We start from the raw sequence: 85,532 nt of genomic DNA, 5'->3' as shown, positions 1-85,532 counted from the left end.
TTGGATCCGGAGGGTGTGAGGGGGATCAGTCCCAGTGCCGGCCGTCGTCTGTACTGAGCGACGCTTCCAGGAAGCACTGGTGCGTATCGGCCATGCGGTGCATGTCATCGAGCAACGTGGCCAGGATTTCATCCAGATCCCTTTCGGGATCGGTGGGAGCAGTCAACTGGTACTCGCTGCTGGCGGTGTTCAGGCGCACAGCCTGGAACGGGGCCAAGCAGATCTCTTCAATTCGGCCTCGGGCCTTGGCCGCGCCGCGGCCCGTGCGGGCAAACGGGGTCAGCACCATGCGCAGGCGCAGCTGCAGGGCCGATTTGCCCTCCGGCGCCGGCAGTGCCATCGCCGGTACCGGCACGGTTGGACTGGGCAGGCTTGCTTCAATGCGGTCCCGGGCAAACGGGTCACGCCCGTCCAGGTAACGCATGGCCGACTGCACATCGCGCCAGCCCACGTACTCCATCAAGGCCTTCATGTCCCAGCCTTGGTCGTTGGCCCAGCTGGCAAAGCCGCGGCGCAACGAATGGCTGCTGTGGAGCCCCGCATCGGCAAAGCCGGCACTGGTCAGCAACTCGCGTAGCAGGCGCACCAAGCTGTTGGGATGCAGGCCCTCGGCGCTCACCTGGCCCCATTGGTTAACCGCCCGAAACACCGGCCCTTCGTGCAGGTCGGCCGCCTGCAGCCACGCCTGGGTCGCCTCCACCGGACATAACCGCGACAGCGCCGGCACCTTGTAGGTGACGCCGGCTGCCTGGCGATCACCCTTGCTGCGTGGCAAGAAGCAGGTCATCCCCTGTCCCGGCACCAGCGTGAGATGGGCCACGTCCAGACGCAGCAGTTCATCGCCACGGAATCCCCGCCAGAACCCGAGCAGCACCAGCGCTCGGTCTCGTTGATGGCGCAGCGCCGCCGGCCCATCGCCCCGGGCATGTGCCGCAGCGATCGCCGCGGCCAGCCAGTCATCGAGCTCGACCAGCCGCCGAATCTGGAGCGGCGCGGCTTGCTTGACCTGGCCCGGGTGCAGGGTCTGGATGCCTTTGAGCACCTTGCGCACCAGCGGCGATCGGGTCGGGTCGACAAAGCCGTGGTCGCGGTGCCAAGAGGCGATGGCCGCCAGACGTTGGCGGAGGGTGCTGGTCGCCAAGGTCTGCGCATAAGCGGCCAGGTACCGGGCCACGCTGTCAGGTGTCGCTGGGAGGTGGCCTTGCCATTCAACCTCGAAGTGCCGCAGCGCCGACGCATAGCTGCGCACCGTGTTCTGGCGCGTGGCCGCATCGAGGTAGCGGTCCAGTTCGGTCACTGGCGCGTGGCCTCCACCGAGGTCGTCTGGCGCAGCGTCGACAGGATGGTGCATTCCGCCCGCTGCCCGCCATGGCAACTGGCAATCACCCGTTCCAGCTCGCTGGCCATGCGCTGCAGGTCGGCCATGCGGGCGCGCACGTCGGCCAGATGGCTGCGGGCCAACCGGTCCACGTCCCCGCACGAAAGCTCCTCATCGCCGGCCAGCTGCAGCAGGCTGCGGACCTCCTCCAGGCTGAAGCCCAGGTCCCGGCCACGCGCAATGAAGCGCAGCCGCTCGATGTCGGCCGGGCCATAGACCCGGTAGCCGTTGCCCGTGCGCCCCGGGCGCGGCAGCAACCCGATCCGCTCGTAATAGCGAATCGTCTCCAAGTGGCATCCGCTGGCGTCGGCAGCCTCACTGATTTTCATTCGTAGTACGCTTGACTCCGTAGTAGCTACGGACTTTACGCTGAACCCGTATCCGCCGCCACTCCGGCCGCGGCGCTGCATGTGACGACCATGCCACTGCCCATCGCCTTGATTCGCTACTGCTTGATTGCCTTGCTGATCGGCTGGGTTCTGCCCGCTTCTGCTCAGGCGGAGCCTGCCGCAGCAGACCTGCGCCAAACCTGGCAGATGCTCGATTACATCGCGGTCGACTACCCCGGCGCGGTCCAGGCCGGTCGCGTAATTGCCCCCAACGAATACGCCGAAATGAGCGAGTTTGCCGGCGCCGTGCGCAGTCAGCTGGCAGCATTGCCCGGTGGCCAGAACCAGCAGGAGCTGACGGCCCAGGCCGACCGCCTGGTCCAGGCGGTGGCAGAGAAGGCCGACCCGGCGCAAGTGGCAACGTTGGCGCGCGGGCTCGGCACGACGCTGTTGGCCCGCTACCCGATCGGCGCTGTTCCGGCGAGCGCGCCGAAGACCTCCCAGGCCGCGTCCATCTACAGCCAGCAGTGCGCGGCCTGTCACGGCCCCACAGGTCACGGTGATGGCCCCGCCGCGCAAGCGTTAAGTCCGCCGCCGATCGCGTTCACCGATGCCACTCGCGCCGCGCAGCGAACGCCGCTGTCGTTGTACGAGGTCATTTCCCAGGGTGTGCCGGGTACCGGCATGGTCAGCTTCTCTGGGCTGTCAGAAAGTGATCGCTGGGCGTTGGCATTCTATGTGGGCAGCTTGGGGTACTCCTCGCAAGCCAAGGCTCAAGGTGAGGCGTTATGGCGCACCAGTGCCGAGGCCCATACGCACATTCCCTCGCTCGAAGCGCTGACACGCACGCGAGAGGCCGATCTTGCCACCACGATGCCCGCCGATCAGGCAAACGCGATCATCGCCTACCTGCGTTCGCAGCCACAGGCAGTAAACGAAGCGGTACCAGGAGCCGATCGCTTTGCGGTGGCGCGGCAGCGACTGGCCGCCAGCCAGCGCGCTTACGCTGATGAGGACCTGGCTCAAGCCAAAAAGCTTGCGCTCTCGTCCTATCTGGATGGTGTAGAGCCGCTTGAACCCACGCTGGCCACGCGCAATCCGTCATTGCTGCGAGAGATCGAGACGGCCATGGCAGGCTACCGCGCGCAGCTGGATCAGCATGCGCCCGCGGCTGACGTTGCCGGGCAGGCAGCGCAAATTGCCCAGCTGTTTGATCGCGCGGACGTGGCGCTGCAGGACACCCGAATAGGCGCCAGCACCGCGTTTCTAGGCAGCTTTACCATCTTGGTACGCGAAGGACTGGAAGCGCTGCTGATCGTGATTGGTATCGTGGCGTTCTTGCGTAAAGCCGAGCGGTCTGATGTGTTGCCGTATGTGCATGCGGGTTGGATCTGCGCGTTGTTGGCAGGCGCAGCTACCTGGGCAGTGGCCACTTACTTTGTTGATATCAGCGGTGCGAACCGGGAAGTCACTGAGGGCGTCTCGGCCTCGTTCGCTGCCGCTGTCCTGCTCAGCGTAGGCATCTGGATGCACCAAAAGAGCCTTGCAGGGCGGTGGCAGGAGTACCTGCACGCCAAGCTGACGACTGCGCTGACACGGCGCTCGGCTGTTTTCCTGTTCATGCTGGCCTTTGTCGCGGTGTACCGCGAGGTGTTTGAGACGATCTTGTTCTACATCGCGATGTGGAGCGATCAGGCGTCCACCGCCATCCTCGCAGGCCTGGTGGCGGGAATCGCGGTGTTGGCTGCGGTGGCGTACTGGATGCTGCGCATGAGCAGGCGGCTGCCGATTGGCCGGTTCTTTTCGATCAGCTCGATTCTCATCGCGGTGATGGCGGTCATCCTGATCGGTAAAGGCGTGGCCGCGTTGCAGGAAGCGGGCTGGATCTCTCAAACACCGCTCGCGTTGCCGCGCATCGAGTGGATCGGCCTGTATCCCACCTGGCAGTCGCTGCTGGCGCAGGTATTGGTAGGCACCGCCGCCATCGTGGGGTTCCTCGCCAATGCCCGTTCCGGTGTGCGTAGACAGCCAGGCGCAAACAAGCAATGAAACAACACAGCAGAGGACCAAGACATGAGTGATTGCGGGTGCCACCACGAAGCCAAGAACAAGGAGGAGCGACGCATCCTCTGGATCGCCTTGGTCCTGAATGCAGCGATGGCCGTGATCGGCGGCATTGCCGGCTGGATTGCCCATTCCACCGGGCTGCTGGCTGACGCGCTGGACATGCTGTCTGACGCCACCGCCTATGCCATTGGCCTGGTCGCTATCGGGCGCACGGCGCGCTTCAAGGCCAACGCCGCGTGGGTCAGTGGCAGCGTGCTGCTGGTGCTGGGCGTAGGCGTGCTGGTCGAAGTCGGCCGCCGGGTGATGTACGGCGCCGAGCCGGTCAGCGGTTGGATGATCGGTACCGCTCTGGTCTCGCTGGCCGTGAACCTGAAGGTGCTCCGTATGCTCGCCCCCTTGAAGTCTGGCGAAGTGCATCTGCGAGCGACCTGGCTGTTTACCCGCGCCGATGTGGTGGCCAACGTTGGGGTGATTCTGGCCGGCCTGTTGGTGTGGTGGCTGGCCAGCCCCTACCCGGATTTCGTGATCGGCGCCCTGATCGGCCTGTATGTGATCAAGGAGGCTTTCGAGATCTTGGGTGATGCTCGCCGGGCGCGTGCCGACGCGCGCAAAACGCCTGCATGACAGCGCTTGGCCGGCTGAGCTGTGGCCTGCGCTGGCTGCTGCTGGCGCACTTGGCCGTGGGCCTTGTGACGCAGCCGGTGCTGGCAGTGGTTGGCGAGCTCCATGCTCAAACCCATCTGGCCGCGGCCGACCATGACCCGGCAGTGGCATCACCAGCTTCCGAGCGTGGCGTAGACGCCGCGCTGCACCGGCTACAGCAGCTGGTGCTGTGCTGTAGCCAGGCCGCGCCGGCTCCAGAAATAGTGTTGGCCATTGCTCATATCGGCCGGCATTGGCCGTCGGCGACAGCCCATGCGGACAGATATCGGCATGAGCACCTGCTCGCGCCGTTCCGGCCGCCGATCGCAGGGTGATGCGCGCCGGCGTGCGCCGGATCCCTGTTGGCTATCGAAAATTCTGGAGTACTTCATGCATGTGCGATTGGCGGCCCTGGCCGCGTGGCTACTGTTGAGCGCGGCGGCAACGCCGGCGACAGCAGAAGAGCTGATGACCTTGGACGACGCGTTTGCACGCGTGGCCCAAACCCACCCCGAGCTGCGCCTGGTCGATGCGCGAGCCACGGTGCTCGCTGCCGAGCGCGACCAGGCCGTGCAGCGGCCACCGTGGACGTTGGGGGCGGAGGTTGAAAATGCGCTGGGCACGGGCGCGGCCCGTGGCCTGGACAGCGCGGAGTTGACCTTGAGCCTGAGCTCGGTCCTGGAGCGCGGCGGCAAGCTCGACGCCCGCCGCACCTTGGCCCAAAGCCGGATTGATGCACTGGCCGTGCAGCGCGAGACCGGGCGGCTGGACCTGCTCGCCGAGACGGCGCAGCGCTATTTGGCCGTTGTCGGTGCCGACCGGCAACGCAGCCTGGCGAACATGGATGTCGGCCAGCGCCAGCGGACCGTCGCCGCTGCCCGGCAGCGCCTGCAGGCTGGCGCGTCTCCCGAATCGGTGATGCTCACCGCACAAGCAGCACTGGCGAGAGCAGAATTGACCCGTGATCGGGCCGAGCAGCAGCGCATTGCCGCCCGGCAGCACCTTGCTGCCCTCTGGGGCGAACGTGCTCCGAGCTTCGAGGTGGCCGCGGCGGATCCCATGACCCTGCCGGCGATCGCGTCCATGCAGTCGCTGGCCGAGGAATTGGAGCGCACTCCCGAGTTGGCGCAGTTTGCCGATGCCCGCCGGATCGCGCAGGCACGACTGCAGCTGGCGCGTTCGGCGGCCTCGCCGGACTTGTCGTGGCAGCTGGGCGTGCGCCGCCTGCAGGAGACTGACGACACCGCGCTGGTGGCCAGCCTGTCCATGCCACTGGGCAGCCGCAGCCGCGCGCAGCCGGAGATCCGCGCCGGCGAAGCCGAGCTGGAGGTTCTGACGATCGAGCGCGAGGCCAAGGGCCTGTCGCTGTATTCCACGCTGGTCGAAGCCCATGGTCGCTACACCGTGGCGCAGGCCGAGGTGGCACGGCTGCAAGGCGAGGTGCTGCCGAAGTTGGCCCGGGCTGAGCAGGCCGCCGAGCGCGCCTATCGCGCCGGCGCGATCAGCTACCTGGAATGGGCACAGCTGCAGTCCGAACGCACGGCCATGGCCCAGCAGCAGCTGGACGTGGCGCTCGATGCGCAGCGCGCCCTGATCGAAATTCAACGCCTGACCGGCCAGGCGCTTGTCGCGCCGCCGGCGGCTGCTTCCACCGGAGAGACCCCATGAATCGCTTTTCCTGGACCGCACTGGGCATGGCCCTGATGATGCTGGCCGCCTGCAACGCGTCGGCCCCCAACGAAGCGTCCGAAGGCGGCGCCGCCGCTGAGGGCGAAGAGCACGGCGAGCACGAGGAAGCGCCGCTGGAAACCAAGATTGCCGCCAAAGCTGCGCAGGCAGCGGGTATCCAGGTCGCACCGGCAGGCCCCGGTGAGATTGCTGACGAGCATGAGGTGCAAGGGCTGTTGACCCCGATTGACGGTCGCATCGCGCAGGTCACGGCACGCTTCCCCGGACCGGTCCGCTCCGTGCGTGCGGGCGTGGGTGATCAGGTACGGGCCGGCCAGGCACTGGCCACGGTAGAGAGCAACCTGAGCCTGACCACCTATACCGTCACCGCGCCGATCAGTGGCGTGGTCATGGCGCGCACGGCCGCCGTAGGCATGGCCGCCGCTGAGGGCGCGCCGCTGTTTGAGGTCGCCGACCTGTCCACGCTGTGGGTGGACCTGCACATCTTCGGCGCCGACGCCCAGCACATCGGTGCTGGCGTGCCGGTGACGGTTACCCGCTTGAGCGATGGCGTCACCGCACAGACCACCTTGGAGCGCGTCCTGCCCGGCACCGCCACCGCCAGCCAAAGCACCATTGCGCGCGGCACGGTGGCCAACACCGATGGCCTGTGGCGGCCGGGGTCGGCGGTCAAGGCGCGGGTCACCGTGGATCGCCAATCGGCAGCGTTGGTGGTGCCGATCACGGCGCTGCAGACCGCAGAAGACCAGGACGTGGTCTACGTGCAGCAGGGCGAAACCTACCACACCCGGCCGGTGAAGCTGGGGCGCCGCGACGCCGAACGCGCCGAAGTGCTGGAAGGCCTCAAGGCCGGTGAACAGGTGGTGGTGGCCCAAAGCTTCCTGATCAAGGCCGACATCGAAAAGTCCACCGTGGAAGAAGAATGAGGCCCGCCATGCTCGAACGCCTCATTGGGCTGTCCATCCGCCATCGCTGGCTGACGCTAGTGCTCACCGCTGCGCTGGTTGCGCTGGGCGTGTGGAGCTACCGTCACCTTTCCATTGACGCCACACCCGACATCACCAACGTCCAGGTCCAGATCAACACCCAGGCCCCGGGTTACTCGCCGCTGGAGGCCGAACAACGGGTCACCTTTGCCATCGAAACGGCCATGGCCGGTCTGCCCAAGCTGGACTACAGCCGCTCGCTGTCGCGCTACGGGCTTTCGCAGGTCACCGTGGTGTTCAAGGACGGCACCGACCTGTACTTTGCCCGCCAGCAGGTCGCCGAGCGCCTGCAGCAGATCGCTTCCCAGCTGCCCGACGGATTGGACCCGGAAATGGGGCCGATCTCCACCGGGTTGGGCGAGATCTTCATGTACACCGTGGAGGCCGAGCCCAACGCTCGCAAGCCCGACGGCACCCCGTACACCGCCACGGACCTGCGCACCCTGCAGGACTGGGTGATCCGGCCGCAGCTGCGCACCACGCCCGGCGTCACCGAGGTCAACACCATCGGCGGCTTCGAGCGGCAGATCCACATCACCCCGGATCCGGCCCAGTTGGTGGCGCTGGGCTTTACGTTGAACGACGTGGTCGCCGCGGTCATGCGCAACAACCAGAACATCGGTGCCGGCTACATCGAGCGCAATGGACAGCAGTTCCTGGTGCGCGTGCCTGGCCAGCTGGCGAATCTGGATGCGATCGGCAACATCGTGCTGGATCGCCGCGATGGTGTGCCCATCCGGGTGCGCGACGTCGCTAGCGTGGGCGAAGGCAAGGAGCTGCGCACGGGCGCGGCCACCCAGAATGGCCACGAGGTCGTGGTCGGTACCGCCTTCATGCTGTTTGGCGCCAACAGCCGGGAAGTCTCCCAGGCGGCCGCGGCCAAGCTGGACGCTGCCAACGCCAGCTTGCCTGCCGGCGTCCATGCCAAGGCCGTCTATGACCGCACGGCGCTGGTGGACCGCACCATCGGCACGGTGTCCAAGAACCTGATCGAGGGCGCGCTGCTGGTGGTGGTGGTGCTGTTCCTGCTGCTGGGCAATGTGCGCGCCTCGTTGATCACTGCGGCGGTGATTCCGCTGGCGATGCTGTTCACCATCATCGGCATGGTGCGTGGCGGCGTGTCGGGCAACCTGATGAGCCTGGGCGCGCTGGACTTCGGCCTGATCGTGGACGGTGCGGTGATCATCATCGAGAACTGCCTACGCCGGTTCGGGGAGGCGCAGCACGCGCTGGGCCGCCAGCTCAATGATGAAGAGCGCTATGACCTGACCGCCTCGGCCACCGCCGAGGTGATCCGTCCCAGCCTGTTTGGCCTGGGCATCATCGCCGCGGTCTACCTGCCGATCTTCGCGCTGTCCGGGGTGGAAGGAAAAATGTTCCACCCGATGGCGATCACGGTGGTGCTGGCCCTGACCGGTGCCATGGTGTTGTCGCTGACCTTTGTGCCGGCAGCGATCGCCAGCTTCCTGCGCGGCCGTGTGGCTGAGCACGACAACCGCCTGATGCGCTGGTCGCGCGCCCGTTATACGCCGCTGCTGGATTGGGCCCTGCGTCGGCGCGTGGTGGTGCTGGCCGGCGCGGCCGTGCTGGTGGTGGGCTGTGGCGTGCTGGCCACCCGCTTGGGTTCGGAGTTCGTGCCGAGCCTGGATGAGGGCGACATCACCTTGCAGCCCATGCGTATTCCCGGCACCAGCTTGGAGCAGTCGGTGGCCATGCAGGAAACGCTGGAGAAGCGCCTGGCCCAGTTCCCGGAGGTGGCCAACATCTTCTCCAAGATCGGCACCGCCGAGGTGGCCACCGATCCTATGCCGCCGTCGATGGCCGACACCTTCCTGATGCTCAAGCCCCGCGACCAGTGGCCCGACCCGCGCAAGCCCAAGGCCGAGCTGGTGGAAGAGCTGGAGGCGGCGGCCAAGGAAATCCCGGGCAGCAACTACGAGTTCACCCAGCCCATCCAGATGCGCACCAACGAGTTGATCTCCGGCGTCCGTTCGGACGTGGCGGTCAAGGTCTACGGCGACAACCTTGACCAGTTGACGCGCCTGGCCAGCCGGGTCGAGCGGGTCATGCGTAGCGTCCCCGGCGCCGAAGACGTCAAGGCCGAGCAGGTCTCCGGCCTGCCGCTGCTGACCATCACGCCAGATCCGGCGGCATTGGCACGGTATGGCCTGAACCCGGGCGATGTGCAGGAAACGGTGGCCACCGCCATTGGGGGCAGTGTTGCCGGCCAGTTGATCGAGGGCGACCGCCGCTTCGACCTGGTCGTGCGCCTGCCCGAAGCGCAGCGCCAAGACCCCGCTGTGCTGGCAGATCTGCCCATTCCGCTGCCGGCAAGCACCAGTGTCGATGAGTCCAGCCGTCTGGCCGCCGGCGCCAATGGGGGGCCTCGCACGGTGCCGCTGCGGGAAGTGGCGAAGATCCAGGTAGAGCGCGGGCCCAATCAGATCAACCGCGAGAACGGCAAGCGCCGCGTGGTGATCACCGCCAACGTGCGCGAGCGCGATCTGGGCGGGTTCGTCGGCGAGTTGCGCACACGCATCGGCCAGGATGTCGCGCTTCCAGAGGGCTACTGGATCGATTACGGCGGCACCTTCGAGCAGCTGATCTCGGCCACCCAACGCCTGGGCGTGGTCGTTCCGGTGACACTGGCGTTGATCTTCGCTCTGCTATTCATGGCCTTCGGCTCGGCCAAGGATGCGGCCATTGTGTTCAGTGGCGTGCCGCTGGCGCTGACCGGCGGTGTGCTGGCACTGGCTCTGCGCGGGATTCCGTTGTCGATCTCTGCCGGCGTGGGCTTCATCGCGCTGTCGGGCGTGGCCGTACTCAACGGGCTGGTCATGATCGCCTTCATCCGCCGTCTGCGCGAACAGGGCGATCCGCTAGACGACGCTGTGCGCGACGGCGCCCTTGGACGCCTGCGACCGGTGTTGATGACCGCCCTGGTAGCCTCGCTGGGCTTCCTACCCATGGCCTTGAATGTCGGTGCTGGCTCGGAAGTGCAGCGGCCGCTGGCCACTGTCGTCATCGGCGGCATCGTCTCATCCACCGCATTGACCTTGTTGGTGCTGCCGGTGCTCTATCGTTGGCTGCATCGCGACCGAGCTCCCCGCGCCGGTAGCACTGCTTTGGAGTCCCCATGAACGAGCTCAACCTGGAACAGGTCCGTGCGGCGATGTTTACCGACCCGGGCGTGAAAGCGGTGGACGACCTGCGCCTGGTCGCCGGTGAGCATGGCCGTGCGATCGCGGCCACCATCACCGTCGCTGCGCCCTCGGTCGACCTGGACCTGGTGCATGCTGTGATTGCCCAGGTCCTGGCCGATCAATTCGGCATCGATCAGATCATGCTGTGTTTCAACGACCCGGGCCCGGTACCGCCGCCGCCCACCGCGGTGCCGTTAAAGAAGATGTGATCGCAGCCCCTGGCTCTATGCGTCTGCGCTGGCAGGCGCATAGAGCTGATGACCCGGCAACGCGCACGCGCCGGCATACACAAAGGCCACGCTTTGCCGCACGCACGTCAGCTATTACCGCGAGCCTAAGCTGCGCCCCAAGCGAATCTGCGATGAGGCGTCCCATGGGCAGCACGGTACACGAAACAGCAAGTAGCGATGCTCGGGTTCGCTTGTACGCACTCAACGCGTCTGCGAGCCCGAGAGCTGCTTCAACCCAATCGCGGAAAACAAGGTGTGTCACGAAAGTATCCCGTTTTTCAGAAGATTCGCACTCTCCGCCCATGCCGACGGGCGCCAACGAACTACGGCGTCTGCAGCCATGCCGGACCTTACTCAGCCCGGGTCGAGATCAATGTGCTGTAAGTACTCGGGGATGCATGCAGACCAATGCAGCTGCCGCTCAATGGCTAACCTCTGAGCGTCGGCAGCGTCTGGCTCTCCGTGTGTGATGAAAACCCGCCGCGGAGTCGTCTGTGCCGTGCGCAGCCAGCTTAGAAGTTCATCGGCGTCGGCGTGGGCAGAAGCTGCTTCCACCTGTACCACCTCGGCACGTATCGGCACGTCCTGACCATAGATTCGCAGTAACTTGTCACCGCGCACCAATGCCGCCCCGCGCGTTCCCCCTGCCTGGAAGCCTGGCAAAAGGATCATGTTGCGACAATCCGGGCCAAAGGCGATGAGATGATGAAGAATGCGTCCCCCGGTCAGCATTCCACTACCCGCGACGATGATCATAGGGCCTTGCCGAAGGTTGAGAGCCTTGGATTCCTCGATGCTATTGACGAGCCGGGTTGCCGCGTGCAACCGCTCCAGTGCGGCGTCATCCAGCAGATGTTCGTTTCTGTATTTCCCATAGAGCAAGGTGACGTCCTTTGCCATGGGGCTGTTCAAGTAGATCGGGGCGCGCGGAATCCGCCCTTCCGCCTGCAGGGTGGCGATCACGTGCAACAAGAGCTGGGCGCGCCCCACCGCGAACGCCGGTATCATCACCACTCCACCCCGCCCGAGGGTGCGCCGGATCGGCTCGATAAGCAGGTCCGTCAAAGACGTCGTCGGATGGCGCCGATTGCCGTATGTCGATTCGACCACGACCCAATCCGATGCCGGCAGCGCCCAGGGAGGGCGCATCACCGGATCGTTCGAACGACCGACATCACCACTGAACGTGATGCGCCTGCCCCGATGGATCAGCGATACCGATGCGGCGCCAAGGATGTGTCCCTGTTTGCGAAACGTAGCCGTTACGCCAGGCACCGGTTCAAAGGGATCGGAAAAGTAGACGACGCGCATTAGATCCAGGCACCGTTGCGCATCCTCCTCGGTGTAGAGCGGCTCGGCCGGATGGTGTTTCGAGCTGCCACGCTGATTGGCGTGGCGCGCCTCCTCCTCCAGCAGGCGCGCGGCGTCGGGGAGAAGTGTCCTGCATAGATCCCGGGTGGCCGGTGTGCACCACACGGATCCATGGAATCCCTGCTTCATCAGTCGTGGCAGATATCCGCTGTGATCCAGGTGCGCGTGGGTGAGCACCACCGCATCAATGGATGCGGGATCCACCGGAAACGGTAGCCAGTTCCGCAATCGCAGCGGTTTGTATCCCTGGAAGAGCCCGCAATCCACCATGACGCGGGCGCCACCGGCCTCTATCAGGTAGCGTGAGCCGGTGACAGTATCCGTGCCGCCCAGGAACGAGACACTGAGGCGGGTTGCATCGTGAGGCGGATTGTTCACGTACATGGATCACCTGGGAGGGCGTTGGATCAGCCGTGCGGCAGGCCAAGCCGGCGTTGCTCGGCAGCCGATGCCCGGTACGGGAGAACTGGGTGGCCAGCGGGCTTCACGCCGATCTCAGTGGGCGAGAAATACTGGTATCGGACTGTGCCGGATCAGTGTGCGGGTAACGCCGCCAAACAGGAATTCCGAGGCACGGGATCTGCCGTAGCCGCCGGCGACAATGCAATCGGCGCCGCTCTCCTTCACGAAGTTCAGTATGGCCGGTCCTGCTCCACCTTCCTCATAGCCGCGGTGCACAGGCGAGGCTGAGACGCCGTGGCGCTGTAGATGAGTCACCAGGCGCAGAGTCGCGTCTTTCTCCCTGCTGGGTTCGCCGGGACCGGCATCGATAGACAACAGGTGTACACGCTGTGCAGCGACAAGCAACGGCAAGGCATCATGGACCGCGCGAATGGATTCCCTCGTGCTTTTCCATGCAATTACAACGTCACGCGGCACCGCATCGCGTGCTTCCGGTGGCACGAGCAGCAGCGGCACGCCCGATTCCACCAGCAACGAGGAGACAAGCGTGTCCTCAATGCCGGGGTCATCGCGATGCAACCCCAAGATGGTCAGGTCAACGCATCGTGACTGAGGCATCACCTGATCCACAGGCCCCTCCCACACCCTCTCGTTCGCGGACACGAGCCAATCTACCCCTGCGCCCGCCAGCCGCTCCTCCAGCGACGTGGCAAGCATCCTGACCGTTTCCTTGGCCGGCTCGTGCAGAGCGGTGTAGACGGCAGGGTAGTACATCCAACCCGTCGCTACCGGCACAACTACACTGGCCCCAGCCAGAGCTACCAGACGGCTCCCCTGCTCACGCGAAAGCGCCGTGGCCAGACCCAACGCCTGCTCGTGCAGGCGCCCCAAGACGAAGGGCAGCAGAATGTCGCAGTACATGATCGGTCTCCCCGGGGTGAAGGAGTCGTTAGCTTGAGCCCCGCGCGACGAATGAACTTGATCGAAGTCAACGAAAGTTCCCCTGGATCGTTGACTTGGATCAAGTCATCCCGGGATTCGTTCTGGACAAATGCCCGAGCAGAATCGCCATTGACCGATTCCAGTGGGCAACCAAAAATGCTGAGCATCGTCCAGGATCCGGCAGGCACCGCCGCGGGGCTGATTACCGCCTCTGTCGTGGGCGCCCTTGTTGGACTGGCCTGGCAGCGAGCAGGCGGGAGGATGGCGGCGGCCCACACGCGCTTTGGGGGCAGTGTTGTGCTTGCGCTGGTCGCGATCTCAGGCGGGTTGGGAGCGCTGCTGGGAGGCGCGGCGCTGGTAGCTGGCGCAGTGCTGCTGGGCCTGGCAGTCTGCCCTCGCCCACGACACTCCCAGGCAGCCGCGGCCAGTCTGATTGTGCTGCCTGCCCTGTATCTGGTAGGCGCCATTGCGGTAAGCGCACCTGCAACGGCGATCCTCGCCGGCAGTGCCATCCTGGTGATACTGGTTGGGGGCCCTGCCCTGATACGGAAGGTGAATGCGAAGGTTTCCAGCCGTGAGCTTCGGGACGTCGCAACGGTGCTGGTTGCTGGCTTTCTGATTCTTCCCTTGCTTCCAGACCGCACCGTCGACCCTTGGGAAGTCATCAACCCGAGTCGGCTCGGCACACTCATCGTGGCGCTGATGGCAGTCAGCGTCGGAGCGCACCTGGCGCTACGCCATCTGGGGCCCCGGTCGGCCTTGGCCTTGACCGGCTTCGCCGGTGGGTTTGTCTCCAGTACCGCCACCATCGCGGCAATGGCGGACGGGGCGCGGTCGTCGCCCCGGCTGGCGCCTGCATTCGCAGGAGCAGCCTTGCTTTCCAACGTGGCCATGATTCTGCAGTTGGGCCTGGTAATGGGCACGCTGGCACCTGCATTACTCGCCTACAGCATGGTCCCGCTGGTCTGCTCGGCAATCGTGGCCATGGGGATAGCATTGGCATTCGGATGGCGGTCCTTGCTCAGTACCTCAGCGGTGTCCGGGCTGGCCATCGTGCGGCCATTCAAACCGTTGGCGATCGTGGTTTTTGTTGGGCTGATCGTCATTCTGCTTCTGGCAGCAAGTCTGCTGCGAGACTGGCTGGGTGACGAGAGCCTGCCCTGGACTCTGGGCATCTCCGGCATTGCCGACGTACATGCCGCCACCGCCTCTGCCGCCCAGATGGTTGGTGCGGAGCGGATCAGCAACGGTATCGCGATACAGGCGATCACCATCGCACTCGCGACCAACTCATTGCTGAAATGCTTGATCGCCGCGGCAAGGGGCGGATGGCGCTTCTCTGCTCCGTTGTTGATCGGGACCAGCCTGATCGTCGGAACGTTCGCTGTGGCCGCCGGGCGTAGCGGGTGATCGTCAACACCTTGACCCACGTCAATATCTCCGTGCAGGACTGGCGGAGAATGCGGGGCAACGCCGGCCTCTGTGTCCAACAGCCAAGATGGATATTCTTGTCCCTTTGACGGATACGCCCGCTGATGCTTCTGCCATGCAGCTGGCAGCAGCGCTTGTCGGCGCCCGTGGCGGGCACATCACGCTGGTGCAGCCAGTGGAATCTCCCTTGCCCGACGTTGCACGCGCCGAAGTCCCGCCCAGAGTCGCCACGCTCTTGCGCCGGGTTGCGCAGTGGAGCGTTCCGCATGACATCCAGATCGAGGACGGGCGCGCGGAACGTCCTGTGGACGCGATTGCCCTGCGCGCACAGGGTTTCGACCAGGTGATAATGGCGTGCGCCGGACATGACCACGCCGAGCGCAGGCTGCAACATGCTCAGTTCTCTTCACTGGTTAGCCGATCCGGACGCCCCATCCTGGCATTGCCAGGGAGAACCCGTTTCGACGGAATCTTCAAGCGGGCCGTCATCGGCTGGAGTGCAACCCCCGAATCCGCTCGCGCGGCACATGATTTCCTGAGATTGGATTTCGCGTGTGCCCTTGTGGTTACCACCGTGGACGGAAGTGACCGGGTCAATGAACATGCTCAGGCGTTCATCAACAGTCTGATGCGGCAGGGGCGAGAAGCGATATTTACTCCCGTGTCGTCAGATGGGGGGAGCGTGGCTGAAGCGCTACTGGGCCACGCATTTGATAGCCAGGCGGATCTACTCGTCTGCGGCGCCTATGGCCATTCGCGCGCGCGCGAATGGCTGCTGGGGGGAACGACGAGGGAGCTCTTCGAGCGCACCCTCACGCCCCTGTTCCTGTCACGTTGACGCACCAGGATGCCAGAGCCATGTTGAAGGATATTCTTGTGCCTTTGTCAGACTCATCAGCAGATGACGCGGCCATCCGCTTCGCCGTCGAGATCGGCAGGTCGCAGGACGCGCGGGTGCGCATCATCGAAACGGTCGACCTGCCTCCGCCGGCGATCGGGACTGCTGATCCGACGCCCCGCGCATCGTTCCTGGCTGCCCAGGACGCATGTCGGCGGGAGGCCTCGGAAAGAGCCTCAAGGATCAGGGCCAGAATCGCAGAGCACCCTGGTGTTTCCGTAGAAGTTCACGAAGCGGGCATTGAATCTCCTGCAGAGCTCGCCGCTCGACTGGCCTTCTCTGCGGATCTGGCCATTGTCGGGGGCTGGTCAGGATTCGCCAAGGCCGACCCAGCGGGCGTGGCCCTGTTCAATGCGCTGCTTTTTGACGCGGGAAGGCCCGTTGTGGTGGTGCCGCCGCATTGGCGGGCAAGCGACCACTCGTGTGCGATTGTGGGTTGGAAAGACACCCCAAACGCATGCCGCGCCCTGCACAGCGCGATCCCATTGCTACAGCAGGTGCAGACTGTCCTTCTGGTGGAGATATGCAGCCATTCGGACGAGATGGAGGGTGCTGCTGGCACTGTCACAGCTTCCCTCATTGAACACCTCCGGAGCTGGGGCATCGCCGCATCGGCCACCCGGCTGCTTGCCAGACACCGCCGTTCCAGCGAGGTCCTGCTCGATCACGCCCGCGCGACCAAGGCGACGTTGATCGTGGTTGGCGGATACGGACACTCCCGCCTGCGCGAGCGGACCATCGGAGGGATGACGATGGAGCTATTGCAGGGGGCGACCATTCCGGTCCTTTATGCCCATTGAGTACCCCCAACGCCAGGATCGTGCCTCGGCAGCGGCGAAAGGCAGATTGGGGAGCACGCAGTCGGACTCCTGGCGCTTCGCGCTGTTCTGCCTTGGAATCTACATAGGGTGCTGGCTGCTTGCCGCAGTCGAACCCTACCACCGGCGCGACTGGTTGCTGGAGAATCTGCTGGTATTCATCGCCATTCCCTACGTTGTCTTCCAGCAGTGGAAGCGCCCGTTCCGGCCCGCAACCAATGTCTCGCTTCTGCTTTTTCTGTGCCTGCATGCCGTGGGCGCTCATTTTACGTACTCGGAAGTCCCTTACGACGCTTGGGCGCAGAAACTTGCGGGCTACAGGATCACCGACCTGTTCGGCTGGGATCGCAACCATTTCGACAGACTCGTTCACCTCGCCTACGGCGTATTGGTCTTTCCCGCGGCGAGAGAGCTCTACGCAAGGCGTGCTGTGGCCAGCGAGCTGACGCTGACCCTGATTGCCACTCAGTTCATCGTCGCCACGTCCGCTGCCTATGAACTGATCGAATGGGGCGCGGTTCTGGTGGTCGACCAGGACCTTGGAATGGCTTATCTCGGCATCCAGGGCGACGTGTGGGATGCGCACAAGGATGTGCTGTTGGCGTCGGCTGGAGCGATCATCAGCGCGGTGGGTGCCAGCGTACGGCACGCCACGTCTGCTCACTCCCGGTCGTCGGACTGATCCACGCAGAAGATCCTGTGCATGGCAACCAGCATCGCCTCAACGCGGCTGTCATTGATGCGATAGAAGACTGAACGTGACTCTCGCCGGGTCGTCACCAGATGCCGTTGACGCAGTTCGGCGAGCTGCTGGGAAAGGGCCGGCTGTCGGATGCCGGTGGCCTCCTCGAGGGCGCCGACGGTCGACTCCCCTTGGGACAGCTGACAAAGCAACAGCAGACGCGACGGCGTGGCCATGAAGCGCAGCAACTCGGCCACTTCAGGCGCCCGTTCCTTCATGTCGGCCAGGTTGTTGGCGGTGAGGCGGTTGGTCAAGAGCGGTTCACCAGAAAGGAGAGCTAGAGCGTACCTGTTAATCCGCACGCCAGCTGAACCGGACAAAGGACACGAAGCGGCACTTACATAGTTTACGTAAGTATGTATTAATATCCATCATACAACCACCGGGAGCGAGTCGTGAACAGGCCTGTCGTCGTCGATTCTTCATTGGAGAGAGCTCAAAACATCGTGCGTGAAGCGCGAGGTGGCCACACGCCTTCGCCTTGCGTGAAGACGTTCTTCGACCCCGCCACCTTTACGGCCAGCCACGTGGTACGCGACCCCCGGTCTTCGGCGTGCGCCATCATCGACAGCGTTCTTGATTTCGATATGCCCTCTGGACGCACCTCGACCGACTCCGCCGCGGCGCTGGTCCAGTACATTCATGACGAAGGGCTGCAGGTTCAGTGGCTGCTGGAAACGCATGCCCACGCCGATCACCTTTCCGCTGCACCGTGGTTGCAGCGGCGGGTCGGCGGAACGCTTGCCATTGGCGAGCACATCACCGGCGTGCAGGACACCTTCGGCAAGGTTTTCAACGCTGGCAAGGAGTTCAAGCGCGACGGGAGCCAATTCGACCATCTGTTTGCCGATGGCGCGGAGTTCACCGTTGGGAATCTCCAGGCAACTGCCTTGCACGTGCCAGGCCACACCCCTGCGTGCATGGCCTACGTCATCGGGGATGCGGTCTTTCCGGGCGACACTCTGTTCATGCCGGACTACGGCACGGCCCGCTGCGACTTCCCCGGTGGCTCGGCCCGCCAGCTCTATCGCTCCATCCAACGTCTACTGGCCCTGCCGGATGACGCCCGGGTGTTCCTCTGCCACGACTACAAGGCCACGGGCCGGGATCGGTTCGCATGGGAAACCACCATGGGCGCGGAACGAACCGCGAATATCCATGTGCATCAAGGTGTGACGGAGGACATGTTCGTGGAGATGCGTGAGAGCCGCGACGCGACGCTCCCCATGCCGCGCCTGATCCTGCCCTCAGTGCAGGTCAACATGCGCGCGGGCCATCTGCCCGACCCGGATGACAACGGGGTGCGCTACCTCAAACTGCCGGTGGACCTGCTATGACCCTCCCCTCTTTGGCGTGGTACTGGCCCGTCATCGGCGGCCTGATGATCGGTACGGCAGCGGGTGGATTTCTGCTGCTGACCGGTCGCATTGCCGGCGTCTCCGGCTTGCTTGCAAACACTCTTGGCCTGTCGTCCGCTGGCGACCGCTCCTTGTCGGCCCTGTTCCTGGCAGGGCTGCTGGTGGCGTCCGGGCTGGCGCTCGCGGTCAAGCCCATTTCGCTGCCGTCGCTTTCAATCTCCGCTACGCCGTTGTTGGTGTTGGCCGGGCTGCTGGTCGGCTTTGGAACCCGCCTCGGATCTGGCTGCACGAGCGGTCACGGCGTTTGCGGCCTGGCCAGGCTGTCACCACGCTCCATGGTTGCCACGGGCGTTTTCATGCTCATGGGCATGGCGACCGTGGCGGTTGTCCGCATGATGATCGGAGGCGGAACATGATCCGGCTGGCGGCAGTTCTGTGTGGCGCCTTGTTTGGCCTGGGCCTGGTCGTCTCGGACATGGCCAATCCCACGCGCGTACTCGCCTTTCTTGACGTCACAGGCAGGTGGGATCCATCACTGGCACTTGTCATGGCCGGGGCGCTGATTCCGTCAGCGATCGCCTATCGATGGGTCCGCGCACGCAATGCTCCTGTGCTCGCTGCGGCGCTGCACATTCCCAATCAGCGTCAGATCGACCGGAACCTGGTCATTGGCGCGGCAGTGTTTGGCGTTGGGTGGGGGCTGGCAGGCGTATGCCCGGGCCCGGCCATTGCACTGTTGCCAACGGGTCAACCCTTTGCACTCGTTTTCGCGGCCGCCATGGTCGTCGGCATGCTCCTCCACTGGCTCCTCCACCGTCCCCGCTCAACAGAGAATTCGCCATGAATCTGCACTCACTTGCGCCGAGCTTGCATGTGACCGACCAACTGGTTCCCACCGACATACCTGCCTTGAAAAAGGCGGGCATCTCGAGTGTCATCTGTAATAGACCCGACGGCGAGCAGCCGGACCAGCCCGATCACCTTGCACTGCAGGCGGCCTGCTCCAGGGCGGGCCTGGGCTTTGCCTATCTGCCCGTCGTGCCTGGCGGCATCACCGATGGACATGTGCAGCAGTTTGGCGTGCTGCTGGAACAACTGCCTGCACCCATCGTCGCTTACTGCAGGACCGGCACCCGCTCGACGTCGCTATGGGCCCTATCCCAGGTTCGTAACGGCGGAGCTACGCCCGAACAGGTGCTGTCCATTGCCGGTGAGGCTGGTTACGACCTGTCCTCTCTTGCTTCGCGCCTGCGAGGCGCCCCCTCTTCCGCTGCCTAACGGCCAACTGACATGGAAACCCTTTCCCTGTTGCAGCTCGCGCTGGGTGGACTCTCCGGCATTCTGGTGGGCTTCGTACTCGGGCTGGTCGGCGGAGGCGGCTCTATTCTGGCTGTCCCGCTCATGCTTTACCTGGTGGGCATCGACAGTCCACACGTCGCCATCGGTACCAGTGCATTGGCGGTTGCTGCCAATGCACTTTCCAACCTTTTCGTTCATGCCCGCCGGGGAAACGTGAGATGGCCGTGCGCGTCGGTCTTCGCGTTGGCAGGCATCGCTGGCGCCTATCTGGGCTCCAGCTTAGGTAAGGCCGTGGATGGGCAGCGACTATTGTTCATGTTTGCCCTGCTGATGGTCGTGATAGGCATTCTTATGCTGCGCAAACGCAATGCGGAAGGTGATGCAAGCGTCCGCCTCAGCAAAGGGAACATGCCGGCACTGCTCGGATTAGGGGCGTTCTCCGGGGCACTCTCCGGATTCTTCGGTATTGGCGGCGGCTTCCTGGTTGTCCCTGGGCTGATGGCCGCCACGGGCATGCCGATGCTGGCCGCAATAGGCAGCTCCCTCGTAGCTGTCTCCGCTTTCGGTCTGACGACTGCCATCAACTATGCTCAATCCGGCCTGGTCAACTGGCCACTTGCTGCCGCATTCGTCGTTGCTGGAAGTGCGGGCGGAATCGCCGGAGCGCGCGCATCAGCAGCGTTGGCAGAGCACCGTGGAGTGTTGAATGTTGCATTCGCGCTACTCATTTTCATGACGGCGGCTTATATGCTCTGGCAGATGCCCTGACTACCGCGCCATCGCCCAACCCGCCATGGCAGCCAGCAACACCACCACGATCGGCGGTGCACGCGCGACGACCAGTAGCCCGAACGCAACCAGCGCCATCGTGACATCCCATCGGTCATGGATCGCACTCGTCCACACCGGGTCGTACAACGCTGCCAGCAGGATCCCGACGACCCCGGCGTTGACGCCTGCAATTGAAGCCTGCAGATCCTTGCGGTGGCTTAGCGACTCCCAGAAGGGCAGCACTCCTACGAGCACGAGAACGGCAGGCATGAAAATGACCGCCAACAGCGTAAGACCTCCCGCCCAGCCACTCAACGGACCCGCGGCCATGGCCCCCAGGTACGCTGCGAATGTGAAAAGAGGGCCCGGCACCGCCTGCGCCGCACCGTACCCGGCGAGCAGATCTGCCGTGCTCACGGTGCCGCTCTGGACAACCGCGGTCTGCAGCAATGGCAGCACGACGTGGCCGCCGCCAAAGACCAGGGCGCCGGCGCGGTAGACCCCCTCCAACAGCATGGCCAGGGGGGATCCGCTCGCCGCGGCCCACACCGGCAGCAGAACAAGTGGCAGCACCAGTAGCACCAGTGCCACCGTGCCGGTTCTTCGCGAGACGGGATAGCCGCCGTCTGATTGGCCGGAAACTGGTGACTGCCACAACGGAAACGCCCCAGATCCCACAGCTGTCCGCCCGTATTTCCCCACAAGGACGCCCGCGATTTCCAGATCTCCCCCAAAGATGCCCTTGATTCCTGGATCCGCACCTAAGACGCCCTCGATTTCTGGCTCCACATCCAGCTCGCCCTTGAGTTCCCAACTGCGCACCTGATCGGTCAGAGCTTGTCGCCTGCACTTCCCAGTTCCGCCAGTCGCGACATTGGTCGCAAGAACAATTAGACGAGATCTCGGGCCTGAACGTGCGAACAGTTCAGCGGGTTGAGCAGGACTACAACACCGCGACTTCCCTGGGTGACGCGCCACGCCCCGCTCCACCTGCTCAAGCGCGTCGCTCGCCCCCTGACCAAGCTTTGACCTTAACTGGGCGTCGGTGACTCCCTCCCGTTCTGGTCGGCATCTGGGCCTTGTAGCGGCTCAAGCGCTGAGCTATAACGCCTTAGCCAGTCGCTATAAAGCGCCGGTGTTGTGCCCGCATAGCCAATAGGCTCCGGGTGCCCGAGGTCCACCCAATGGGGGCACGGGAATCCTTCGATTCCGGAGCCATCCATGACCGCCAAACGCCGCAGATCCCTTCGCACTTCTGCCTTCTACGCCCAATCGGGCCGTTGCTTCTATTGCGGCCTGCCGATGTGGCTCACTGCACCCTCAGAGCTCGGGCTGAAGGCCAGTAAGGCCCGAGCCTTTCAATGCACCGCCGAGCACCTGGTGGCCCAACAGGACGGGGGCAGAGACGTGTCCGGGAACGTGGTGGCCGCGCATAGCCGGTGCAACCAGGGCAGGCACCAGCGGAAGGGACCAGCCCCTTCCGCTGAAGCGTTCCGGGCGCTGGTTCAGACGCGGCTGGCAATGGGGAGATGGTGGTCCCGACTGCCATCAGGGATTGCACGTGCTTCCGTATGGCCAATTGAATTGAATCTTTGCAAGGAATCGGCAGCTGCTTGCCTGATTCGCTAGTCCACACTAGTGGCGCCCGGTTGCGGTGCTAGAACGGCGAGTCTGCTGCGAAATGGTCGCGCATTGGGCCTAACAAGGTCTGCGACCCTGTCAACACGTCCGAGAATTCCACCTGTCGCCACCTTCTCGTTCCAATATCGTTCCATCCACTCGGCTTTATCCAGGATCTTACCCGGAGCGCCTAGCAGCCTCTTGGCGATGAAATGCCGGATGAGAGCGGCCTGGCTATCGAGAATCACGACGCCCGCCCTTGGATTAGAGTCATAAGCGCTGTACGAGATCAGATAGTGGACATAGTGGCGGTCTGGCTCTTCGTCATCCCACGTCAACAGGTTGCTTAACCCCGCAGCGCGAGCATCCGATCGCACCTCTTCGCTCACGAGCACCATGGGATTGCGTGCTTCCTTACATTCCATGCGATAGGCGTCCAGCATCGCCGGTCCGAAGATCATCTGAGAATCATGATGAATGCTTCCAACTGTGAGCCCTCCACGTATCAATATATCAACCACTAGCAGGTTCTCGGCCAACATTCTGATGCAGCTCAGGATGTCGGCAAGGCCAGCAGGAGAGCGGCTGCTTGATATGACGATGCAGTCGCTGAAGTAAGTGAACAAAAGTCCTGTTGCTGGGTTGCAGCACGCTGTGTTCTTTAGTCTGTCGATGGCCTCTGCTATTTCATCAAGCTTGCTCATGTCGGCTGCCGACTCTTGGACAAGTGCGGAGAACCCGAGCATGTCGATGAAGGCGACGTACTTATCTTGGTAGAGCATGAAGAACTCCTTAGATGGTCGTGCCCATGGTGCCGAGGGCGGTTCCATTTGACCAGCGGGTGCGGGGCACGTCATAGGCCATGGAGCAATGTCAGCGACCTGGCTCGCGCACTAGTCTCGCAGAGGCTTGTTACGGCGCATCTTCGCATCGGATAGAAGCGAGCGAACGAGAGAGTTGAAGTCCATCCTGGCCCTAAAAGTTTCCTTCACCCTTGGTTAAACGAATGTCCGCTTTCGGTCAGAAGCGGACCAAAGTAGCCGGTGCTCTTCGCAGCCCGTACGCGACTTGGAGTCATATCATCAATCTGTATCAGGGCTCAGACCTAAGTGCCTGATGGTCCAATTCAGCGACACTATCCAGCTTCGGCGTCATCGCACACTTCGGGATACAGCCAGCGCGATCCGCTTATGGAACCAAACCGCACTGTGCCTTACTCTTAAGGAACATTGCCAACGGCAACCTTCGGCAATTGAATTTAGAGAATCCGGGCGGTTCATCCCGCGCGGCCCGTTAATGTCTACAGCTGTGGAGTTGTGAATGGCAGAAGATCAAGGTGGTGAAGAGGTAATTAGGGAGATAGGGAAGGCGCTAGCCCTTGCGTCTGAGCTTGATCCACAAATTGTTAGATCGCTTCGCTCCGCGATTGTTCAGGCGATGTCTGATTACGAGGACGACACGAATGCACAAGCTGCAGCCGCACTTGCGGCGGTTCTCGATTTTAGACCTGTGACGACCCAAGACGCCCTCTCGCAAACCTTGGGTGAGATCGGGAAGCTGGTCCAAGGTCTCACCGGACTGGAGGACGTTCATTACACTGTTGAGACACCAGAAGGTCGCCGAGTTCGCTCAATCCGGTCACATCTACCAACTGTATCACCCCAGCGTTTGACGGATCACGAGCAGGCAGATCTTGAGGCCTATATCGCTCGATATCTGCCACCGGACGACCCTCGCGAGGAACACGCGCCACGAGGACCGCGACTGTGACGATCAGTAAGTTAGCAATCCTCAACGCTGTGAAAGCAGCCATTTCGCGTGCTAAGGCGAGCGGGTCTCCCTACGCGCAAGGAAAGGCTTACGAACTTCGGGTGCTGCTTAGGCTTCTGCGAATCATCGATAGTGCGGGCTACAAGCTCACGTGTACCCCCAAGATGGCAGGCGTCCTGACGTTTGGAGGATCTCCATGCAAAGCAAACCATCCGGATCACGATTACATCAGTGGATCTACGTCTACTGAGAAGCTCGAGATTAGGATTTCAGTGCAGGTCACCACACTAAGCCATAGCTGGAAAGGCACGACGGTGGTCAAAGCGGCTGACCGTCACGAGATTGACGTCGGTGTATATCGTCCGATTAAGACCCGTCGCTATCCCGCATTTACGGAGTTACTTCTTGGGGTCTCGTGCAAGACTGGCGGCTGGAACAAGGCGTACGTCCGCGAGGCGCTAGGTATGCGTAGGGAGCTAGGATTCCTCACATCACCTAGGACGAGCTTGACGAGCTCAGCTCCGTGGTTCATCGCAACAGTTCCCTGCGATCCTCCGGTTCCCTTTGCCTTGTACGCGACCAACGCTGGGTCCGCCGTGTATGCGTCGTTGGCAGCTTTGGGGCTCTACGTCGAGCACTACAAGGGGTAGCGGAAACAGGCTTTGGAGTACGGATCAACTCAGGTGTGTCGAGAACGATGCCCGCTTTGGGTCGAAGGCGGATGCCATCACCCGGCCGGTCGCCGCCCAATGTCCGCTTCCGGCCAGAAGCGGACATCCACCCTGCCCTCGATAAACATCCCAAATCCACGGACGACCTTGGTCTGCTTTGGCCTTCTGCCTTAGGGCCAGACCTGAACTTCGATTTCAGCCCCTAGCGTATTTGACTCCCGCGACCTAGATCTCTCCTAGATCCTTGAGCAGGGCTTGCCCCTTCTGCAGAAACCCAACTAGCAGTCGACCTCCTGCTACTTTCCGGCCCAATTGCCCATTGAGGTAGCTGACCTGGAGACGCGCATGGGCCAGCAGATCCACCTGGGCCATGCTAGGGGTCGCGGCCTGGAGCGGTTCGCCCGGCGACGCCATCTGCCCCCCGATCGGCTGGACAACGCAAGGGCGCCGGCTGTCACTCTTCGCATACGCCGTGGCCATCATCCGGCCGTTCTTCAACGACCATCCACCAAGCACCAACTCGGTCCCGAGTTGCTCGATCGGCAATCCCGCTTCGCTAACCGCTTTCTCAAAGTTCGGCCAGAGTTGGTCCACCACCAGCCCTAGCTCGGCAGATAGCTGTTCTATTGTGAAATCTGCGCGGAAGCTGGCCTGCAGTGCAAGCTCGTAGATGCGGAGGAAGGGGGAACCGCAGAATTCGGAAAAAATCGTACGCTAAGCTAACGGTGTTCTCGTGACAGCTCTTTGACTAGGCTTTCTAAGGGGTCGTCTCAGAAAACGGAAAATAAAGCACGCTAAGGCATAGCCGAACCTGCCAAGCTTGCTCCACCCTGTAGTGACGCGATCAGCGGGCAGGAAACGTTCCCCCTTCGCGCATGGCAGGTGCGCACCAACTCAGACAGCACGGCCTCCATGCGCGCCAGGTCAGCCATTTTCTCGCGCACGTCCTTGAGCTTGTGCTCGGCCAGACTGCTGGCTTCCTCGCAATGGGTGCCATCCTCCAGCCGCAGCAGCTCGGCGATCTCATCCAGGCTGAAGCCCAGCCGCTGGGCTGATTTCACGAAGCGCACCCGCGTTACATTCGCCTCGCCATAGCGGCGGATGCTGCCATAGGGCTTGTCAGGCTCCAGCAACAAGCCCTTGCGCTGATAGAAACGGATGGTCTCCACATTGACCCCGGCCGCCTTGGCGAAAACGCCAATGGTCAGGTTCTCCAAATTGTTTTCCATATCGCTTGACTCCGTACATGAGTACGGAAGTAAGGTTACGCTATCCAATTTCAATTCGAAAGGACAAGCGCATGTCTGAACCAAAAACCGGGCGCGGCGCGCTCTTCACTGGAGGGCTTGCCGCCATCCTCGCCTCGGCTTGCTGCCTCGGGCCGTTGGTTCTGATCGCCTTGGGGTTCAGCGGCGCTTGGATCGGCAACTTGGCGGTGTTGGAACCCTATCGCCCCATCTTTATCGGCGTGGCGCTGGTGGCGTTGTTCTTCGCCTGGCGGCGCATCTACCGGCAGGCAGCGGCCTGCAAACCGGGTGAGGTCTGCGCGATTCCCCAAGTGCGAGCTACTTACAAGCTCATTTTCTGGATCGTGGCCGCGCTGGTTCTGGTCGCGCTCGGATTTCCCTACGTCATGCCATTTTTCTACTGATCGGAGTTCACCATGAAGAAACTGTTTGCCTCCCTCGCCCTCGCCGCCGTTGTTGCCCCCGTCTGGGCCGCCACCCAGACCGTCACGCTGTCCGTACCGGGCATGACCTGCTCCGCCTGCCCGATCACTGTCAAGAAGGCGATTTCCAAGGTCGAAGGCGTCAGCAAAGTTGACGTGACTTTCGAGACACGCCAAGCGGTCGTCACCTTCGACGATGCCAAGACCAGCGTGCAGAAGCTGACCAAGGCAACCGCAGACGCGGGCTATCCGTCCAGCGTCAAGCAGTGAGTCACTGAAAACGGCACCGCAGCACAACGGACGTCATTGTCTGGCGCCACAAACGATAAAAGATCTGTTGCATGACCCATCTAAAAATCACCGGCATGACTTGCGACTCGTGCGCGGCGCACGTCAAGGAAGCGCTGGAAAAAGTGCCAGGCGTGCAGTCGGCGCTGGTGTCCTATCCGAAGGGCACAGCGCAACTCGCCATCGTGCCGGGCACATCGCCGGACGCGCTGACTGCCGCCGTGGCCGGACTGGGCTACAAGGCAACGCTAGCCGATGCGCCACTGGCGGACAACCGCGTCGGACTGCTCGACAAGGTGCGGGGATGGATGGCCGCCGCCGAAAAGCACAGTGGCAACGAGCCCCCGGTGCAGGTAGCGGTCATTGGCAGCGGTGGAGCCGCGATGGCGGCGGCGCTGAAGGCCGTCGAGCAAGGCGCGCAGGTCACGCTGATCGAGCGCGGCACCATCGGCGGCACCTGCGTCAATGTCGGCTGTGTGCCGTCCAAGATCATGATCCGCGCCGCCCACATCGCCCATCTGCGCCGGGAAAGCCCGTTCGATGGCGGTATTGCGGCAACTGTGCCTACGATTGACCGCAGTAAGCTGCTGGCCCAGCAGCAGGCCCGCGTCGACGAACTGCGGCACGCCAAGTACGAAGGCATCCTGGGCGGTAATCCGGCCATCACCGTTGTGCACGGTGAGGCGCGCTTCAAGGACGACCAGAGCCTTACCGTCCGTTTGAACGAGGGTGGCGAGCGCGTCGTGATGTTCGACCGCTGCCTGGTCGCCACGGGTGCCAGCCCGGCGGTCCCGCCGATTCCGGGCTTGAAAGAGTCACCCTACTGGACTTCCACCGAGGCCCTGGCGAGCGACACCATTCCCGAACGCCTTGCCGTAATCGGCTCGTCGGTGGTGGCGCTGGAGCTGGCGCAAGCCTTTGCCCGGCTGGGCAGCAAGGTCACGGTCCTGGCGCGCAATACCTTGTTCTTCCGTGAAGACCCGGCCATCGGCGAGGCGGTGACAGCCGCTTTCCGTGCCGAGGGCATCGAGGTGCTGGAGCACACGCAAGCCAGCCAGGTCGCCCATATGGACGGTGAATTCGTGCTGACCACCACGCACGGTGAATTGCGCGCCGACAAACTGCTGGTTGCCACCGGTCGGACACCGAACACGCGCAGCCTCGCGCTGGACGCAGCGGGGGTCACTGTCAATGCGCAAGGTGCCATCGTCATCGACCAAGGCATGCGCACGAGCAACCCGAACATCTACGCGGCCGGCGACTGCACCGACCAGCCGCAGTTCGTCTATGTGGCGGCAGCGGCCGGCACCCGTGCCGCGATCAACATGACCGGCGGCGATGCGGCGCTCGACCTGACCGCAATGCCGGCCGTGGTGTTCACCGATCCGCAAGTGGCGACCGTGGGCTACAGCGAGGCGGAAGCCCACCACGACGGGATCGAGACCGACAGCCGCACCTTGACCTTGGACAACGTGCCGCGTGCGCTCGCCAACTTCGACACACGCGGCTTCATCAAGTTGGTTATCGAGGAAGGCAGCCATCGGCTGATCGGCGTACAGGCGGTCGCGCCGGAAGCGGGTGAACTGATCCAGACGGCGGCTCTGGCCATTCGCAACCGCATGACGGTGCAGGAACTGGCCGACCAGTTGTTCCCCTACCTGACGATGGTCGAGGGGTTGAAGCTCGCGGCGCAGACCTTCAACAAGGATGTGAAGCAGCTTTCCTGCTGCGCCGGGTGAGAAAAAGGAGGTGTTCAATGAACGCCTACACGGTGTCCCGGCTGGCTCTTGATGCCGGGGTGAGCGTGCATATCGTGCGCGACTACCTGCTGCGCGGATTGCTGCGCCCGGTGGCGTGCACACCAGGCGGCTACGGCTTGTTCGATGACGCCGCCTTGCAACGGCTGTGCTTCGTGCGGGCGGCCTTCGAGGCGGGCATCGGCCTCGACGCGCTGGCGCGGCTGTGCCGGGCGCTGGATGCGGCGGACGGCGACGAAGCGGCCGCGCAGCTTGCCCTGCTGCGTCAGTTCGTCGAGCGTCGGCGCGAAGCGTTGGCCGATCTGGAAGTGCAGTTGGCCACCCTGCCGACCGAGCCGGCACAGCACGCGGAGAGTCTGCCATGAACAACCCCGAGCGCTTGCCGTCCGAGACGCACAAACCGATCACCGGCTACCTGTGGGGCGGACTGGCTGTGCTGACTTGCCCCTGCCACCTGCCCATCCTCGCTGTCGTGCTGGCCGGCACAACCGCCGGTGCTTTCCTCGGCGAGCATTGGGTCATCGCGGCGCTCGGTTTGACCGGCCTGTTCCTTCTGTCCCTGTCGCGGGCGTTGCGGGCATTCAGGGAAAGAGAATGAGCGCTTTCCGGCCGGATGGATGGACGACGCCGGAACTGGCCCAAGCGGTCGAGCGCGGGCAGCTTGAACTGCACTACCAGCCCGTCGTCGATCTGCGCAGTGGTGGGATTGTCGGCGCGGAAGCCCTGTTGCGCTGGCGTCATCCGACGCTTGGACTATTGCCACCGGGCCAGTTCCTGCCCGTGGTCGAATCGTCCGGCCTGATGCCTGAAATCGGCGCTTGGGTGCTGGGTGAAGCCTGCCGCCAGATGCGTGACTGGCGAATGCTGGCATGGCGACCGTTCCGGCTGGCCGTCAATGTTTCGGCGAGCCAAGTGGGACCGGACTTCGACGGGTGGGTAAAGGGCGTGCTGGCTGATGCCGAGTTGCCCGCCGAGTATCTCGAAATCGAGCTGACCGAATCGGTCGCGTTTGGTGATCCGGCGATCTTCCCCGCCCTGGACGCCTTGCGGCAGATCGGTGTGCGCTTCGCCGCCGATGACTTCGGGACGGGGTATTCCTGTCTGCAACATCTGAAGTGCTGCCCAATCAGCACGCTCAAGATCGACCAATCGTTTGTCGCCGGGCTCGCCAACGACCGCCGCGACCAAACCATCGTGCACACCGTGATTCAGCTTGCGCACGGGCTGGGCATGGATGTGGTGGCTGAAGGCGTGGAAACATCGGCGAGTCTTGATCTATTGCGACAAGCGGACTGCGACACAGGACAAGGCTTCCTGTTCGCGAAGCCAATGCCGGCGGCGGCATTCGCCGTCTTCGTCAGTCAATGGAGGGGTGCCACCATGAATGCAAGTGACTCGACCACCACCAGTTGCTGCGTGTGCTGCAAGGAAATCCCGCTCGATGCCGCCTTCACCCCGGAAGGCGCGGAATACGTCGAGCACTTCTGCGGGTTGGAGTGTTATCAACGCTTCGAAGCGCGTGCCAAGACAGGGAACGAAACCGATGCCGATCCGAACGCCTGCGACTCGCTACCGTCAGATTGAGGCATACCCTAACTGGATGTCAGGCAGGGCCGCGCCGCTTGTCATTTTCAGAAGACGACTGCACCAATTGACGGGGCGTAACGCCAGGTGTGCAGTCGGCTCCTGACCACGCAATATCAGAAGTCATCTGCACCAATCTCGACTATGCTCAATACTCGTGTGCACCAAAGCGAGGTGTGAGCATGGCGTCAGACACATTACCAATTGCCGAGCAGGGCGTGGCCACCCTGCCCGATGCGGCATGGGCACAGGCCCGGCACCGGACCGAAATCATCGGGCCGCTGGCAGCGCTTGAAGTGGTTGGGCATGAAGCCGCCGATGCCGCTGCTCAAGCGCTGGGCCTATCCAGGCGACAGGTGTATGTCCTGATCCGGCGTGCCCGGCAAGGTGCTGGGTTTGTGACGGACCTGGTTCCCGGCCAGTCCGGCGGCGGAAAAGGCAAGGGACGCTTGCCGGAATCAGTTGAGCGCATCATCCGCGAGTTGCTGCAAAAGCGCTTCCTGACCAAGCAGAAGCGTAGCCTGGCGGCGTTCCACCGCGAGGTCGCGCAGGCTTGCAAAGCGCAAAAGCTACGGGTGCCGGCGCGCAACACTTTGGCCCTGCGGATCGCCGGCCTCGACCCGCTCAAGGCCACTCGCCGCCGGGAAGGTCAGGATGCGTCCCGCAGCCTGCAAGGTGTCGGTGGTGAGCCTCCCGCCGTGACCGCGCCACTGGAACAAGTGCAGATTGATCACACGGTCATCGACCTGATCGTGGTGGACGAGCGCGACCGGCAACCGATTGGCCGTCCGTATCTGACCATCGCCATCGACGTGTTTACCCGCTGCGTGCTCGGCATGGTCGTCACGCTGGAAGCGCCGTCATCTGTTTCGGTCGGCCTGTGCCTTGTGCATGTCGCCTGCGACAAGCGTCCCTGGCTGGAGGGTCTGAATATAGAAATGGATTGGCCGATGAGCGGCAAGCCCAGGCTGCTCTACTTGGACAACGCGGCCGAGTTCAAGAGCGAGGCGCTGCGCCGTGGCTGCGAGCAGCACGGCATCCGGTTGGACTATCGTCCGCCAGGGCAGCCGCACTACGGCGGCATCGTGGAACGGATCATCGGTACGGCGATGCAGATGATCCACGATGAATTGCCAGGGACGACCTTCTCCAACCCTGACCAGCGCGGGGACTACGATTCCGAAAACAAGGCCGCCCTGACATTGCGTGAGCTGGAGCGCTGGCTCACGTTGGCGGTGGGCACCTATCACGGCTCTGTGCACAACGGCCTGCTTCAGCCGCCGGCGGCGCGCTGGTCAGAAGCCGTGGCGCGTGTCGGTGTACCGGCTGTCGTCACCCGCGCCTTGGCTTTTTTGGTCGATTTCCTGCCCATCATTCGCCGTACTCTGACTCGCACCGGCTTTGTCATCGACCACATTCACTACTACGCCGATGCGCTCAAACCGTGGATCGCACGACGCGACCGCTTGCCCGCTTTCCTGATCCGGCGCGACCCGCGTGACATCAGCCGTATCTGGGTGCTGGAACCGGAGGGGCAGCATTACCTGGAAATCCCCTACCGTACCTTGTCGCACCCGGCTGTCACCCTCTGGGAACAACGGCAGGCGCTGACGAAATTGCGGCAGCAGGGACGCGAACAGGTGGATGAGTCGGCGCTGTTCCGCATGATCGGGCAGATGCGCGAGATCGTGACCACCGCACAGAAGGCCACGCGCAAGGCGCGGCGCGACGCGGATCGACGCCAGCACCTCAAGGCATCGCCTCCGCCGGACAAGCCGATTCCGCCGAAAACGGACGTTGCTGATCCGCAGGCAGACAACCTGCCTCCGGCCAAACCGTTCGACCAGATCGAGGAGTGGTAGCCGTGGACGAATATCCCATCATCGACTTGTCACACCTGCTGCCAGCGGCACAGGGGCTGGCTCGGCTGCCGGCGGACGAGCGCATCCAGCGCCTTCGCGCCGACCGCTGGATCGGCTACCCGCGCGCGGTCGAGGCGCTGAACCGGCTGGAAACCCTGTATGCGTGGCCAAACAAGCAACGCATGCCCAACCTGCTGCTGGTTGGCCCGACCAACAACGGCAAGTCGATGATCATCGAGAAATTCCGGCGCACGCATCCGGCCAGCTCCGACGCGGACCAGGAACACATGCCGGTGCTGGTCGTGCAGATGCCGTCCGAACCGTCGGTGATCCGCTTCTACGTCGCGCTACTTGCCGCGATGGGGGCACCATTGCGCCCGCGCCCACGGCTGCCGGAAATGGAGCAACTGGCGCTGGCACTGCTGCGCAAGGTCGGCGTGCGCATGCTGGTGATCGACGAGCTGCACAACGTCTTGGCCGGCAACAGCGTCAACCGGCGGGAATTTCTCAACCTGCTGCGCTTCCTCGGCAATGAGCTGCGCATCCCATTGGTCGGGGTCGGCACGCGCGACGCCTACCTGGCCATCCGCTCGGATGACCAATTGGAAAACCGCTTCGAGCCCATGATGCTGCCGGTGTGGGAGGCCAACGACGATTGCTGCTCACTGCTGGCCAGCTTCGCCGCTTCGCTTCCATTGCGGCGACCCTCGTCGATTGCCACGCTGGACATGGCCCGCTACCTGCTCACACGCAGCGAGGGCACCATCGGCGAACTGGCGCACTTGCTGATGGCGGCGGCCCTCGTCGCCGTGGAGAGCGGCGAGGAAGCGATCAACCACCGCACGCTCAGCATGGCCGATTACACCGGCCCAAGCGAGCGGCGTCGGCAATTCGAGCGGGAACTGATGTGAAGCCAGCGCCACGCTGGCCGCTGCATCCGGCTCCCAAGGAAGGCGAAGCCTTGTCTTCATGGCTCAACCGCGTGGCCCTTTGCTATCACATGGAGGTGTCCGACCTGCTGGAGCACGATCTTGGTCACGGCCAGGTTGATGACCTGGATACCGCGCCACCACTGTCGCTGCTGATGATGCTCTTCCAGCGGAGCGGTATCGAGCTGGATCGGCTGCGCTGCATGAGTTTCGCCGGCTGGGTGCCTTGGCTACTGGACAGCCTTGATGATCAGATTCCAGCCGCATTGGAAACCTATGCGTTCCAGCTCTCGGTACTGCTGCCGAGACTCCGCCGTAAGACGCGATCCATCACGAGCTGGCGTGCCTGGCTGCCCACCCAACCGATACACCGCGCCTGTCCGCTCTGCCTGAACGATCCGGAGAACCAAGCCGTACTGCTCGCGTGGAAGCTGCCCCTGATGCTGAGCTGCCCACTGCATGGCTGCTGGCTGGAATCCTATTGGGGCGTGCCAGGGCGGTTTCTCGGCTGGGAGAACGCCGACGCCGAACCGCGCACTGCCAGCGACGCGATTGCGGCGATGGACCAGCGTACCTGGCAGGCACTGACGACCGGCCACGTGGAGTTGCCGCGCCGACGCATCCACGCCGGATTGTGGTTTAGGCTGCTACGCACGCTGCTCGATGAGCTGAACACCCCGCTTTCGACGTGCGGCACCTACGCGGGGTATCTCCGCCAAATCTGGGAATGCTGCGGGCATCCGCTGCGTGCTGGGCAAAGTCTGTGGCGACCGTATGAAACCCTGAACCCGGCAGTACGGTTGCAGATGCTGGAGGCGGCGGCAACGGCAATCAGCTTGATTGAGGTGAGGGATATAAGCCCGCCAGGCGAGCACGCAAAGCTATTCTGGTCCGAGCCCCAAACCGGGTTCACCAGTGGCCTGCCGGCGAAAGCGCCGAAGCCCGAACCCGTCGATCACTGGCAGCGTGCAATCCAGGCCATTGATGAGGCCATCATTGAAGCACGACACAACCCCGAGACGGCACGCTCGCTGTTCGCGTTGGCTTCCTATGGTCGGCGCGACCCCGCTTCCTTGGAACAGTTGCGCGCCACCTTCGCGAAGGAAGGCATCCCCCCGGAATTTCTGTCACATTATGAGCCTAGCCTACCCTTTGCATGCCTTAGGCAGAATGACGGGTTAAGTGACAAATTTTGACGTGCAGAGCTTCCCGATGCAAACTGTCACATAATAGAACGTATATGTGACAGGTACAAGATGCTGATTGGCTACATGCGAGTATCGAAGGCGGATGGCTCCCAGGCGACGGACTTGCAGCGCGATGCGCTGGTCGCGGCCGGTGTTGATCCGGCGCATCTCTATGAAGACCAAGCGTCCGGAAAACGCGAGGATCGTCCCGGTCTGGCGAGCTGTCTGAAGGCACTACGGCCAGGCGACACGTTGGTCGTTTGGAAACTGGATCGGCTCGGGCGCGACCTGCGCCATCTGATCAATACCGTCCATGACCTGACCGGACGCGGCATCGGCCTCAAGGTGCTGACCGGGCACGGCGCGGCCATTGACACCACGACCGCCGCCGGCAAGCTGGTCTTCGGTATCTTCGCCGCGCTGGCCGAGTTCGAGCGCGAGTTGATCGCCGAGCGCACCGTGGCGGGCCTGGCCTCAGCACGGGCACGCGGCCGGAAAGGCGGCCGGCCGTTCAAGATGACCGCCGCCAAGCTGCGGCTGGCGATGGCGGCAATGGGGCAGTCAGAGACCAAGGTCGGCGACCTGTGCCAGGAACTTGGCATCACGCGGCAGACCCTGTATCGGCATATTTCACCCAAGGGCGAGCTACGTCCAGATGGCGAGAAGCTACTCAGCCGAATTTGATGCCGACATGAGGCGACGTAGCGAAAGCGTGGTTTGTCTCAATTTGACGGCGGCGAACCGCAAGCGTTCGGTTCGCCGCTCGTTTCGGTCGCAGTGCTGGCCCGCGCCTGGAAACGTTGATAACACTCCAGCCCGCAGAAGTGCTCGACGTACTCCGCGCCTTCCGGTGTGAAGGCGGCATCGAGCGGAATTTCCTTGCAGCACACGCAGCAACTGGTGGCGGTCGGATCATTTGCATTCATGGTGGCACCCCTCCATTGACTGACGAAGACGGCGAATGCCGCCGCCGGCATCGGCTTTGCGAACAGAAAGCCTTGCCCGCGCTCGAACGCTTGGGCCCTCCGCCGTAGTCCATCCATCCGGCCGGGAAGCGCTCATGATCTTTCCCTGAATGCCCGCAACGCCCGCGCCAGTGACAGAAGAAACAGGCCGGTCAAACCGAGCGCCGTGATGACCCAATACTCGACAAGGAATGCACCGGCGGTTGTGCCGGCCAGCACGGCAGCGAGGATGGACAGGTGGCAGGGGCAAGTCAGCACGGCCAGCGTGCCCCACAGGTAGCCGGTGAACGGTTTGTGCGTCTCGGCCGGCATGCGCTCGGGGCTGTTCATGGCAAACTCTCCGCATGCTGTGCCGGCGCGGTCGGCATGGCGGCCAACTGCACTTCCAGATTGGCCAACGCTTCGCGCCGGCGTTCGACGAACTGACGCAGCACAGCAAGCTGCGCGGCAGTTTCATCGCAGTTCGCCGCATCCAGCGCCCGGCACAGCCGCGCCAATGCGCCGAGGCCGATGCCCGCCTCGAAGGCGGCCCGCACGAAGCACAGTCGCTGCAAGGCGGCGTCATCGAACAGGCCGTAGCCACCCGTGGTGCAGGCGACTGGCCGCAGCAATCCGCGCAGCAGGTAGTCGCGCACGATATGCACGCTCACCCCGGCATCAAGGGCCAGCCGGGACACCGTGTAGGCGTTCATCGAACACCTCCTTTTGGTCGGTTCACGGCAATGCATATACCGTTTCGCCGAGTTCAATCCGCGCGCTGCGAATCCGATGCCGGTGCCGTAGAACATTGGGTCGATATCCGATCACGGTGTCCTAGATGACATGGTCTGCAACAGATGTCGATTAAACTCCTGGCCCAAGCCGAAAGCCTCGTGGACACTGACGATCGCCAATCCTTCCAATCCTTGATGCTTGGAGGCCCAGTCTTCCGCCGTCGGGACAGATGCAAAGAAATGTACATGGCAACAGAAGGACTGACGAACGTCGGCTGCTTCCTGCGGCAATACCAAGGACACCGCCATGCCGGCAGGTTCGACAGCCTGTATCTCGCTGGGTGAAACCGTGAGTGAAACGGGTGCTCCGGTTGCAGCGCAATGCGATGAGACGCGAGCTGTACGGCCGATCAGCGCCGGAAATATCAAGGTGTCCAGCGCGCACCAGGCATACAGACGGCGGTCGTCAATTTCAAAGACATACGAAGTCTCGCGCAAGGTGAGGCCGTAGCCGATGATGTTCCCATCTTTGTCATATTCGGTACTGGTGGCCTGTTCGAGTACGGCGGCCACTCGCTCAGCGGGCCAGTCGAGAATCCCGGCAAGTGTCGTTCGTGAAACCGGACGCCCCTTGGCGAGTTCCCGCAGTAGCGGGACCAAGAGATCCGCAGTACCATTGGTACGATTGACCGAAGTGAGACGTTCTAAAATATATGGGGCGAGCTTCATGGTTCCATCTCCTTTCATCCTGCGCAGCAGGACAATTGTTTGACATCCTTGGTGAAGGTCTGCGCCGCGAGCTTCAGCCCCTCGACCATCGTCAGGTAGGGGAACAACTGGTCAGCCAGTTCCTGTACGGTCATGCGGTTACGGATCGCGAGCACCGCCGTCTGGATCAGCTCGCCCGCTTCCGGGGCCACTGCCTGTACCCCAATGAGTCGTCCGCTACCTTCCTCGATTACCAGCTTGATAAAGCCGCGTGTGTCGAAGTTGGCGAGCGCACGCGGCACGTTATCCAGTGTTAGCAGGCGGCTGTCGGTCTCGATCCCGTCGTGGTGCGCTTCCGCCTCGCTGTAGCCCACAGTGGCGACCTGCGGATCGGTGAACACCACCGCCGGCATCGCGGTCAGATTGAGCGTAGCGTCTCCGCCGGTCATGTTGATGGCCGCACGGGTGCCGGCGGCCGCTGCCACATAGACGAATTGCGGCTGGTCAGTGCAGTCTCCTGCGGCATAAATGTGTGGCGTACTGGTGCGCATGCCCTTGTCAATGACGATGGCTCCCTGCGCATTGACGGCGACACCCGCCGCTTCCAGCGCCAAGCTGCGCGTGTTCGGCGTGCGGCCGGTAGCGACCAGCAACTTGTCGGCGCGCACTTCGCCGTGCCCTGTGGTCAGCACGAATTCGCCGTCCGCATAGGCGACCTGGCTGGCTTGCGTGTGTTCCAGAACCTTGATTCCTTCGGCACGAAAGGCGGCTGTGACGGCCTCACCGATGGCCGGGTCTTCGCGGAAGAACAGTGTGCTGCGCGCCAGGATCGTGACCTGGCTGCCCAGCCGGGCGAAGGCTTGCGCCAGTTCCAGCGCCACCACCGACGATCCGATCACGGCTAGGCGTTCGGGAATGGTGTCACTCACTAGGGCCTCGGTAGATGTCCAGTACGGCGTGCCTTTCAAACCAGTGATGGGCGGAATGGCCGGACTGGCACCAGTGGCGACCAGGCAGCGATCGAACACCACGACGCGCTCGCCGCCATCGTTCAAACGGACGGTAAGGCTTTGGTCATCCTTGAAACGCGCTTCACCATGCAGAACGGTGATGGCCGGGTTGCCATCCAGGATGCCTTCATACTTGGCGTGGCGCAGCTCATCGACGCGCGCCTGCTGCTGGGCCAGTAGTTTGCTGCGGTTAATCGCCGGCACAGTAGCCGCGATGCCATCGTCGAACGGACTTTCACGGCGCAGATGCGCAATGTGGGCGGCACGGATCATGATCTTGGACGGTACGCAGCCGATGTTGACGCAGGTGCCGCCGATAGTACCGCGCTCGATCAGCGTGACTTTCGCGCCTTGCTCGACGGCCTTCAGCGCCGCCGCCATTGCAGCGCCGCCGCTACCGATCACGGCGACCTGCAACTGGCGTTCACCGTCGCTGCCCTTGTCGGCGGTCCCCATCCAGCCGCGTACCTTGTCGAGTAGCCCGGCGCGGTTGTCCGTCGATAAGGTATCAGCGAACGTTGCCTTGTAGCCGAGTCCGGCCACGGCGGCAGTCAGTGCGTCCGATGCGGTGCCGGGGTCAAGGTCGAGTTGGGCCGCGCCCTTGGCGTAGGACACGACGGCCGACTGTACGCCGGGCACTTTCTCCAAGGCTTCCTTGACGTGCGTAGCGCACGAATCGCAGGTCATGCCGGTGATCTTAAGGGTGGTCATGTTTGTTCCTTCTCTGTTGTCGGCGACGGTCGTTTCCGTCAGCCATGTTGTGGTGGCAGTTCGCAGCCGTCCGGGCCGCAGCGGCGATGTGCCGGCGAGACGAAATCCCAGATCGACACCCCGACCATCAAGGCCAGACCGACGTACATCAGGTTCGCCGTCCACCAGTTGCCGAGAAGCCAAACCGTGGCCGCGAATACGATGGCCGGCCTGATCATGCCGAGCAGGCTGCGGTGCCATTGACGATGACTCAGCCAGCCCAGCGCGTTTGCTAACAGGGCGATGGCGGCAAACAGCGGCAATAGCCTGGAGATAAACAGGCCCTCGTATTCACTCAGGAAGCCCAGCCCTATGGCCGCGCCGAAACTGGCGATGGCTGGGAAACAAGCCGCGCAGCCCATCGCGGAAACGACGCTGCCGAGCGCTCCGGTTTTATCGGCGATGCGTGTAATCAAGCCCATGATGTCGCTCACTGCTTAACACTGGAACTTCTTGTCCATTCCATAGCCTGAGCATCGCCGTCCGCGATCTGCTCACGTGTCAATCTGGCCGCAAGCTCGGCGCGCAGCTTGACCGCGGTCTCGTCGCCGCGGGCGGCGGCGATGCCGAACCACTTGTACGCCTGGACCAGATCGGACGCGGCCGGAGCGACGCCCTTCGCGTACAGCTGTGCCAGCTTAACTTGCGCCTGTGTGTGGTTCTGCTCAGCGGAGCGGCGGTACCAATTCACGGCCTCGCTGTCGTCAGCGGGCACAGGCCGTGCGTGGCGACGATAGAAGGTGTCGTTGGCATGCCCTTCGTAGATGCGCGCGAGGTTGAACTGGGCGTCCGCCTCGCCCTGCTCTGCCGCTGAGCGGAACCACTTCCACGAGACTGCCTGATCCTGCGCGACGCCGATGCCGTACTTGTACGCCATGCCGGTGACGTTCTGCGCAATGGGTTCACCCGCTGTGGCCTTGCGCTCCCATTCGCTTTGCGTGGTAGGCGAGAGCGACTCGATGGCCGCCTCCATCCTTTTGAAGTCATAGGCCAACGCACCGACGCTCATGAGCATCAGAAGGCCGCTTACGACGGACGAACGTCCGTATCTAAACAAGTTACTCATCATCGCTTTCCGGGTAGATTTACTGCTTGACGCTGGACGGAAAGCCCGCGTCTCCGGTTGCCTTGATCAGCTTCTGCACGCTGGTCTTGGCATCATCGAACGTGACAACCGCTTCGCGTGTCTCGAAGGTCACGTCAATTTTGCTGACGCCTTCGACCTTGGAAATCGCCTTCTTGACGATGATCGGGCAGGTGGAGCAGGTCATGCCCGGTACGGACAGCGTGACGGTCTGGGTGGCGGCCCACACGGGGGCAACAACGGCAGCGAGGGCGAGGGCGGCAAACAGTTTTTTCATGATGAACTCCTGTGATTAATAGAAAAATGGCATGACGTAGGGAAATCCGAGCGAGACCAGGACCAGCGCGGCCACGATCCAGAAAATGAGCTTGTAAGTAGCTCGCACTTGGGGAATCGCGCAGACCTCACCCGGTTTGCAGGCTTGCGCCGGGCGGTAGATGCGCCGCCAGGCGAAAAACAGCGCGACCAGCGCTGCGCCGATGAAGATCGGGCGATAGGGTTCCAGCACCGTCAGGTTGCCGATCCATGCCCCGCTGAACCCCAAGGCGATCAAAACCAGCGGCCCCAGGCAGCAGGCCGACGCAAGAATGGCGGCCAGCCCACCGGCGAAGAGCGCGCCGCGCCCGTTTTGTGGTTCAGACATACGCTTGTCCTTTCAAATTTGGTTTGGATAGCTTAAGCTTACTTCCGTAGTTATGTACGGAGTCAAGCGATATGCAAATTAATTTTGAGAATCTGACCATTGGCGTTTTTGCCAAGGCGGCCGGGGTCAATGTGGAGACCATCCGGTTCTATCAGCGCAAGGGCTTGTTGCCCGAGCCGGACAAGCCCTATGGCAGCATTCGCCGCTATGGCGCGGCGGACGTGACACGGGTGCGATTCGTGAAATCGGCCCAGCGGTTGGGCTTCAGCCTGGATGAAATCGCCGAGTTGCTGCGGCTCGACGATGGCACCCACTGCGAGGAGGCCAGCAGCCTGGCCGAGCACAAGCTCCAAGACGTGCGCGAGAAGATGGCCGATTTGGCGCGCATGGAGGCTGTGCTGTCTGACCTGGTGTGCGCCTGCCATTCGCGGCAGGGGAATGTTTCGTGTCCGCTGATTGCGTCGTTGCAAGGTGGAACGAGCTTGGCAGGGGCTTCCACAGCTTAGCGTGCTTTATTTTCCGTTTTCTGAGACGACCACAGATCAGAAAAGACTGTGCAGCCGACTCTTGATATTCCGTGCAGTCACCTTCTGAAAATGACACCGCTTAGTCAGAATAGAGTCATCTTTCGCATTTTTTGACACATGCCTGCGAAGGGCATAGATTTCAGCCTGACAGAAACGGGGTTTGAGGCACAACGGAACAGAAGGAGCACTTAAGCCGCCTTCAACCAAGGAGACATCGTGCAGGGGCACCGCATCGGCTACGTCCGGGTCAGCAGCTTCGACCAGAACCCGGAACGCCAGCTGGAACAGACACAGGTGAGCAAGGTGTTCACCGACAAGGCATCGGGCAAGGACACCCAGCGCCCCCAGCTCGAAGCGCTGCTGAGCTTCGTCCGCGAAGGCGATACAGTGGTGGTGCACAGCATGGACCGGCTGGCCCGCAACCTCGATGACCTGCGTCGCTTGGTACAGAAGCTGACTCAACGCGGCGTGCGCATCGAGTTCCTGAAGGAGGGCCTGGTGTTCACTGGCGAGGACTCGCCGATGGCCAACCTGATGCTGTCGGTGATGGGGGCCTTCGCTGAGTTCGAGCGCGCCCTGATCCGCGAGCGGCAGCGTGAGGGCATCACCTTGGCCAAGCAGCGTGGCGCGTACCGGGGCCGCAAGAAAGCCCTGTCCGATGAGCAGGCTGCTACCCTGCGGCAGCGAGCGACGGCCGGCGAGCCCAAGGCGCAGCTTGCCCGCGAGTTCAACATCAGCCGGGAAACCCTCTACCAGTACCTCCGCACGGACGACTGACACATGCCGCGTCGCTTGATCCTCTCGGCCACGGAGCGGGGCACCCTGCTCGCGTTGCCAGAAAGCCAGGATGACCTGATCCGCTACTACACCTTCAACGACTCCGACCTGTCGCTGATCCGTCAGCGGCGCGGCGACGCCAACCGCCTCGGCTTCGCCGTGCAACTCTGCCTGCTGCGCTACCCCGGCTATGCGTTGGGCACTGACAGCGAGCTGCCCGAACCGGTCATCCTGTGGGTGGCCAAGCAAGTCCAGACCGATCCGGCGAGTTGGACGAAGTACGGCGAGCGCGATGTGACCCGTCGCGAGCACGCCCAGGAACTGCGCACCTACCTTCAACTGGCCCCGTTCGGCCTGTCCGACTTCCGCGCCCTGGTGCGCGAGCTGACCGAACTGGCCCAGCAGACCGACAAGGGCTTGCTGCTGGCCGGCCAGGCGCTGGAGAGCCTGCGGCAGAAGCGACGCATCCTGCCGGCGTTGAGCGTGATCGACCGGGCTTGCTCGGAGGCCATTGCACGGGCCAATCGGCGGGTCTACCGCGCCCTGGTTGAACCGCTCACGGACTCGCATCGGGCCAAGCTGGACGAGCTGTTGAAGCTCAAGGCCGGCAGCAGCATCACCTGGTTGACCTGGCTGCGCCAGGCACCGCTGAAACCCAACTCTCGGCATATGCTTGAGCACATCGAGCGGCTGAAGACATTTCAGCTGGTGGACTTGCCCGAAGTCCTGGGCCGGCACATCCACCAGAACCGCCTGCTCAAGCTGGCCCGCGAGGGTGGGCAGATGACGCCCAAAGACCTCGGCAAGTTCGAGCCGCAGCGGCGCTATGCGACCCTGGCCGCCGTGGTGCTGGAGAGCACTGCAACCGTGATTGATGAGCTGGTGGATCTGCACGACCGCATCCTAGTCAAGCTGTTCAGCGGCGCGAAGCACAAGCATCAGCAGCAGTTCCAGAAGCAGGGCAAGGCGATCAACGACAAGGTGCGCCTGTACTCCAAGATCGGCCAGGCGCTGCTGGAGGCCAAGGAAGCCGGCAGCGACCCCTATGCCGCCATCGAGGCGGTGATCCCCTGGGACGAGTTCACCGAGAGCGTCAGCGAAGCCGAGCTGCTGGCCCGGCCGGAGGGCTTCGACCACCTGCACCTGGTCGGCGAGAACTTCGCCACCCTGCGCCGCTACACGCCGGCTCTGCTGGAGGTATTGGAGCTGCGCGCCGCCCCGGCCGCGCAGGGCGTGCTGGCAGCCGTGCAGACGCTGCGCGAGATGAACGCCGACAACCTGCGCAAGGTGCCGGCCGATGCTCCCACCGCCTTCATCAAGCCGCGCTGGAAGCCACTGGTGATCACCCCGGAAGGCCTCGACCGGCGCTTCTACGAAATCTGCGCCCTGTCCGAGCTGAAGAACGCCCTGCGCTCCGGCGACATCTGGGTCAAGGGCTCGCGGCAGTTCCGCGACTTCGACGACTACCTGCTGCCGGCCGAGAAGTTCGCCGCGCTCAAGCGGGAACAGGCCCTGCCGCTGGCGATCAACCCGAACAGCGACCAGTATCTGGAAGAGCGCTTGCAGCTGCTGGACGAGCAGTTGGCCACTGTCGCCCGCCTGGCCAAGGACAACGAGCTGCCCGATGCCATCCTCACCGAGTCCGGGTTGAAGATCACCCCGCTGGATGCGGCGGTGCCGGATCGGGCGCAGGCGCTGATCGACCAGACCAGTCAGTTACTGCCGCGCATCAAGATCACCGAACTGCTGATGGACGTGGACGACTGGACGGGCTTCAGCCGCCACTTCACCCACCTGAAGGACGGGGCCGAGGCCAAAGACCGGACGTTGCTGCTGTCCGCGATCCTCGGTGATGCGATCAACCTCGGGCTGACCAAGATGGCCGAGTCGAGCCCCGGTCTGACCTACGCCAAGCTGTCCTGGCTGCAAGCCTGGCACATCCGCGACGAGACCTATTCGGCGGCCCTGGCCGAGCTGGTCAACCACCAGTACCAGCATGCCTTCGCCGCCCACTGGGGCGACGGCACCACCTCATCCTCCGATGGCCAGCGTTTCCGGGCTGGCGGCCGGGGCGAGAGCACCAGACACGTCAACCCGAAGTACGGCAGTGAGCCGGGACGGCTGTTCTACACCCATATCTCCGACCAGTACGCGCCGTTCAGCACCCGCGTGGTGAATGTCGGCGTGCGCGATTCCACCTATGTGCTCGACGGCCTGCTGTACCACGAGTCCGACCTGCGGATCGAGGAGCACTACACCGACACGGCCGGCTTCACCGATCACGTCTTCGCCCTGATGCACCTGCTGGGCTTCCGTTTCGCGCCGCGCATCCGCGACCTCGGCGAAACCAAGCTGTACGTGCCGCAGGGCGTGCAGACCTACCCGACGCTGCGGCCGCTGATCGGCGGCACCCTGAACATCAAGCACGTCCGCGCCCATTGGGACGACATCCTGCGCCTGGCCAGCTCGATCAAACAGGGCACCGTCACTGCCTCGCTGATGCTGCGCAAGCTCGGCAGCTATCCGCGCCAGAACGGCCTGGCCGTGGCCCTGCGCGAGCTGGGCCGGATCGAACGCACGCTGTTCATCCTAGACTGGCTGCAAAGTGTTGAGCTGCGCCGCCGCGTGCATGCCGGCCTGAACAAAGGTGAGGCGCGCAACTCGCTGGCCAGGGCGGTGTTCTTCAACCGCCTTGGGGAAATCAGGGATCGGAGCTTCGAGCAGCAGCGCTACCGGGCCAGCGGCCTCAACCTGGTGACGGCGGCTATCGTGCTGTGGAACACGGTGTACCTGGAGCGCGCCACCCAGGGGTTGGTCGAGGCCGGCAAGCCGGTGGACGGCGAGCTGCTGCAATTCCTGTCGCCGCTGGGCTGGGAGCACATCAACCTCACCGGCGATTACGTCTGGCGGCAGAGCCGCAGACTGGAAGACGGGAAGTTTCGGCCCCTACGGATGCCCGGAAAACCTTAGCGTACGATTTTTTCCGAATTCTGCGAGCCCCCCAGGAAGAATTGCGTAGACCCGCGCGCAGCAAGCACTACGTTGTGCTGAGGGATCAGCAGCAGCTTTGCCCCCGCGGAATACGCCCCTGTGAGAGCATCCTCTGCCAGGGTATCCGCTGCGACGACGAGGTGGTCACGAGTGAGGAGAACGTTGAGGATGCTCATTGCGGGATCGTCTAGACGTTTGCAGACTATCGCCTTCCCCTCCCCTCCTGTCCAGACTGCTATGGCCTCCGCGATCACACAAATTCTTGGTCGCCCCAATGCTTGCGAGAACGCACTTGAGATACGCCGCGGCTACCTCAAGGCGATGGAAGATGCGCTGCGGGTTTCGCTTCTGATCCACCAAGATCCAAGGCTTCTGTTCGACACGTGGGCCAGACTGCTCCCCTTGATCGCTCAAAGCCACGAGAGTGACGGCAGCCAGCCATTTGCGACCGGGATCGTCCGCTCGCGCGATCATGGATCCCGGCGGTTGGCTGGCTGAGCGTATGGTTGCAATATAGGAAGCAATCGCGCGCGGACCAGAACGCTGTTCATCGCAGACATTCTTAGGGTGCCATTGCAGAGATTTCAGCTTTTGAGGAATAAAATTTCAGTGCAAGACGGTCCATTGCAGAAAAATTTGACTTGCGACTGACGCAACGCAGAAATTGCTGATGCACGGATGATGCAATGCAGAGATTACCGGCTAACAGATGCTGCAGCCCAGCCGGCCAACTGAGGGCTTTGCCCGATGGACGAGCCGTTACTCTTGCCTGCAGATCACGATTCTAGGATGACTTGTGCCTCAATCGGCTGACCAGGATCGGGCGTCTGTGCTGGAGGGCTCCTTAGAGCTCTTGGGTGAAATTCGAGCCGCTTGGATGGAGATAGAGCATGGACGTGACCGAAGATCGACGGCGGTGGCGGCACTTTGCCAGATGTCCCTTGATCACGCCGTGGCAGTACAGTCCCTGATCGCTACTCTGCCCCAGTCAGCAATCTCGCTGGTCCGGCCCCAGTATGAGGCCCTCGTGCGTGCAACCTGGGCATGTTATGCAGCTACCGACACCGACATCGAGAAGCTTCTTGCGCCCCTGACTCTGGAGAGTCAGCAAGCGGCAAAGAGGCTCCCTGGCGTTCAGGACATGCTCGTAAAGCTTGAGTCCTCTGGGCCCCGAGGAGCATCACAGTTGTTGGGCAGAGCCAGACAATGCCTTTATGTCGGCTTGAACTCCTATCTCCATGCCGGGATTCACCCCTTGGCAAGGCAGTTAAATGGCTACCCGGGCGCGCTTCTGGCGGGGGTGGCCATGAACAGCAATGCGCTTGCCATGCTAACCCTTCTGAATCTGGCGCACCTGTGGCCAGGCGAACCAGTTCTGGCATGGATGAATGCACTGCATCATCAATTTGGGGGTGTTTTGCCAGAGTTGGAGCCATTGACCCCCCATCAGCCCTCGCCATAGAGCTGTCCCGGATCGCCTGCGCGTCTAGGGTGGGGTCTGTGGTGAGTGACTAGGCAGTTGGGCCTCGCCCCCCTCTGGGGGCACGGGGAGAACATCACGGGCGCATAAGCAGTTGCCCCGGATTTCTCGTTGGGGCAAGTCCTGGCAGTTGATCTGTGTCGGGGGCCTGTCGGGCGACTGTCATGTTTCCAAGTTCGGCACCCTCCTAATCTGGGCTCCCTACCCCTCCGGAGTTATCTTCTATGACCACCAAGACCCCGCCTCGCCTGCTTACCGCTGCTGAGGTTGGCGCCTGCATTCGCCAGTTCCGCCAGTTGCGTCATTGGTCGCAAGAACAATTGGCCGAGATCTCGGGCCTGAACGTGCGAACAGTTCAGCGGGTTGAGCAGGGTGACTCGGCCAGTTTCGACACCCGTCGCGCACTGGCGCGCGCCTTCGATTTCAATGACATCGATGCACTCAACAAGCCTTTCTCGCTGCCGACAGACGAGGAACTGCAGGCGGCGCAAGCGCAGTTTGAGCGCGACTACATCACCCTGGCGGTGTCCCCGCTTGCTGCTGGGCGCGAGCTGGCCAGCCTGATCGTTTCGTGCGACATGGATCTGTCCGAACCGGCTTTCGAGCTGTCGCGCGAGGCGGCGAGCGAGTTTGCTGCACTGGTCGACTACTACCGTGACTATCGCGACTGCCAAGACCTGTATTCAGAAGTCGACAAGCTAGACATCTACGACGGGCTGCAGCAGCGCATTGAGGTCCTGCGGGAACTGGGAGTATCACTGTCGCACGGTCAGCGTAAGGTCGTCATTCGGATGGGCTCAGGTATGCCGATGGATGCCACGGTCCTGTACGTCGTGGCGTTTCGCCTCGGCCACGAGTGCAGTCAGATCGTAACTCCTAAGGCAGCACGCATCGGCTGAGTCAGCATTCATTAGATCGATAGTGGTGGCGATACATCTGACAGATGTCTATTGATCGCGCCGTCGCAGTACAGTCCCTGGAGGTTGCCCTGCCTTAGTCAGCGATAGCGCTGGTCCGGCCCCAGCACAAGACCCTGATTCGTGCGACAGCAAGGTTCTTAGCTTTCGAGGCAGCGAATTTTTGATGTGCCCTGAACCCTCGCGAAGATCCACTATGGAGACGCCGTCGATTTCTGGATCCAGACCTAAGAAGCCCTCGAGTTCTGGATCCACAGGCAACTCGTCCTTGAGTTCCTGACTGCGCACCTGAGTGGTCAAGCTCCGCCCGGGTGAAGGCTCTGCGCCCAGTACTCTAGGAACTCCTCTTGAGCAATCGTTTCGATTGCGCCTGGCCTGGCATGCCGCACCATGTGGATGGCATCCGATGCCCGCTTGGCCTCGCCAGACTGCAGCAAAAGCATGGCAGCGACCGTTCCCGCGCGTCCCAACCCCCCCTTGCAGTGGACCACGATCCTTTGACCGCTCAGCATGTCAGCGACGAGCTCAGCACTTAGCTGTAGCCAATCTTTGAGGAGTCTGTCGTCTGGTGCGGCTCCATCAGTGATTGGCAGTCCATGCCAAGAGATGCCCTTCCCCGCCACTATCGCCGGTAAGCTCTCGATTCGAAGGTCCTTGAGCTCCCAAGGCTCAAGCAAGGTGACTAGGTGAGTGGCACCCCAGTCCTGAATAGCCGAGACGTCCACATCTAGGTCTCTCGCCCATGCTCCAGTCATGGCGACTTCCTGGTACTTGCCTGGCGCAAATGTCACCCCTATGCCGCCTCCATGGGCTCCAACAGGCAACTCTGCAATCAGTAACGGGTGGCTAGCGCTGGTGCGCATCATTTCGGCTCTCCCAACATGCGGTAACGTTCTGCGTCGTGCGCCGGGGCGCTCCCCGCTCATTCGCTGCACGGCTAGGATATCGGATGTTCAGATATCGTTGAACTGGAGAGAACACCTAAGGGTCAATATCGGAAAGTCAGATAGACAGTCTGTGGGCAGGTTGATATCCTGACAACTGGTATCGCGATTTGAGGGCTGTGTGGCCTATGTCGTTAGCCAACCGACCCTCATCGCGCCCTGGCCAGAACTGGACAATTTCGTTCGTTCAATAGGTCCCTTTCTTGCGTGCGCGTGGTGCGCGCTAGAGCGCTCAAGAACGGCTAGTTCGCCGGTAGCTGCTGAGGGGTTGGCCTCGCAGGCACTTGACACGCTTGCGACGCTGCGCGTCCTCCATCGCGAACCAGTCGAATGTTCTCGGCTGGCCGCAAGATCTCTGTATGAGCCCCTGGCTTGGTCCTACAAATCTCCGTGGTCTCGCAGTGACTTGAACCTTGAGTCGGCATTGACCCGGTCGCTCACCCAGTGGGCGGCTGAGTGCACGCCCAGTGCGAGGCGGAATCTCGGAATTTCACTGGCATCCACCGAAGCTCGAGCGTACTTGGCAAACCTTCTGCGGAAGCATCGGTTGGACCCGAAGCTAGGCGACGGGCTTCAGTCGATTGGATCGCCTGAATGGAATGCGCTCAGCTTGGGGCGTAAGCGCTACGTGCTGTGGGCGAGCATGCGAAATTCTGCCTCGGAGTTCATACAAAGCGGTTTGGATGAGCATGCCGCGAGGCGAGCACTTGATCGCGAGATAAAACGCAGATGCATCTGGTTAGCTGGACGCGAGCAAGCTGGAACCCTCGCCCGGAAGGATTTTTGCTTCTTGCCTGGTCAGGGTTGGCGTCAGCCGTTGATCCTGGACGTTGCAATGGAGACTTTCCTGCCGCTGGGCATGGCGTACTGGCTGGAACCTAGCGGCAGTTGGCAGCTTTAGCTTCTAGTCTGAGTAGACCGACCAGCTGCCACGGGTCCATGAGATGGTTTGAGGGGGCTCAGGACTCTATCGCGGTAAACGCCCCCCCAGGTCTATATCGACGGTTCTCCAACGAAGCGCTGGACCTTGGTTGACCGGCGAGCCTGTGGCCCATTGGACGCTGGCCAAGAGATGGCCCTCTAGTACTCGTTCAGTCGCTTACGGATTGCCTCGATGGCATCGTCCAGTCCCGCGTCGTCCTCGGGGTAAGGAGAACAAAACAGTTGAACCGGGACCCAGCAATGTTCCTGTCCCGGTTGTACATAGGGGGCGTAATCATCTAGTAGCCATGCAGAGCCGATGGGCTGGGAAACGTTGGCAAGATCCTTCGTCGGCCCAGTCCAGTCTATGTATGGCAAGCGGGCAAACCAACCCGGGGCCGCTCCTTCGCAAGCCAATAGGTCGGCAATCTCGCGAAATCTAGGCTCCGGAACTGTGGTGAAGATGACTAGACCCTCAAAGAGCGACTTTGCCGACTCCAGAAATTCGTAGAGGCCCGGGCGCGGGATCTGGCTTACAGCGTTGGAAATCAGCGTTCCTTCTAAGTCCAAGGCGAGGATGGACGGGCGCATTGTGTAATGGTCCTCTTTGGCGGGGGTGAACGTCGGTACCGCTACCAAGCCCCGCCGGAGGGTGATCCGCCGGCGGGGCTTGGTAGCATCAGACATCTTCGAACTCGCTCGCTTGCTTGAGTTGGTTCTCAAGGAAATCAATGCGCTTCTGAAGATCGGCACTTAGATAGGCTTTGTCCGTAAAGTCCATTGCTGTCTCAGGGATCATCTCCAGCTCGACGCGTGTGGATGTAGCTTGACGAATCGCCAAGGTGGTCCAGGCCTTATCGCCCTTGACGAATCCGACAGTGAATCGAGCCGTAACATGGTGTTCGGGCTTGAGGCCTTCGATGGAACGGAAATCGCTGCGCACCTTCGACGTGGCTACAGGCTGTACATCGCCATTGATGTACAGCGCCGCATTCCAGCTCGCTTCGCTCAATGGCAGTGTTGAGCGGTTGATGATGCGGGCGGTGATGACTGGCTTGGGCCCAAAGAAGCTGTTTTCCATCCGGAACTCTGGATCAACCGCACTGACCCTCTTTAGCTCGGCGATAGTAGGAAGTTGATCGTTGGCCTCCTGTCGTAGCGCTTCTATCTCCTTGGGATTGCTATCCCTGATGTGCTTAACCTGCCCTCTCACCACCTGCCTTACGGAAGCGTTTGGGTAGGTCTGGTTCAGTTTTTCAAGAAGGTCGGCAGGGATTCGTGAGAAAAACAGCCGAATCGTCTCTAACACCATGATTCAACGAGGAAACACCCCTCGACGTCAGGCAGTTCGTGGATTACAGACCTAGGCTTGATTGAACCAGAAGCCGCGTGACACAGGCATTCCTGGAGTACTGCTCAGGCACGCGTGCCCTTCTTGAATATTGGATTCAAGAGTTTCCACGCTCCTGACCCAACGGAAACCTTCAAGAAGGCTCTGACCGTCGCCTGATCCATTGCAGTAGTTCCTCGTGCGGGATCGTACGTCCAGCGTCGACGTCGGCCATACCCTCGCGGGTCCGCCGTTCCTTCTCTTCCTCGGTCAATCCCGGAAGGAGTGCTAGTAGCTTATCTTCAGGGCTCATAGGCCGATGAGCTGTGCTCAAGTTGGCTTGATTCTCGTGAAAAAATATGGGCAGGATCTGGGGATCATCCAAGCCCGCCGGCAAAGGCAGCGATACGTCGTGGACCGCCAAGTCGATGATGACGTCCAAATCTGAGCATAAGGGCTGTATGGCGGTGGTCACCAGACGAGCCGCCCGCTCGGCGAAAGCCAGGTCCACCACCAGCCAGATCAACAGACCGGGAGGCTGTTCGACGCCCCCTGACGAGTGAGTTTCCAGGAGATAGGCCGACGAGACGAAGTCGGCGTGCTCAAGGCTGCCGCTGATGGCCGGAGCGAGCCAAGCCGGCGCGGCCTGGGCAGGTCTCACCGCGAACTCCGCCGGCGCCAGACGTTCCACCCTGGCCAGAAAGCCCGTATCCAACAATGTCGCAACCTCTTCCGGGTACAGGACAACGCCGCCGTAGTTGGGATTGAGCATCAACGTCGCGCCGCGAGTACCGGTTAGCAGCTCACGGCCTGAAACTCCCAGAATTCTGACAGCAGACGAGCTGGCCGCCTGCGCCTTGTCGAGCGAGGTAAAGAAAGGGATCGCATCGAAACCGTCAGGATGGCGGAACTGGACCAGCCGCAGTGTCTGCGCGTCGTCCGAGATGGGCGCATGCACGTACACGATCGCATCCATCAGTCGCTTGAAGAATGCGCGTTCCTCGGCCGCACTGTCGCGGGCCCGTTCAAAGGAAGCCTCCAGCGCTGTCTCCGCAGACGTAGTCCCTCTTCCACGCGGCCTGCTCGGTTGCTTCATGGTCAGATGCGATGAGGGCCGAGCGGGTACCCGGAGAACCAATCCGCCTCGATCTCGCTGCTCAGGTAGGGTCGTACGAAGGCCGACTGGGTCAGCGCTCGCAGCCGCTCTTCGTGCTCAGCAATCGCCTCGATGTCGCTGACGGTTGGATAGTGCCGCAGCAGTCGATATGCCTCTTGCCGCACCTCTTTAGGCACGGCTTGGCTGGCCGCTAGCTGCCTGAGGAACGCGCCCGCCTGCAGCACATTGCGGGTGCGCTCAGATGGCATCGTCATGACATCAAGAATGACTAGCACTAAGGAATGCTTAGCTTATCGCGTTTGTGGCCGGCCAGGGCACGGTGCAACTACAGACCTTGCGATTCCTGTATTAATGTAATATAATCAATAACTTAATTCGCATAAGTGAGCGTTATGTCCATGGAGTGAGGGCCAATAGGAACGAGCAGGTAGCCTGAGCCTTCCCATGATGGGAAGGTCAACAACGCGGGACGGATTACCACTCAACTTGCCTGTCGTTTGACCTTCCCACCGTGGGAAGGCTCATCGTCACGCCGTCGGCAAACCGCCGATGCTTTTGGAGGGTTGTCCATGAATCTCGTTGTTGAAGGTATGACCTGTGGTCACTGTGTCCGAACGGTCACCCAAGCCATTCAGGCCCTTGACCCCCACGCCCAGGTGGACGTCGATCTGGGCAGTGGCGTGGTCAAGATCGAGGGCCTGCTTGCCGTAGAACAGGCGGTTGAGGCTATCCAGCGGCAAGGCTATGTGATCGCTGCGGTGCTCCCTTCTGAGGCTGGTACGCCGGCCGCCCCGGCCGTCGCATCCTCCTGCTGCGGCGGATGCCACCGCTGAGTCCGCGCGAGGGCTTGATCCTGATCAATGACAGTCGGCCCCAAGAGGGCTAGACTGGCCATCATGAGAGCTCGCACGTCCCCTGCCCTGATCTGCCCAGCGTCCGCAGGCGCTGCTTCGGGCGTGCGGGAGCTGTCATGGTGAGGCTGCTGAGGCGATGGCGGCGACCCCGTTCTCGTGCCCGACTGGCATGGCTGGGACTGTGGGCGCTGCTGCTGCAGCAACTCGCGCTGGTGGCTTACGCCTGTCCGCTGGAATCGGTGGAAGCTGGACAAGCGACCCTGATGGTCGGTTGCGAAGAGATGTCCACGCCGGATCCCGATGCTCCGGCGTTGTGCGACCAGCATTGCCAGCGCGATCACATCGCCACGGCCGATGCGAAGGCCCCTCAAGTGCCTTACCAGCCCGCGCTGGCCGCCTTCGCGCTGGTGCAGGCTCTGTTGCCACCGGTACACGCGCAGTTGTATCGGGATGTTCCGGTGTGCGTGTCCGATCCGCCTCCCCTGCAGCGCTTTTGTAGCCTGCTGATTTAAGCCCCCTCCTGGATTGACCCGTGCTCGTGCTGCATGCGTTGCAGCGCGCTCGTTGTCGTTTCCCGGAGGTCTTATGGAGATGTCTTTCTTCTTGCGTGCAAGGCGCAAGATGGCGTGTGGGTTCGTGTTTGCCCTGGCGCTCAGTGGTCCTGTGCTGGCGGCATCGCCCGCTATCCCGATCAGCTACACAGAAGCCCTACAACGGGCGCTTGCTAACGCCCCAACCCTGCAGGTGCGCCGATCGCAGATCGATGCCAGTACCGAAGAAGCCGCGCGTGCTGGCGCGCTTCCCGACCCACGTTTGATCGTGGGGCTGGCGAACTGGCCCGTCAGCGGACCCGATGCCTTCAGCTTGCGGGCCGATGAGATGACCACCCAGCAAATCGGTCTGATGCAGGAGTTTCCTGCGCGTGCGAAACGACGTGCCGAGCACGCCTTGGCGCAAGCGACGCTGGCGCAAGCGCGCTCACTGTCGATGGCCGAACAGCAGATGGTGGCCCAAGCGGCCGCGCTGGCCTGGATCGAGCTGTGGAGTACGCAGCAAGCCGTAGATGCGTTGGAAGGTCTGCGCGAGCCGGCCCGTATAGCCGAGCGTGCGGCGCGTGCTCGCTTGGCAGGCGGCACGGCCGGGGCCAGTGATGTGCTTGCCGCCCAGGCCGCCCTACTGCAGTTGGACAATCGCCTGGAGCAGGTACATGCGGAGCACGCCGCCGCGCAGGCCGGCCTGGCGCGGTGGTTGGGTATTGCACCAGAGGCGATCTTGGCCAGTGGTGCGGCACCGGATTTTTCGCAGTTGCCATTGGAGCCCACCCAACTGCTGGCCAAACTGGACCAACACACGCCACTACTGGGCTGGGAGGCACGCGAGAGCTTAGCCCAGGCCCAGGTGGATGCGGCCGTGGCCGAAACCCGCCCGGATTGGAGTGTGGAGCTCACCTACGGACGTCGCGAGCGCGCACCCGACGGCATGGCGCGCAGCGACATGCTCATGGTGGAAGTGGGTGTGGGCCTGCCGCTGTTCCAGAAGAACCGCCAAGCACGAGGCATCGCGGCACGGCGGGCCGAGCTGGAGGCGGTGTCCGCAGAGCGCGATGAGGCCCGGCGCATCCAAGCCGAGTCGGTGCAACGCGCGATAGCGCGATGGCGCGGGTTAACCGGCCAGTTGGAGCGCCAGAACACGCAGAGCCTGCCTTTGGCGCGCGATCGTGCACGCACGGCGTTGGCCGCCTACGGCGCCGGTGCCGACCTGCAGCCGTGGCTGGAAGCGCGGCGCGATGAGATCGAATTGCACCTGGAGAACGCCCGTCTGCTGGGCGAACAGGGCCGTGCCTGGGCGGCACTGGCCTATCTGCTACCCCATGAGGAGAACACGCCATGAGCCCGACCAAGACGCGTCTCACACAGCTCGCCGTGGCCCTCGGGTTGCTGGCGCTCGGCTTTGCCGGCGGCTACGCCTGGATGACTCGAACCTCTGATACCACCCCGCCCCCCGGCACGAGCGTCGCAGATCAAGCACGCAAGGTGCTGTACTGGTACGACCCCATGGCGCCGGAGCAGCGATTCGACAAGCCGGGCAAATCTCCGTTCATGGATATGGAGTTGCTGCCCAAATACGCAGATGAGGCCATAGGGGGCGGAACGCAGATCGATCCGCGCCTGCAGCAGAACGTGGGCATACGCACTCAGGAAGTGACGGTAGAGTTACTAGGGACTGCCGTACGCGTGCCGGGCACACTGACGTGGGATCTGACCCAGGAAAGCGTGATCAGTGCGCGCATGGAAGGCTTGATCACCCACGTGCAGGTAAAGGCGCCGTTTACCGAGGTTCGTCGTGGTCAAACGCTGGCCACCGTGCAGGCCCCGGCATGGAACGCGGCCATCGCCGAAGCACATGCCCTGAGCCAAGCTCAGTCCGCGGGCGCGCGTGAGCTGCAGGGTGCGGCGCAACAACGGTTGCGTTCGTTGGGTGTTCCTTCTGGCGCCTCGGCCAGAAGTGGCGTCGTGCTTAGCGCAGACCACAGTGGTGTCGTGACCGAGATCCTGGCACGCGAGGGACAGACGGTGATGCCCGGTACGCCACTGTTCAAGATCAATGGGCTGGACACGTTGTGGCTGGAGGCCTCGGTACCCCAGGCAGCGCTGGGCACCTTGCGGCCGGGGACCTCAGTGCAGGCCACGGTCAGTGCCTGGCCGGCAGAGCGCTTTGCCGGACAGATCCAGGCGTTGCTTCCCCAGGTCGACATGGCTAGTCGCACGCAGCGGGCGCGAATTGTGCTGCGCAACCCGCAGCGTCGGCTGGTGCCGGGCATGTTCGCCGAGGTTCTGGTGCAGCCCGACGCCGAGCAGGCCCTGCCAGTCGTTCCCACGGAGGCGCTGATCGCCACCGGGCGGGACAGCCGGGTCATCGTGCAGGATCCGGACGGGAGCTTCCGGCCAGTGCGGGTGAGTGTGGGACGTAGCGTGCAAGGGCGCACGCAGATCGTGGCAGGCTTGGCCGGTGGTGAACGCGTGGTCGTCTCGGGTCAGTTCTTGCTCGACTCCGAAGCCAGTCTCTCCGGTGCGTTGGAGCGCCTGGGTGCTGCACAACCGACACGCCCTGCCAGCGCATCAGGTGTGCACGAGCGCCATGACGCCGGGCACGAACCACGCACTGTCGTGCCGTCACCGTCCAGACAGCCGGCGCCTGTCGCGCCAGACACCTCCACCTCTACGCCGCCGCGCTGCCCGGTGCAGTACTGGTATGACCCGATGGTGCCGGAGAAGCATTTCGACAAGCCGGGCAAGTCACCGTTCATGGATATGCAGTTGGTACCCAAGTTCGGCCCCGCCGCAGCCGCTGATTGCCAGGCAAGCGAGGTCATGTCCGAAGCGATGGAGGGCACACCATGATCGCGCGCCTGATCCATGCTTGCATCGCCAATCGCGTGCTGGTGCTGGTTGCCGCCGCGCTGCTGGCGGTGGTCGGTATCTGGTCGGTAAAGAACACGCCGCTGGATGCGCTGCCGGACCTGTCCGATACCCAGGTCATCATCCGCACGCAATGGGCGGGGCAAACCCCGCGCATCATCGAAGACCAGGTCACCTACCCGTTGGCCACCACGATGTTGTCCGTGCCGGGCGTGAAGGCGGTACGCGGCTTCTCCTTCTTCGGTGATTCATTCGTCTACATCCTGTTTGACGATGCCACTGATCTTTACTGGGCGCGCTCTCGAGTGCTCGAGTACTTGAGCCAGGTACGCGATCGACTTCCGCCGAATGTGAATCCGGCGCTGGGTCCTGATGCGACAGGACTGGGCTGGATCTACCAGTACGCCTTGGTGGATCGAACAGGTCAACGTGATGTGGGGCAGCTGCGTGCGTTGCAGGACTGGTTTCTTCGTTATGAGCTAAAAACCGTGCCGGACGTGGCTGAAGTAGCCAGTGTGGGCGGTGCGGTGCGCGCCTGGCAGATCCAGCCCGATCCGCAGGCGTTGGCGGCCCGTGGACTGACGGTGGCCGAGCTCATCGAGGCGGTGGATGCGGCCAACGGCGCTACCGGGGGCTCGGTGATCGAACAAGGCGAAGCCGAACTGATGGTGCGCAGCGAAGGCTACCTGCGCACACAGGAGGCGTTCGAACAGGTGCCGGTAACCGGCAACGACGGCATCCCCGTCCTGCTCGGCGAGGTGGCCACGATCAGTCGCGGGCCGGTCTTCCGTCGTGGTATCGCAGAGTTGGATGGTCAAGGTGAGGTGGCCGGCGGCGTGATCGTCCTGCGGACCGGCAAGGATGCCTTGGGGGCCATTCGGAACGTCAAAGCGCGACTGCAGGCGTTGCAATCCAGCTTGCCCGAGGGCGTGGAAGTGGTGCCGGTGTACGACCGCTCCGAGCTGATCCAGGATGCGGTACGCAACCTCACCCACAAGCTTGGCGAAGAGTTTCTGGTCGTAGCGCTGGTATGCCTGCTGTTCCTGTGGCACCTACGCTCGGCGTTGGTGGCCGTCATCACCCTGCCTTTGGGTATCCTGGCGGCCTTCATCGTGATGCACGCCCAGGGGATCTCCGCCAACTTGCTGTCATTAGGCGGCATCGCCATCGCCATTGGTGCGATGGTCGATGCAGCGGTGGTGATGATCGAAAATGCACACAAGCATCTGGAGCACTGGCGGGAGGCGCACGGCCGGGAACCTCAGGGTGAGGAGCGCTGGCAGCTGATGGCCCGCTCGGCGGCCGAGGTCGGACCGGCCCTGTTCGCCAGCTTGCTGGTCATCACCCTGTCTTTCGTGCCGGTTTTTGCCCTGCAGGCGCAGGAAGGGCGATTGTTCTCGCCTCTGGCCTACACCAAGACCTACGCGATGGCCGCCGCAGCAGGGTTGTCGGTGACCTTGATCCCCGTCTTGATGGGCTACCTGATCCGCGGCCGCATCCGCCCGGAACAGCAGAACCCCATCAATCGCATCCTGATCGCTGGCTATCGGCCCATCCTGCTGTGGGTCCTCAAACATCCCGGTGTCACCTTGCTGCTCAGCGGCCTGCTGCTAGTGCTCACCTTGATCCCCTTTAGCCGGTTGGGCAGTGAGTTCATGCCGCCCTTGGAAGAAGGCAGCCTGTTGTACATGCCCACGGCCCTGCCCGGCCTGTCCGCCGACAAGGCCCGTCAGTTGCTCCAGCTCTCGGGCCGGATGATCAAGACCGTACCGGAGGTTGAGCACGTGTTCGGCAAGGCGGGCCGTGCCGAAAGTGCGACCGATCCGGCACCGATCGAAATGTTTGAGACCACCGTGACCTTCAAGCCGCGGGATCAATGGCGCCCGGGCATGACCCCCCAGAAGCTACGCCAGGAGTTGGACGCAGCGGTCAAGATTCCCGGTCTGACCAACCTATGGGTCCCGCCCATTCGCAATCGCATCGATATGTTGGCCACCGGCATCAAGAGCCCGATTGGGATCAAGGTCTCCGGACCCGATGTGGAGCAGATCGAGCGCCTGAGCCAGCAGATCGAGCAGGTGGCCAAGACTGTGCCCGGCGTGAGTTCGGCACTGGCCGAACGCGTCACGGGTGGGCGCTATGTCGATGTACAGGTGCGCCCGGAAATCGCTGCACGTTACGGATTCACTCAAGGCCAACTCCAGCAACTGATTGCCACGGTCGTTGGCGGTGATCCAATCGGGGAAACGATCGAGGGGCGCGAACGCTATCCCATCGTCTTGCGCTACCCCCGTGGCCAGCGTGACTCGTTGCAGGCCTTGCAGGATCTGCCGCTGATCGCGCCAGGCGGTGTGCAACTGACCTTGAGCCAGGTGGCGGAGCTGTCAATCAGCCCAGGCCCGCCGATGCTCAAGAGCGATAACGGCCGGTTGGTGGGCTACATCTACGTGGATGTGGCCGATCGCGACTTGGGATCGGTGGTCCAGGACCTGCAAGCCGCGGTGCAGACCCAGGTGAGTTTGCCTGCCGGCTATGGTCTGGCGTGGTCGGGGCAGTACGAGTATCTGCAACGGGCTTTGGCACGCCTGCAATGGGTGGTGCCCGCGGCGTTGGCGATCATCTTCCTGGTCATCTGGATGGTGTTTCGCCGGCTTAGCGATGTATCCATCATCCTGCTCAGCTTGCCCTTGGCGTTGGTGGGCGGTTTCTGGTTGATCTGGGGGCTGGGCCATGCGATTTCGGTGGCCAGCATGATCGGATTCATCGCCCTGGGCGGCGTTGCGGCTGAGTTCGGCGTCATCATGCTGCTGTACCTGCGTCATGCCTGGGAGCAGCGCTTGGCCAGCGGTGCGCCGGAAGATGTGTCTACCCTGCAAGAGGCTATCTACGAAGGCGCCGTGCAACGGGTGCGCCCGAAGGCGATGACGGTAGCCGTCATCCTAGCCGGGTTGTTTCCGCTTTTCGTCGGTGCCGGTGCCGGCTCGGAGGTCATGCAACGTATCGCCGCGCCGATGCTGGGTGGCATGCTCACCGCACCGGTGCTCTCTATGGTGGTGATTCCCGCAGCGTTCTATCTAGTGCGGCGACGTGGATTGCGCGCGGCGCGGGGCGACCAATGAGAGACAGACTGAGCACTTGAGGTAAGTCCCCACAAAAAGACGCCAGTCATGGAAGAAGTCATGACTGGCGTCAAAGGGGAGAGTACCGCCTACATGCTTACTTATCAGTGCCCGGCGTGCGGGGAAATCTCAAAGCTCAGCGACGCCCGATCCGACACAAAATCCAAACCCTTTTGTGTAGAGGGCACAATGTGATTGGTGTGGATGTACCAGGTCTTGGCGGTGGTCACCTGGAAACTGGCTTGGCCTTGGGCATCGGTGCGCAGGAGCGTAGCGCTACCGTGCCCACCCTTGACCGGTGCGTCAGCACGATGACCGACGTACACGCGTAGGTTGGGCACTGGCGTGCCCTGCTGCAGCACCTGGAACGACAGCTGTTCGCCGACCTTCACGCTTCCAGGATTGCGGGCCAAGCGGATCTCCAGCGGATAGCCCAGCGAGGCAGCGAAATCGTCGGTCAGTTTTGTGCCCACCTGTCCAATGGTACGAGCATGCTTGGTATAGCTATAGGTGACCCCTTTGGGAAACTTGCTCGCATCATAGGTGGCCAGGGTATCGGGCAAGTCTTCCAACTCCAGGTACTTGCCGAACTCGCTGGCCGTACGCGTGCTGGTGGAGGCCATCGTCGAGACCCCCAGCAGATAGGTGCCCTCGCCCGCCGGATGCACGGTGAGCTGGCTCTGCTTGCCGACCTCTTTCCAACTGGCCAAGTCCGGTGCAGCCTTAGCGCCGCCCTGACTCAGCGAAACGTCCTGTAGACGCGCTCGGGTGACTGCACCTGCACTTTCATCGAAGGTGCCATTGTTCACCAACGCTGTGTTCGCCTCGCCCGCTGCGGTGCCAGGCTTGGAGAAAGCGACAAACAGGTCGTGCGCACCGGCACTGCCGGCCACAGCGAACAGCAGTAGTGTGGCGGATAGTTGCGTGTTTCTCATGATGTGTAGCTCCTCGTGATCGTGGCTTACCAGTGGTAACCAAAGCGGACATTCCAGCGACGACCCAGCAAGTCGTACGTCATGGTGTCGGTGTCGGTGTTGGGGTTGTTCTTCACGAACGGCGCCTTCTTATCGAGCACTTTTTCAACGCCGGCGGAGATATCCCACTTCTTCTTGATGCCGTAGCTCAGTTGCAGGCTGTGGTACACCACGCTGGACACATGCGAGCCGATCGTGTCGGGCACGGCGATGATGTCGTCCGCGCTGCCGATGTACTGCGCCGAATAGACGCCGGTCCAACGGTTCTTGCCCATACGCAGTGAGCCCAAGCCACGCCACTGGGTGTAGCTACCCAAGCCGCTGGTGATCTTGCCGGCGTACTCAATGGTGGTGGCCCCGGGCGTGAGCGCCCCCAACCCACGCGGGGTGAGTCTGGAGGTCCTGGAAGCCCTGCTGGATCTGGTCATGGCCTCGGGCAAGGTACGTGTGGTCGACGTGGCGGAACTGTGTCCGCCCCTGGATCCGGATCAAGCCACCGCACGTGTGGCCGCGCGTTTGATCCACCGAATGGTCAGTGCGCAGGCTCAGTGAAGTGATATCGGCTGGCAAAAGGCAGTGAGCTAATGGGAACGCTCAGCCAGCAACTGCTTCATTTGCGCGATCTCCTGTGTCTGCGAGGTAATAATGTCCTGGCAGAGCTTCACCAACTCAGGATCCTTCAGACGATTCTCCTCACACATCAGGATGGCGCCAGCGTGGTGGGGAATCATCGAACGGATGAACTGTTTGTCAGTGACCGCTGCTTGAGTGCGAATGCCCCACCAGCAGAACAGCATGAACGCCACCGTCAGACCAGCCAGAATCAGATTGCGTCGGCGATCGGGGTACATGCTGGACATTAGCCACAGCTCGATCAGCAGCATGGGAGCGGCCATCAGGCCCGCCATGTAGAACTGGTTCACGTTGTTATAGACGTTAGCCCACTGATCGACCATTGCGTACATCAATGCGTACATGGCCACGAAAGACAGGCCCATCATCAACAACAGGCGGCCGTAATGGCCTTGATGCCCTTGTTGTGCCTGGTGGGCAGGTTGGTGTGAGGCGTGCGGTTTTGCGTGCTGGGACTGCGGGTCTTGCGCGTTTTCGTGCGTACCGTGCGAAGAGGACATAACAATCTCCGTGGGAATGGCAGAACGGCGGAAGAACCCGCGAACTGTTGGAACAGCTCCCGGGCTGAGAACACTTACATACCCTTGCCGGCAGCGAATTCCTGCGGGCTCAGCTTGCCATCTTTGTTGCTATCGAGCATGCCAAAGTGCGGCGCCAGCTTGTGCTTGGCCAGTTCTTCCTTGGACAGCGAGCCGTCCTTGTTGGCATCGAGCTTGGTGAAATCGGCATCGGCCGCCGCCGGCTTGTGCTGACCGTGGTCGGTGGTGGGCGTGGTGGTCTGGCCGCCGGCGAAGGCCGCGCCCGCCATCAGGAATAAGGCCATCATCGAGAGGGAGGCATAACGCTTCATTGCAGTACTCCTTGTGGGATATGAGCCATCAGTGACAGGAATGGCCGCGCGCAGGCTCATCGGCGCGGTCAGGGTGGGGGGTGGCAACAACGGTGGAGCCGGACAAACGCAGGGCATTGGTGACCACCGAAACCGAGCTCAGGCTCATGGCCAGGGCCGCCATCATCGGACTGAGCAAAAGGCCGAAGCTGGGATACAGCAAGCCGGCGGCGATAGGCACGCCGATGGCGTTGTAGACGAAGGCGAAGCCCAGGTTCTGCTTCATATTGGCCACCGTCAAAGACGAGATGGCACGGGCTTGCACGATGCGCCTCAAATCACCCTTGACCAGGGTGAGCTGGGCGCTGGACATGGCCACATCCGTGCCCGTCCCCATCGCGATGCCCACATCGGCTGCCGCCAGGGCCGGCGCATCGTTGATGCCATCGCCAGCCATGGCCACGCGACGACCCTGGGCTTTGAGTTGCTGGACCAGGTCGGCCTTGTCCTGCGGCTTGACGCCACCACGCACATCCTCGATGCCCAGCGTGCGCCCCACGGCCTCGGCCGTCGCCTGTGCGTCACCGGAGGCCATCACCACGTGCAGGCCATCGGCACGTAGCAGGTTCAAGGCAGGCAAGGTCGTGGCTTTGATGGGATCAGCCACCGCAATGGCGCCGGCCAACCGACCATTGACCGCCAGGAACATCACGCTAGCGCCTTCTTTCCGAAGACGCTCGGCGCTGCTTTGCAAAGGTGCTACATCGGCGCCAACCGACGCCATCAGGCTTTGGTTGCCGAGCACGACATCCTGATCGGACACGCGCCCGCGGACGCCTTGGCCGGTGAGCGAATCAAAATCTTGGGCGGCCACCAGGTTCAAGCCACGTCGCTGGGCTTCAGCCACGATGGCCTCGGCCAAGGGGTGCTCACTGCCCTGCTCCAAGCTGCCGGCCAAACAAAGGATCTGATCGGCGTCGAAGCCGGCGTTGGAGAGCGTGTCGCGAAAGGCTGGACGCCCCTCGGTCAACGTACCGGTCTTGTCCACGATCAACGTGTCGATCAGACGTAGCTGCTCGATCGCCTGAGCATCGCGGAACAGGACCCCGACCTGCGCAGCGCGGCCAGTGGCGACCATGATCGACATGGGGGTAGCCAAACCCAAGGCACACGGGCAAGCAATGATCAGAACCGATACGGCATTGAGGACGGCAAAGGTCCAGGACGGTTCGGGTCCAAACAGACCCCATCCGAAGAACGTGAGCACCGCCGTGGCCAGCACGGCCAGGACAAACCAGTACGCCACCTTGTCCGCCATACGCTGCATCGGCGCGCGGGAGCGCTGGGCTTGGGCTACCAACTGCACAATCTGCGCCAGTACCGTCCCGGATCCGACTTTGTCCGCCCGGATGACTAAGGCGCCCGTCCCGTTGAGCGTGGCGCCTATAACGTGATCACCGACAGCCTTCTCCACCGGAATGGGTTCACCGGTCAGCATCGACTCATCGACACTGGCGCGGCCTTCGATGACTTCCCCATCGACCGGCACCTTCTCGCCCGGTCGTACGCGAAGCAGATCACCCACGTGCACGTGATCCAGCGCAACGTCCTCTTCGCCCCCATCGGGTTTGACGCGGCGAGCCGTCTTGGGCGCCAATCCCAGCAGGGACTTGATGGCCGCCGAGGTTTTGGAACGCGCCCGCAGTTCCAGCAGCTGTCCGAGCAGGGTGAGCGAGACGATGACCGCTGCCGCCTCGAAGTAGACCCCTACCCGTCCATGCTCGCGGAAAGAGTCCGGAAACAGGTCCGGTGCCACGGTGGCCACCACGCTGTAGCCAAACGCGGCGGCCACGCCGATGCCGATCAGCGTCCACATGTTGGGGCTGCGATTGCCGATGGACTGTAGGCAGCGCTCAAAGAAAGGCCACCCCGCCCAGAGCACCACCGGGGCGCTCAGCACGAGCTCAATCCAGGTGCGCGCCTGCGTGGACAAGCCGGGCAGACGGTGTCCCAGCATGGCCAAGACCAGGACGATCAACGTCAAAGGCAACGTCCACCAGAACCTTCGGGTGAAATCGCGTAACTCTGGATTGTCGTCCTCCTCCAGCGAGGGCATCTCCGGCTCCAGCGCCATGCCGCAGATCGGACAGGTGCCGGGACCTGGCTGACGAATCTGCGGATGCATCGGGCAGGTGTAGACCGTGGCGTGGGTACCGCTGGGTTGGGCCACCGCTGCTGGGGCGGTCACTTCAACTTGCTGGGGAGCATCGTCCGTATAGCGGACGGGATTGGTGATGACCCGTCCATCCGCAGCCTCGACAGGGGCTGCGCCTGCAGAATGGTGATGGTCATGGGACGACGGTGAGTTCATGCCGATGCTCGCTTTAGTGGGGATGGACTGCCAAGGCAGTGTGCCATTGCGGGTTACACAGCTATTCGGGGCTGAGCGTCCCGAGCACTGAAACAACAATCAGGATCAAGATGGCCAGCGCGGCCTCAGCCGTAACACTCTGCCGCAAAGCCCGCACCTCCTGCGCGGGATCTCCGCTGGTCAGCGCTCGTTCCAAGCGCGGCACCAGCGTCCATCGGTGCAGCGCTCCCAAACCCAGCATTCCAGCGAACAGGGCCAGTTTGAAAAGCAGCAACTTCCCGTAGGTGCTCTGGAACAGGGCCGAAAACGACCACGCGGTGAGATCCCCGTAGTGCGCGATGCCGGACACGATGAGCGCACCAACGAAGATCGTTCCCAGCGTCGAAAAACCATGCAGAAAGTCATGCGTTGATCGCAGACGCCCGCTGCCGTTCGTCTCTTTGCCGCGCAGCAGCATGGCAAGGAACATCAGGACCGCTGCGATCCAGCCGCCTGCCGCGAGAAGATGGACGATGCCTGCAGCAAGCCGGACCGCGCCTGCCAAGCCCTCGCCAGCGGCGGCGTGGCCGTTCCATGCCAGCGAAGCGAGTGCGCCGCCCGCCAGCATCGCCCCCAGCGGGAAGGCGGTCTCCACCTTCCCGCGGCGACGATGCCATCCGAGCACGAACATCAGGGCGACCAGCAGCGCGCCTCTCGCCATGGCTGCCCGGCCCGCGGACGTCTCGAGCAGATACCAGCCAAGCGATGCGCGATCAACCTCGGCAAGCGGCATTCCCATGATGCCCGCGGTCTTGAAGACGACATCGAGCCCGGTGAGCACGAGACCGGCTACGGCACCCGCCAATAGAACGCCCATGAGTGACCACCCGGCCAAGGCGTCGGCGAGTGCCGATCGACGCGACCCGTACCAACCGAAGAGTGGAACCCCGAAAAGAACCATGATGACAAGGTATTCCAAGAATCTCAGTGCATAAGCCGACAGGTCGAACATTCGCGACTCCTCAGCGCACCGTGAAGCTGAAGCTGCCCGGCATGGGGTGGTTGTCACCACCGACGGCGCGGTATTCCACGGTATAGACGCCCGGAGCCAGCGGTCCAGGCAACTTGGCACGCAGGGTCTTGCCGTTGTTGACGATCTCGGTCGTGAAATTCTCGATCGGCATGGTGGAACTGCCGTGCTTCATGAGCAACTTGAGACGCGACGCCCGCGGAATCAATGTCTCGTTGAACACGAGATCGATCTGGCCTGGCGAGGCCACCACCGCATTTGCCGCCGGTGTGGACTGCTGCAGCGCGGCGTGGGCGTGCGCGACCTGCAGCGAAAACTGCCCGGCCGCGATTGCGAGGACGAGCGCGAAGGAGCGAATGACGTTGGACGACTTCATATGGATAAATCCTCATTGGAATGTGATGCAAAGCCCGTTCGGGAGGGGCCGCGCTGTGTTCGATGCGACAAGCGTTAGATGTCGGACTGTCACTGAAACCACGATTTGTCGGATTTTCTTGATACTTCCGCTTTCGCGAGACGAGGATCCCACCGGCTCAGGCGGGATCCTCGACGCATTACGCTGCCATGGCGCTGCAGCTTTCCGCGCAGCGGCGACAAACTTCGGCGCAGCGCGTCATCTCAGGGTCGTTCATGGCGTCGCATGCATCGGCGCACTGGCGGCAGATCTCCGCGCAGGCACCGCAAACCACGTCGTGAACGCTGGCACCGCGCAGCATCGCGTCGGCACTGGTTGCGCAGGTATCGGCACACGTCGCCAACAGGGCGATGTGCTCCGGGGCCGCGTGAACACCTCCTTTGGTCAGGCAGTAGTTGATGGTCTCCAGGCAGATCGCATGGCATTGCGTGCAGTTGTCGATGCACTCGTTCATGGCCTGGGGCCGGTGTGCTGCGGAATGGTGAGTCATGTAGTTCTCCTTCTTCCTCGCGGGCGAGAATCGGCGCGCCCGCAACACCGTCCCCTGTTGCTGCGACGGATCAGTGCTGTGCGAACGGTTCAGTGGTTCCGTCGCGATGTATCAGCTCGACCGTGAACGGCTGCTGGCGTCCCTCCGGGACCTCCATGCCCGGAGAACCAAGCGGCATCCCTGGGAGGACCAGGCCGCGTGCGTTCGGCTTTTCTTCGAGGAGACGCTTGATGTCCGCGGCCGGAACGTGGCCTTCGATGACGTATCCGCCGATCTCGGCCGTGTGGCAGGAGCCCTTTGCATAGGGGACACCCAACCGCTCCTTGACCAGACCCAGGTCATCCATGTCGTGCACATCCACGGTGAATCCCGCCTTCTGCACGTGGTCGATCCAGACACCGCAGCACCCGCAGGTCGGGGTCTTGTGGACGGTCATGCGTGGCAGGGCTGCTGGAGTCGCGTCGGCTGATTGGACGACAACCTGTGCGGAGGGCGAGGTTGTGGGTTGCGCGGATGAAGCATCCTGGGTGCAAGCACCCAGACCAGCCACGGCAAGGACCACAAAAGTCAGACGGTGCAATGTGAGCGTAGTCATTTCAATCTCTCGACTCAGCGCTTGGTCCGCGAGGACCAGTGGATGTGGACGATCCGCCAGCCGTCCGCGGTCTCCTTCAGCACCATCGTCTCGTCGCTCTGGACGGTCAGTGGCTGGCCGTCCTTCTGGGCATGCAACTCGCTTTCGGTTCCGACCCACGCGAACTCGCCAGCGGCTCGTGCGCGCTGACGGAGCAGCTGGCGATGGGCGCCCTTGAGGAACGCCGCATCGCTGACTGCGTGATGGCCCATGTATTCCTCGCGGCTGCGTTCGGCGCCCCCGGACTCGAGGATGAGAACGTCGGCAGCGAGCAGGGCTTCGACCGTGGCCAGATCGCCGCTAGACAGGGCCCTGTTGAAACGCTCCGCTACGGCGACCGCGGCCTCTGCAGTGACTGGGACGTCGACGTCCGCAGATGCCGCGGCAGCGGGGTGATGTGCGTGCGGCTGTGTCGCCTGCGCCATTGCGGGGGACACGACGGCCAGTGCCAGTGCGAGGGTGAACGAGATTGCTGTTGCGTTCATTGCGTGGGCTCCAAGAAGATCAATGGGGGTGCGCATGGCCGTCATCGGCCACGGGCGTGTGTGGTGCAGGGTGCGACTCCACCTTGCCGTCGGGATGGCCGTGGCTCACCAACCCGACTTCCGTGTCGCTGGGTGTCGGGCCGTGGTGATCGTCGTCCACGCCCGGCGGGTGCGCATGCGGCATGGAGTTGTTGCCCGGCTCGAATAAGGCAGGGTGATCCTCGGCCTTTTCGTCGTCATGGTGGCCTTGCGTCTCGCCGCCGCCATGCGAATGGCCCTCGCTGCTGTCGACAAGTTCCTTGTACGCAGTCGCGTCCAGCGTGGGCAACTTCTGCAGGAAGGCCGACATGTTCCATATGAACTCATCGTCCATGCTGCCGCCCCAAGCGGGCATGCCGCTGGCCTTGATGCCGTGCTTGATCACCCAGAACGCCTCAGCTGGAGCGACCGGCTGTTTGCTTAGGTTCGGTGGCGCGGGGTACAGGCCCTTGCTCATCTCGGTGGCCGCCGCGTCTGGTGAAAGATGGCAGGTCACGCACATGGCGTTGTAGTTGCCCGCACCCTGGCGGATACGCTCAGGATCATCAAGGTTCGTGGGTAGCTGAAGCTTGGCGGCGCGCACCTCAATGGAACGCTCGCGCGCCGTTTCAAGTAGCGCATACACCGGGCGACTATGCGGATCGTCGGCGGCCACGTTGTACACGCCCAGAGAGAGCGTGGCGGTTGCGACCACCGCAACCAATGCCACGCCGGCACCGAGCCATACCCACATCTTTTTGTTGGATTTCATTGTCAGTTCCCCTTAGAACCAGGTACGAAGGCCGATGACCAAGCGCGTGTCTTCAAAGGACTCGCCATGCTCGCGTCGCATGTCTGCGGTATTGCCAAACGCGCGCTCGTACACCACGCCGATGTAGGGAGCGAACTTTCGGGTGAACTCATAGCGAAGTCGTAGCCCCGCCTCAGCGGCACTCAGACCCGAACCTATCCCGCGCAATGGATCGTTCTTGCCATAGGCGGTGACTTCCACCAGCGGCTGCAAGATCAGCCGGTTGGTTAGCAGCAATTCGTACTCGGCCTCGACATTGGCGGCAGTCTGGCCCCCTTCGCCGAGATAGGCTGTGGCGGACACTTCGAACTTCATCGGCGCCAAGCCCTGTACACCGATAGCGGCGAAGTTCTGCGATGCCCCAGGCTTGAAGTCATGACGCACACCGGCCACCACATCCCACCACGTGGAGATACTGCGGCCGTAAAGCACTTCCAGATCAGCCGACTCGGTCTGACCATCCGTGCGTTCGCCTTCACTGCGGAGCCAGACGCGATTGAGGTCCGTACCGATCCAGCCCTGGCCCTCCCAGCCCAGCCCGGTGCCCGGATCGGCATCCCAGGTTTCCAGGCGATTGAGCAGCACGTAGCTCTTGATCGAGTTGTCATGCACCGGATGCGCGTGTTCCGGCGCGATGGCCGCCTTGCGATCCGCGTCCGTCACCGCGGGAATCGGGGTGCGCGGCTGCGTTGGCGCTGCAGGCCCGTGTCCCATCTGACTGTGGTCCATGCCCTCCATCGATTGCATTCCCGCTTCTGGTGTAGCGGGCGCGGGCGAATCATGGCCCATCTGCGAATGGTCCATCCCCTGCATCGCAGGCGTGGCCGTGCCGGAGGTGTCGGCTGCAGCGGGCTGTGCCATCTGACTGTGATCCATGCCCTGCATCGACTGCGCCTGCGCTGTGGGCGCCGCAGGTGTGCTCGCGGGCGAGCCGTGCCCCATCTGCGAATGGTCCATGCCCTGCATGGCAGGCTCGGCTGCGTTAGCCTGCGGCTCGGCGTGGCCCATCGCCGCATGATCGATCGTCGCTTCGCTCGTCTTGGCCGGTGTTGCAGGCTTTTGGGCTGGCGCAGGTTTTGATGTCGGTGCCTGATGTGCAGAGTGATCCTGAGTCTGGGTCTGCGCGCCCTGCTCCATCTGCATGGAGCCGTGCTGCATAGATTGGGCGCTGGCCGCATTGGCCAGGGCCAGCGAGATAGCCGTCAGCGCAGTCAGGGTGGTATCGCGTCTATTGATGTTCATTCGTCGACCCTCACCGTGCGCATCATTCCGGCTTCCATGTGATAAAGCAGGTGGCAATGGAACGCCCAGCTGCCCAACGCATCGGCACGCACGCGATACGTGCGTCGGCTACCTGGCGGCATATCCACCGTGTGCTTGCGCACCATGAAGTTGCCGTTGTCGTCCTCCACGTCACTCCACATGCCGTGCAAATGGATGGGATGGGTCATCATCGTGTCGTTAACCAATACGATGCGCATACGCTCGCCGTAGTTCAGCCGCAGCGGCTCGACATCGGAAAACTTCTGACCGTTGAAGCCCCAGGAGAATTTCTCCATGTGTCCGGTCAGATGCAGCTCGATCTCGCGACCGGGGTCGCGTCCGTCAGGGTCTTCAAAGGTGCTCTTGAGCATGGAATACGTCAGCACATGACGGCCGTTATCGCGCAGGCCATTGCCCGGATCATCCAAGCGCGAACTCACACTCATGGCTTGGTTGTCCAACAGGGGATTGTTGGTCTCGCTAGCAGGGTGTGATTGCATGCCCCCGTGCTGCATGCCTGCCATGGCACCATCGCCGGCGGCGGGCATCGCATGGCCTGCATGGGCCGAGGTCGCGTTACCGCTGACAGGTGGGGTCATGCCAGGCATGCCCATGGCCGCACCACAGCCGCCTTCCATGCCCTTGCTGCCGCCAGACATATCCATCGACCCATGATCCATGCCCATGTCTGCCATCGTCAGCAGCGGCCGGGGATCCACAGACGGAACGGGCGCGCGTAATCCTTCGCGCACAGCGAGCGTGCCGCTGATGTAGCCGGTGCGACCGGAGTCTTGGGCAAAGATGGTGAATGCGTCCTGCCCGGAGGGCTCCACGATCACATCGAAGGTTTCTGCTACCGCGATGCGGAACTCGTCGACGGAAACCGGATGGACATACAAGCCATCTGCCGCCACCACGGTCATCTTCAGCCCCGGAATACGCACATCGAAGTACGTCATGGCAGAGCCATTGATGAAACGCAGGCGCACCTTCTCGCCACTGCGGAACAAACCGGTCCAGTTGCCCAGTGAGGTCGTGCCGTTCATCAGGTAGGTGTAGGTGTTGGCGTTGACGTCGGACAGGTCCGTGGGCGTCATCCGCATCACGCCCCACATCTTGCGATCTTCCAACGTGGCCGACAGGCCGTTGCGCTTCACATCGCGCGCAAAATCGCCGACCGTGCGCTTGTAGTAATTGTCATGGCCCGGCATCTTCTTCAAACGATCGAACAGGGCCGTCGGGTCCAGGTCTGTCCAATCGCTCAGCATCACGACGTAGTCGCGATCGAAACTGAAGGGCTCCGGCTCCAATGGGTCGATGACGATCGGGCCATAGAGCCCGGCTTGTTCCTGGAACCCTGAGTGGCTGTGGTACCAGTAGGTTCCGCCCTGATGCAGGGTGAACCGGTAGTGGTAGGTCTCACCACGTCCGATACCGTCAAAGCTCAGACCCGGCACGCCGTCCATGTTGGCCGGCAAAATGATGCCGTGCCAATGGATGGAGGTGTCCGCGCCATGGATGGAGTTAGCGGGCAATGCATTAGAGACGCGCAAGTTGACCGTGGTGCCTTCCCGCCACCGCAGCAACGGCGCCGGAACGGACCCGTTGACCGTGATCGCGGTGCGGGTCTTGCCGGTGAAGTTCATCGGCGTCTCGCCAATGGTCAGGTCAAACTCAGTGCCCGATAGTACGTTGGGTTGTCCCGGCCCCTTGAGCGCCCAACTGGCTTTGGGCCAGAAACCTAATCCTGCGACTGCGCCTCCCAAGGCCAAGCCTTGGACAAATCGCCGCCGCGAAGGCAGCAGCGGTCCACCGCGTGGACCACGAAAATCATCATGCGACATGAAAATGCTCCAAGCGTCGTGTTGCCACCGGCGGGCGGTGGTACAGAGCGGGCGGCTGGCCTAAACAGGCATGCAAGCCACACCAACGGCGCCATTGCGGCGCCTAGGGACGCTTAGCCGATCGGTGGTCGGATCAGATGAGGCAAGGCAGGTGCCGCATGCCCTAGGGGCAGCGGCATGACATCCAGGCCCAAGGCCAGTTGCACCGAAACATGCAGGCGCGCAGGAAGTGCGCTCGCGCAAGCGTGTACGCAGGCGCACCGGCACGCAGAAGACTTGCAACAGTCGGGACCGGCATGGTCGCCATGCCCAGTGCCAGCCTTTTCAATCGATGTGGCATCGGGATGATGCTCAGCACTGTGATGGGCGAAGCAGTCTTCGTCGACTTGCACCGCGGCAGCCACTTCGCTGGCCTGCTCTTCCATGACCGGGTTCATACTGACGGACGCAAACGCCGACCACGCGCCGTTAAGCACGAGCATGGCGATCAGGAACAGTCGCAGTAGAAGTGAGGAGGCTGACACGGGCGACATGGTATATCACTTTAGACAAGGCGCGTGTGTATCGGTCGTGAACAAAATCTCAAGTAAGCCTGAGATGTCGCGACTTGTCAGTCGCACTAGCCGCGGACACTGCAGCTCCCTCCAGAAGCGCCCAAAGGGCGGGTTGAGGCGAAGAGTTGCCCATAGGGCGAGCGCTTGTTCGGTTTACTTCTCGGGCGTGGCCTCGATCAGCTTCACCAACTCGCGCTTCTGCTGCTTGCTTAGCGAGCCCCAGCGCAGGAGCAACTTGGCCAGCAGATCATCGTCGGTGTAAAGGAAGGCGGCGGGGATCCCCAACGCTTGGGCCAACCACTCAGCAATCTCCAGCATGGGCTCGTGCTTGCCACGCTCGTACTGGTTGATTCGGGGGCTGGCCACGTGAGGATCCAGACCGGCCCGGATGCCCAACTCCTTCTGCGACAAACCCGTGTGCAGGCGGGCTTGTTTGAGGCGTCGAGCGAAGGTCGGTGTTGAGTCGACGGACAAAGTCACGCGCGCACCCCATGGAGACCCCATAAGGATGGCGGATGTACCCAGCCTTGCATACTAAGATATTCTTAGCTTTGAGGCAACCGGCGACACCGGTAGCGCCGCCCCCCCCCCCCCCCCAGGAGCCACGCCGCTCCCTCATCCCCGGAAACCGCATGCCCGGAACCTCGTCAATGACGCCATCTGGGGTCGCCAGCATCGAGGAGTTGGGCCTTCGTGGCACCCTTTTCCTAGCCGCACTGTTAGCCGCGCAGCTACGACGCCTACCGGTGGCGCCCACACGCCGCTCCACCTTGCTGGTGCTGGACACGCTGCGAGACTTGGCCTTGATCCAAGTTCCCTGGCCAGCCGATCGATGGCAGATCCGCCCCGATGCCGAGGTCACGCCCATCGAAGATCTGCAATGGGCTTTCGCCTGGTCTACCCACGAGCGCAGGCACCTGCTCCCGGTGCTGGAAGACCAACTCGGCGATATGGCACACGATGTAGACTTGGCGGACGCGAAACTGGAGCTGTGGGATGAACTTGCACTCTGGGAGACCGAGCAGTTTCTGGAGCAGCAATTGCTCAAACATCACTTCGACCCAGGCTGGGCACGTGATGTGGGGTTCGTCTTTCAATCCGGACCGCGGGGCTTGCCGATCGCGCGGTGGCGTTACTGCTGCTGGGCGGCGGTACGCCAAGGTGCCTCGGTGGCGATGCGTCTTGGCGTGCACGACAGCGCCCATGTGCGGGAAGCCATCTTTCAGGAGGTCCAGAAGCGCCTGCGCTACCTGATGACCAGTTCGCCCGAGCAAGGCATGTTCAATCCCTATCATTTGGCACCGGAGTCCTCAGTAGCCAAACTGTTTGTAGATTGGGTCGTCCCTATGGAATGGGCGTACTGGACAGGTGAGCGCCACCCCAGCCGCTAGCAGACAAACGAGCAGCCTCGTCAGTCGGCTCCCCCATCTTGCGCATGGCCGCGCCTAGTTTTCTTCACCGCATTTTGTGCTGGCGTCAGTTGATTCAGTAGAGGCTCTAGCGCTTCAAGACGTGCATTGGCACGCAACGCATCGGCTTCAGCGCTCTCGCGGCGCTCACGCTCCCGCGCAAGGGTGTCTTGAACTTGAGCTAGCTCGTTGCGCATGGTATCCAAGGTCTTGGCGTCAGTCTTCCAGCGCTCCTGCAGTGCCAAATAGTCCGTCGCGGTCTGGCGCAACGCCACGACCTCGCTGTGTTGGCCTTCGTGGGCCTGTCGTAGCTGGGCAAGCTCACGCTCAATCCGCCCGTGGCGCTCCAGCCATTGACCATTGTCGCGGTTCAGCACCAACAGCTCCTGATTCTTCGCGCCCAAGGCTTCATTGGCCTGACGTAAGGCTACTTGCAGCTCTTGGACCTGATGCTCGTGACGGCGAAGCTCTTGCTCACGCTGCTCTTTGGTTGAAGTGCGGTAGTGCTCAAGCGCTTCCCGGGCATGGGCATGCTTGTCCTCCAGAGAACGCGTATGCGCCTCATGATCAGCCAGCCGCACCGTCATGCCAGCGATGCGCTCGTTCAACTGGGCGATTTCCGCGATCCTGTCACCTAGATTCTGTTGAAGGAGGGCGTGAGCAGCTTGCTCTTGGTGCAGGCTTGCTTCGGTGCGCTGCAGCCGACTGCTCAAGGCGGCAGCCTCCTCTTGGGCACCGGAAAGCGCCTGTTGCCGACTGTGGAGCTCAGCCTGATGGCGCTCACGCTCCTGGGTGAGGATGGACTCTGCTTCCTCCTGGAGCCGCGAGGCCAAGCGCGCAACCAAGTCCTGCAAAGCATCACTAACGGCTACCGTCCTCGCCGGACCGCCGCCTTCCTCTCCTTCCAGTTCACGCAAGTAGCGGTGGATCGTGGTCTTGGAGCCCGTGTTGCCCAAGGCCACTCGCACCGCGTCGACTGACGGCTTCTTGCGTTGGGCCAGCAGCGCGTCGCGCGCCTTCTGGACGTCACTCTTATAGAGTCCTGCGCGCGCCATCGTGCCACCTCACTTTATTTCGTAATGTATTACATACCATGTAATTACATACTATTAAAGCAGGTAGACGACCGCTCGTCGGCGAAAATAGTTATACGGGATAATATTGAATTATCCCGCCTGATCGTCTTTTTGCTCCAGATTTCACCGGTGGCACGTACGAAACGGTCCGAGAGGAGACGCCCCTGCAGACGCCTATGGCACCTCTATCGACCAGGCCATCCAGAGGGGCCTCGTGCTGGGTTAAAATTGAGCGCGAATGGCCCATTCTTCTCCCACGACCACGCCAATGCCGCCCTAGACCCAGCCTGGGCCTAGATCGTCAAGACGTGGTTACAGCGCACAGCGCTTGAGGGAGTCTTATGCCGACCCATACCGCGGAGGCCGCGCGCCGCCGCACGTTTGCCATCATTTCGCACCCGGATGCCGGGAAAACCACCCTGACCGAGAAGTTTCTGTTGTTTGGCGGCGCCATTCGCCAGGCCGGTAGCGTCAAGTCCCGGAAGTCAGCCAAGCACGCCACGTCCGACTGGATGACGCTGGAGAAGGAACGCGGCATTTCGGTCACCTCGTCGGTGATGCAGTTCCCCTACGATGGCCGCATCGTCAACCTGCTCGATACGCCGGGGCATGCCGACTTCTCCGAGGACACCTACCGTGTGCTGACCGCGGTCGATTCGGCGCTGATGGTCATCGACTGCGCCAAGGGCGTGGAAGAGCGCACGATCAAGCTGATGGAGGTCTGTCGGCTGCGGGACACGCCGATCATGACCTTCATCAACAAGCTCGACCGCGAAGGCAAGTCGCCGGTCGAACTGCTGGACGAGGTCGAGCGCGTCCTCGACATCCCCTGCGCACCGATCACCTGGCCGATCGGCATGGGATCGAGGCTCAAGGGCGTGATCCATCTGATGACCGGCGAGGTCCACCTGTTCGAAACTGGCAAGAACTTCACGCGACAGGATTCGACGATCTTCCCATCCATAGAGGATCCTGCACTGGTCAAGCGCGTCGGAGCGCAGCTCCTCGATGAGGTCCGGGAGGAGCTGGCCCTGGTTCAGGGCGCGTCTCATCCCTTCGATCGCGAACTGTATTTGGCAGGTCTGCAGACTCCGGTATTCTTCGGCTCGGCGGTGAACAACTTTGGTGTCCAGTTGCTGCTCGACTTCTTCGTCACGCATGCGCCGGCACCCAAGCCACGCGACGCATCCCTGAGGAAGGTTTCGCCAGAGGAGCCGGCTTTCAGTGGCTTCGTGTTCAAGATCCAGGCCAATATGGATCCATTGCATCGCGACCGCGTCGCCTTCCTGCGCGTGTGCTCCGGCAGCTATCAGCACGGCATCAAGGCACTCCATGTCCGCACGGGCAAGGAGATGCGGCTTGGCGATGCCTTGACGTTCATGGCGTCCGAGCGTGAGTTGGCCGAGCACGCCTACCCGGGCGACGTCATTGGCATTCATAACCACGGCACGATCGCCATCGCCGACACGTTCACCGTCGGCGATCCGTTGCAGTTCACCGGCATACCGAGCTTTGCCCCCGAGCTGTTCCGGCGCATCCGCCTGCGGGACCCGTTGCGTCTCAAGCATTTGCAAAAGGGTCTGACCCAGTTGTCTGAAGAGGGAGCCACGCAGTTTTTCCGGCCACTGTTGTCCAACGACCTGATCCTCGGGGCAATCGGAACCCTGCAGTTCGAGGTGGTGGCCTATCGGTTAAAGGACGAGTACGGCGTGGAAGCGAGTTTCGAACCGGTCCAGATCCACACTGCGCGCTGGATCCAGGCTGAGAGCGATTCCGATCTCGAAGAGTTCCGTGAGAAGGCGGCAACCCATCTTGCGCTCGATGCTTCCGGAGCCCTGGTCTACCTGGCACCCAGTCGCGTCAACCTGCAGATGGCGCAGGAACGTGCACCGAAGATTTGCTTCACAGCCACACGCGAGCACTCCCAAGCCGTGGGTCGCGCGGACTAGGGGTTGTCCGTGTAAAAATGGTTCTTTGCGGATTACCGTGGAGCCTCGGCTGACCAACGGTGCCCTTGAGGCCTGATTTCCTAGATTCGAGGATGCAGCCATGCTGGACCGGAAGACGATCGAAAAGCTGGATGGCCGGGAAGGCTATCGGGTAGAGCGCGTGGCGTGGCCTGAGGATGACAGCCGGACCGTCACGATCTACCTCAAGCCATCGGCGCGGACGATGTACTGCGAGCACTGCGACACTCCCAAGCCGTGGGTCGCGTGCAGCGCAGGGGAAACCATCACGTTCATGAACCCCTCACCTCCGGTCGAATCGGCAATTGATCGGCGCGGACGTCGACCGCGTGCTCGATAGGCATTGATGCCGGACGTCTAACCCCCACGCTCCCGCATCACCTCGCGCACGATGAACAGCGACGCGATCGAGCACGCTTCAGAGCAGTCCTCGCGCAGGGCCAATTCGTGGAGGCGATCGAGCTGCCAAGGGACCACCTCGAGCTCTTCGGGTTCGTCCCCCGGCAAGCGCTCCGGGTACAGGTCCTCCGCCAGTACCAGATGGATGGCGTTGCTCATGTAGGTGGGGGCCAAGGTCAGTGGCCGCAGATAGCGCATAACCTTGGCGCCCATTCCGACCTCTTCCTTCAGCTCGCGATTGGCGGCCTCGAGAATCGACTCGCCGGGGTCCATACGTCCCTTGGGCAGGCCAAGTTCGTATCGATGGGTGCCCACCGCGTACTCGCGAATCAAAAGTACCGTGTGCGGATCGGGCATCGCGGCGATGATGACGCTTCCAGGTGAGCGGGTGTGGAGCCGCTCGTAGAGCCGTCGCTCCCCGTTCGCGAATTCGAGATGCACCTGTTCCAGGCAATACGGGCCGAGCTCGGTCGCATCAGCCCGATGGATGACCGGTAGGCGCAGGATCGTGTTGAGGCGGGACATCAGCCGTCTTCCGATTGCACCGCGCCCGGCGGTTCTGCTTCGGCAATCGCGACGCCGCTGCTGAGGAACATGCGGGCAGCAGCGGCCGCATTCTCCAAGGCCAAGCGGGTGACCTTGGTCGGATCGAGGATGCCGAACGCGACCATGTCGCCGTATTCGCCGGTCTGGGCGTTGTAGCCGAAATTGCCGCTGCCTTCCTTGACTTTGTTGACCACGACCGATGGCTCTTCACCGGCGTTGGCGACGATCTCGCGCAGCGGTGCTTCCATCGCGCGCAGGGCGATCTGGATGCCGTGGTTCTGGTCTTCGTTGGCGCCCTTCAGGCCTGCAATCGCGGCCTTGGCGCGCAGCAGCGCGACGCCGCCGCCCGGGACGATGCCTTCTTCCACCGCCGCACGCGTGGCGTGCAGGGCGTCTTCGACGCGGGCCTTCTTTGCCTTCATCTCGATCTCGGTCGACGCACCGACCTTGATCACCGCCACGCCGCCGGCCAGCTTGGCAACGCGCTCCTGCAGCTTCTCGCGGTCGTAATCCGACGAGGTGTCTTCGATCTGGGTCTTGATCTGGGTGACACGCGATTCGATGTTGGCCTTCTCGCCGGCGCCATCGATGATCGTGGTGTTTTCCTTGGAGACCTGCACCTTCTTGGCGCGGCCCAGGTCCTTGATCGTCGCCTTTTCGAGCGACAGACCGATTTCCTCGGAGATCACGGTGCCGCCGGTCAGCACGGCCATGTCTTCCAGCATCGCCTTGCGACGGTCGCCGAAGCCCGGTGCCTTGACGGCCACGACCTTGACGATGCCACGGATGGTGTTGACCACCAGAGTCGCCAGCGCTTCGCCTTCGATGTCTTCGGCGATGATCAGCAGCGGCTTGCCGGACTTGGCCACGCCTTCCAGCACGGGCAGCAGGTCGCGCACGTTGGAGATCTTCTTGTCGTGCAGCAGCACGTACGGATCGTCCAGGTCAGCGGTCTGCGACTGCTGGTTGTTGATGAAGTACGGGGACAGGTAGCCGCGGTCGAACTGCATGCCTTCGACGACGTCCAGCTCGTTTTCCAGGCCCGAGCCTTCTTCAACGGTGATCACGCCTTCCTTGGTCACGCGGCGCATCGCTTCGGCGATGATGTTGCCGATCGATTCGTCGGAGTTGGCCGAGATCGTACCGACCTGGGCGATCGCCTTGTCGTCGGTGGTCGGCTTGGAGATGTTCTTCAGCTCGGCGACGGCGGCGATCACGGCCTTGTCGATACCGCGCTTGAGGTCCATCGGGTTCATGCCGGCAGCAACGGCCTTGGCGCCTTCGCGGATCAGGGCCTGGGCCAGCACGGTGGCGGTGGTGGTGCCGTCGCCGGCGTCATCGTTGGTGCGGGAAGCAACTTCCTTCACCATCTGCGCGCCCATGTTCTCGAACTTGTCAGCCAGTTCGATTTCCTTGGCGACAGACACGCCGTCCTTGGTGATGGTCGGGGCGCCGAAGCTCTTTTCGAGCACGACGTTGCGGCCCTTCGGGCCCAGGGTGGCCTTGACGGCATTGGCGAGAATGTTGACGCCGCGCAGCAGGCGCAGCCGCGCATCATTATCGAAAAGGATCTCTCTGTGCGTCATGACCGTTCCTCCGCAATAAAAACGCATGCCGGAGGGGAGCCGCCAGAACCCCCGGCATACGCCGACTCCGGCAGCAACACTTTCGTTCCGTCCACCGCCTTCATCGAAAGCCGAACCCGACCCTGCATGTCCACTTCCAGGACCTTGACCTTCACCACATCCCCTTCCGACAGAACGGAATTCGGGTTTTCCACTCGCTCGTCAGAAATCTGCGAGACGTGCACCAGTCCGACCTTGCCCGGCGCGATGGTGACGAACGCGCCGAAGTCAAGCACCTTTGCCACCTTACCTTCGTAGACCCGACCCGGTTCGATTTCGGCCGTGATCTGTTCGATACGCCTGCGCGCCGTGTCGGCGGCTCCGCCGCTGGTCGAAGCGATCACGATCGTGCCGTCGTCCCGGATATCGATCTGCGTGCCAGTTTCCTTGGTGAGCGCCTGGATGGTGGCCCCGCCCTTGCCGATCACCTCGCGGATCTTGTCCGGATGGATCTTGATCGTCAGCAGGCGCGGTGCGAACTCCGACATCTGCTCGCGCGGGGCCTGGATGGCCTTGGCCATCTCCCGAAGGATGTGCAGTCGCCCTTCTCGCGCCTGCGCCAATGCCACCTCCATGATCTCGGCGGTCACGCCGTCGATCTTGATGTCCATCTGCAGGGCCGAGATACCGTCGATAGTGCCGGCGACCTTGAAATCCATATCGCCCAGGTGGTCCTCGTCACCCAGGATGTCGGACAGCACCGCGAACCGATCGCCTTCCTTGACCAGGCCCATGGCGATGCCTGTCACAGGCCCCTTGACCGGAACGCCCGCAGCCATCAGGGCCAGCGAGCTGCCGCACACTGAAGCCATCGAGGAAGAACCATTGGACTCGGTGATCTCCGACACTATTCGAATGGTGTAAGGGAATGCTTCCATCGACGGCATGATCGCGGCGACGCCACGCTTGGCCAGACGGCCGTGGCCGATTTCGCGTCGCTTTGGGCCGATCATCGGACCCGTCTCGCCGACGCAGTAAGGCGGGAAGTTGTAGTGGAAAAGGAAGTGTTCCTTGTACTCGCCGGTGACGGCATCGATGACCTGGCCGTCACGCGTAGTGCCGAGCGTGGTGGTCACGATGGCTTGGGTTTCGCCGCGTGTGAACACCGCCGAGCCATGAGTGCGCGGCAGCACGCCGAGTTGGATCGAGATCGGACGTACGTCTTCGAGACCGCGACCGTCCAGCCGACGCCGATCCTGCAGCACCATGCGGCGCACAGCGGTGTACTCGAGGTCGTCCAGCTCCGCGCGGACTTGGGCGACCTCCCAACCCGTTGCCGAGGTCGTCGGTGCAGCTAGCGCAATCAACACTTCATTTCTGATCGCCTGCACTCGTTTCTTGCGTGCGATCCGGTCGGTGATCAGCAAGGCGCTGTTGAGGTTGTTTCCAATCTGTGTGCGCACCGTATCGGCCAGGGCCAGGTCGCGTGGTGGATGGCTCCACTCCCACTTGGTCACCTTCGCTTCTTGGGCGAGTTCCTCGATCGCTTCGATCACGGGCTGCATGGCGTGGTGGCCAAGCGACACCGCCGCCAGCATGATCTCCTCCGAGAGCACGTTGGCTTCGGACTCGACCATCAACACGCCGTGCCGGGTGCCGGCGACGACCAGATTGAGGTCGGAGGCCTTGAGCTCTTCGGTGGTCGGGTTGACCAGAAAACTGTCGCCGTGGCGGCCGATGCGGACCGCTCCAATCGGCCCCTTGAACGGCAACCCCGACAAGCGCAGCGCGGCGGAGGCGCCGACCATGGCTGGAATATCGGGATCGATCAACGGATCGACGGACAGCACGGTCGCAATGACCTGGACCTCGTGGCGGAACTGATCGGGAAACAGTGGTCTTACCGGCCGGTCGATCAGGCGCGAGGTCAGGATTTCCTTTTCGGTCGGGCGACCCTCGCGCTTGAAGAAACCACCGGGGATACGACCGCCTGCGTAGAAGCGCTCCCGGTACTCGACGGTGAGCGGGAAGAAGTCGAGTCCATCTTTCGCGCGCTTGCTGCCGACCGCGGTTACCAGCACCACCGTATCGCCCATGCGGACTATGACCGCGCCGGACGCCTGCTTGGCGATCTCGCCGGTTTCGAGGGTGAGTTCATGCGCCCCGAAGGCGCAGCGCTTCACGACCGGTAATTTAGCCGGTGCATTCGTCATCAGATTCATTATGTTTTCCTTTCATCAACAAGGATATGCCGACCACCGCAGAGGCGGCCCAATGGGTGCCGCGCGGACTCAGCGACCGGCGTTTCGGCGCATGTTGTGCTGTTTCGCCTCGGCCAGTTCCTCGGTGCACTCCAGGCAAAAAGGCGCGGCGGGATCGGCCATCAAACGGCCATGCCCGATTTCGAGTTCACATCGGCAGCAAATGCCGTAGCGCCCCGATTCGTAGCGATCCAGCGCCGCCTTGATCCGATCCAACTGGATCATCAGGCGACTGCTGCCCGCCTTGGCCATGTGCTGCTGGGAGATGGCGTCGATCCTGCTGACGCGGCCTTGCGTGGTCTGATCGAGGGCGACGGGTTGGCCCGCGTCTTCCAAACCGGCGAGGGTGATGCGAATGTCCCGCTGCTCCTCTACGAGCATGCTGAAGAATTCGTCCAGACTTTGAACGTGTACGGACATGGTGACTCCTCATCTTGGTAGGCGGTATGCCGGGAGCGGCATCCGGAAGCGGGCATTGCGCCCGCGGCCAAGAAGTGAGCGTTAGATTGGAGTGGTCATGAGAGAGCCTCGTCTTGACCCTCTGAACCGCACCCCATTGTGCGGAAACCACATCACCTAGTAGAGCTTGAGGCCATCCTCAAGATCGACGAGACAGGCGGAGGGGTGTTGTATCGTGAATTTCACTAAATCATAGCATGTCAAGTCCCCCGTCAAACGACGGGGGATTACCTCGGGCCTTCTGGGCGCTGATAGCCGCCACGAACCCCATCCTTGGACAGCACCCACTGCCACAGTTGCAGGTCGCGGGCGCGGAATGCACCGGCGCAGGACAACAGGTAGTAGCGCCACATCCGATGGAACCGTTGCCCCAGTTCGTCCTCGAAATGAGGCCATGCCTGCTCGAAGTTGGCATGCCACGCCATCAATGTGTTGTCGTAGTCGGCGCCGAAGTTGTGCAGATCCTCGACGACGAAGAGCTCGTCGCAAGCATCACCGATCTGGCCAATCGACGGCAACTCGCCGTTCGGGAAAATGTAGCGATCGATCCACGGGTCGGTAGTGGACTTGCGCCGGTTCTTGCCGATGGTGTGAAGCAGGAACAGGCCGTCATCGGCCAGGCAGCGATGAGCTACTTCCATGTAGCTGCGATGGTTCTTGCGACCCACATGCTCGAACATGCCGACGCTGGCGATGCGATCGAAGCGCTCGTTGATGGAGCGGTAGTCCTGCAGCCGGAACTCCAGTGGCAGGTCGGCATAACGCTCCGTCGCCCATGCGGTCTGCTCCTTCGAAACCGTCACCCCCACGCACTCAACGCCGTAGTGCTCGGCGGCGTACGCCATGAAGCTGCCCCAGCCACAACCGATGTCGAGCACCCGCATGCCGGGCTCCAGGCGCAACTTGTGGCAGATCATGTCGAGCTTGGCTTCCTGCGCCTCCGCCAGGTTCTTCGCATCGGCCCAGTAGCCGCAGGTGTAGGTCATGCGCGGGTCCAGCATTGCCGTGTAGAAATCATTCCCGAGGTCGTAATGGGCCTCGCCGACTTCCCAGGCCTGTCGCGATGTCTGCCGATTCAGCAGCTTGGCCCGTAGCGAATGAAACATGAGCCGCAACGGTTTGACGTGGCGATCGAGCCGCGCACGCAGGATGCGATCGAACAGTTCGTCCAGCCGATCGCACTCCCATGCGCCGTTCATGTAACTTTCCCCAAGGCCGAGATTGCCCTGTGCAAATACGCGCTCCGGGACGCCATCGACCAGCAACCGGATATCCCATGGGCGATCACCGCCCAGTCGAACATCAGCGATCTCCAGCAGTTCGTCCATCATTCGATGGAGGTGGTTTCGATTGATTGTTTCAGTGGATTTATGCTTGGTTGATGCTTCGGTCATTTGACTTACTGCCGGTGGTTGGCGTCAACGGAGAAGGAGCACCGGGACGCGGCAGGTGCGCAGCATCGTGGTGGTGGTGCTGCCGACAATCAGCTGGCGGATACGCGAGTGGCCATAGGCCCCCATGACCAGCAGATCCACATGCTCGTCACGGATGTAATGGCCGATCACCTCTTCCGCTTCGCCCGGTCGCACCGCGCCGGCCGCAGACAATCCGGCCGCGGCCAGCGTGTCCAGCGCCCAGCGCAATGCGGCTTCGTTTGTGGCATTGGTCGCTCCGACGGTGAGCACACGGATATCGAGTCCACTGAACAACGGGCTGGCCGCCACCATTTCCACGCCCTTGCGGGTCGTGGCGCTCCCATCGAACGCGATCAGCACGCGTTCGATTTCCGTGTAGCTGCGCGACGCCACCAGCAATGGGCGATGGACTGCACGTACCACGCGTTCCAGTTGGCTGCCCAGGTGTCCCTTGGCGAAATCCGCATGCTCGCCACGCTTGCCAAGGACAAACAGGCGTGCATCGCCTTCCAACTCGATGAGGGTGTCCACCAAGGACCCATGCCGCATCCGCGTCTCCGCCTCGATGCCATGGAAAGCGGCCGCAATCCCCTTGGCCTGTTGCAGCACTAGGCGGCCTCGTTCTTGGCCCAGCTTGCTGCGGGTCTCGTCCAGCAAGGCGAGCCCTTCCAGCAACCTGGGCTGGGCATCCGCTCCGAGGTTCCCACTGAAGTCCGCGGTACTGGCCGCTTCCGGATGGCGGTCAAGCACATGAAGGTATTCCAGCGGGGCTTCCAGTCTGTGCGCTGCCCAAGCGGCGTAATGCGCCACGCTCTCGCTGTAAGCGGATGCGTCGGTGGCGGCCAATACACTGCCGCTGTGATCTATATGGGAGTGTCCAATCTTGTCTGTCATGGTTGCTTCCTCAGTGGCCCATCAGCCGCTCGACGGCGTCGGGCTTGTCGTGGACGCCCAAGCGATCCACCAGCGTCGCACTGGCTTCGTTCATTCCTAGGATTTCGACCTCAGTACCTTCACGCCTGAACTTCACCACAACCGTGTCCAGTGCGCCCACCGCGCTGAGATCCCAGAAGTGGGCACGGCCCACGTCAATTTGAACGCGCTCCAAAGCCTCGCGGAAATCGAAGCTAGCAATGAACTGGTCAGCCGAGGCAAAGAAAACCTGCCCGGTCACGGTGTAGCACCGCAGACGCCCACCTTCTTCAGAAGTGGAGCCGATATGAAGCACCTGGCCTACCTTGCGAGCAAAGAACAGCCCCGAGAGCAGTACGCCGATCAAAACGCCCTTTGCCAGATCATGGGTGGACACCGTCACGATAACTGTGGCGATCATCACCACACTAGAAGTCTTGGGATTTGCCTTAAGTGCCGCCAGTGAACCCCAGTTGAAAGTGCCAATGGAGACCATGATCATTACAGCGACCAGCGCCGCCATGGGAATCAGCTTTACCCAAGGGCCTGCAAATACCACCATCAACAATAGGAATACGCCCGCGGCCAGTGATGAGAGGCGACCACGACCGCCGGACTTAACGTTGATGACAGACTGGCCAATCATGGCGCAACCGGCCATGCCGCCAACAAAGCCGGATGCGATGTTGGCTATGCCCTGACCGACCGCTTCGCGGTTTTTGTTGCTCGGCGTATCGGTCAGATCATCGACGATCTTTGCAGTCATCATCGATTCCAGCAGGCCCACGACCGCCAATGTGGCGGAAACCGGGAAAATGATCTTCAGTGTCTCTAGATTCAAGGGAACATCAGGCAACAAGAACACCGGCAAGCTGTCGGGTAGTTCGCCCATGTCCCCCACGGTGCGGATATCAAGCTTGAGCAGGAGCGCGACTATCGTCAGGACCACGATGGCCACCAGCGGCGAGGGAATGACCTTGGTCACGCGTGGCAACAGATAGATGATGGCCAACCCTGCGGCGACCATCGCATAAACGGTCCAAGGGACGTTGGTTAGCTCGGGGAGCTGCGCCAGGAAAATCAGGATCGCCAGCGCATTGACAAAACCGGTGATGACCGAGCGCGAGACGAAACGCATCAACGCCCCGAGCCTAAACGTGCCAGCCAAGATCTGCAGCATCCCGGTTAGGAGCGTCGCTGCCAACAAATACTGCAGTCCGTGCTCCTTCACCAAGCCAACCATCAGCAGCGCCATGGCCCCGGTAGCTGCCGAGATCATTCCCGGACGACCGCCGGTAAAGGCGATAACCACTGCAATGCAGAATGAGGCGTAGAGGCCCACCTGGGGATCAAGCCCGGCAATAATTGAGAACGCAATGGCCTCAGGAATTAGAGCGAGCGCAACAACTATGCCGGCAAGCAAGTCGCCACGAATATTGCCGAGCCAGTCCTGGCGCAGTCGAGTAAGCGTAGTCAAAACAGAATATCCCTAGTCCCGACTGGTCGTCGGGCCAACAGTGTGATTTACGAAATAACAACCCTAAGCCCGCTTGCGGGCTTGATCCGATGACAGGATTTAGGGCGGCGTAATCACTATGGGCACTGGCTCGGGAGTAGAGTTGGGTCCGCTGTTGTTTGCGGCCGCTGGCTGGAGAGCCTAGCACAATCTGCATAGTTGCGTCGAATGATGGACGATTGGCCGGCCACCTTTGAAACGTGCGTGTTCTGGGCCAGGTGACTATCCTCGATCAGTACATTGATGCCGCCACCCGCGAGAACACTGTGCGCAGCTACGCTTCGGCGTTACGGCACTTTGAGGTCGAGTGGCAAGGACACCTTCCGGCCACCCCAGACAGTGTGGCGCGGTACTTGGCCACCTACGCGCAGACCCTGGCCACCAGCACGCTGCGGCATCGCCTGGCGGCGATCGCTTTTTGGCATCGGGATCACGGATTTGTGGATCCCACCCGCTCGCCACTGGTGCGCAAGGTACTTAAAGGGATTCAGACCCTCCACCCGACCCGGGTCAAGCAGGCTGCGCCACTGCAGATCCGGCGGCTGGTCGAGCTCGATGACTGGCTGGCCGCAGCGATTGCTGCGGCCCATGCCCGGGGCGACGGGGCGGCGGCGCTTCGCCATCAGCGGGATCGCGCGTTGGTGCTGCTCGGATTCTGGCGTGGCTTCCGTGGCGATGAACTGCTGCGTCTGGAAGTGGCCCATCTCACGCTGGTGCCGGGACAGGGGATGACCTGCTTCCTGCCGCGCAGCAAGGGCGATCGCCAAGCGGCCGGCGTTACCCATAAGGTGCCGGCGTTGTCGCGGCTGTGTCCGGTAGAGGCGACCCAAGTGTGGCTGCAGGCGGCAAACGTGCAAGACGGGCCGGTGTTTCGGGCAATCAACCAGTGGGGCCACGTAAGTGCCGAAGGGCTCCATCCCAACAGTTTGGTGCGCCTGCTGCGCGAGTTGCTGGCCAGTGCCGGCTTTGCCGATGCGGGGCTCCACAGCAGCCATTCGCTGCGCCGCGGCTTTGCTAGTTGGGCCAACGATCAGGGCTGGGACATGAAGGCGTTGATGGAGTACGTGGGCTGGCGCGATGTTCAGTCGGCCATGCGTTACCTGGACGGGCGTGACCCGTTCGCCCGGGATCGCATTGAAGCGAGCCTGCCCAGCCCAACCGCGCCAGCTCCGGCGATGGCGCTGCCGGCGCCCGAGGTCAAATCTGCCCTGCAGCTGCTCCTACGCATGGTGCTGACCCCGTTTGCCCGCGCCGGCCGCGGCGCGGCCAAGGCCCGGGGCAGAATCGAAGAGATCTGCTTGGCCCCGTTCCAAGCGGTGCGGCTGAACACCGCCAGCAGCGAGTACCGGTTGACTGTTCCCACCGATCCCGACCGGGATCTGGATGAAATCCTGGCCACGTTGCTCGATGACATGCACCGCATGGCCGATACGCACCAGTGCTTCCTGGAAGCGTCGCTCAGTACAGACGACGGCCGGCACTGGGACTGATCCCCCTCACACCCTCCGGATCCAA

Annotated in this window: 88 protein-coding genes and 2 pseudogenes; 44 read left to right on the top strand and 46 right to left on the bottom strand. The window is 62.5% G+C overall.

The features are described 5' to 3' along the window. Positions 1-25: 25 nt before the first annotated feature. Together AC5P7R_RS20325 and AC5P7R_RS20320 are read right to left on the bottom strand one after the other, a co-directional pair. Positions 26-1,297, bottom strand: coding sequence for a site-specific integrase (locus AC5P7R_RS20325; RefSeq protein WP_100451120.1), 1,272 nt, complete (start codon positions 1,295-1,297; stop codon positions 26-28). Next, positions 1,294-1,707 carry a MerR family transcriptional regulator gene (locus AC5P7R_RS20320; RefSeq protein WP_012480230.1) on the bottom strand — a complete coding sequence of 138 codons (414 nt, stop codon included), beginning with the start codon at positions 1,705-1,707 and terminating at the stop codon, positions 1,294-1,296. Before AC5P7R_RS20320 ends, AC5P7R_RS20325 begins: the two co-directional genes overlap by 4 nt. Before the next feature lie 90 nt (positions 1,708-1,797). Here AC5P7R_RS20320 and AC5P7R_RS20315 point away from each other — a divergent pair, with 90 nt between their 5' ends. Genes AC5P7R_RS20315 through AC5P7R_RS20285 form a run of 7 tightly spaced genes read left to right on the top strand, consistent with a single transcriptional unit; the run spans position 1,798 to position 10,503 of the window. Beyond that, complete coding sequence (locus AC5P7R_RS20315) at positions 1,798-3,756, top strand: FTR1 family protein (protein ID WP_049430610.1); 1,959 nt, start codon at positions 1,798-1,800, stop codon at positions 3,754-3,756. Between the two features lie 24 nt (positions 3,757-3,780). Further along, complete coding sequence (locus AC5P7R_RS20310) at positions 3,781-4,398, top strand: cation efflux transmembrane domain-containing protein (RefSeq protein WP_005413376.1); 618 nt, start codon at positions 3,781-3,783, stop codon at positions 4,396-4,398. Beyond that, complete coding sequence (locus tag AC5P7R_RS20305; RefSeq protein ID WP_012480228.1) at positions 4,395-4,751, top strand: hypothetical protein; 357 nt, start codon at positions 4,395-4,397, stop codon at positions 4,749-4,751. Before AC5P7R_RS20310 ends, AC5P7R_RS20305 begins: the two co-directional genes overlap by 4 nt. Positions 4,752-4,806: 55 nt before the next feature. Beyond that, positions 4,807-6,084 carry a TolC family protein gene (locus tag AC5P7R_RS20300; RefSeq protein ID WP_012480227.1) on the top strand — a complete coding sequence of 426 codons (1,278 nt, stop codon included), beginning with the start codon at positions 4,807-4,809 and terminating at the stop codon, positions 6,082-6,084. Next, positions 6,081-7,031, top strand: coding sequence for an efflux RND transporter periplasmic adaptor subunit (locus AC5P7R_RS20295; RefSeq protein WP_021201906.1), 951 nt, complete (start codon positions 6,081-6,083; stop codon positions 7,029-7,031). The genes AC5P7R_RS20300 and AC5P7R_RS20295 overlap by 4 nt, the downstream gene beginning before the upstream one ends. An 8-nt stretch (positions 7,032-7,039) precedes the next feature. Next, entirely contained in the window at positions 7,040-10,231 is a 3,192-nt protein-coding gene (locus AC5P7R_RS20290; protein ID WP_005413379.1) for an efflux RND transporter permease subunit, read from the top strand. Continuing rightward, positions 10,228-10,503, top strand: coding sequence for a hypothetical protein (locus AC5P7R_RS20285; RefSeq protein WP_005413380.1), 276 nt, complete (start codon positions 10,228-10,230; stop codon positions 10,501-10,503). The genes AC5P7R_RS20290 and AC5P7R_RS20285 overlap by 4 nt, the downstream gene beginning before the upstream one ends. 375 nt (positions 10,504-10,878) lie before the next feature. Here the strand turns inward: AC5P7R_RS20285 and AC5P7R_RS20280 are convergent, their stop codons facing one another. Further along, the gene (locus AC5P7R_RS20280) at positions 10,879-12,279 is read right to left on the bottom strand and encodes an MBL fold metallo-hydrolase RNA specificity domain-containing protein (RefSeq protein WP_100443864.1); all 1,401 of its coding nucleotides are present in this window, start codon (positions 12,277-12,279) and stop codon (positions 10,879-10,881) included. Positions 12,280-12,390: 111 nt separating this feature from the next. Beyond that, positions 12,391-13,218 carry a universal stress protein gene (locus AC5P7R_RS20275; RefSeq protein WP_049430389.1) on the bottom strand — a complete coding sequence of 276 codons (828 nt, stop codon included), beginning with the start codon at positions 13,216-13,218 and terminating at the stop codon, positions 12,391-12,393. 51 nt (positions 13,219-13,269) lie between these two features. On the opposite strand from AC5P7R_RS20275, the gene AC5P7R_RS20270 reads away from it, so the two are divergent. The 4 genes from AC5P7R_RS20270 to AC5P7R_RS20255 all read left to right on the top strand — a co-directional run bounded on the left by AC5P7R_RS20270 (position 13,270) and on the right by AC5P7R_RS20255 (position 17,068). Then, the gene (locus tag AC5P7R_RS20270; protein WP_080101814.1) at positions 13,270-14,649 is read left to right on the top strand and encodes an MgtC/SapB family protein; all 1,380 of its coding nucleotides are present in this window, start codon (positions 13,270-13,272) and stop codon (positions 14,647-14,649) included. Positions 14,650-14,737: 88 nt separating this feature from the next. Then, entirely contained in the window at positions 14,738-15,508 is a 771-nt protein-coding gene (locus AC5P7R_RS20265) for a universal stress protein (RefSeq protein ID WP_049447182.1), read from the top strand. A gap of 20 nt (positions 15,509-15,528) precedes the next feature. After that, on the top strand, positions 15,529-16,368 hold the full coding sequence (locus AC5P7R_RS20260; protein WP_049430394.1) for a universal stress protein: 840 nt from the start codon (positions 15,529-15,531) through the stop codon (positions 16,366-16,368). Then, the gene (locus tag AC5P7R_RS20255; RefSeq protein WP_049430396.1) at positions 16,358-17,068 is read left to right on the top strand and encodes a DUF2238 domain-containing protein; all 711 of its coding nucleotides are present in this window, start codon (positions 16,358-16,360) and stop codon (positions 17,066-17,068) included. The genes AC5P7R_RS20260 and AC5P7R_RS20255 overlap by 11 nt, the downstream gene beginning before the upstream one ends. Here the strand turns inward: AC5P7R_RS20255 and AC5P7R_RS20250 are convergent. Further along, on the bottom strand, positions 17,047-17,346 hold the full coding sequence (locus AC5P7R_RS20250; RefSeq protein WP_032967187.1) for an ArsR/SmtB family transcription factor: 300 nt from the start codon (positions 17,344-17,346) through the stop codon (positions 17,047-17,049). The two genes, AC5P7R_RS20255 and AC5P7R_RS20250, sit on opposite strands and share 22 nt — an antisense overlap. A 207-nt stretch (positions 17,347-17,553) precedes the next feature. On the opposite strand from AC5P7R_RS20250, the gene AC5P7R_RS20245 reads away from it, so the two are divergent. Genes AC5P7R_RS20245 through AC5P7R_RS20225 form a run of 5 tightly spaced genes read left to right on the top strand, consistent with a single transcriptional unit; the run spans position 17,554 to position 20,553 of the window. Then, positions 17,554-18,465, top strand: coding sequence for an MBL fold metallo-hydrolase (locus tag AC5P7R_RS20245; protein WP_080101844.1), 912 nt, complete (start codon positions 17,554-17,556; stop codon positions 18,463-18,465). Next, a complete protein-coding gene (locus tag AC5P7R_RS20240; protein WP_005413386.1) occupies positions 18,462-18,902 on the top strand; it encodes a YeeE/YedE family protein in 441 nt (146 codons plus the stop codon). The genes AC5P7R_RS20245 and AC5P7R_RS20240 overlap by 4 nt, the downstream gene beginning before the upstream one ends. After that, a complete protein-coding gene (locus tag AC5P7R_RS20235; protein WP_046272483.1) occupies positions 18,899-19,330 on the top strand; it encodes a YeeE/YedE family protein in 432 nt (143 codons plus the stop codon). The genes AC5P7R_RS20240 and AC5P7R_RS20235 overlap by 4 nt, the downstream gene beginning before the upstream one ends. Then, positions 19,327-19,764 carry a protein tyrosine phosphatase family protein gene (locus AC5P7R_RS20230; RefSeq protein ID WP_049430400.1) on the top strand — a complete coding sequence of 146 codons (438 nt, stop codon included), beginning with the start codon at positions 19,327-19,329 and terminating at the stop codon, positions 19,762-19,764. The genes AC5P7R_RS20235 and AC5P7R_RS20230 overlap by 4 nt, the downstream gene beginning before the upstream one ends. A gap of 27 nt (positions 19,765-19,791) precedes the next feature. After that, positions 19,792-20,553 carry a sulfite exporter TauE/SafE family protein gene (locus tag AC5P7R_RS20225; RefSeq protein WP_080341470.1) on the top strand — a complete coding sequence of 254 codons (762 nt, stop codon included), beginning with the start codon at positions 19,792-19,794 and terminating at the stop codon, positions 20,551-20,553. On the opposite strand, the gene AC5P7R_RS20220 is transcribed toward AC5P7R_RS20225, so the two are convergent. Beyond that, positions 20,554-21,378 (bottom strand): chromate transporter, encoded by an 825-nt coding sequence (locus tag AC5P7R_RS20220; protein WP_234026165.1) that lies wholly within the window; start codon positions 21,376-21,378, stop codon positions 20,554-20,556. Between the two features lie 44 nt (positions 21,379-21,422). Between AC5P7R_RS20220 and AC5P7R_RS20215 the strand changes: the two are divergent. After that, positions 21,423-21,605 (top strand): annotated as a pseudogene (locus AC5P7R_RS20215) (hypothetical protein); the annotation flags it as partial. Between the two features lie 172 nt (positions 21,606-21,777). Further along, the gene (locus AC5P7R_RS20210) at positions 21,778-22,185 is read left to right on the top strand and encodes an HNH endonuclease (RefSeq protein ID WP_349675278.1); all 408 of its coding nucleotides are present in this window, start codon (positions 21,778-21,780) and stop codon (positions 22,183-22,185) included. Here AC5P7R_RS20210 and AC5P7R_RS20205 read toward each other — a convergent pair. Then, the gene (locus AC5P7R_RS20205; RefSeq protein ID WP_032966761.1) at positions 22,182-22,958 is read right to left on the bottom strand and encodes a hypothetical protein; all 777 of its coding nucleotides are present in this window, start codon (positions 22,956-22,958) and stop codon (positions 22,182-22,184) included. The two genes, AC5P7R_RS20210 and AC5P7R_RS20205, sit on opposite strands and share 4 nt — an antisense overlap. A gap of 2,453 nt (positions 22,959-25,411) precedes the next feature. Next, positions 25,412-25,846 (bottom strand): mercury resistance transcriptional regulator MerR, encoded by a 435-nt coding sequence (gene merR, locus AC5P7R_RS20200; RefSeq protein WP_495214156.1) that lies wholly within the window; start codon positions 25,844-25,846, stop codon positions 25,412-25,414. 71 nt (positions 25,847-25,917) lie between these two features. Between merR (AC5P7R_RS20200) and merT (AC5P7R_RS20195) the strand changes: the two genes are divergently transcribed. The 10 genes from merT (AC5P7R_RS20195) (at position 25,918) to AC5P7R_RS20150 (ending at position 34,577) form a co-directional block, all read left to right on the top strand. Beyond that, positions 25,918-26,268: a mercuric ion transporter MerT gene (gene merT / locus AC5P7R_RS20195; RefSeq protein WP_003131974.1), complete on the top strand. Its 351-nt coding sequence runs from the start codon at positions 25,918-25,920 to the stop codon at positions 26,266-26,268. 12 nt (positions 26,269-26,280) lie between these two features. Continuing rightward, positions 26,281-26,556 carry a mercury resistance system periplasmic binding protein MerP gene (gene merP / locus AC5P7R_RS20190; protein ID WP_003131987.1) on the top strand — a complete coding sequence of 92 codons (276 nt, stop codon included), beginning with the start codon at positions 26,281-26,283 and terminating at the stop codon, positions 26,554-26,556. A gap of 71 nt (positions 26,557-26,627) precedes the next feature. Then, on the top strand, positions 26,628-28,313 hold the full coding sequence (merA, locus tag AC5P7R_RS20185; RefSeq protein ID WP_003156770.1) for a mercury(II) reductase: 1,686 nt from the start codon (positions 26,628-26,630) through the stop codon (positions 28,311-28,313). A 17-nt stretch (positions 28,314-28,330) separates the two neighbouring features. Next, the gene (merD, locus tag AC5P7R_RS20180; protein WP_000995360.1) at positions 28,331-28,696 is read left to right on the top strand and encodes a mercury resistance co-regulator MerD; all 366 of its coding nucleotides are present in this window, start codon (positions 28,331-28,333) and stop codon (positions 28,694-28,696) included. Further along, positions 28,693-28,929 (top strand): broad-spectrum mercury transporter MerE, encoded by a 237-nt coding sequence (gene merE / locus AC5P7R_RS20175; RefSeq protein WP_003132004.1) that lies wholly within the window; start codon positions 28,693-28,695, stop codon positions 28,927-28,929. Before merD (AC5P7R_RS20180) ends, merE (AC5P7R_RS20175) begins: the two co-directional genes overlap by 4 nt. After that, entirely contained in the window at positions 28,926-29,915 is a 990-nt protein-coding gene (locus AC5P7R_RS20170) for a DUF3330 domain-containing protein (protein ID WP_003132006.1), read from the top strand. Before merE (AC5P7R_RS20175) ends, AC5P7R_RS20170 begins: the two co-directional genes overlap by 4 nt. Before the next feature lie 218 nt (positions 29,916-30,133). Then, positions 30,134-31,777, top strand: coding sequence for a TnsB C-terminal domain-containing protein (locus tag AC5P7R_RS20165; RefSeq protein WP_425513009.1), 1,644 nt, complete (start codon positions 30,134-30,136; stop codon positions 31,775-31,777). 2 nt (positions 31,778-31,779) lie between these two features. Further along, a complete protein-coding gene (locus tag AC5P7R_RS20160; RefSeq protein WP_003830789.1) occupies positions 31,780-32,688 on the top strand; it encodes a TniB family NTP-binding protein in 909 nt (302 codons plus the stop codon). Further along, entirely contained in the window at positions 32,685-33,902 is a 1,218-nt protein-coding gene (locus AC5P7R_RS20155) for a TniQ family protein (protein WP_005413389.1), read from the top strand. Before AC5P7R_RS20160 ends, AC5P7R_RS20155 begins: the two co-directional genes overlap by 4 nt. A 60-nt stretch (positions 33,903-33,962) precedes the next feature. Continuing rightward, the gene (locus AC5P7R_RS20150) at positions 33,963-34,577 is read left to right on the top strand and encodes a recombinase family protein (protein ID WP_010981357.1); all 615 of its coding nucleotides are present in this window, start codon (positions 33,963-33,965) and stop codon (positions 34,575-34,577) included. Positions 34,578-34,615: 38 nt separating this feature from the next. On the opposite strand, the gene AC5P7R_RS20145 is transcribed toward AC5P7R_RS20150, so the two are convergent. The 9 genes from AC5P7R_RS20145 to merT (AC5P7R_RS20105) form a co-directional block, all read right to left on the bottom strand. Further along, positions 34,616-34,819: a DUF3330 domain-containing protein gene (locus tag AC5P7R_RS20145; protein WP_005413391.1), complete on the bottom strand. Its 204-nt coding sequence runs from the start codon at positions 34,817-34,819 to the stop codon at positions 34,616-34,618. 132 nt (positions 34,820-34,951) lie between these two features. Continuing rightward, positions 34,952-35,188, bottom strand: a complete 237-nt coding sequence (merE, locus tag AC5P7R_RS20140) for a broad-spectrum mercury transporter MerE (protein ID WP_005413392.1) — start codon at positions 35,186-35,188, stop codon at positions 34,952-34,954. Continuing rightward, complete coding sequence (merD, locus tag AC5P7R_RS20135; RefSeq protein ID WP_001326384.1) at positions 35,185-35,646, bottom strand: mercury resistance co-regulator MerD; 462 nt, start codon at positions 35,644-35,646, stop codon at positions 35,185-35,187. Before merD (AC5P7R_RS20135) ends, merE (AC5P7R_RS20140) begins: the two co-directional genes overlap by 4 nt. A 15-nt stretch (positions 35,647-35,661) precedes the next feature. Beyond that, on the bottom strand, positions 35,662-36,300 hold the full coding sequence (merB, locus tag AC5P7R_RS20130; protein ID WP_000761850.1) for an organomercurial lyase MerB: 639 nt from the start codon (positions 36,298-36,300) through the stop codon (positions 35,662-35,664). A 14-nt stretch (positions 36,301-36,314) separates the two neighbouring features. Then, positions 36,315-38,000: a mercury(II) reductase gene (merA, locus tag AC5P7R_RS20125; RefSeq protein ID WP_005413393.1), complete on the bottom strand. Its 1,686-nt coding sequence runs from the start codon at positions 37,998-38,000 to the stop codon at positions 36,315-36,317. A 38-nt stretch (positions 38,001-38,038) separates the two neighbouring features. Further along, positions 38,039-38,473 carry an organomercurial transporter MerC gene (gene merC / locus AC5P7R_RS20120; protein WP_425513007.1) on the bottom strand — a complete coding sequence of 145 codons (435 nt, stop codon included), beginning with the start codon at positions 38,471-38,473 and terminating at the stop codon, positions 38,039-38,041. Then, entirely contained in the window at positions 38,470-39,105 is a 636-nt protein-coding gene (locus AC5P7R_RS20115) for a tetratricopeptide repeat protein (protein ID WP_020833620.1), read from the bottom strand. Before AC5P7R_RS20115 ends, merC begins: the two co-directional genes overlap by 4 nt. A 19-nt stretch (positions 39,106-39,124) precedes the next feature. Next, positions 39,125-39,400 carry a mercury resistance system periplasmic binding protein MerP gene (merP, locus tag AC5P7R_RS20110; protein WP_005413396.1) on the bottom strand — a complete coding sequence of 92 codons (276 nt, stop codon included), beginning with the start codon at positions 39,398-39,400 and terminating at the stop codon, positions 39,125-39,127. Positions 39,401-39,415: 15 nt separating this feature from the next. Continuing rightward, complete coding sequence (gene merT, locus AC5P7R_RS20105) at positions 39,416-39,766, bottom strand: mercuric ion transporter MerT (RefSeq protein WP_031623830.1); 351 nt, start codon at positions 39,764-39,766, stop codon at positions 39,416-39,418. 71 nt (positions 39,767-39,837) lie between these two features. Between merT (AC5P7R_RS20105) and merR (AC5P7R_RS20100) the strand changes: the two genes are divergently transcribed. From merR (AC5P7R_RS20100) to AC5P7R_RS20090, 3 genes are all read left to right on the top strand, one after another. Beyond that, a complete protein-coding gene (gene merR, locus AC5P7R_RS20100; protein ID WP_005413398.1) occupies positions 39,838-40,272 on the top strand; it encodes a mercury resistance transcriptional regulator MerR in 435 nt (144 codons plus the stop codon). 237 nt (positions 40,273-40,509) lie between these two features. Further along, the gene (locus AC5P7R_RS20095; protein WP_010921730.1) at positions 40,510-41,070 is read left to right on the top strand and encodes a recombinase family protein; all 561 of its coding nucleotides are present in this window, start codon (positions 40,510-40,512) and stop codon (positions 41,068-41,070) included. Between the two features lie 3 nt (positions 41,071-41,073). Next, positions 41,074-44,040 (top strand): Tn3-like element TnAs1 family transposase, encoded by a 2,967-nt coding sequence (locus AC5P7R_RS20090; RefSeq protein ID WP_005413400.1) that lies wholly within the window; start codon positions 41,074-41,076, stop codon positions 44,038-44,040. On the opposite strand, the gene AC5P7R_RS20085 is transcribed toward AC5P7R_RS20090, so the two are convergent. Further along, a complete protein-coding gene (locus tag AC5P7R_RS20085) occupies positions 44,037-44,237 on the bottom strand; it encodes a hypothetical protein (protein ID WP_032966765.1) in 201 nt (66 codons plus the stop codon). The two genes, AC5P7R_RS20090 and AC5P7R_RS20085, sit on opposite strands and share 4 nt — an antisense overlap. A gap of 61 nt (positions 44,238-44,298) precedes the next feature. Here AC5P7R_RS20085 and AC5P7R_RS20080 point away from each other — a divergent pair, with 61 nt between their 5' ends. From AC5P7R_RS20080 to AC5P7R_RS20070, 3 genes are all read left to right on the top strand, one after another. Next, a complete protein-coding gene (locus AC5P7R_RS20080; RefSeq protein ID WP_049401600.1) occupies positions 44,299-44,559 on the top strand; it encodes a hypothetical protein in 261 nt (86 codons plus the stop codon). A 379-nt stretch (positions 44,560-44,938) separates the two neighbouring features. Further along, complete coding sequence (locus tag AC5P7R_RS20075; protein WP_401750236.1) at positions 44,939-45,523, top strand: DUF6988 family protein; 585 nt, start codon at positions 44,939-44,941, stop codon at positions 45,521-45,523. A gap of 242 nt (positions 45,524-45,765) precedes the next feature. Next, positions 45,766-46,440 (top strand): helix-turn-helix domain-containing protein, encoded by a 675-nt coding sequence (locus AC5P7R_RS20070; protein ID WP_495214151.1) that lies wholly within the window; start codon positions 45,766-45,768, stop codon positions 46,438-46,440. A gap of 314 nt (positions 46,441-46,754) precedes the next feature. On the opposite strand, the gene AC5P7R_RS20065 is transcribed toward AC5P7R_RS20070, so the two are convergent. The 5 genes from AC5P7R_RS20065 to AC5P7R_RS20045 form a co-directional block, all read right to left on the bottom strand. Then, a complete protein-coding gene (locus tag AC5P7R_RS20065) occupies positions 46,755-47,213 on the bottom strand; it encodes a cyclin-dependent kinase inhibitor 3 family protein (RefSeq protein WP_021201830.1) in 459 nt (152 codons plus the stop codon). Between the two features lie 1,269 nt (positions 47,214-48,482). Further along, a complete protein-coding gene (locus tag AC5P7R_RS20060; protein ID WP_031269101.1) occupies positions 48,483-48,914 on the bottom strand; it encodes an NIF family HAD-type phosphatase in 432 nt (143 codons plus the stop codon). Positions 48,915-49,002: 88 nt separating this feature from the next. After that, positions 49,003-49,635 (bottom strand): hypothetical protein, encoded by a 633-nt coding sequence (locus AC5P7R_RS20055; RefSeq protein ID WP_021201832.1) that lies wholly within the window; start codon positions 49,633-49,635, stop codon positions 49,003-49,005. A gap of 172 nt (positions 49,636-49,807) precedes the next feature. After that, positions 49,808-50,749 (bottom strand): SseB family protein, encoded by a 942-nt coding sequence (locus AC5P7R_RS20050; RefSeq protein WP_049401588.1) that lies wholly within the window; start codon positions 50,747-50,749, stop codon positions 49,808-49,810. Positions 50,750-50,751: 2 nt separating this feature from the next. Continuing rightward, positions 50,752-51,045, bottom strand: coding sequence for a BPSL0761 family protein (locus AC5P7R_RS20045; RefSeq protein ID WP_223224794.1), 294 nt, complete (start codon positions 51,043-51,045; stop codon positions 50,752-50,754). 294 nt (positions 51,046-51,339) lie between these two features. On the opposite strand from AC5P7R_RS20045, the gene AC5P7R_RS20040 reads away from it, so the two are divergent. From AC5P7R_RS20040 to AC5P7R_RS20020, 5 genes are all read left to right on the top strand, one after another. Then, complete coding sequence (locus AC5P7R_RS20040) at positions 51,340-51,603, top strand: heavy-metal-associated domain-containing protein (protein ID WP_021201833.1); 264 nt, start codon at positions 51,340-51,342, stop codon at positions 51,601-51,603. A 137-nt stretch (positions 51,604-51,740) separates the two neighbouring features. Then, a complete protein-coding gene (locus AC5P7R_RS20035) occupies positions 51,741-52,136 on the top strand; it encodes a hypothetical protein (RefSeq protein WP_005413404.1) in 396 nt (131 codons plus the stop codon). A gap of 73 nt (positions 52,137-52,209) precedes the next feature. After that, on the top strand, positions 52,210-53,514 hold the full coding sequence (locus AC5P7R_RS20030; RefSeq protein ID WP_170935783.1) for a TolC family protein: 1,305 nt from the start codon (positions 52,210-52,212) through the stop codon (positions 53,512-53,514). After that, on the top strand, positions 53,511-55,025 hold the full coding sequence (locus tag AC5P7R_RS20025) for an efflux RND transporter periplasmic adaptor subunit (RefSeq protein ID WP_005413406.1): 1,515 nt from the start codon (positions 53,511-53,513) through the stop codon (positions 55,023-55,025). The genes AC5P7R_RS20030 and AC5P7R_RS20025 overlap by 4 nt, the downstream gene beginning before the upstream one ends. Continuing rightward, a complete protein-coding gene (locus AC5P7R_RS20020) occupies positions 55,022-58,162 on the top strand; it encodes an efflux RND transporter permease subunit (protein ID WP_005413407.1) in 3,141 nt (1,046 codons plus the stop codon). Before AC5P7R_RS20025 ends, AC5P7R_RS20020 begins: the two co-directional genes overlap by 4 nt. Positions 58,163-58,266: 104 nt before the next feature. Here AC5P7R_RS20020 and AC5P7R_RS20015 read toward each other — a convergent pair whose 3' ends face one another. Beyond that, on the bottom strand, positions 58,267-59,097 hold the full coding sequence (locus tag AC5P7R_RS20015) for a DUF4198 domain-containing protein (protein WP_005413408.1): 831 nt from the start codon (positions 59,095-59,097) through the stop codon (positions 58,267-58,269). Between the two features lie 26 nt (positions 59,098-59,123). After that, positions 59,124-59,564 (bottom strand): TonB-dependent receptor, encoded by a 441-nt coding sequence (locus AC5P7R_RS20010; protein ID WP_229298439.1) that lies wholly within the window; start codon positions 59,562-59,564, stop codon positions 59,124-59,126. Between AC5P7R_RS20010 and AC5P7R_RS20005 the strand changes: the two genes are divergently transcribed. Beyond that, positions 59,482-59,688 (top strand): arginase family protein, encoded by a 207-nt coding sequence (locus AC5P7R_RS20005; protein WP_005413410.1) that lies wholly within the window; start codon positions 59,482-59,484, stop codon positions 59,686-59,688. The two genes, AC5P7R_RS20010 and AC5P7R_RS20005, sit on opposite strands and share 83 nt — an antisense overlap. 29 nt (positions 59,689-59,717) lie before the next feature. Here the strand turns inward: AC5P7R_RS20005 and AC5P7R_RS20000 are convergent, their stop codons facing one another. The 13 genes from AC5P7R_RS20000 to AC5P7R_RS19940 all read right to left on the bottom strand — a co-directional run bounded on the left by AC5P7R_RS20000 (position 59,718) and on the right by AC5P7R_RS19940 (position 70,996). Further along, positions 59,718-60,269, bottom strand: coding sequence for a DUF305 domain-containing protein (locus AC5P7R_RS20000; protein ID WP_031269107.1), 552 nt, complete (start codon positions 60,267-60,269; stop codon positions 59,718-59,720). 74 nt (positions 60,270-60,343) lie between these two features. Further along, a complete protein-coding gene (locus AC5P7R_RS19995) occupies positions 60,344-60,619 on the bottom strand; it encodes a hypothetical protein (RefSeq protein WP_005413412.1) in 276 nt (91 codons plus the stop codon). Between the two features lie 28 nt (positions 60,620-60,647). After that, entirely contained in the window at positions 60,648-62,783 is a 2,136-nt protein-coding gene (locus AC5P7R_RS19990; RefSeq protein ID WP_024957401.1) for a copper-transporting P-type ATPase, read from the bottom strand. A gap of 247 nt (positions 62,784-63,030) precedes the next feature. Further along, a complete protein-coding gene (gene copD / locus AC5P7R_RS19985; protein ID WP_017354978.1) occupies positions 63,031-63,960 on the bottom strand; it encodes a copper homeostasis membrane protein CopD in 930 nt (309 codons plus the stop codon). 10 nt (positions 63,961-63,970) lie between these two features. Further along, complete coding sequence (gene copC / locus AC5P7R_RS19980) at positions 63,971-64,354, bottom strand: copper homeostasis periplasmic binding protein CopC (protein ID WP_005413416.1); 384 nt, start codon at positions 64,352-64,354, stop codon at positions 63,971-63,973. Between the two features lie 178 nt (positions 64,355-64,532). Beyond that, on the bottom strand, positions 64,533-64,883 hold the full coding sequence (locus AC5P7R_RS19975) for a four-helix bundle copper-binding protein (RefSeq protein ID WP_012480213.1): 351 nt from the start codon (positions 64,881-64,883) through the stop codon (positions 64,533-64,535). A 70-nt stretch (positions 64,884-64,953) separates the two neighbouring features. Next, positions 64,954-65,478, bottom strand: coding sequence for a DUF411 domain-containing protein (locus AC5P7R_RS19970; protein WP_012480214.1), 525 nt, complete (start codon positions 65,476-65,478; stop codon positions 64,954-64,956). 14 nt (positions 65,479-65,492) lie between these two features. Then, a complete protein-coding gene (locus AC5P7R_RS19965) occupies positions 65,493-66,038 on the bottom strand; it encodes a nuclear transport factor 2 family protein (RefSeq protein ID WP_223224792.1) in 546 nt (181 codons plus the stop codon). After that, a complete protein-coding gene (locus AC5P7R_RS19960) occupies positions 66,022-66,792 on the bottom strand; it encodes a c-type cytochrome (protein WP_005413420.1) in 771 nt (256 codons plus the stop codon). Before AC5P7R_RS19960 ends, AC5P7R_RS19965 begins: the two co-directional genes overlap by 17 nt. A 12-nt stretch (positions 66,793-66,804) precedes the next feature. Next, positions 66,805-68,073 (bottom strand): copper-binding protein CopB, encoded by a 1,269-nt coding sequence (locus tag AC5P7R_RS19955; RefSeq protein WP_005413421.1) that lies wholly within the window; start codon positions 68,071-68,073, stop codon positions 66,805-66,807. Then, positions 68,070-69,938, bottom strand: a complete 1,869-nt coding sequence (locus AC5P7R_RS19950; protein ID WP_012480217.1) for a copper resistance system multicopper oxidase — start codon at positions 69,936-69,938, stop codon at positions 68,070-68,072. The genes AC5P7R_RS19955 and AC5P7R_RS19950 overlap by 4 nt, the downstream gene beginning before the upstream one ends. Before the next feature lie 113 nt (positions 69,939-70,051). Further along, the gene (gene copL, locus AC5P7R_RS19945; RefSeq protein WP_012480218.1) at positions 70,052-70,471 is read right to left on the bottom strand and encodes a transcriptional regulator CopL; all 420 of its coding nucleotides are present in this window, start codon (positions 70,469-70,471) and stop codon (positions 70,052-70,054) included. A 174-nt stretch (positions 70,472-70,645) separates the two neighbouring features. Then, positions 70,646-70,996 (bottom strand): helix-turn-helix domain-containing protein, encoded by a 351-nt coding sequence (locus AC5P7R_RS19940; RefSeq protein ID WP_049432857.1) that lies wholly within the window; start codon positions 70,994-70,996, stop codon positions 70,646-70,648. 128 nt (positions 70,997-71,124) lie between these two features. Between AC5P7R_RS19940 and AC5P7R_RS19935 the strand changes: the two genes are divergently transcribed. Beyond that, entirely contained in the window at positions 71,125-71,883 is a 759-nt protein-coding gene (locus AC5P7R_RS19935) for a hypothetical protein (RefSeq protein ID WP_234026164.1), read from the top strand. Between the two features lie 20 nt (positions 71,884-71,903). On the opposite strand, the gene AC5P7R_RS19930 is transcribed toward AC5P7R_RS19935, so the two are convergent. Then, positions 71,904-72,956: a DNA-binding protein gene (locus AC5P7R_RS19930; RefSeq protein WP_049432850.1), complete on the bottom strand. Its 1,053-nt coding sequence runs from the start codon at positions 72,954-72,956 to the stop codon at positions 71,904-71,906. A 362-nt stretch (positions 72,957-73,318) separates the two neighbouring features. On the opposite strand from AC5P7R_RS19930, the gene AC5P7R_RS19925 reads away from it, so the two are divergent. Further along, positions 73,319-74,926: a peptide chain release factor 3 gene (locus AC5P7R_RS19925; protein WP_005413425.1), complete on the top strand. Its 1,608-nt coding sequence runs from the start codon at positions 73,319-73,321 to the stop codon at positions 74,924-74,926. A 100-nt stretch (positions 74,927-75,026) separates the two neighbouring features. Beyond that, a pseudogene (locus AC5P7R_RS19920) lies at positions 75,027-75,167 on the top strand (ISL3 family transposase); the annotation flags it as partial. A gap of 134 nt (positions 75,168-75,301) precedes the next feature. On the opposite strand, the gene nudE reads toward AC5P7R_RS19920, so the two are convergent. From nudE to AC5P7R_RS19885, 7 genes are all read right to left on the bottom strand, one after another. After that, positions 75,302-75,868: an ADP compounds hydrolase NudE gene (gene nudE, locus AC5P7R_RS19915; protein WP_032966771.1), complete on the bottom strand. Its 567-nt coding sequence runs from the start codon at positions 75,866-75,868 to the stop codon at positions 75,302-75,304. Then, positions 75,868-77,475: a chaperonin GroEL gene (gene groL / locus AC5P7R_RS19910; RefSeq protein ID WP_005413427.1), complete on the bottom strand. Its 1,608-nt coding sequence runs from the start codon at positions 77,473-77,475 to the stop codon at positions 75,868-75,870. The genes nudE and groL overlap by 1 nt, the downstream gene beginning before the upstream one ends. Beyond that, a complete protein-coding gene (gene pnp / locus AC5P7R_RS19905; protein ID WP_005413428.1) occupies positions 77,472-79,676 on the bottom strand; it encodes a polyribonucleotide nucleotidyltransferase in 2,205 nt (734 codons plus the stop codon). Before pnp ends, groL begins: the two co-directional genes overlap by 4 nt. 69 nt (positions 79,677-79,745) lie before the next feature. Next, entirely contained in the window at positions 79,746-80,135 is a 390-nt protein-coding gene (locus tag AC5P7R_RS19900; RefSeq protein WP_046272806.1) for a TraR/DksA family transcriptional regulator, read from the bottom strand. Between the two features lie 266 nt (positions 80,136-80,401). Beyond that, on the bottom strand, positions 80,402-81,568 hold the full coding sequence (gene cfa, locus AC5P7R_RS19895; protein ID WP_005413430.1) for a cyclopropane fatty acyl phospholipid synthase: 1,167 nt from the start codon (positions 81,566-81,568) through the stop codon (positions 80,402-80,404). A gap of 24 nt (positions 81,569-81,592) precedes the next feature. Further along, positions 81,593-82,483 carry a universal stress protein gene (locus AC5P7R_RS19890; RefSeq protein ID WP_046272807.1) on the bottom strand — a complete coding sequence of 297 codons (891 nt, stop codon included), beginning with the start codon at positions 82,481-82,483 and terminating at the stop codon, positions 81,593-81,595. A 10-nt stretch (positions 82,484-82,493) separates the two neighbouring features. Further along, positions 82,494-83,978: a SulP family inorganic anion transporter gene (locus AC5P7R_RS19885; RefSeq protein WP_086016262.1), complete on the bottom strand. Its 1,485-nt coding sequence runs from the start codon at positions 83,976-83,978 to the stop codon at positions 82,494-82,496. Positions 83,979-84,235: 257 nt separating this feature from the next. On the opposite strand from AC5P7R_RS19885, the gene AC5P7R_RS19880 reads away from it, so the two are divergent. Further along, positions 84,236-85,507: a site-specific integrase gene (locus AC5P7R_RS19880; RefSeq protein ID WP_032967196.1), complete on the top strand. Its 1,272-nt coding sequence runs from the start codon at positions 84,236-84,238 to the stop codon at positions 85,505-85,507. Positions 85,508-85,532: the final 25 nt, after the last annotated feature.

This window comes from Stenotrophomonas sp. YJH_SMC_27 (assembly GCF_059369815.1).
This window is presented reverse-complemented; position numbering and strand designations above follow the sequence as displayed.

Bases quoted from the DNA above. Each gene is read 5' to 3' on its own strand.
- AC5P7R_RS20270 (WP_080101814.1), top strand. From the start codon at position 13,270: ATGAACTTGATCGAAGTCAACGAAAGTTCCCCTGGATCGTTGACTTGG.
- AC5P7R_RS19930 (WP_049432850.1), bottom strand. From the start codon at position 72,956: ATGGCGCGCGCAGGACTCTATAAGAGTGACGTCCAGAAGGCGCGCGAC.
- AC5P7R_RS20265 (WP_049447182.1), top strand. From the start codon at position 14,738: ATGGATATTCTTGTCCCTTTGACGGATACGCCCGCTGATGCTTCTGCC.
- AC5P7R_RS20275 (WP_049430389.1), bottom strand. From the start codon at position 13,218: ATGTACTGCGACATTCTGCTGCCCTTCGTCTTGGGGCGCCTGCACGAG.
- groL (WP_005413427.1), bottom strand. From the start codon at position 77,475: ATGACGCACAGAGAGATCCTTTTCGATAATGATGCGCGGCTGCGCCTG.
- merA (WP_005413393.1), bottom strand. From the start codon at position 38,000: ATGACCACCCTTAAGATCACCGGCATGACCTGCGATTCGTGCGCTACG.
- merB (WP_000761850.1), bottom strand. From the start codon at position 36,300: ATGAAGCTCGCCCCATATATTTTAGAACGTCTCACTTCGGTCAATCGT.
- AC5P7R_RS19925 (WP_005413425.1), top strand. From the start codon at position 73,319: ATGCCGACCCATACCGCGGAGGCCGCGCGCCGCCGCACGTTTGCCATC.
- AC5P7R_RS20040 (WP_021201833.1), top strand. From the start codon at position 51,340: ATGAATCTCGTTGTTGAAGGTATGACCTGTGGTCACTGTGTCCGAACG.
- AC5P7R_RS20090 (WP_005413400.1), top strand. From the start codon at position 41,074: ATGCCGCGTCGCTTGATCCTCTCGGCCACGGAGCGGGGCACCCTGCTC.
- merE (WP_005413392.1), bottom strand. From the start codon at position 35,188: ATGAACAGCCCCGAGCGCATGCCGGCCGAGACGCACAAACCGTTCACC.
- merR (WP_495214156.1), bottom strand. From the start codon at position 25,846: ATGGAAAACAATTTGGAGAACCTGACCATTGGCGTTTTCGCCAAGGCG.
- AC5P7R_RS20290 (WP_005413379.1), top strand. From the start codon at position 7,040: ATGCTCGAACGCCTCATTGGGCTGTCCATCCGCCATCGCTGGCTGACG.
- merA (WP_003156770.1), top strand. From the start codon at position 26,628: ATGACCCATCTAAAAATCACCGGCATGACTTGCGACTCGTGCGCGGCG.
- AC5P7R_RS20170 (WP_003132006.1), top strand. From the start codon at position 28,926: ATGAGCGCTTTCCGGCCGGATGGATGGACGACGCCGGAACTGGCCCAA.
- AC5P7R_RS20280 (WP_100443864.1), bottom strand. From the start codon at position 12,279: ATGTACGTGAACAATCCGCCTCACGATGCAACCCGCCTCAGTGTCTCG.
- AC5P7R_RS20055 (WP_021201832.1), bottom strand. From the start codon at position 49,635: ATGGTGTTAGAGACGATTCGGCTGTTTTTCTCACGAATCCCTGCCGAC.
- merD (WP_001326384.1), bottom strand. From the start codon at position 35,646: ATGTTCTACGGCACCGGCATCGGATTCGCAGCGCGCGGATTGAACTCG.
- AC5P7R_RS20285 (WP_005413380.1), top strand. From the start codon at position 10,228: ATGAACGAGCTCAACCTGGAACAGGTCCGTGCGGCGATGTTTACCGAC.
- AC5P7R_RS20070 (WP_495214151.1), top strand. From the start codon at position 45,766: ATGACCACCAAGACCCCGCCTCGCCTGCTTACCGCTGCTGAGGTTGGC.
- AC5P7R_RS20075 (WP_401750236.1), top strand. From the start codon at position 44,939: ATGGAGATAGAGCATGGACGTGACCGAAGATCGACGGCGGTGGCGGCA.
- AC5P7R_RS20035 (WP_005413404.1), top strand. From the start codon at position 51,741: ATGGTGAGGCTGCTGAGGCGATGGCGGCGACCCCGTTCTCGTGCCCGA.
- AC5P7R_RS20250 (WP_032967187.1), bottom strand. From the start codon at position 17,346: ATGAAGGAACGGGCGCCTGAAGTGGCCGAGTTGCTGCGCTTCATGGCC.
- AC5P7R_RS20020 (WP_005413407.1), top strand. From the start codon at position 55,022: ATGATCGCGCGCCTGATCCATGCTTGCATCGCCAATCGCGTGCTGGTG.
- AC5P7R_RS20145 (WP_005413391.1), bottom strand. From the start codon at position 34,819: ATGAATGCAAATGATCCGACCGCCACCAGTTGCTGCGTGTGCTGCAAG.
- merT (WP_003131974.1), top strand. From the start codon at position 25,918: ATGTCTGAACCAAAAACCGGGCGCGGCGCGCTCTTCACTGGAGGGCTT.
- AC5P7R_RS19940 (WP_049432857.1), bottom strand. From the start codon at position 70,996: ATGGGGTCTCCATGGGGTGCGCGCGTGACTTTGTCCGTCGACTCAACA.
- AC5P7R_RS19900 (WP_046272806.1), bottom strand. From the start codon at position 80,135: ATGTCCGTACACGTTCAAAGTCTGGACGAATTCTTCAGCATGCTCGTA.
- AC5P7R_RS20205 (WP_032966761.1), bottom strand. From the start codon at position 22,958: ATGCTCTACCAAGATAAGTACGTCGCCTTCATCGACATGCTCGGGTTC.
- merR (WP_005413398.1), top strand. From the start codon at position 39,838: ATGCAAATTAATTTTGAGAATCTGACCATTGGCGTTTTTGCCAAGGCG.
- AC5P7R_RS19960 (WP_005413420.1), bottom strand. From the start codon at position 66,792: ATGAAATCCAACAAAAAGATGTGGGTATGGCTCGGTGCCGGCGTGGCA.
- AC5P7R_RS20295 (WP_021201906.1), top strand. From the start codon at position 6,081: ATGAATCGCTTTTCCTGGACCGCACTGGGCATGGCCCTGATGATGCTG.
- copD (WP_017354978.1), bottom strand. From the start codon at position 63,960: ATGTTCGACCTGTCGGCTTATGCACTGAGATTCTTGGAATACCTTGTC.
- merP (WP_005413396.1), bottom strand. From the start codon at position 39,400: ATGAAAAAACTGTTTGCCGCCCTCGCCCTCGCTGCCGTTGTTGCCCCC.
- AC5P7R_RS20305 (WP_012480228.1), top strand. From the start codon at position 4,395: ATGACAGCGCTTGGCCGGCTGAGCTGTGGCCTGCGCTGGCTGCTGCTG.
- pnp (WP_005413428.1), bottom strand. From the start codon at position 79,676: ATGAATCTGATGACGAATGCACCGGCTAAATTACCGGTCGTGAAGCGC.
- AC5P7R_RS20010 (WP_229298439.1), bottom strand. From the start codon at position 59,564: ATGACCAGATCCAGCAGGGCTTCCAGGACCTCCAGACTCACCCCGCGT.
- merT (WP_031623830.1), bottom strand. From the start codon at position 39,766: ATGTCTGAACCACAAAACGGGCGCGGCGCGCTCTTCGCCGGTGGGCTG.
- AC5P7R_RS19990 (WP_024957401.1), bottom strand. From the start codon at position 62,783: ATGCATCCGCAGATTCGTCAGCCAGGTCCCGGCACCTGTCCGATCTGC.
- AC5P7R_RS20320 (WP_012480230.1), bottom strand. From the start codon at position 1,707: ATGAAAATCAGTGAGGCTGCCGACGCCAGCGGATGCCACTTGGAGACG.
- AC5P7R_RS20300 (WP_012480227.1), top strand. From the start codon at position 4,807: ATGCATGTGCGATTGGCGGCCCTGGCCGCGTGGCTACTGTTGAGCGCG.
- AC5P7R_RS20000 (WP_031269107.1), bottom strand. From the start codon at position 60,269: ATGTCCTCTTCGCACGGTACGCACGAAAACGCGCAAGACCCGCAGTCC.
- AC5P7R_RS20085 (WP_032966765.1), bottom strand. From the start codon at position 44,237: ATGAGCATCCTCAACGTTCTCCTCACTCGTGACCACCTCGTCGTCGCA.
- AC5P7R_RS20060 (WP_031269101.1), bottom strand. From the start codon at position 48,914: ATGCGCCCGTCCATCCTCGCCTTGGACTTAGAAGGAACGCTGATTTCC.
- AC5P7R_RS20240 (WP_005413386.1), top strand. From the start codon at position 18,462: ATGACCCTCCCCTCTTTGGCGTGGTACTGGCCCGTCATCGGCGGCCTG.
- cfa (WP_005413430.1), bottom strand. From the start codon at position 81,568: ATGACCGAAGCATCAACCAAGCATAAATCCACTGAAACAATCAATCGA.
- AC5P7R_RS20005 (WP_005413410.1), top strand. From the start codon at position 59,482: ATGGTGGTGGCCCCGGGCGTGAGCGCCCCCAACCCACGCGGGGTGAGT.
- AC5P7R_RS20230 (WP_049430400.1), top strand. From the start codon at position 19,327: ATGAATCTGCACTCACTTGCGCCGAGCTTGCATGTGACCGACCAACTG.
- AC5P7R_RS20255 (WP_049430396.1), top strand. From the start codon at position 16,358: ATGCCCATTGAGTACCCCCAACGCCAGGATCGTGCCTCGGCAGCGGCG.
- merD (WP_000995360.1), top strand. From the start codon at position 28,331: ATGAACGCCTACACGGTGTCCCGGCTGGCTCTTGATGCCGGGGTGAGC.
- AC5P7R_RS19975 (WP_012480213.1), bottom strand. From the start codon at position 64,883: ATGACTCACCATTCCGCAGCACACCGGCCCCAGGCCATGAACGAGTGC.
- merE (WP_003132004.1), top strand. From the start codon at position 28,693: ATGAACAACCCCGAGCGCTTGCCGTCCGAGACGCACAAACCGATCACC.
- AC5P7R_RS19890 (WP_046272807.1), bottom strand. From the start codon at position 82,483: ATGACAGACAAGATTGGACACTCCCATATAGATCACAGCGGCAGTGTA.
- AC5P7R_RS20210 (WP_349675278.1), top strand. From the start codon at position 21,778: ATGACCGCCAAACGCCGCAGATCCCTTCGCACTTCTGCCTTCTACGCC.
- AC5P7R_RS19965 (WP_223224792.1), bottom strand. From the start codon at position 66,038: ATGCGCACCCCCATTGATCTTCTTGGAGCCCACGCAATGAACGCAACA.
- AC5P7R_RS19935 (WP_234026164.1), top strand. From the start codon at position 71,125: ATGCCCGGAACCTCGTCAATGACGCCATCTGGGGTCGCCAGCATCGAG.
- nudE (WP_032966771.1), bottom strand. From the start codon at position 75,868: ATGTCCCGCCTCAACACGATCCTGCGCCTACCGGTCATCCATCGGGCT.
- AC5P7R_RS20025 (WP_005413406.1), top strand. From the start codon at position 53,511: ATGAGCCCGACCAAGACGCGTCTCACACAGCTCGCCGTGGCCCTCGGG.
- AC5P7R_RS20015 (WP_005413408.1), bottom strand. From the start codon at position 59,097: ATGAGAAACACGCAACTATCCGCCACACTACTGCTGTTCGCTGTGGCC.
- merP (WP_003131987.1), top strand. From the start codon at position 26,281: ATGAAGAAACTGTTTGCCTCCCTCGCCCTCGCCGCCGTTGTTGCCCCC.
- AC5P7R_RS20065 (WP_021201830.1), bottom strand. From the start codon at position 47,213: ATGACTGGAGCATGGGCGAGAGACCTAGATGTGGACGTCTCGGCTATT.
- AC5P7R_RS20260 (WP_049430394.1), top strand. From the start codon at position 15,529: ATGTTGAAGGATATTCTTGTGCCTTTGTCAGACTCATCAGCAGATGAC.
- AC5P7R_RS19995 (WP_005413412.1), bottom strand. From the start codon at position 60,619: ATGAAGCGTTATGCCTCCCTCTCGATGATGGCCTTATTCCTGATGGCG.
- AC5P7R_RS20150 (WP_010981357.1), top strand. From the start codon at position 33,963: ATGCTGATTGGCTACATGCGAGTATCGAAGGCGGATGGCTCCCAGGCG.
- AC5P7R_RS19955 (WP_005413421.1), bottom strand. From the start codon at position 68,073: ATGAACATCAATAGACGCGATACCACCCTGACTGCGCTGACGGCTATC.
- AC5P7R_RS19950 (WP_012480217.1), bottom strand. From the start codon at position 69,938: ATGTCGCATGATGATTTTCGTGGTCCACGCGGTGGACCGCTGCTGCCT.
- AC5P7R_RS20310 (WP_005413376.1), top strand. From the start codon at position 3,781: ATGAGTGATTGCGGGTGCCACCACGAAGCCAAGAACAAGGAGGAGCGA.
- AC5P7R_RS20235 (WP_046272483.1), top strand. From the start codon at position 18,899: ATGATCCGGCTGGCGGCAGTTCTGTGTGGCGCCTTGTTTGGCCTGGGC.
- AC5P7R_RS20115 (WP_020833620.1), bottom strand. From the start codon at position 39,105: ATGAGTAACTTGTTTAGATACGGACGTTCGTCCGTCGTAAGCGGCCTT.
- AC5P7R_RS20315 (WP_049430610.1), top strand. From the start codon at position 1,798: ATGCCACTGCCCATCGCCTTGATTCGCTACTGCTTGATTGCCTTGCTG.
- AC5P7R_RS19970 (WP_012480214.1), bottom strand. From the start codon at position 65,478: ATGACTACGCTCACATTGCACCGTCTGACTTTTGTGGTCCTTGCCGTG.
- copL (WP_012480218.1), bottom strand. From the start codon at position 70,471: ATGTCGCCCGTGTCAGCCTCCTCACTTCTACTGCGACTGTTCCTGATC.
- copC (WP_005413416.1), bottom strand. From the start codon at position 64,354: ATGAAGTCGTCCAACGTCATTCGCTCCTTCGCGCTCGTCCTCGCAATC.
- AC5P7R_RS20050 (WP_049401588.1), bottom strand. From the start codon at position 50,749: ATGAAGCAACCGAGCAGGCCGCGTGGAAGAGGGACTACGTCTGCGGAG.
- AC5P7R_RS20080 (WP_049401600.1), top strand. From the start codon at position 44,299: ATGGCCTCCGCGATCACACAAATTCTTGGTCGCCCCAATGCTTGCGAG.
- AC5P7R_RS20030 (WP_170935783.1), top strand. From the start codon at position 52,210: ATGGAGATGTCTTTCTTCTTGCGTGCAAGGCGCAAGATGGCGTGTGGG.